The sequence below is a fragment of the Pantoea sp. UBA4549 genome, assembly GCF_002387285.1.
GTDB classification, from domain to species: Bacteria; Pseudomonadota; Gammaproteobacteria; order Enterobacterales; family Enterobacteriaceae; genus Pantoea; species Pantoea borealis.
Window position 1 is genome coordinate 344,531 of the sequence record NZ_DGLH01000009.1, and the last position, 115,343, is coordinate 459,873.

The following is a 115,343-nucleotide window of genomic DNA, read 5'->3' on the forward strand; positions in this document are numbered from 1 at the left end:
GCTGTTTGGTCTGCGGCAGCAGCACTGGCTGCGCTCAGCAGAACCGGTCACATACTGATGTATGCTCCCGCTCTCCGCTTCGCTATCCACTCTCGTCGCTATCAACTCTCGTCACGGACCTGAATACCGTGCTTTTTCATCATTGCGCGCAGCTGATGATAGGTCACACCCAGCAGATCGGCCGCGCGTCGCTGGTTAAACTTTGCATTCTGCAGGCTCATTTCCACCAGCGCGCGCTCCTGCTGATGCTGCCACTGGCGCAAATCAAGCGGCAGGGCAGGCAGTGCGGCCGATCCGGCAGGGCGCGGTGGCTCTGCCGGTACGTCACTCTTTAAAGCAAACGGATTAATGATGATGTTGTCCAGCAGCTCCTCAGTGCTGCGATGCCGGTATACAGAGCGTTCCACAACATTCTTTAACTCGCGCACATTACCGGGCCAACTGTACTCCAGCAGTTCTCGTTGCGCGCGTTCGCTGAAGCCGGGAAACAGCGGCAGACGCAGCTCGCGACACATCTGGATAGCAAAATGCTCCGCCATGAGCAGAATATCGCTGCGTCGCTGGCGCAGCGGCGGCAGCTGCACCACATCAAAGGCGAGGCGATCCAGCAGGTCAGCCCGGAATTTTCCGGCAGCGGCGAGCGCGGGTAAATCTTCATTAGTGGCGCAGACCAGGCGTACATTCACCTGCAGAGCGTGATTACCGCCAACACGCTCCAGCTGACCATATTCAATCACGCGCAGCAGTTTCTCCTGAACCAGCATCGGCGCTGTCGCCAGCTCATCAAGGAATAGCGTGCCGCCGTCGGCGCGCTCAAAACGACCAAGATGACGCTTCTGCGCACCGGTAAAGGCGCCCGCCTCATGACCGAACAGCTCAGAGTCGAGCAGGCTCTCATTAAGCGCTGCGCAGTTAAGCGAGATAAAAGGACCCTGCCAGCGTTCAGACAAATAGTGCAGGCGGCTGGCGATCAGCTCCTTACCGGTACCGCGCTCACCCACCACCAGCACCGGTTTTTCCAGCGGCGCCAGCTGAGAAACCTGCTCCAGCATTTCAAGAAAATTATTCGATTCGCCCAGCAGGTTATCGTTGCCGTTAGCCATGATGAATTTCACCAATAGTTGTGTAATTTACTTATCCTGGCTTCCTGCCGCCAGAAAGTAAACCTGCGCCTATTAATAAAATCAACCAGTTAAAAGTTGGCACGCATCTTGTAAGCAGTAAAAGCGTCCGACCCTATACACGACAATATTAAGGAACATCATTATGGGTATTTTTTCTCGTTTCGCTGACATCGTAAACGCTAATATTAATTCGCTGCTTGAGCGCGCAGAAGATCCGCAGAAACTGGTACGCCTGATGATTCAGGAGATGGAAGACACGCTGGTAGAAGTACGCTCCACTTCAGCACGCGCGCTGGCTGAGAAAAAACAGCTGCTGCGTCGCATTGAGCAGGCTGAAGTTCAGCAGTCTGAGTGGCAGGAGAAAGCGGAGCTGGCTATCAGCAAAGAGAAAGAAGATCTGGCACGCTCTGCGCTGATCGAAAAACAGAAACTCACCGATCTGATTAGTCTGCTACAGCAGGAGTCCACGCAGGTGGATGAGACGCTGGAGCGTATGAAAGGGGAGATCGGCGAGCTGGAAAATAAACTCGGCGAAACCCGCGCCCGCCAGCAGGCGCTGACGCTGCGCCATCAGGCAGCTTCCTCATCACGCGATGTACGCCGTCAGCTTGACAGCGGCAAAATCGATGATGCGATGGCGCGCTTTGAATCCTTTGAACGCCGTATCGATCATATGGAAGCTGAAGCGGAAAGTCAGCGCTTTGGTAAATCAAAAACGCTGGATCAGCAGTTTGCCGAGCTGAAAGCAGACGATGAAATCAGTCAGCAGCTGGCCGCGCTGAAAGCCAGAATGAACCGCAGCGAGTGATCGCGTCCGGGCCCGGTTTCGGGCCCAGCTGAAACGGTGTAGATGATTAAGGAGAGTCAATGAGCGCACTTTTTCTTGCCATACCCCTGACAATTTTCGTGCTGTTTGTCGCGCCCATCTGGTTATGGCTGCATTACAGTAACCGGCGCAGTGCAGGTGAATTGTCGAATAACGATATGCAGCGGCTGCAGCAGCTGACGCAGGAGGCGCAACGTATGCGTGAGCGCGTTCAGGCGCTGGAAGCGATTCTTGATGCGGAGCATCCAAACTGGAGGCAGCCATGACAGGCGATCGCAAACTCTGGCGCATTCCGCAGCAGGGCAAAGTACGCGGCGTCTGCGCCGGCGTAGCGGAATATCTTGATATACCGGTACGTCTGCTGCGCGTCATTGTTGTGCTGTCGCTGTTCTTTGGTCTGTTTATGATCACCGTGACCGCCTATTTTATTCTCGGCTATGTGCTGGATGAGAAACCGGCCACGCTGCCAGATCAGAAACAGCCCACGGCCCGTGAACAGCTGGATGAACTGGCGCTGGCGCTGAGCCAGGATGAGCGTAGCGTACGCGATGTAGAGCGTTATGTGACTTCTGAAACCTTCAGCGTACGCAGCCGCTTTCGTCAGCTCTGATCCCCGGACCCTGGCGGGTCCGCCTCTCAACTCATAAGGGGCTTTATGCACACTCAGCGAATGACTGCTCTGCGCCGTCGCGCAACGCCTGCGTTGAAGTCGGCCGGAAAATTCATCATTATCAGTGCAGTAACCTATGGTCCCGGCGGGCTCGCCGGCTGGGCTGTTAAATCGGTGGCGCGCCGTCCGCTGCGCCTGTTGCTGGCGGCCGCCCTGGAACCGTTGCTGAGCAGGGCGTTTCGCCGTCTGTCAGCACGTTTCATCAGGGAAAACGATGAAAAAACTGCAAAATGAACTTGTTGCGTTGATGAACCGCGGCGTGGATCGTCATCTGCGCCTGGCGATTACGGGTCTGAGCCGTAGCGGCAAAACAGCGTTTATCACCTCGCTGGTAAACCAGCTGCTGAACGTCCATCACGGCGCGCGCCTGCCGCTGTTCTCAGTGGTACGTGAAGAGCGCCTGCTTGGCGTAAAGCGCGTGCCGCAGCGCGAGCTTGGCACGCCGCGCTTTACCTACGATGAAGGTCTTGCGCAGCTCTACGGCGCACCGCCTGCGTGGCCCACCCCGACGCGCGGCGTCAGCGAAATGTGCCTTGCGCTGCGCTACCGGCCTGACAATTCACTGCTGCGCCACTTCAAAGATACCGCCACGCTCTATCTCGAAATAGTTGACTATCCCGGCGAATGGCTGCTCGATCTGCCCATGCTGGCACAGGATTATGTCAGCTGGTCGCGGCAGATGCGTGGACTGCTGCAGGGCGACAGAGAGAAATGGTCAGCCCGCTGGCGTGAGCTCTGCCACAATCTCGATCCGCTGGCACCCGCTAATGAAAACCAGCTGGCAGAGATTGCCGCCGCCTGGACAGACTATCTGCACCGCTGCAAAAATCAGGGGCTGCATTTTATTCAGCCGGGACGCTTTGTGCTGCCGGGTGAGATGGCGGGCGCGCCGGCGCTGCAGTTTTTTCCGTGGCCCGATGCTGATGAGCAGGCGCTAAGTAAACTGGCCCAGGCGCCGGCCGGCAGCAATTTTGCCGTGCTGCAGCAGCGTTTCAACTACTACTGTTCGCACGTGGTGAAGGGTTTCTATAAAAATTACTTCCTGCGGTTTGACCGGCAGATCGTGCTGGTTGATTGCCTTCAGCCGCTGAACAGCGGACCACAGGCGTTTAATGACATGCGCCTGGCGCTGACCCAGCTCATGCAGAGTTTTCATTACGGCCAGCGAACCCTGTTCCGGCGCCTCTTTTCGCCGGTGATAGACAAATTGCTGTTTGCGGCAACGAAAGCCGATCACATCACCGCCGATCAGCACGCCAATATGGTGTCGCTGCTGCAGCAGCTGGTGCAGGATGCGTGGCAGAACGCCGCGTTTGAAGGGATCAGCATGGATTGCCTCGGACTGGCGGCCATACAGGCCACTGAAAGCGGTCTGGTGGATCACCGGGGTGAGAAACTGCCGGCACTGCGCGGTGAACGTCTGGCAGATGGTGAGGCCCTTACCGTTTATCCGGGCGAAGTGCCACCCCGCTTGCCGGGTAACAGCTTCTGGCAACAGCAGGGGTTTCAGTTTGAGCAATTCAGGCCGCAATCGCTGGATGTTGATCGGCCTCTGCCGCATATTCGCATGGATGCCGCGCTGGAATTTTTACTGGGAGATAAATTGCGATGAGTGATGAAACGCCGTTAAAAGCGCGCATCGATTTTGCCCGGCCGCTCAGCAGCGACACACAGCCACCGCTGCGTGCTGCGCAAACGTTTGATGTGAAAACAGCCGATTTTGTCGCGGCGGCCGGGACAGAGCCGCTGCCTGAAGGCGCAGGTGAAAAGATGGTGGAAGCAGCGCTGCGGCCGAAGCGCAGCCTGTGGCGCAAACTGGCTGGTGCGGGCGTGGCGGTTTTCACCGTGAGCGTGCTGGCTCAGGGCGTACAGTTCCTGCACGATGCCTGGCTGGCGCGCGACTGGTTTGCGCTGGGTAGCGGCGCGGCAGGCGGGCTGATAGTCACAGCCGGTGCCGGCGCCCTGATCGCGGAGTGGCGGCGCCTGTGGCGACTGCGTCAGCGGGCAGAAGAGCGCGACGTGGCGCGCGATTTGCTGCAGAGTCATGGCATAGGTAAGGCACGCGCTTTTTGCGAAACGCTGGCGCAGCAGGCGCGGCTCGATCAGGCGCATCCGGCGCTACAGCGCTGGTATGCCGCGCTGCATGAGACGCATAACGATCGCGAAATTGTCACGCTTTACGCACAGCTGGTGCAGCCGGTGCTCGATCGCCAGGCGCGCAGTGAGATCAGCCGCCATGCGGCTGAATCGACCCTGATGATCGCTGTCAGTCCGCTGGCGCTGGTGGATATGGCATTTATCGCCTGGCGCAACCTGCGGCTGGTAAACCGCATCGCTGCAATCTATGGCATTGAACTTGGCTATTTCAGCCGTATTCGCCTGTTTCGTCTGGTTTTGCTGAATATGGCTTTTGCCGGCGCATCTGAACTGGTGCGTGAAGTGGGGATGGACTGGATGTCGCAGGATATCGCGGCGCGCCTTTCAGCCCGCGCCGCACAGGGCATTGGTGCCGGCTTGCTGACCGCGCGGCTGGGCATTAAAGCGATGGAGCTGTGTCGTCCGCTGCCATGGCTTGAAGAGGATAAACCACGCCTTGGCGACTTCCGCCGCGACCTCGTCAGCCAGCTTAAAACCTCGCTGGCAAAAGGTGCTGCCGCATCAGAGCAGAGTGCCAAATAATCACCGGCCTGGCCACTTTCATTCTGCTGTGACGCTAAAAGGCAACGTTTACGTTGCCTTTTTCCTTTTATGGCGGCATAAGTGGCTTTTTTTTGCGCTGTGCAATCGCAAAACTGTGTCTGGCTGTCAACTTTTCATGACACGGGTCTTCTGAGGGGCTGCAAGTTAGCGTATTATCTCTGAAATCAAAACCTGACTAAGGCTGACTGCCATGCGTTTGGAAGTTTTTTGTCATGACCGAATCGGTCTGGCGCGTGAATTGCTCGACCTGCTGGTCGCCCGCAATATTGATTTACGCGGCATCGAAATTGCCCCCCAGGGCCGTATCTACCTCAGCTTTTCTGCACTGGAGTTTGACGCTTTCAGCAGCCTGATGGCAGAAATCCGGCGCACGCCTGGCGTCACCGATGTCCGCACCGTGGCATATTTGCCCTCTGAACGTGAGCATCGTGCACTCAGCGCGCTGCTGGTGGCCATGCCTGAGCCGGTATTCTCTATCGATCTTAAAGGTAAGATTGAGCTGGCTAACCCGGCGGCACAGCATCTGTTTGCGCTGGATGAACAGAAAATCCGCAATCACAGCGTGGCGTCACTGATTGGCGGCGTTAACTTTCAGCGCTGGCTGGAGAGCGAACGGGTGGAGGCACAGACCCAGCATGTCGTCATTCAGGGGCGTGATTTTCTGATGGAGGCGCGGCCTATTTACCTCGCAGACAGTGATGAGCAGGGCGATAATCCGGTGGGCGCAATGATCACGCTGAAGTCAACGGCGCGCATGGGACGTCAGCTGCAGAACCTCAGCGTTACCGATGAGTCTGAGTTTGATCACATCGTGGCGGTGACGCCCAAAATGCGCCAGGTGGTTGAACAGGCGCGCAAGCTGGCAATGCATGATGCGCCGCTGCTCATTGTGGGCGATACCGGCACCGGCAAGGATATGCTGGCGCGCGCCTGCCACCTGCGCAGCGCGCGCGGTAAAAAACCGTTTCTTGCGCTGAATTGCGGCTCGATTCCGGACGACGTGGCGGAGAGCGAGCTGTTCGGCCACGCCGCCGGCGCCTATCCCAATGCGCTGGAAGGGAAAAAGGGCTTTTTTGAGCAGGCCAGCGGCGGCTCGGTGCTGCTGGACGAAATCGGTGAGATGTCGCCGCGTATGCAGACCAAGCTGCTGCGTTTTCTCAATGACGGTACCTTTCGCCGCGTAGGTGAAGATCATGAAGTGCATGTTGATGTGCGGGTGATCTGCGCCACGCAGAAGAACCTGATTGAGATGGTACAGCGCGGGGAGTTCCGCGAAGACCTGTTTTACCGGCTCAATGTGCTGACGCTGAATCTGCCGCCGCTGCGTGAACGCCCGCTTGATATCCTGCCGCTGACAGAAATGTTTGTGGCGCGTTTTGCCGATGAGCAGGGAGTGCCGCGCCCGCGTCTTTCTCCGCAGTTACTTCCGTACCTGACGCGCTATAGCTGGCCGGGCAATGTCCGGCAGCTGAAAAACACGCTGTATCGGGCTATGACTCAGCTGGAAGGTTACGAGCTGCGTCCACAGGATATCGTGCTGCCGGAGCAGGCGCTGGATGTGTCGCTGGGTGAGGAAGCACTGGAGGGATCGCTGGATGATATTACCAGCCGCTTTGAGCGCTCGGTACTGACCCGGCTCTATCTCTCTTATCCCAGCACGCGTAAGCTGGCCAGACGTCTGGGCGTGTCACACACGGCAATCGCCAACAAACTGCGCGAATATGGGTTAGGGCAGAAGCGTGGAGAGAGTGAGTAGCTGGCATAGCGGGTCCTGAACCGAAAAAACCGTCCCTGACAGGACGGTTTTTTTACAGACTGATTACTTCAGCGCGGCCAGCGCTGCATCGTAATCCGGCTCTTCAGTGATCTCATTGACCAGCTGGCTGTAAAGCACGTTATCATTCTCATCCAGCACCACTACTGCACGGGCGGTCAGGCCTTTTAACGGACCATCAGAGATCGCAACGCCATAATTTTCTTTGAACTCTGAACCGCGCATGGCAGAAAGCGTTACCACATTGGATACGTTCTCTGCGCCGCAGAAGCGAGACTGAGCAAACGGCAGGTCAGCTGAGATGCAGAGCACAACGGTGTTGCTGGTATCACCGGAGCGCTCGTTGAACTTGCGAACCGAGGCGGCACAGACGCCGGTATCAATACTCGGGAAGATGTTCAGCACCTTACGCTTTCCGGCATAGTCCGCCAGCGAAACATCCGCCAGATCTTTAGTGACCAGGGTAAAAGGCTGCGCCTGTTCACCTGCCTGTGGAAAATGACCGGCGACCGGGACAGGATTACCCTGAAAGTGAACGTTCTGTGACATACAATCTCCTTTTTGAATGAAAAGTCAGCGCAGCGCGCGACTTCACGAAAACCGCTAAAGTTTATGCCATAATTTTTAGGGGTTTACGATTACCTTTCTTGCAATAATCGCTCAGCTTCACATCAGGCGCACAATTTTAAGGTGTAATAATGAGAACAGTGAAGAGTTATCCTGAAGCCTGGCCACTGCATTCGCCGTTCGTTATCTCACGCGGCAGCCGTACTGAAGCGCAGGTTGTGGTGGTGGAAATTGAAGAAAACGGTATCAAAGGCACCGGAGAGGCGACCCCCTATGCCCGTTATGGTGAGAGCGAGGCCTCCGTGCTGGCGCAGATTGCCGCTCAGCTGCCCGCGCTGCAGCAGGGCATGACCCGAAGCGCGCTGCAGCAGTCGATGCCGGCTGGCGCAGCGCGGAATGCTATTGATTGCGCGCTGTGGGATCTCGAACGTCAGCAGCAGCATCAGACGCTGGCCGCGCTGTGCGATCAACCGCTGGCCGGACAGGTTGCCACGGCGCGCACTATCGGTATCGATACGCCAGAGGCGATGGCCAGCAGCGCGCTGGCGCTGTGGCAGCACGGTGCAAAACTGCTTAAAGTGAAAATGGATAACCATCTGATCAGTGAGCGGCTGGTGGCGATCCGCAGCGCGGTTCCCGACGCGACCCTGATTATCGACGCCAATGAGTCCTGGGAAGCCGAAGGGCTGGCGGCACGCTGTCAGCTGCTGGCGGATCTCAATATTGCAATGCTGGAGCAGCCACTGCCAGCCGGGCAGGATGCTGCGCTGGCAAACTTTGTCCATCCGCTGCCAATTTGCGCAGATGAGAGTTGTCATACGCGCGACAGCCTGGCCGGACTGGCCGGGCGTTATGAAATGATCAATATCAAGCTGGATAAAACCGGCGGGCTGACCGAGGCGCTGGCGCTGGCAGCCGCAGCACGTGAACAGGGTTTTACGCTGATGCTGGGCTGTATGCTTTGCACCTCACGCGCTATCCGGGCCGCGCTGCCGCTGGTTTCGCAGGCTGCCTTTGCCGATCTGGATGGCCCGACCTGGCTGGCAGCGGATGTCGATCCCGCACTCTCATTCAGCTACGGCAGCCTTAATCCGGCGCCTGCCAGCGCAGCAGATTGATCATCGCCTCAAGATAGCGTTCGGTGGCCTCATCCACCGAAACAGGCGGCATTTCAGCCGTGATGCAGAGTAGCCCGAGATCGGCGCACCAGCTGCCAAATGAACCCGGCGTGGCATACCCCACGCTGCTCACCACCGGCAAAGCGGTTTGCTCACCCAGCCAGCGCGCCAGCGCGCTGTGGTGGGGATCGTCAATACACGCCAGCGGTTCATGCCATGACACCACCCAGCGCGGCTGCAGTTGATGGATCAACTGACACAGTGCGCTGGTTTCGGGTTCGGAAGCGGGCTTCTCACCGGTAGAGAGCACCACATCGCGTGCGTCAGCCGCACTGTTCCAGCGGTAGTGTGTCTCGCCCCGCTGCCAGTTAGCGGCGGGAAAGTTACGGTTGAGATCGACGCCGCGCGCATTGGCGCGCAGCCCGAGCTGACAGCCATCCGGATTCACGGCCAGAATCACATGATGGCGGCACAGAGAGGCGGGCAGCGTCCGCAGCGCGGCGGAAAGCGTGGCGATCGCGGCGTTCTCATCGCCGTGAGTACCGGCAATGATCAGTCCGCTCTCCTGGTCAGCGGCCTGCGCCGGAAACCAGAGCAGCGGGGCGCCGAGCACCGAGCGGCCATACTGCTGCCAGACCGCATCAAGCTGACCGCGCTGCGGACGCGGGTGATGAAATGACATATCAGGCTCTCCTGTGAGCGGCTCTGCAAACGAGCGGGGCGCGGGTGTATCGGGCACTACACTAACGGTAAACAGCAAACCGGGAAATAGCTACATACCCATCAGTAATTTGCGTTACAGTTGCCGGAGTTGCTGGCGACATTACGCACTTCAGGTCGCCCTTTTTCTGTTAAGGAGTGATGATGAAGTCTCTGTTTTGCCTTTCAGCGCTGGCGCTGGTCGTCAGCAGCACATTTTTTCCGGCTGTCGCTGCCGATGTACCGGCGGGCGCGCAGCTCGCCAGCCAGCAGACGATTGTTCGTCACATTAAAGATGAACCCGCCTCGCTTGATCCGATGAAAGCCGTAGGGCTGCCGGAGATTCAGGTCATGCGCGATCTGTTTGAGGGCCTCACCAGTCAGGATGCCAAAGGCCAGATTGTGCCCGGCGTGGCAGAGAGCTGGAGCAGTACCGACAATAAAATCTGGCTATTTACCTTGCGTAAAGACGCACGCTGGTCAGATGGCAGTCCGGTTACCGCCCAGGATTTTGTCTACAGCTGGCAGCGCCTGGTTGATCCGAAAAACAGCTCACCCTTTGCCTGGTTTGCTGCGCTGAGTGGTATTGAGAATGCAGAAGCGATTACCAAAGGCAGCATGAGTCCGGATAAGCTGGGCGTAACGGCCACCGATGCCACGCATCTTAAAGTGACGCTGTCACGGCCGGTACCGTGGCTGCCAGCTATGATGGCCAACGCCGCGCTGTTTCCTGTGCCGCAAAACGTTATCAAGGCCGAAGGTGAAACCTGGACCGCCCCGGGCAAGCTGGTGGGAAACGGTGCCTATCAGTTACAGTCGCGGGTCGTAAACGAAAAAATCGTGCTGGTGCGCAATAAACACTACTGGGATGACAAACATTCGGTTCTGACGCAGGTGACGTTTCTGCCCATCAACGAAGAGTCCAGCGCCACCAAGCGCTACCGTGCCGGGGATATCGATATCACCGAATCGTTCCCGAAAAACATGTATTCGCTGCTGAAAAAGAGCCTGCCGGGCGAGGTTTATACGCCTGACCAGCTGGGGACCTATTACTACGCCTTCAATACGCAGAAAGGCCCCACGGCCGATGTGCGCGTGCGTAAAGCGCTATCGTGGAGTATCGATCGCCGCATTATCGCAGAGAAGGTGCTGGGCACCGGCGAAAAGCCGGCATGGCATTTTACGCCCGATGTGACGGCCGGGTTTACGCCGCAGCAGAGCTATCTGCAGCAGCATAGCCAGCAGGAGCTGAATGCGCAGGCAAAAGCGCTGCTCGCGTCAGCGGGTTTCGGTCCGGCTAAGCCGCTGCATCTGACGCTGCTCTACAACACCTCAGAGAGCCACCAGAAAATCGCTGTCGCTGTCGCCTCTATGTGGAAAAAGAATCTGGGGGCAGACGTCACGCTGCAGAACCAGGAGTGGAAAACTTACATCGACAGCCGCAATAGCGGGAATTTTGATGTGATCCGCGCCTCATGGATCGGGGATTACAACGAACCTTCTACTTTCCTCAGTCTGCTGACGGCCAGCCACAGCGGGAATATTGCGCGTTTCAACAATGCGGAGTATGACGCGGTGCTGGCGAAAGCGCGTACCGATACCAGCGTGCAGGCGCGCAACGCGGATTACAATAAAGCGGAGCAGATCATTGCCGACCAGGCACCCATTGCCCCGCTCTATCAATATACAAACGGCCGCCTGATCAAACCCTGGGTGAAAGGATATCCCATTACAAATCCGGAAGATGTGGCTTACAGCCGCGAACTGTGGATTGAAAAACACTGAGTAGTTTGCGTCACGTTTGCATACACCGGCGCGATTGCAACTGAAAGGCGTCGCGCTAGACTGTAGCGTACTGATTCAGGACGTGGAGTGGGGACGTGAACGTCATCGAAGGGAAAGCATTACAGGTATCAGATGCCATTATTGCCTGTCAGTTTGATGGCAAAGGTGGCGTTATCGCTATTGAAGATAACGACATTATTCATTGCGAGCGCCACTGCTGGCTGCATCTTAATTACGCGCAGCGTCAGAGCGCAGAGTGGCTGCAGAACACGCCGCTGATCCCGGACGCTGTGCGCGATGCGCTGGCAGGTGACAGCATGCGGCCACGCGTTACACGGCTTGGCGACGGGTTTATGATTGTGCTGCGCAGCGTTAACCACAACGCCGATTCGCGTCCCGATCAGCTGGTGGCGATGCGCGTATTCATTAATGACAAACTGATCGTCTCTACGCGCCGTCGTAAAGTCAACGCGATAGATGAGGTGCTCAATGAGCTGCAGCATGGCAATGGTCCGGTAGATGGCGGCAGCTGGCTGGTGGATGTCTGCGACGCGCTGACCGATCACGCCAGCGAATTTATTGAAGATATGCATGACAAAATCATTGAGCTGGAAGATGCGTTGATGGATCAGCAGGTACCGGCCCGGGGCGAACTGGCGCTGCTGCGCAAGCAGCTGATCGTCATGCGACGCTATATGGCACCGCAGCGCGACGTCTATGCGCGACTGGCAAGTGAGAAACTTCCGTGGATGAGCGATGACGACCGGCGTCGCATGCAGGATGTGGCGGACCGTCTGGGGCGCGGGCTGGACGATCTTAACGCAGGCGTCGCGCGCACCGGCATTCTGGCAGATGAGGTGGCTTCGCTGCTGGCGGAGTCAATGAACCGCCGGACTTATACCATGTCGCTGATGGCGATGATTTTTCTGCCAGCGACCTTTCTTACCGGGCTGTTTGGCGTCAACCTGGGGGGTATTCCGGGCGGCAACTGGCAGCACGGTTTTCTGCTGTTTTGTCTGATCCTGCTGCTGATGGTGGGTGGCGTGGCGGTATGGCTGAAAAAACGCAACTGGCTGTAGCAAAAGCGGGAAAAAGCTGATCGACATCAATTCACCTCACAGAAAATCGCGGCACACTCTCTTTCGCAGGTGAATGCAACGTCAGGCGATGGGCGTTGTACTCCATATTGTCTTACTTCCTGTTTGTGAATAACTGCATAGCGCAGTTAATTCCTCTGACACCGGCCTTCGGGCCGGTTTTTTTTATACTGGCTTGTTCAGCAAAGCTTTCCTACGCTTACAGTACGTTCCGCTACAGGAGAAAGCGATGCAAGCTATCCACGCCAGTGAACCGATCCCAACCGACCCGGTGCCCATTCCGGAGCCTGTTCCGCAACCGCAGCCCATTCCGGAGCCGGAGCCGCCGCACGATCCTGACGTTCCCCCCATCAGCGATCCGCCGCCGCATCAATAAAAAAAGGCGCGTCCCCCCGGGGATGCGCCTTTTTATTTTTTAGCAGAACTACTTAATCTCTAATACATCCAGTCGCAGTTCCGCAGGGGCTGCTGCATCCTCTTCCGGCTGCCAGCCTGCCGGCTGCACCGGCAGCGTCTCGCGATCAAAGCCGATATCGCCACCATCAACCACCTCATCACCATGGCGGATGCCTTTGAAATCGAACAGGCTGATATCTGCCATATGCGACGGCACAATGTTCTGCATCGCGCTGAACATGGTTTCAATACGACCCGGAAACCGTTTGTCCCAGTCGCGCAGCATATCAGCCACCACCTGACGCTGCAGGTTGGGCTGAGAGCCGCACAGGTTGCAGGGGATGATCGGGTACTGGCGCGCTTCAGCAAAGCGAATAATGTCTTTTTCGCGACAGTAGGCGAGAGGGCGAATCACAATATGTTTGCCATCATCGCTCATCAGCTTGGGCGGCATGCCTTTCATTTTGCCGCCGTAGAACATATTGAGAAACAGCGTCTGCAGAATATCGTCGCGATGATGCCCGAGCGCTATTTTAGTACAGCCCAGTTCGCTGGCGGTACGATAGAGAATACCACGGCGCAGGCGCGAGCAGAGTGAGCAGGTGGTTTTGCCTTCCGGGATCTTCTCTTTAACAATGGAGTAAGTATCTTCGGTGACAATTTTATACTCAACGCCCAGCGTCTCAAGGTAAGCGGGCAGAATATGCGCCGGAAAGCCGGGCTGCTTCTGATCGAGATTGACCGCCACCAGCGAAAAATTCACTGGCGCACTCTGCTGCAGATTGCGCAGGATCTCCAGCATGGTATAGCTGTCTTTACCGCCTGAAAGACATACCATGATGCGGTCGCCTTCCTCAATCATGTTGAAGTCAGCGATCGCTTCGCCGACATTGCGGCGCAGGCGCTTCTGCAGTTTATTTAAGTTGTATTGCTCTTTTTTGGTTACGTCTTGATTTTCTGACATTATTTTCACGCTTGAGAGTGCCGGCGAACAGAACAGGCGACTGAAATCCGCATCGGCGGTCATAAACCTGTAGTTATGGGTGCGTATGGTACGGATTGCGCGCGCGAATACCAGCCTCGCGTGATCGCTTTTCTTCGGTTGCCGCATCCGTGGCTAATTTATCGTCCTGAATCGGCGCCTCTACACCATCTCCAGTGACTGGACGCCTTTAATATCCATGACTTTCTCATACAGGCTGTGGCGCGGTGACCGGCGGGAGAGCGTGACTTCCACGCTGAGTTCACACAGGCCGCTCTCTTCATCACGATTAACCACCGCAATATGCCCGTAGCGGATCCCTTCGCGTTGCAGCACCAGCAAAACCAGCGGGACGCTTTTGGCCTTCAGATGCACAATCAGCGTGTGATGACGGCCAATCAGCCAGTGACTGAGACGACGAAAAACCTCCAGCACCACCAGCGCCAGCAGCGTGCCATAAATGCCAATCTCATACATGCCGCTGCCGATAACCAGACCGATAGCGGCAGTGACCCACAAACCTGCTGCGGTCGTAAGGCCTTTCACAATCTGCTTCTGAATAATGATGGTCCCGGCCCCGAGAAAGCCCATGCCGCTGACCACCTGCGCCGCGATGCGGCTGGGATCAAGACCAACATGGTCGCTGTTAAGCATATCGGCAAAGCCATATTTCGAGACCAGCATAAACAGGGCGCTGCCGATCCCCACCAGAATATGGGTACGCAGACCGGCCTCTTTTGCCCGCATCTGACGCTCAAGCCCGATAAGCCCGCCAAGGATGCCGGCCAGCGCGATGCGTAACAGCATATCGGTTAACATAATGTCCTCTGAGCAATTGAAATAACGCATTATTTTAGAAGATAACCGGAAAAAATCGTCTCTTCAGGATAATTCTGCTTGCAATGAAAGGTCTGAAATTTTGTAAAAAGCTATGTCCGCTCTCGATTCACAGCAGAGGCTGTCATATGCTGTGAACACTTTTCATCCCCTGTTTCCGGAGCCCGACTAATGAAAGCTGCCTCTTTACTACTGGCTGGTGCAGCACTATTGCTGTCTGCCTGCAGCAGTCCCAGTGATAACGAACCGCCGCAACAGGCGACTGCAGCCCACGTTCAGCCGCATGTGGTCATGTCCGCGATGGCAGAAAGCAGCTGCAGCGGTGCCGGAGGCACACTGGCATTTTCCCGGCAGCTGGATGGTTCACGCGTCGGCATGTGTCAGCTGGCAAACGGTCGCCGCTGCGATGAACAGGCGCTGATGGGTGGGGCATGCGCCCGCTGATGCGGGCGCCACGTTTCAGGGCTTAACCCGGTTCGGGCACGCTTCGCCTTTATCGAGCTGCTGCAGATTACCCAGCGTGGTTTCTGAAATGGCGGTCAGGGCCTCTGCGGTCAGAAATGCCTGATGTCCGGTAAACAGCACATTGTGGCAGGCCGAGAGGCGGCGAAAAATGTCGTCCTGAATAACGTCATTTGATTTGTCTTCAAAAAACAGGTCGCGTTCATTTTCATACACGTCCATGCCCAGCGATCCTATTTTCTGCTGTTTCAGTGCTTCAATGGCCGCCTGAGAATCGATCAGGCCACCGCGGCTGGTGTTAATGATCATCACGCCATCCTTCATTTCGCTGAACGCCTGCGCGTTAAGCATGTGATGATTTTCCGCCGTCATCGGGCAGTGCAGCGTAATAACATCCGAGCGGGAAAACAGCGTGTGCAAATCAACGTATTCTGCACCCAGTTCAAGCGCAGCGTCGCTCGGGTAGGGATCATAGGCCAGCAATTTCATGCCAAACCCTTTGAGGATGCGCAGCGTGGCCACACCAATTTTCCCGGTACCGACTACGCCTGCGGTTTTATTATGCATGTTGAAACCGGTCAGGCCATCAAGCGAAAAATTTGCGTCGCGGGTACGCTGATAAGCGCGGTGAATACGGCGGTTCAGGCTCATCATCATGCCAATCGTATGTTCCGCCACCGCTTCCGGGGAGTAGGCGGGGACGCGCACCACCTGCAGCCCCAGCTCTTCAGCAGCCTGAAGATCAACATTGTTGAATCCGGCACAGCGCAGCGCAATGTACTTCACGCCGGACGCCGCCAGCTCTTCCAGCACCGCTCTGCTGCCATCGTCATTCACAAAAATACAGACCGCGTCACATCCGGCAGCATTTTTTGCCGTATCTTCGCTGAGTAAAAAGTCAAAGAACACCAGCTCAAATCCATAACGGGCATTGACCTGCTCAAAGTATTTCTGGTCATAGTGTTTGGTGCTGTAAACCGCAACTTTCATTGTTTCGCTCCTGAAAAATGCCATGTCGGTATCATCAAAGGATAACGGTTTCTGCGCGACTTTGCTTTTCTTCACGCAGCAGGCCAGGCTAACACCTTCATTTGCGGATGATTACGTGCCATCATTTCTGCAGGAATATGCCAACAACAGGATAGTTACCCGCCATGACGCGTGGCCTCCGCCGACTACTTGCCGCCTTGCTGGCGCTGATTCTGCTACTGCTGGGCCTGCTGCTGACGCTGACGCAGTGGCTGCCGCGGCTGGCCGGCATCTGGCTGCCGGATGGAACGCGCATCGAAATTACCGGCAGACCTGGCTGGCATCAGGGCGCAGTGACGTTGCCGCAGCTGCGTTATCTCACGGGCGATTGTCCACTGGCTGAGATTGAGCAGGTGGCGCTGGGACGCTCACAGCAGCGCTGGCAGCTGAGTGCGCAGCGCGTCACGCTCAGCAGCACCTGCTGGCAGGCGCTGCCGCCGCAGCCGGCTTCAGCCGTTCCGCGCTCGCTGGCGGAATGGCAGCAGCGTTTACCGGGTGCTGATGTGCATATCGGCAGACTGGCCGTGCTGCCGTGGCAACACTACGCGGGTGAACTTGATCTTACGCTCTCACCTGAACAGCAGCGGCTGCGCTATCGGGGCGATAACCTCAGCCTGACCGCACAATTACAGGGCCAGACGCTAACGGTAGACTCATTAAAGTTACAACATACATTGCTATCACAACCACTGACGCTGCATGGCAGCCTCATGCTGCCCACGTTTGCTGATGGCTTACCAGAAACCGGCGCTCTGCAGAGTGAGCTGCGCGTGGCGCAGTGGCCTGAACCTCTGACGCTGAATCTGCAATGGCAGCAGCAGCAGGGCACGCTGATTGTTAAGGAGCAGGGCGATGAAATGCCGCTGCTGCAGCTTCCCTGGCAGAGCGATCGCGATACGTTTCGTATCACTGCCGGACGCTGGCGCTGGCCTCTTGCCAGCCAGACGCTGTCAGGCGGTGTGTCGCTGGCGCTGAAGGGCTGGCAACAGGGAATGGATAACCTGCGCGTGGAAGGACGACTGAATCTGCTGACGCAGGGACGCGGCGGTAAAGGCAACGTGGTGCTGAGCGTGGGGCCGGGTCCGCTTCACTTAACGGATAATGCGCTGCCGCTGCGTATTACCGGTGAGAGCAAGTTTGCTGATCTGCAGCTCTATGGCAGCCTGCCTGGCGAACTGCGTGGCGCACTCAGCACGCCCCGCGTGACGTTCCGGCCCGGCGCACTGCTGCGTCTGCGCGGCCAGCTGCTGGATATACTTGAGGTTGATGAGGCGCGCTGGCCGCTGGCGGGCGTCTCGCTCTCGTCACAGGGGATCGATGGCCGGCTGCAGGCGATCCTGACAGCCCATAATTATCGCTACGGTCACTTTACGCTGCACCTGGATGGCCAGGCGGCAGCCTTCTGGCCAGATCGCGGCAGCTGGCGCTGGCGCTACTGGGGCGACGGTAAACTGCAGCCGCTTAATGCCAACTGGGATGTGAAAGGAACCGGCAGCTGGCTGGATAAACGCATTACGCTGGATACGCTGAATACCGGTCTGGATCAGCTGGCCTGGGAAGCGGTACAGGTTGACCAGCCGCGTCTGCAGCTCACTGCGCCGCTGCGCTGGCAGCGGGATAACACGCAGCCCGGATTGACGGGCAGTTTTCGCCTTGATGCGGGTCAAACTCACTTCAGCTACGGCGGCTGGCTGCCACCGGCAGGGCTGACGTTTGATGTGAAAGGCCGCGATCCGGGGCAGTTTTTATGGCGCGGTGAACTGCGCGCTGAAGATATCGGTCCGCTGCGCGTACACGGGCGCTGGGATGGGGAGCGGTTACGCGGAGAAGCCTGGTGGCCGGCCCAATCGCTGCGTGTGTTTCAGCCGCTGCTCAGCAGCGATCTGAAGATGCGTATTAAGCGCGGTGAGCTGCGGGCGCAGATGGCGTTTTCAGCCGGGGCGGGACAGACGTTTCAGGCGGGCGGCTTTTTTGCTGTTCAGCAGGGCAGCCTGCAGCTGCCGGACAGTGACATCAACGGCATCGATTTTGCGCTGCCGTTTCGTTATCGTGCTCAGCAGTGGCAGCTGGGACGACGCGGACCGGTTTCACTGCGTATCCGTGAGGTTAACAACCAGTTTGCGCTGCAAAATATCACGGCCGATCTGCAGGGCTACTATCCGTGGCAGGAGAAAACGCCGCTCACCCTGAGTAACGTGACGCTCGATTTACTCGGCGGGCACGTCAGTATGCCGGTGCTACGTATGCCGCAGCGGGAGGCCGCCATAATCGCGCTGCGCCAGATCGATCTCAGCCGGCTGGTGACAGCACTGAAGCCCAAACAGTTTGCCATGTCGGGTAAGGTCAACGGTGAGCTGCCGCTATGGCTCACTAATCCGCAGTGGCTAATCAGGAATGGCTGGATTGCTAACAGCGGGCCGCTTACGTTTCGGCTGGATAAAGATACGGCAGACGCGATTGTAAAAGACAATGTCGCCGCCGGCGCGGCGCTTAGCTGGCTGCGCTATCTGGAGATTTCGCGCTCCTGGGCCACACTCGATCTGGATAATACCGGTAATCTGGTGATGCAGTCACAGGTCACCGGCGTCAGCCAGTTCAGTAACCGGCGCCAGACAATCAATCTTAACTATCGTCATCAGGAGAATCTGTTCCAGCTATGGCGCAGCCTGCGCTTTGGCGATAACTTACAATCCTGGGTGGAGCAGAATGCCACCCTGCCATCAAAGAAGGATCCCTGATGATGAGGTTAAGAGGTGCGCTGCTGGCAGGCAGCGTTGTGCTGGCAGGATGCGTACCGCGTATTGAAGTGGCCGCCCCTGATGCGCCGATTACGATTAATATGAACGTGAAAATTGAACATGAGATCCACATCAAGGTGGATAAAGATGTCGAGGCGCTGCTGCAGAACCAGAGCGGGCTGTTCTGATGGTCCGCAACCTAAAAATCCGCGCTGTTGCGCTGCTGCTGACGCTGCTCGCCGGACCCGCTCACGCGCTGACGCTGGATGAGGCGCGGCAGCAGGGGCGGGTCGGAGAAACGCTGAGTGGCTACGTTGCTGCACGGCAGCAGGATGAGGTGACGCTGGCGCTGGTCAGTCGTATCAATGAGGGACGCCGGAAAGCGTATCAGCACATTGCCGGGCAAAATCAGCTGACCACCAGTGACGTCGCGCGGATCGCCGGTGAGAAGCTGGTGAGCCGCGCCAGCGCAGGGGAATTTGTGCGCGGCATCAACGGCCAGTGGCTGCAGAAATAACCGGTGACGGGGAGCGTAACGGCTCTCCCGTCACCGCGCAGGGATTCAGAAAGGCGTGCTGCTGTAAGCGCTATGTCGCACTGCGGCGTAAACCTGCCAGCTCTGGCTGTCCTTCAAGCAGCGCGGCACACATTTCGTTTTGATCGAAGCTATGGCGTGTACCAAAAATCTTATCTTTGTCATTTTGTATATCATTAAACAGTTTTGAATAGGCGTCATCAACCATCCTCCGGGTTATTGACTGTACTGAGTTAGCACGCTGGCGCCCACTTAAGCTCTGCGAATTGCGACGTAAGGTTGCAGAGGTTTCGTTTTTACTTCCAATGTCTTCTTCCACCCGACTGACGCGCTGCTGCATAGTTGGCACGCCATATTTGATATTGTGCTCAATGGTGTTATTTTTTGATAGCGTGAAAAATTTGGCCTTAGCGCCTGAATTAACCGCATAGCGATTAGCCTGATCGCATAGCTTACGCAGATCAATTTCTTTGTTCTCTTTTCCTGCCTGAGTAATGATGTCATTTATAGCATTAAATATTAGCTCCTGTTTTGCTGCGTTATATAAAAAGAGAGCAGTGAAAGGGCTGTTATCATATGCATTAGTTAGTTCAATCATTGTTCCGCAGCCTTCTGATTTGGTTCTGGCGGTATTTTCAAATTTGGCTGATTTTTCGCTCTGTTGCTGCCGGTATGCATTTTTAAGTGATGAAATATAATTTTTTAATGATATCCAGCTTTTCGCAGATTGACTCTTTATCCGGCTCAGCAGCGAAGGCTGATTCTCAGGTGCGGAGCTTTTTTTATTATGAATAGCTGCAGGCTCAGGCTTTACCTCTGCCTGAGAACGCGCTGGCGAAGAGGTCAAAACTGATGAAGCTGGATGAGTTACAGGCTTATCCAGTGCATCAGCCTTTGACGAGGCTACAGATTGCCGAGCCGCAGCCTTTGGCATAGCTACAGCTATTGGGCTTAACGGAACAGGTTCATGGCGGGAAGCAGCAGCGGCCGGAGAGTAATTACCTGTACCCTTGAGTTCATTATTTACTGACAGCTGCTGAGAAACTTTTTTCTCATCTTTAACTGCAGATATTTCACGCATAATTCGGGCATCTTTTTTCAATTCCGGCCCGAAATTACTTATTTCTTTGATGAGGGTTTCATATTTCATAGCTTTATCTTTCACGCTATGAGCAGAGGTTACAATATCAAATCCTTTAGATGGGAAATTGCTTACATGTATATAGCATAACAGTAAAGTCATATTAATCTCCTGGTGGAGTGGTGTTTTTATTTTTCAAGGTAAGGTTTGTAACTAACTCTGGCTTACACCGCTGGAGTTAACGCCGGATTAATCCTGCCACGTTCCTCACGGAAAAACTTTTGTATTTCGATTTTATTGAAATTGCGCATGACGAGCGGGTGTGTTGATGAATTCAGACGAGTTGTCAATAACAGGATCAAAACCGTAAAGCTGAGGGAGAGAGCGAGGCTGCAGTGTAAATTAAAAAAGCGGGAAGCCGCCAGGAAGCATAGATATATTGACGTTAAAATAAAAAACCGGGCACTCAGGCCCGGTGAAAAACAAAGCAGAAAATTATTATTTTATTAATCAGGCAGAGACGCGCTGTTTAATCGCCTCTTTAGCATCAGCGGTGGCTTTGGTTGCCACTTCAGGACCGTAGGCAATACCTTCCGCGAAAACAAACTCAACGTCAGTGATGCCAATAAAGCCGAGGAACAGCTTCACGTACGGGGTCAGCAGATCGGTTGGGGTATCTTTGTGGATACCGCCACGGCTGCTCAGGATCACCGCGCGTTTGCCTTTAACCAGGCCTTCCGGACCCGCTTCGGTGTAGCGGAAGGTCACGCCCGCACGGGCAATCAGGTCAAAGTAATTTTTCAGCTGCGTCGGGATATTGAAATTGTACATCGGTGCCGCAATAACGATGGTGTCATGTGCCTGCAGCTCAGCAATCAGCACATCAGAGAGCGCCAGCGCCTCCTGCTGACGGGGAGAAAGCGGCGCATCTGAAGGACGCAGGGCACCCACCAGTTCACCATCCAGTACCGGTACCGGGTCGGCAGCCAGATCGCGTACGGTGACGTTGTCGCCGTTAGCGCGCGCTTCTTCAGCGTAAAAATCAGCCAGCTGGCCTGACTGTGAATAACCGGCAAGAATGCTGGATTTCAGAATTAATACGTGGCTCATAATAGGTTCCTGTGGGTTATGCGGCGGGCTTCCCGCTCAATGCGTCATACTCTACGGCGTTCACCGGCAGCGTAAAAGCGTAATAATTCGAGGCCGATGTTCGAATTAATTGAATAAGCCTGCCGGGGCGGCTCAGCCAGCAGGCTGAGAATATGCTATTATGGCGTCCGGTAATTGATTGAATCTGCCGGGAAAGCCTCCCGGCGCCGCGCGTGTTTGCGCCGTGCTGCACTAACAGGTAATCCATCTTTATGTCATCTTCCATTGAATCACCTTTAGCTCCACTCTGGGCCCGGCTTGATGCGCTGACGCTGCGCGATCGCCAGCGCCTGCAGCGACGTCTGCAGGGGGCGGCAAAGGTGAAAAACAGCGCCGCACAGCAGGCCATTGCCGCTGAGCTGGTGGACGAATTCAGCGCGGCTGAACAGCGCATCGCCCGGCGCGTGGCCGGCACACCGCGCATTACCTTTCCTGAGAATCTGCCGGTCAGCCAGAAGCAGCAGGCGATTTCAGACGCTATCCGCGATCACCAGGTCGTGATTGTTGCCGGTGAAACCGGATCGGGCAAAACCACCCAGCTGCCGAAAATCTGCCTGGCGCTGGGACGCGGCGTGAAAGGCCTTATCGGGCATACGCAGCCGCGTCGTCTGGCGGCGCGCACCGTGGCGAACCGCATCGCGGAAGAGCTGGAGACCTCGCCGGGAAGCACCATCGGCTATAAAGTCCGTTTTACCGATCAGGTCAGCGACAGCACGCAGGTCAAACTGATGACCGACGGTATTCTGCTGGCGGAGATCCAGCAGGATCGGCTGCTGCTGCAGTACGACACCATCATTATTGATGAGGCGCATGAGCGCAGCCTCAACATCGATTTTCTGCTGGGCTATCTGCGCGAGCTGCTGCCGCGTCGCCCCGATCTAAAAGTGATCATCACGTCTGCCACCATCGATCCGCAGCGCTTTTCGCGTCACTTTAACAACGCGCCGGTCATCGAAGTCTCAGGGCGAACTTACCCGGTGGAGGTGCGCTATCGGCCCATCGCGGAAGAGGCAGATGAGAGCGATCGCGATCAGCTGCAGGCTATTTTTGACGCCGTGGATGAGCTGGGGCAGGAGAGCCGCGGCGATATATTGATCTTCATGAGCGGTGAGCGTGAGATCCGCGACACGGCCGATGCGCTGATGAAACGCGATTTACCGCATACTGAGATCCTGCCGCTCTATGCACGTCTCTCCAATGCGGAACAGAATCGCGTGTTTCAGTCCCACAGCGGACGGCGCATTGTCCTGGCGACCAACGTAGCAGAGACCTCGCTCACCGTGCCCGGCATTAAATATGTCATCGATCCCGGTACCGCGCGAATCAGCCGCTACAGCTATCGCACCAAGGTACAGCGCCTGCCGATTGAGCCGGTTTCGCAGGCTTCGGCAAACCAGCGTAAAGGGCGCTGCGGCCGCGTGTCGGAAGGGATCTGTATCCGGCTCTATTCCGAGGATGATTTCCTCAGCCGGCCCGCCTTTACCGATCCGGAGATCCTGCGCACCAATCTCGCGTCGGTGATCCTGCAGATGACCGCCCTGGGACTGGGCGATATTGCGGCGTTCCCGTTTGTGGAAGCGCCTGACAAACGGAACATTCAGGACGGCGTGCGACTGCTGGAAGAGCTGGGCGCTATCACCCTCGATGAAAATGAGCACTACAGGCTGACGCCTTCCGGACGCACGCTGGCGCAGCTGCCGGTAGATCCGCGTCTGGCACGGATGGTGCTGGAGGCGCAGCGATTTGGCTGCGTGCGCGAGGTGATGATTATCGCAGCGGCGCTCTCCATTCAGGATCCGCGTGAGCGTCCGGTTGAGAAACAGCAGGCGTCCGATGAGAAGCATCGCCGCTTTGCAGATAAAGAGTCTGACTTCCTCGCCTTTGTAAACCTCTGGAATTACATCCAGGAGCAGCAGAAAGCGCTGTCGGGCAACCAGTTCCGTCGTCAGTGTAAGAGCGACTATCTCAACTATCTGCGCGTGCGCGAATGGCAGGATATCTACACGCAGCTGCGTCAGGTCGTGCGTGAACAGGGTATGCCCGTTAACAGCGAGCCGGCACCTTATCGTGAAGTGCACTGTGCGCTGCTCACCGGTCTGCTGTCGCATATCGGACAGAAAGATGCAGAGAAGCAGGAGTTTACCGGCGCGCGCAACGCCCGCTTTGCCATTTTCCCTGGCTCCGGCCTGTTTAAAAAGCCGCCGAAATGGACCGTGGTAGCGGAACTGGTGGAAACCAGCCGCCTGTGGGGCCGGGTGGCGGCACGCATCGATCCGGAGTGGATTGAGCCGCTCGCTCAGCATCTTATTAAGCGGAGCTACAGCGAACCGCACTGGGAGAAAGCGCAGGGCGCGGTGATGGCTACGGAAAAGGTGACGCTCTACGGGCTGCCGATTGTTCAGGCGCGTAAAGTGAATTACAGCCGTATCGATCCGCAGCTGAGCCGCGAGCTGTTTATTCGCCATGCGCTGGTTGAGGGCGACTGGCAGACGCGCCACGCCTTTTTCCGCACCAACCTGAAGCTGCGCAGTGAAGTGGAAGACCTGGAGCATAAATCACGGCGCCGTGACATTCTGGTTGATGACGAAACGCTGTTTGCGTTTTACGATCGCCGTCTGGGCAAAGAGGTGGTCTCAGCCCGTCACTTTGACAGCTGGTGGAAGCAGGCCAGTAAAGAGAATCCGGACCTGCTTAACTTTGACAAGCAGATGCTGATCAAAGAGGGGGCAGATAAAGTCAGCCAGCTCGACTACCCCAATGTCTGGCAGCAGGGCAACCTGAAGCTGCGGCTCACCTATCAGTTTGAGCCCGGTACCGATGCGGATGGCGTGACTGTGCATATCCCGCTGCCACTGCTGAATCAGGTGGAGGAAGCGGGGTTTGAGTGGCAGATCCCCGGCGTGCGGCGTGAACTGATCATCGCGCTGATTAAATCGCTGCCTAAACCGCTGCGCCGTAATTTTGTACCGGCGCCCAATTACGCTGAAGCATTTCTCGGTCGCGTCCAGCCGCTGGCGCAGCCGCTGCTGGACGCGCTGGAGCGTGAGTTCCGGCGCATGTCAGGCGTGACGATAGAGCGCGATGCCTGGCAGTGGGATCAGGTGCCCGATCACCTTAAAATGACGTTCCGCATTGTGGATGAGCACAACCGCAAGCTGCAGGAAGGGAAAGATCTGCATCAGCTGAAACAGGCGCTCAAAGGCAAAGTGCAGGAGACGCTGTCGAAGGTTGCTGATGATGGTCTGGAGCAGAGCGGCCTGCACATCTGGAGTTTTGGCGATCTGCCGCAGAGTTATGAGCAGAAGCGCGGCAGTTATCAGGTTAAAGCCTGGCCGGCGCTGGTGGATGAAAAAGAGAGCGTGGCGATCCGCCTGTTTGACAGTGAAGAGGAGCAGCAGAAGATGATGTGGCGCGGCCAGCGTCGCCTGCTGCTGCTGAACATTCCGTCACCGGTTAAATATCTGCATGAAAAACTGCCTAACAAAGCCAAGCTCGGGCTCTATTTTAATCCTTACGGCAAAGTGCTGGAGCTGATAGACGACTGTATCGCCTGCGGGGTAGATAAACTCATGGCGGAGGCGGGGGGTCCCGCCTGGCAGCAGCAGAATTTTGAGCAGCTGCGCGATAAAGTGCGGGCAGAGCTGAACGACACCGTGGTGACGATTGCGCAGCAGGTTGAGCAGATCCTGACCTGCGTGTTCAATATTAACAAGTTTCTGAAAGGCCGCGTGGATATGACGCTGGCGCTGGCGCTCGCAGATATCAAACAGCAGATGAGCGGTCTGGTCTATCGCGGATTTGTTACCGGCAATGGCTACGATCGGCTGGGTGATACGTTGCGCTACCTGCAGGGAATTGAGCGCCGTCTGGAGAAGCTGCCCGCCGATCCGCACAGCGATCGCGCCCGCATGCTGAAAGTACAGGCGGTGGAACAGGCGTGGAACGTCTGGCGCAGCAAGCTGCCGCCGCAGCGCCGGGATGATGCTGATGTAGTGGCGATCCGCTGGATGATTGAAGAGCTGCGCATCAGCTACTTTGCCCAGCAGCTGGGTACCCCGTATCCGGTTTCGGATAAGCGGGTGCTGCAGGCAATGGAGCAGCTAAGCTAGTTAATCAGGCGGTCAGCAGGGGCGCATCGCTGCGCGCCTGCTTACTCGGCCAGCTCTTCAAGCTTATCTTTAAATGAGGTCACGGCAATAGCCCGGTTATCAGCGCGATAGCGATCGGCCGGCGCCGGTGCCGAACTCTGCACGGCGATCAGCTGCCAGCCGTCATCTTTTTTCAGCAGCAGCGGTGAGCCGCTGTCGCCAGGCAGCGTATCACACTGGTGCGACAGCACCGCGCGCTGCGCCCAGCCGGTGACGGCACAGTCGCTGTGGGAATAGAGCGAGTCGAGATGATCGGCCGGATAACCCGCCTGGGTGACTTTGCGGCCGCTCTCTTTGAGCGCAGCGGTAAGATCGCTGCGTGAGCCATCAAACAGCGGGATCGGCACAATCCCTGAAGGGGGGTTGTGCAGGATCACCAGACCATAATCGTAAGGCGCGGCAGCAGACGGAACAATCCAGCCCTCACCATCAGCCTGCAGGCGACGCGCCAGCGATGGCTCAACCCGGGCATCAATATCGTGGATCTCGTAACGCCAGCCTTTTTCACCCGCCATAAAGCGCAGCGCAACCGGTTTGTCGAACCGGCCTGGCGGTGTCAGCAGACAGTGGCCGGCGGTCAGCGCCAGATGGGCAGAGATCAGCGTGGCGGTGCAGAGGTTGCCGCTTTCTGTCTCCAGCTGACCAATGGCATCCCACGGGGCAGCGGCCACGTCGCTGATGGCCTGGCGGTGGTCTTTACCAAAAAACAGCGTCTTGATCTCTTCGGGACTCAGCCCGTCTTCATCATCAGCGTGTGCCGTAAGGGTAAAGCTGAAAATACCAATAAATAACAGAATGGCCAGGCGCATAGTTCTCTCGACAGGGAGAATAAAAGGGAGTTTTTGTTATCACGCTTAGGCGATAACTATAGTCGGTGAGTGGTGAAAAAGGGAGAAATATTGGAGTAATCAGCGCGCTACAGCCATTAAATAAAAAAACTGGCTGCGACAATGCCACAGAGAATCATCACAAAGAGAATAATTTCGAAGCGATAGCGACGCACCATTTTTCGCTACTCCAGTAAATAAACACCCGGCATAACCGGGTGTTTTAAACAACGTGGTGTTGGCGCGAACTTATTTCGCTGATTTTTTCATTTTATGATGCTTTTTAGCCGCCTGCGCTTTCTGCGCAGCAGGTTTAGCTGACTTCATGTGGTGCTTTTTAGCCGCCTGCGCTTTCTGTGCAGCAGGTTTAGCGGATTTTACGTGGTGCTTTTTGGCCGCCTGCGCTTTCTGTGCAGCGGGCTGAGTTGATTTCTTGTGGTGCTTTTTAGCGGCCTGCGCTTTCTGTTCAGCAGGCTTGGTTGCTTTTTTATGATGCTTTTTCGCAGCCTGGGCTTTCTGCGCAGCAGCTTTATGTTTGTGATGCACCATTTTATGTTTAGCTGGCGCAGCGGTAGTGGAGCTGGTGGTGGCAGTTGCCGCCGGAGCAGCGGTTGTCTCAGCAGCAAAAGCAGCAGAAGAGAGACCCATAGCAGCGGCGATTACCAGTGCACATAATTTTTTCATCGCTTAATCCTCGGACTATTTTTCATATGTAGCCCACTGCGGGGCCGGTGAAAACACTATATGAAAAAGCGATTTCGCTTTCCGTGAGGGATTGGTATCGGCGTGTAACGGATTGTACAGTGCGGGAAAACGGCGGCCGGTGTAAGGCCGCCTGCGGGTTAATCGGCGAGGTAACGCTGCTCCAGGTGCTGACGGAAATAGTCCGGATTCAGCGCTTCACCGGTGGCATTGCGCAGCAGCTGTTCCGTCGGGAAGCGACTGCCGTGCTGCCAGATATTCTGTTGCAGCCAGTCAAATACCGGCTGCAGTTCGCCGTTCAGGATCAGCGTCTCCAGCTGCGGAATTGCACGCTTCACTGCCTGATAAAGCTGTGCCGCATACATCGCGCCCAGCGTGTAAGTCGGGAAGTAGCCGAACGCGCCGTCTGTCCAGTGGATATCCTGCATACAGCCATCGCGATAGTTACCACGGGTATCAATACCCAGCGACTGCTGCATTTTTTCATCCCACAGCGCCGGAATATCCTCGACCTCAATCTCACCCTCAATCAGTGCCCGTTCAATCTCGTAACGCAGAATAACGTGCGCCGGATAGCTCAGTTCATCGGCATCGACGCGGATAAAGCCGGGTTTGACGCGTTGCGCCAGGCGAATAAAGTTATGCGTCTCCAGCGCAGGCTGCTCTCCCATCAGGGCGATCACCTGCGGCTGGATATGCTGCAGAAAGGCGCGGCTGCGGCCCAGCTGCATCTCCATAAACAGACTCTGTGACTCATGAATGGCGGTGGAGCGCGCCAGGGCGACCGGCTGACCGCGCCACTGCTGCGGCAGATTCTGCTCGTAGCGCGCGTGCCCGGTTTCATGGATCACGCCCATCATGGCGCTGAGAAACTCGCTTTCGTTGTAGCGCGTGGTGATACGTACGTCGTCAGGCACGCCGCCGCAGAAAGGGTGAGCGCTGACATCCAGCCGGCCATGATTGAAATCGAAGCCGAGCAGCTTCATAACGCTCAGGCCCAGCTGCTTCTGCGACTCAACGGCAAACGGCCCCAGCGGCTGAAGCGGCGGCTGCGCCTGCTTCGCTACCGCCCGCTGCAGTAAATCCGGCAGCCAGCTTTTCAGTGCGCCAAACGTGGCGTCAAGCCGGGTGCTGGTCATGCCCGGTTCATACAGATCCAGCAGCGCGTCATAGCGCGACGTACCAGCCGCTGCAGCGCGCAGCTGCGCCTCTTCCCGGCTCAGCCGGACAACCTCTTTAAGATTAGTACTGAAGCCCTGCCAGTCATTCGCGGGGCGCTGCGATCGCCACGCATGTTCGCAGCGGGAGCCTGCCAGCGATTTTGCTTCGACCAGCGCGGCGGGAAGCAGCGTGGCCTGACGCCATGCACGCTGCATCTCAGCCACGTTCGCCTGCTCAACGTCGTTGAGTGACTCCTGCTCAGCCGCTGAGAAAAGTCCTTCCAGCGCCGGCGCGGTCAGCAGCTCATGCATAAAGACGCTGAGTTCAGCCAGCGCTTCGCCGCGCGCCTGACTGCCGCCGGGCGGCATGGTGGTCTGCATATCAACCCCGGCGATCGCACCGAGATGACCAAAACGGGAAAGGCGCTGAAACGTGCGGGTAAGTTCCTGATAAGCTGATGTCACAGCCAGATCTCCTTAAGCGGGTAAGCGGGGGGGTGTCTCCCGCAAGGGTAAATCAACCGGCCAGCAAAAGCGAACGCTGGCGCCGCCCAGCGGCGAGCTCTCAATCACCACCTGCCCCTGCAGCGCCTGGGCGATGGAGTGAACGATAGCCAGTCCGAGGCCACAGCCGCCGGTGGCGCGGTCGCGGCTGGGATCGAGACGGACAAACGGCTCAAACACCCGCTGGCGCTCGTCGGCCGGAATGCCGGGACCATCATCCTCTACCTGCAGAATGCCGGTCGTGCCGTCAAACCAGAGGCTGACGCGCAGCCGCTCGCTGGCGTAGCGCAACGCATTATTGACCAGATTATCCAGCACCCGCTCCATCAGCCGCATGTCGGCGCTGCCGGTATTTTGCAGCTGCGGAATATCCAGCGCGATCTGCGTGTGCGGTTGCATACTCTGCACATCAGCAATATAGAGCCGCAGCCACTGCGCCAGGTCGAACGACTGCAGATGCAGATCGACCCGCGGGCGGTCAAGCCGGGCATAGGTCAGCAGCTCTTCGATCAGGCTTTCCAGCTGACCCACGTCGCGATTCAGCGCAGCGGACTCCGCGTCCGTCAGATTTTCGCTCATCTCCAGCCGGTAGCGCAGGCGTACCAGCGGCGTGCGCAGCTCGTGGGCAATGCCATCAATCAGCTGTTTTTTACTGGCCACCAGCGTATTAATGTTCTCTGCCATCTGGTTAAACGCGACGCCGAGACTGTGAAGGCTGGAGGTGCTTTCAAAATGCGTGCGCACATCCAGCTCGCCGCGACCAAAGCGCTCTGCGGCTTTCTCCAGCCGCTGCATCTCCTGCCAGTGCGGGCGTAACCAGATAAATACCGGCAGCGCCAGCGACATCCCGATAAACGCCACCAGCGCAATATCCAGCAGCCGCATCTGATGCAGATAAAACAGGTAAGGGATCGGCCCGACGGAGAGCACGTAATGGCTGCGGGGAATATGCTGCAGAAAGGTGTATTGGTCGTCGAGCGCGACAATTTCTCCGGCGCGGAGCCGCTTCATATCGCGCTCATCAAGCTGATACTTACTCATAGGCTCGATATTCAGATCAAAGGAGAGATCGAGATCGAGACTGCGGATCGTTTTGTTCCAGTCGCGCGGCGGGATCTCGCGCAGCTCGCTGCGCATCAGAAACAGCGAGCTGGCCATCAGGTCGTTCATCGACTGCCGGCCAGCCCGCTCGGCGGTAAACTTATACACCAGGCCTACCAGCAGGGTCATCACCAGAAAGCAGACAAACAGCAGCAGGTAAAACTGGATAAAGAGCTTTCTCATCAGCTGCGGGTATCCCATGCCTGAGGCGCAAACAGATAGCCTTTATTGCGAATGGTTTTGATACGAAACGGCTCGGTTGCGCTGTCATGCAGCTTTTTACGCAGCCGTGAGATAGCCACATCAATACTGCGATCCATGCCGTCATAGCTGACGCCGCGCAGCGTCATCAGCAGCGCGTCGCGATCGAGGATCTCCCCGGCGTGGCTGGCCAGCTGCCACAGCAGATCGAAATCTGCGGTTGAAAGCGTAATATTCTCATCAAACAGCAGCACCTGACGGTTCAGCGCATCGATGGTCAGCGACCCAAACCGCAGTACCTTCTGCGACTGCTGCTGTGCCGGCGTGCTTTCCGGCTTGTTGACTACCGCCTGCCGCAGATGCAGACGCAGACGCGCCAGCAGCACGGCAGGGGGCGTGGTTTTGAGAATATAGTCATTCGCGCCCATCTCAAGCGCGAGAATGTGGTTCATATCGCTGTCGAGCGAGGTCAGCAGGACAACGGGCCCGCTCCAGTGCGCCCGCAGATCGCGACAGAGCGTCATGCCATCTTTACCCGGCAGCATGATATCCAGCAGTACCAAATCCGGCTGGACGTCAAGAATCGTTGCCTCAGCGCGATCGCCGCGCGTTTCGACAACCACGTCAATATCATGGCGACCCAGATAGGCAGCGATCAGCTCGCCGACTTCCGGCTCATCTTCAACATAGACAATTTTGTTCATAGGTAAGTGTGCTGAAAAAGAATGGCAGCAGCATAGCTTTTCCTGGTCCTGAGCACTACGCTACCGCACGAAATATCCCTGTCTTACTGGTATATACACCGTGAAATGTGCCATTATTAGCGGCGCGTTAAGGCGCAAGGTTCGGAACCGCATTGAAAAACAGGAGGAGTGCGAGGGTGTCTGATAAAGAGCTGGCTTCAGCCGGATACAGTGATCGCATCTGCTTCAATTACAGTGATTTTCTCTCCGCTTCCTGCAAAAAACGCTGGAGCTTTGTTGACGCCATTTACGGTGTCATGCCTATCTTTGGCATGGTGACCCGTAAGTCAGCGCACAGTTTACAGGCCAGCGACGATCACCTGAAAGAATTAGCGTTGCAAATCATTTCAACGCAGGTCAGCGATGAGATCAACATTGCCCGACTCATCACGCTGGCGGAACAGCAGCATATCAGCCGGTTTGATATCCAGCTGCCTTATCCGCTCTCTGCTGAACAGCTTGATGGTATTCACCATGAATACAGCAAACCGTTAAATCTTACACAGCAGAACGATCTGCTGTGCGTCTCCATTCCGGCACTCGCGCATTAATTACTGCGTGAGCTGCCACAGCGCGGGCAGCGATGCCGCCATCAACAGCACAATAGCAATGCGTTCCAGCTGCAGCAGCGGTTTATCACCGCGTCCGCCCCGGCGCGCGTAGAGAAACAGCAGCAGTCCCGGTGCGTAAAGCACCACTGAGAGCAGCAGATGCAGCGGGCCTGAGGCATACAGCAGCCAGAGGCCATACAGTGTGGCACCCAGCCCGATGCTCATCGCCAGCGGCTTCTGCTGACCCCGCACTACCTTCATCAGGTAGAGTCCTACCAGCAGATAAGGCACCAGAATCATCTCTGAGGCGATAGTCAGCAGGGTGTTGTAATCGGCACCGGTAAACGCGATGGCGATAAGACAAACCTGTACGCTGCCGTTAGTCAGCCACAGCGACGCTGCCGGTGAATTGTGGCGGTTCTGCCGGGCAAGACTGCGCGGGAAGGCCCCCTGCTGAGCGGCGATAAACGGCACTTCGGCCGCCATGATCGTCCAGCTGAGATAGGCGCCGCAGACCGAGACGATCAGACCGGCGGCTATCACCGCATCCCCCCAGTTTCCCAGCAGATGCGTCATCAGACCGGCCATCGACGGGTTGCGCAGCTGCGCCAGTTCAGCGCGCGGGATCACGCCCAGCGAGAGCAGCGTGACCAGCAGATACACCAGTAGCGCAGCCAGCACCGCCAGCAGCGTAGCGCGTCCCACATCCTGTTTATTGCGCGCGCGCGCCGATACCACAACGGCACCCTCAACGCCGATAAATACCCAAAGCGTGATAAGCATGGTCTGTTTAATCTGCTGCCACAGCGGCTGACCCAGTTCAGCACCGCTGAAATCAAACCTGAACCGGTCATAGTTAAAGGCCAGCAGCGCCAGCACCACAAACAGCAGCAGTGGCACCAGCTTGCCGAGCGTCGCCAGCATATTAATGCTCGCGGCGGTCTGTACGCCGCGCAGCACCAGCCAGTGCACCAGCCAGAGCAGCACCGAAGCGCCCAGCATCGCCTGCCAGGTGTTACCGTCGCCAAACACCACGTGCTGCGGCGTGTCGGTGAAAAAGCTCAGGGCGGAGAACACAATCACCAGATAGGAGACGTTGGCGATCACCGCGCAGAGCCAGTAGCCCCACGCCGAACAGAATCCCGTCAGCTCACCAAATCCGGCGCGGGCATAGGTAAAGATACCGCCGTCGAGATCCGGTCTGAGTCGCGTCAGCAGCAGCATCGCCAGCGAGAGAAAAATAATACCCACACCGGTGATGAGCCAGCCAATAAGCAGCGCCGCCGGACCCGCGACCGCCGCCATATTCTGCGGCAGGCTGAATACGCCCGCGCCAAGCATGGAACTGAGCACCAGAGCCGTCAGCGCGCTAAGACCTAATTTTTTATCCAAAATGCCATTCCTGAACAGCAGAGTATGCTGGGTCGTGAACGTTCCGTAGAAGTGTAGTGCACTATTATGTGCCGATTAAAACGGAATCCCCTGAAAACAGGCGGCCGATTTTACGAGGAGCAGCGGGGGATGGCAATGCAAGAGTATGCAGATTTGCGCAGGAACTATGCAAACAGCAGGGCAGCCAGGCTGCCCTGCTGCGACATTATTTAAACAGATCGGCGGTAACGGTAAGATTGCCACCGCTCTGGTTCTGCCACTGGCGCGTAATGTGGTAGTACTTCGCGCCTTTCGCAATAGCGCGCTTGCCTACGGCCTCTGAAATCTCAACAGGCGTGCCGAAGTGATCGGAGAAGGTGATAGTATCAAACGGCTGCATCTGCGCAGCGGTAATCGCATTGACTTCCTGCACGCTGCGGCCGTCAGACTGCTTCACCGTATAGCGCTTGCCGGTTGAGCTCTGCGTTTCAAAGAAGCGACCCACGTTCGTACTCGGCGTATCAGATGAGGCAACGCCCGGCAGCGCGACGCGCGACGCGGCGGCGCCACCCGCAGCCAGCGCGGCTTTTCCGGCTTCGGAATCGGCCGGAATGGAGTTTGACGTATCCTGCACAATGCGCGCTTTGGCATCGGCTTTGTAGACATAAGCCGTTACGTACTGATTACCGCCGTTATTGGCATCGACCTGACGCACAATAAAGAATGAGGCAGCGCCTTTTTTCTGTGCGGCTCTGGAGATAGCATCATTGACCGCCGGCTGGCTGGAGAAGAAACCACTGACTGAAACGGTGTCGAACGGTTCAAGACGGTAGGCTTCCGCTTTTGGCAACTCTTTAACGCCATTGATCACGCGATACTGCGTTTCAGTCGACGCTTTAACAGCGTCAGCTTTGTATAAATCAGCGGTGACGCGCCAGTTGCCGCCGTTACCGTTGGTGTCATTGATGCCCTGAACGTAAAACGAGTCAGCGCCTTTCTCATCTGCCGCTTTCGAGACTGCGCTGGTGGCGTCACCGATTGCGTTGAAACGGCCGTTGATATTAATACGTTCGAATGGTTTCAGGCCGGCCGCTTGTTCCGGCGTCAGCTCTTTGGCAGCAAACGCGTTAGCTGCCAGCAGCGATAACAGAGTAGACGCCAGAATGGTGTTCTTCAGCTTCATAAAAATGATCCTTCGCCTTACGCAAAATGAGTACGAAAACGTGCTGGACTCTTGATGTATAACAGATTAGCCGCTGATTATTGCATGTAATAATCAGCCTGTCTCAGCCAATTTAGCGTGAATGCCGTATGGATGCATGTCTCTTTTACCGGCAATATTTTTGATGAAAATCGCGGACGCGTCTGTGATGCAGTTTAGCGCGTGTCCCGCTCAGGCTACGCGCTGGTCTGTTTAGAATGTTGGTGTAGCAGGGCGGTCGTCATAATGCAGGGGCGCCGCAGCGCCCGTTACTGTTAATCCTCTTCATCTTCCTCATCATCGCGGTCGACCGGCGATCTGAAATCATCCGGCTTGATCGCCAGCAAATCACAGCGCAGATGGTCGATAACCTGCTCAGCCGTATTGCCAAGAAAGGCCGCCGAGAGGCCGGTTCGGCCAATCGTACCGAGCACGACAATACCGGCATCCAGCTGTGAAGCGATATCGGGGATCACCTCTTCCGGCAGGCCCTTAGCGACGTGAGTGAACTCTTCCCCGATGGAGAACTTCTGTCGCAGCGCCTTCATCGCCACCAGATGCTGACCGCGGATAGCGTCGTTATAGACGCTGGGATCAAAGTCGGGCAGCTCAATCGCGATATTAATTGGCGTAACCGGGTAGGCACCAACAAGATGAACTTCGGTATGATTCACCATTTCCGCCAGACGCACTGTTTCGCGGATCAGTTTCTGATTCAGCTCATCGTGATGCGGCTCTTCGCTGGCGAGGTTTACCGCGACTACCGCTTTAGCGCCTTCCGGCCACGGCTGATCTTTTACCATCCATACCGGGCAGGGACATTTACGCAGTAAATGCCAGTCAGTGGGGGTAAAAATAACCGACTCCAGCCGGTCATGCTGATGGGCCATTTTCAGCACCAGATCGTGATTGTGCGCCAGTACTTCCTGAATAATTGCTTCAAAAGGGCGGTTATGCCAGACCACTTTAATTTCAATATCCACACCCGCATCCAGATAGGCCTGAGCCTGCTCACGGATCCATTCGGTGCGCTGGCTGATTACCCCTTTACGCATATTTGTGCGCTCATCGGGCGAAAGCAGGGTGGTCATTTCATAGGAGAAATCATAGATAGGCAGAAAAGCTTTGATTTTTCCGCCAATGCGTTGATTCAGATAAACCGCACGCCGCAGCGCCGGCTGATCATCCTGCTGGGGATCGATCGCGACCAGAACATGTTGGTAACGGGACATAGCGCACTCTCCTTAAACCAAAGCCATTTGGAATAAAGATAGCCTAAGTTCCGGGCGCGCAGAAGTGGAAAAGGTGTAGCCGGATCAATAAAATAACAATTACTGACCCGGCAATGCATCAGGCGGGTTGAGCGGCCTGACCCGCCAGCTCAGAGAGCAGGGCGTGATCCTCAATAGTGATATATTTGCCTTTAACGGCCAGCATGCCGCTTTTTTGAAAACGACCCAGCAGACGACTGATGGTTTCAACCGTCAGTCCCAGATAGTTACCAATATCACCACGCGTCATGGTCAGCCGGAACTCGCGCTGTGAAAAGCCACGCTGTCCAAAGCGCCGCGAGAGATTCCAGATAAAGGCGGCCAGACGCTCTTCAGCATTTTTCCTGGAGAGGAGCATGATCATATCCTGGTCACCTTTGATCTCACCGCTCATCAGGCGCATCATTTGCTGACGCAGGGCCGGCATTTTACCTGACAGATCGTCCAGCGTCTCAAAAGGGATTTCACAGACCATGGCGGTTTCCAGCGCCTGCGCAAAGCCCGGATGACGGGCGCTGACGATGGCATCAAATCCCACCAGATCGCCCGCCAGATGAAAGCCGGTGATCTGCTCGTCACCCTGTTCCGTAATGGTATAACTCTTGATAGTGCCGGAGCGTATGGCATACAGCGACTTCAGCTCGTCGCCCGCCTTGAATAACATCTGGCCTTTCTGAATCGGCTTTTTACGTTCGATGATGTTATCCAGCTGATCAAGCTCATGCTCATTCAGTGTGAAAGGAATACACAACTGGCTGATGCTGCAATCCTGACAGTGGATCGCACATCCGCCAGACTGAATACGTCGAATGCTGCGTTTATCCTGGATCATATCTGTACGCTCGATGATTATTGACTGTCATCAATTTTACCATTTTTCTTCCTGCTGTGAATGCGCGCAGGCTGGATCTGGCACAAAAACCTTACAAAAACTGGGTATTCGCCTGCCTGATTTTACCCGCGCGACGCAATTGCACCTGATGTCTGCTGTTCAGACCTTTTACCCTGCACGGCAACCTTTGCTATTCTTCAGTTTTATCAGTATGCCGCGCGCATATGCTTAATCGGGTATGGGAAAACATGATGAACCTTGATGATGAAGACCTGTTCCGCGATGCCATGGGTGATGTCACGCCCCTGAAAGATTGTGCCAATACGCAATGGCTGCGCGCACCTTCAACGAAAGCGCCACGGGCTGTGCCGCCGGAAAGTGCAGATAACTTTCTCACGCGCGGTTTTCTGGAGATCGTTCCGCTCACATCGCCGCTGGAATACCGGGCAGAAGGTATTCAGCAGGGCGTACTGGATAAAGTGCGCCTGGGCAAATATCCGCTGGAGGCCAGCCTGAACCTGCTGCGTCAGCCGGTGGAGACCTGCCGCCAGTCACTGTTTAGTTTTATGCAGGAAGCACACAGACAGGGATTACGTAATCTGCTGATTATTCATGGTAAAGGACGTAATGATGAGTCGCATGCCAACATTGTGCGCAGCTATCTGGCGCGCTGGCTGCAGCAGTTTGACGACGTGCAGAGCTTCTGTACCGCACAGCCGCAGCACGGCGGTGCGGGCGCACTTTACGTCAGTTTGCGCAAAACGGAGCAGGCGCGACTCGACAACCGCGAGCGGCACGCCAAGCGCAGCCGCTAATGGTGAAATTTGCGGATAGTGGCAATCAGCACCTCGGCACTGAGGCTGAGCGGATAGCCACTGCGGGTGATAATACCCACCGGTTCACCGGGGCCGGGTGAGACGAGCGGCAGTGCCTGCAGGGCGTGATGTTCAAGATCTTCCTTTACCGCACCAGAAGGGACAAACCAGACATAGTCGTAGCGCAGGGCCAGCTGGCGGGCAAGGGAGGTCGAAGAGGTTTCAACGCAGTCCGGAGGTAAACTGCAGCTCTGCTCATCCAGCATGTGCTGAGCGATACGCCGTGGTGCCGTGCCTTCCGGCGAGATAACCACCGGCCACTGCATGGCGCGGGATAGGGTGACGTTGTCACTTAACAGCGGGTGCTCCGGCCTGACCACCAGCTTCAGCGACTCCAGAAACAGCAGCTCATAGCTTAAACCCGCCATCATCTCACTGCTTGCCATGCGGCCAATGCCGACATCAAATTCACCGGCGCGCAGCCCGGCCAGCAGCACGTTGTTGTGCAGCGTAGCCACCTGCACAGTGGTGTTTGGCTGCTGCTCATGAAAGCGGTCCAGGATCTGCGGTAGCATGCCCATTGCCGCCGTGGTGAGCGCGCCCAGCCGGATAATAACCGGCCGTCCCGGTGCCGGTGCATTAAAGCTCTGTGCAGCATGGTTCAGCGCATCCAGCACTTTAACTGCATAAACCAGAAACTGTTCGCCCGCCGTGGTCAGCTGCGCACCTGAACGTCCGCGATCCAGCAGGCGCGTACCTGCCAGTTCCTCAAGCTCATTCAGCGTTTTGGAGAGTGCCGGCTGGCTCAGGCTGAGCGTCTCTGCAGCGCGCCCCAGCGTTCCCTGTTGCGCGACAGCCACAAAAGCGTGCAGGTGGCGCAGACGAATGCGCTGGCTGAAAACCATATTTTTATCCATGTGGTCAACGTAATCCGTAAGGGCTGGCGAGAGCAACCAGCAAAAATGCGTTCTGTTAACTTAATTGCAAAATGAATTTAACAAAAGTCTTTTCATCGGCGCCCTGTCCTGAGCTGTTGTTTTTACGCTCTGCCACCCTCAGAATAGAGATCGCCCTCTGCAAAAGCATTTCTTATCAGAGGGTTAAATTGTTCTGCCTCTGGACGGATCTTGTTAGATGTAAAAAAATTGTGCGAAGCAGGGTTAACGATGGGCTATCATATTCGCCATTTTTTTTACCAAAATTGATGACCTTTTTGCTGAACAGCAGGAGTTATACCGTGACCAGCGCCGAAGCCGTAGATGTCCGCCAGTTAATCAACCGTCATGCGCTGAGCCGCTGGCAGAAACGGCTTATCGCGCTCTGTTTTGTCATTGTTGCGCTGGACGGTATGGATATTGCGCTGATGGGATTCATTGCGCCAGCGCTAAAAGCCAGCTGGGGCGTAACGAATCATCAGCTGGGCATGGTGATCAGCGCCGCGTTGATTGGTCTGGCACTGGGAGCGATGGTGGCCGGGCCGCTGGCCGATCGCTACGGGCGACGCATCATGATCCTGCTAAGCGTGCTCTTTTTTGGACTCTGGACATTGGCCACCGCACTGGCGCAGAACGCAGAGCAGATGATGCTGTTTCGCTTCCTCACCGGGCTGGGACTTGGTGCCGCCATGCCTAACGTCGGGACGCTGGTGGCGGAATATGCACCCGAACGTCGCCGATCGTTTATCATTACTGTGGTATTTTGCGGTTTCACCTTTGGCGCAGCGGCGGGAGGATTCGCGGCGTCCTGGCTGCTGCCGCGTTATAGCTGGCACGCGGTATTACTGATGGGCGGTGTTCTGCCGCTGCTGGTGCTGCCCTGGCTGATGTGCGGCCTGCCGGAATCGGTGCGCTTTCTGATTCATCAGCGCGCGCCGGCGGCACGTATACACGCGATCGTTGACCGCATGCTGCCCGGAGAGGTGGCGCCAGGCAGCCACTATCACGCCAGTGAGGGGATTACTGTGCGGCGTGGCGCGATAGCCACAGTAGTATCAGACTCTTATCTGTTTGGCAGCCTGATGCTCTGGGGCGGCTACTTTATGGGGCTGTTTCTGGTCTACCTCATTGGCAGCTGGCTGCCGTCGCTGATTAACACGCTGGGGATGTCGTTGACTGAGGCCGCAATTGTCACCGCCATGTATCAGGCCGGCGGCACGCTGGGCTCGCTGTTTGCCGGCTGGCTGATGGACCGCATGAACGCCAGTCTCGCGCTGGCGGCGATCTACTTCTGCGGTGGCATTGCGATTGTTGCACTGGGCTTCTCTCCGGCCCAGGTTGGATTAATGAGCGCCATCGCGTTCTGTAGCGGTTTCTGCTTTAACGGCGCCAATACCGGAATGAACGCGCTCTCTGCACACTTCTATCCCACGCATGCCCGCGCAACCGGCTCAAGCTGGATGCATGGCGTTGGCCGTATTGGTGCGATTCTCAGCGCGTTTGCCGGCGCAGAGTTGCTCGCGCTGGGCTGGGCATTCAGCCAGATTTTCCTGCTGCTGGCGATACCGGCCGCGCTGACAACCCTGATGCTGGTGCTCAAATACCGCGTTGCTGACCCGAAACCCGGCGCGGAGTGACAGGGCGATCACACTTCAGGGAAAATTTTACCTGCGCTGCGTGCCTTGATTTAGAGTAACAGCAATGTTCCGGCTCAGGACCCCTGTTATGGAAAATTTTCTCAGCTCTGACGCGATCCGTACGCTATTTTCACAGGCCATGTCGGCCATGTATCAGCAGGAAGTGCCGCAGTATGGCGTGCTGACGCAGCTGGTCAGCGCGGTCAATGAACGCACGCTGGAAGCGAATCCCGCGCTGAAGGATCGGCTGGCGGCAGCGGATGAGCTGGCGCGGCTGAGCGTTGAGCGTCATGGCGCTATCCGGGTCGGAACGGCCGCCGAATTATCCATGCTGCGGCAGATGTTTGCGGTAATGGGCATGGAGCCGGTAGGCTACTACGATCTCTCGCAGGCGGGCGTACCGGTTCACTCCACCGCTTTCCGGCCCGTCAGTGAGGCGGCGCTGCGGCGTAATCCGTTTCGTGTTTTCACCTCGCTGCTGCGCCCTGAGCTGATTGACGATCCGGCGCTGCACGCCCGCGCGATGGCGATACTCGGGGCGCGTGACATCTTCACGCCCGGCTGCCGCAGGCTCATTCAGCGTCATCAGGAGCAGGGTGGCCTGAATGCCGGAGATGCTGCGGCCTTCGTCAGCGAGGCGCTGGAAACGTTCCGCTGGCATGCGCATACCACGGTTGACAGCAAAACCTATCATGCTCTGAGCCAGCAGCACCGGCTGATCGCCGATGTTGTCTGCTTCCGCGGCTGCCATATTAATCATCTGACGCCGCGTACGCTGGATATCGATCGCGTACAGGCGCTGATGCCAGCGCGCGGCATTGAGCCAAAAATCCTGATAGAAGGCCCGCCGCTGCGCCGGGTGCCGATACTGCTGCGGCAAACCAGCTTCAGGGCGCTGGAAGAGGCGGTGCATTTCAGTGACGGTACGCCTGGCACACACACGGCGCGTTTTGGCGAGATTGAGCAGCGCGGCGCGGCGCTGACTCCGGCCGGACGGGCACTGTATGATCGGCTGCTGGCTGCTGCTGGCTCCGGCAGCGATAATGTGCAGCATCAGCAGCGTCTTGGTGAACTGTTTCGGGATTTCCCCGATGATGAAGAAACGCTGCGCGAGCAGCAGCTCGCCTGGTTCCGCTATCGCCTGACAGAGCGCGGTGAACAGCAGCCCCCGCGTGCCGGAGAAAGCGTGTCAGCCCTGCTGCAGGCTGGCCGGCTGCAGGCAGAACCTATCGTATATGAAGATTTTCTGCCGGTAAGCGCGGCGGGCATCTTCCAGTCTAATCTTGGCAATGCGGTAACAACGCGCGAAGCGGGTCACGCCAGTCAGGCAGAGTTTGAGGCGGCGCTGGGTGCGGCCGTGCAGGATGAGATGGCGCTCTATGCGCAGATGCAGCAGCGCAGTCTGACACGCTGCGGAATTAATGAGGGCTGACAGAGAGCCGGTCAGCGAAATCAGCGATGATTTCAGCAGCCGGCGATTTTTTTTATCATTATTGCAGGCGCATATGCGGACACGCTTCTGCTTAGCGACACCCTTCAAAATGGTTACGCTTTTTCCCCGATGTAAGCACGGTACTCCATCAAACCTGTCAGTTCAGAAAGTAACTCATCTGACCTGCCAGATTCAGCTGTCACAATAGACCAGATAACCTGCGGAGAGTAAGCCAAAATATTTGATGATCTCATTCAGTGATCCGGGTCATGTTTCGGCATAATCTGCAAATGCATTAAGAACATAGACATTTATCAGGTCGCTGCAAATAATGAGGGATGATTTATCAGGGAACCCGACATGAAAAATGAACCGCGTCTGAGGATCAAGACAGCAGAAGGCGAACTTCGCGGCCTGATGGATAATGATATCTATGTTTTCAAAGGGATACCTTATGCAGCACCGCCAACAGGCGCGCTACGGTGGCGGCCGCCTCAGCCGGTAACCCCCTGGCAAAACGTGCGCGACGCCACCGCATGGGGCGCCGCCAGCTGGCAGAGCCGCGAATACTGCATGGGTGTTGGCGGCGGCGATCCGGGTACATTCAGTGAAGATTGCTTATATCTTAATATCTGGACCCCTGACCCGGCGCCTGGCGCACCGCTGCCGGTGATGGTCTGGCTGCACGGAGGCGGTTTTACGCTCGGCGCTGGCAGCCTGGATCCCTATCAGGGCAGCGCGCTGGCTGCGCAGGGCGTAGTAGTGGTCACCCTTAACTACCGGCTGGGCCATCTTGGCTTTTTCTCACATCCGGCGCTGGATGCGCAGTATGCCGCGGGCGCAACGGTTAACAACTTTGCGCTGCTTGATCAGATTGCCGCGCTGCAGTGGATCCAGCGCAATATTCCTGCTTTTGGCGGCAACCGCCACAATATCACGCTGTTTGGCGAATCATCCGGTGCACGCAGCGTGCTCTCTCTCTGCTGCTCACCGCTGGCAGAAGGGCTGTTTCACAAAGGCATCGTTCAGAGCAGCTACAGCCTGCCTGACCTGACGCAGCAGCAGGCGAGGCAAAAGGGAACAGAGGTGGCAGCCCATTTCGGACTGCCACCGGAGGCAACGGCAGAACAGCTGCGCGCGCTGCCTGGCGATGCATTCTGGTCGCTGACGCAGCCGCTGGCGCCCGGGCCGGTTGCGATCAGCGGGGATGCCGTGCTGCCAATGCCGATGCTCGACACCTTCATCGCCGGCCGGCAGCATCGTGTGCCGCTGATGATTGGCAGCAACAGCGATGAAGCCAGCGTGCTCGACTACTTTGGCGTAGACGCGCGCGGCGTGCTGCGGCAGATGCGCAAAAAGAACCGCTTCACCTATCGCCTGCTGAAATGGTTATACGACATTCATGATGATGCGCTACTGGGACGCGCGGTGGCGCGCGATATGGCCTTTACGGTTATGCCGCTGCTGGTGGCGCAGTCGCAGGCCGGTAAGGGCATGCCTGTCTGGCGCTACTGGTTCGATTATGTTTCTGAAAATGCGCGCGATCTCTATCCGCACGGTGCCTGGCATGGTAACGAAATTCCCTATGTATTCAACACGCTGGAGACGCTGCTCCCGACCGACAATCGTCCTTACACCGCCGCTGACAAAACCCTGGCTGCAGAGGTGAGCGCGTACTGGCTGGCGTTTGCCAGAGATGCCACTGAATTCAGCTATTGCCTGCGCGGTCGTAATGCAACTGAGTGGCCCGTCTGGCGTGAGGGTGAAGATGTCACGCTCGCGTTTGGCGAGCAGGGCCGTGCGGTCACGGTGTTAAAAACACGCTTTATGCGCCGCCGTCTGCGCCTGTTCCGGCTGATGATGCGCAGCCACGTACGCTTGTGATCCTCCCTTCAAACTGGCCTGTCAGTGCGCTGTTTTCGCCCGGGACGCTGACGCTGGTTTAATTTACAAAACGGTTACATTTTCCCTGCCTGCTGCCGATAACCCCGATATGCCCGATTTTATCGGGCAATAACGCGTATCAATCCAGGGGAACAGGTATGGGTATTTTTAAAAATTTTACGATTCGCGCGGTATTGCTGACGCTGCTCGGGCTGTTTTGCCTGTTGTGGTGCGGCGTCGGCTTATTCAGCGTTTACGCATTGAATTCGCTGGGGAAAGGCAATGAGGTCGATCGCCAGCTGGTGAATCAGATGACGGTGCTGAGCAAAGGCAACGATCAATATTTTCGGGTAGTAACGCGTCTGTCGCGCGTCATGGAGAGCCGTACAGCAGACGTGGCGATCAGCGCAGAGGCTTTTGCTCCCGTTGAGCAGGCGCTGAGCAGCATGAAAGCGCAGCTGGAACAGTTCAAAGCGATGGCACCCGGTCCGATGGATCCGGCAACGGCAGAGGATGTGATTAACAGCTGGCAGAAACTGCTGGATGAGGGGATTGCGCCGCAGGTCGCGCTGGCAAAACAGGGCACGCCGGAGGCGTATAAAGCGCAGGCGACCGGCGTGACGCCGGCGCTGAGTCGCGCATTTGGTGCCACTGCCGAAACTTTCAATCAGTCTGCCGGCAGTAAACTGGATGCAACACGGGTTACGGTAGACCGGCTGACCGGCGTCACCAAAGTCATTATTGTTATTGCGGTGGTGGCAGGTCTGCTGATCCTGCTCTTTACCGACCGGTATCTGGTGAGCACGCTGGTTAAACCGCTGGAGCGCATCCGCGATCACTTTACGCTGATTGCGCAGGGCGATCTCAGTCAGCCAATGGAGGATTTTGGCCGCAACTGCGTGGGCAAACTGATACCGCTGCTGCGCGCCATGCAGGAGAGTCTGCGTGAGGCCGTCAGCGCCATCCGCAGCGGTACAGAAAATATCTATCGCGGCGCGTCGGAAATCTCTGCCGGCAACAATGACCTCTCTTCGCGCACTGAAGAGCAGGCGGCCGCGCTGGAACAGACTGCCGCCAGCATGGAGCAACTTACCGCTACGGTGAAATTCAACGCTGATAATGCCCGTCAGGCCAGCGCGCTGGCAGAAACCGCAACCGGAACGGCCCGGCAGGGAGGGCAGCTGGTGGGCGATGTTGTTACCACGATGCAGGGCATTTCCGGCAGCTCGAAAAAAATTGCTGAAATCACCAGCGTCATAAACAGCATCGCTTTCCAGACCAATATCCTGGCGCTTAATGCGGCCGTCGAAGCGGCGCGTGCCGGTGAGCAGGGCCGCGGTTTTGCCGTGGTGGCCAGCGAGGTGCGTAATCTGGCGCAGCGCAGTGCCGGAGCAGCGAAAGAGATTGCCAGCCTGATTGCCGACTCGGTGGAGCGGGTGGACAAAGGGTCTGCGCTGGTGAGCAGCGCCGGCACCACCATGGATCAGATCCTGACGTCCGTACAGGATGTCAGCGAAATTATGAAGCAGATCGCCGCGGCCTCCGAAGAGCAGAGCAAAGGGATTTCGCAGGTCGGCACCGCGGTTACGGAGATGGACAGCGTGACGCAGCAGAACGCCTCGCTGGTTGAGCAGGTCTCAGCGGCGGCGAGCGCGCTCGAACGGCAGACGGAAGCGCTGCAGCTCTCCGTCGCGCGTTTCCGTCTCTCCGCGGGTGCGCCGGTTCATCATGCGACGCCGGTTTCCGCTGCTCCGCTGCGTCGTCCGACGCTGGCTGGAGCTGCCCCGGCGGGGAAACCCGCGGTCAGTGAGGAGTGGGTCGCGTTTTAGGACGCGCTGAGCCACGACACCAGTTCAGTGAGCAGCGGCGGGGTGCGCGCATCCTGACGCTGCAGTAAACTATACGCTGCCCCGGTTGCCACGCTGCCGGGGAACGGCGTCACCAGCCGCTGCGCCAGCAGATCGCTTTCGATAAGCGTGATATCCGCTACCGTAATACCAAACCCCTGTATTGCCGCACTGATAGCGAGATCCATGGTGGCAAAATGCTGATTACGCTGCATCACCAGGTTAACCCGCTGCTGCTGCAGCCAGTGCTGCCAGTCACGCCGGTCAGGCGTCGGGTGCAGAAACGTCAGCGCGCTCATCTCTTCAGGTTGCTGCGGGATCGTCATTCCGGCAGCCAGCACCGGCGTCAGACGCTCATCGAACAGCCGCAGCGCATCAGGCGGCGGCGGCCCGTAAACAATCGCCGCATCAAACTCCTCCAGCTGAGAAACATGTTCATGGGTCGTGGTCAGCGCAACATGCGTCGCCGGATAGCGCTGTTCGAACGCAATCAGACGGGGGAGCAGCCAGCGCATAATGCAGCTGGGCGCTTTTAGCCGCAGCGTCTGCGACGGCTGGCGCGCCCGTTCCGTGACCGTCAGCAGCTGCTGATAGCTCTGTTGCAGTTCCGGCAGCAGCGCCGCGCCGCGTTCAGTCAGTCGCAGGCCCCGCGCATGGCGCTGAAACAGCGCAAAGCCCAGCCAGTTTTCCAGCGCAGCAATTTTACGGCTTACCGCACTCTGCGTCAGGCACAGCTCGCGCGCCGCGTGCGTCAGATTAAGACAGCGGGCCGTAACCAGAAACGCGTTGATCGCATTCAGTGGGGGTGCAGAACACGCCATAACATCCTCAGCTATGCAATTTTCTCATGGCTATTATGACGACAATTCGCTTGTCGCCTCAAGGCGCTGTGCGTTGAATAACGATCTGATCTATTCATCTTACTCTGTCAGTCAGCGAGGCCGCAGCCATGAGCATCACCACGCCAGTTTCCCTCCACTCAAAACAGCCTGATGTGGGCACCACGATTTTTAGCGTGATTGGTCAGCTCTCGGCCCGCCATCAGGCGATTAATCTGTCGCAGGGGGCGCCCAATTTTCCCTGCGATCCGCTGCTGGTGGAGCAGGTGGCGCAGGCGATGCGCGACGGCCACAATCAATACGCGCCGATGACCGGCCTGCCGGCGCTGAAAAATGCGCTGGCGGAAAAAGTGCAGACGCTTTATGGCCAGCATTATGACCCTGACAGTGAAGTGCTGATCACCGGCAGCGCCAGCCAGGGGCTCTATATGGCGATTTCAGCCCTGGTGCACGCAGGCGATGAGGTGATTTTTTTCGAGCCGGCATTTGACAGCTATGCGCCGGTCGTGCGGTTGCAGGGTGCCACGCCGGTGGGAATAAAGCTGCAGCAGCCCGATTTTGCCATTAACTGGGAGGCGGTGCGCGCCAGTCTCTCCTCCCGTACCCGCATGATTATCATCAACACACCGCATAATCCGACAGGACAGGTGCTGACGCCTGCCGATCTCAGCGCGCTGGCGCAGCTGACGCGCAACACCGGCATCATCGTGCTGTCAGATGAGGTGTATGAGCATGTTCTGTTTGACGGTCGGCAACATTGCGGTATGGCGACGCATCCGGAGCTGGCGCAGCGCAGCGTTATCGTCTCGTCGTTCGGCAAAACCTTTCACGTCACCGGCTGGCGGGTTGGCTACGCGCTGGCACCGGCCGCGATCATGGCAGAAATCGTCAAGATCCATCAGTTCATGATGTATGCGGCAGATACACCCATGCAGGTGGGATTTGCCCGCTACCTCTCGCAGCCGGAACACTATCTGCAGCTTGCTGCGCTCTATCAGGCAAAGCGCGATCGGCTGGCCACGCTGCTGCAGGCGTCACCGTTCAGGCTGCTGCCTGCCAGCGGATCCTTTTTTATGCTGGCGAGCTTTCGCGATTTCAGTGACGAGAGCGACAGCGAAATGGTAAAACGTCTCATCGTTGATTACGGCGTGGCGACCATTCCGCTCTCAGCGTTTTATTCAGATGGCACCGATAACCAATTAATTCGGCTTTCGTTTGCAAAAGATGACGCCACACTTGAGGCGGGCGCGGCTGCGCTCTGCCGGGTTACAGGGTAAAAGAGGACACATAATGAAAAAACTGAACGCGCTGTTTATTGCACTGGGCATGATCGCATCGGCACAGACGCTGGCTCAGACCAGTCTGCGCTATGGCGTGGAGTCACAATACCCGCCGTTTGAGAGCCGCAATGCGCACGGTGAGCTGGAAGGCTTTGATATAGAGCTGGGTAACGCCATCTGTAAAACCGGCCACTTCAGCTGCAGCTGGGTGGAGAGCAGCTTCGACGCGCTGATCCCGGCACTGCAGGCGAAAAAATTTGATGCGATCAACTCCGCCATGAATATCACCGAAGCGCGGGCAAAAAGCATCGATTTCACTAAACCGATATACCGCATCCCCAGCATGCTGATTGTGAAAGCGGGCGAAAAGCTGCAGCCCACCGCGGAGGCGCTAAAAGGCAAATCTGTCGGCGTGCTGCAGGGCTCTATTCAGGAAACCTATGCGAAAAAGCACTGGGAACCTCAGGGGGTTACCGTAACCTCCTATCAGGATCAGAATCAGGTTTATAACGATATGGTCGCCGGCCGTCTGGACGGCACGCTGGTGATGTCCGCTGCCGGGCAGTCCGGCTTTCTCGATAAGCCGCAGGGAAAAGGGTTTGCCTTTGCCGGCGGACCGGTTGAGGATGACGCCATCCTGGGCACCGGCATCGGTTATGGGCTGCGCAAAGGCGACAGCCAGCTGAAAACGGCGCTGGATGAGGCTATCAGCACGGTGCAGGCAGACGGTACCGTGACCCGGCTGGCAGCCAAATACTTCCCCGGCATCGACGTGACCGCCAGTAAACAGCCCTGATGAAGAGGGTGCAGGCGCAACGCCTGCGCCCCGTCAGACCGGTTTAGCAGCCAGCGCGCAGAGCGCTTCTGCGACCTGATACGATTTTACAAACGAAGGGATCGGCAGAAACTCAAAGCGCGAGTGGAAATTATGCGCGCCGGTAAAGAAGTTAGGCGTCAGCAACCCTTTCGCTGACAGGGCAGAGCCATCGGTGCCACCGCGCATCGGGATCACTTTCGGCGTGACGCCAGCCTGCGCCAGCGCGGCAAACAGCAGATCAATCGCGCGGCGATCTTCGCCAATTGCATTGCTGATATTGCTGTAAATATCGCTGATAGTCAGCGAAACTTTGCCGGTGGGATAGCGGGCAGTGATCTGTTCAGCAACCGTCGCCAGCTGCTGTTTCTTCGCGGCAAACCCCTGCTGATCGAAATCACGAATAGAGGCTTTCAGTACCGCCTGACTGGCGTTCGCCTGCATCTCATTAAACCAGATATAGCCTTCACGTCCCTCAGTGTGTTCCGGGGTCGCCTGACGGTCAAAACAGCTAATAAAGTCATGCGCCATCAGCAGCGGATTAACCAGCACTCCTTTGCCTGACATCGGATGCGCCGGCACGCCGGTGAACACCAGTTCAGCGCTGGCCCCGTTGAAGCACTCATAGACCACTTCCCCCAGCTCACAGCAGTCGATGGTCCAGGCAAAATCCACGTTAAAGCGCTGTTCCAGATCCAGCGCTTTTGCACCGCGCAGCCCAATCTCTTCGTCCGGAACAAACGCCACCACCACATCACCGTGCGCACCCTGCAGATTCGCCATCAGCGTCATCACCACGCTCACCGCTGCTTTGTTGTCTGCGCCCAGCACGCTGGTACCGTCGCTGAAAATAATCTCCTGACCGCGGTAAGGCAGGATCTCCGGGTGTTCCGCCACGCGCAGCCAGATTTGCTGCTCAGCATTAAGGCAGAGATCGTCGCCGGTAAACGTCAGCGTCTGCGGGTGAATATCGGGCGAGAGGCCCACATCCACGGTATCGATATGGGTAATAAAACCGATGCGTGGCGCGCCTGGCGTGTTGCCGGGCTTCACGGCGGTTACGGTGGCGTGCGGGTCAATCTCAACCTGCTGCAGCCCCATATCGCGCAACTCCTGTGCCAGCAGTGCAGCCATCTCATGCTGAGAAGGCGTACTGGGCAGGGTAGCGGATTTCGCATCGCTCTGGCTGGAGACCGCCAGATAACGATAAAACCGTTGGGTCAGTTCCCGGGCAAGCTTGTCTGTCATCACAATTCCTTATCAGTAACGGACCGCAGGTGATACGCCTGACGGTGAAAACATGTTATCAATGAAATAAATAGCGATGCAGACCAACATAAGTCAATAAAAAGCGAGAAACAGCATGAAAATGATGATGAGCAAACTGGCGCTGAGCCTGCTGGGTGTGGCTGTAGCGGGCGGTGTGTCAGCGAAGACGCTGGTTTACTGTTCAGAAGGATCGCCGGAAAACTTTAACCCGCAGCTGTATACCTCCGGCACCAGCGTGGATGCCAGCGCCGTGCCGCTGTTTGACCGGCTGGTGGATTTCCGGCCCGGCACCACCGATCTGCAGCCTGCGCTGGCAGAGCGCTGGGAGATCAGCCCCGATGGCCGGGTTTATACTTTCCATCTGCGCAAGGGCGTGAAGTTTCACAGCAACAAGCTCTTCACGCCAGGACGCGACTTCAACGCGGATGACGTAATATTTTCCTTTATGCGGCAGATGGATGCAAAAAATCCCTATCACACGGTCTCTGGCGGCAATTACGCCAACTTTGAGAGCCTGGAGCTGGCAAAACTGATCACCGCCATTGACCGCGTAGATGATTACACCGTGCGTATCACGCTGGCGCATCCGGAAGCGCCTTTTCTCGCCGATCTGGCCTGGTATTTCGCCTCCATTCATTCAGCCGAGTATGCTGACAAGATGCTGAAAGCCGGCACGCCGGAAAAGGTGGATATGCAGCCGATCGGCACCGGCCCGTTTGAGCTGGTGCAGTATCAGAAAGATTCACGCATTCTGTATAAGGCGTTCCCGGCTTACTGGCAGGGCAAAGCGAAACTGGATCGGCTGGTGTTCTCGATCACGCCGGACGCTTCGGTACGTCTGGCGAAGCTGGAGAAGAATGAGTGCCAGGTCATGCCGTTTCCGAATCCGGCCGATCTCGATAAGATGCGCAACAACCCCGACCTGACGCTGGAGCAGAAATCGGGCCTGAACACCGGTTTTCTCTCGTTTAACACAACGAAAGCGCCGCTGGATAATGTAAAGGTGCGCCAGGCGCTGGCAATGGCCATTAATAAACAGGCGATTATTGACGCCATCTTCAAAGGCACCGGCACGGTGGCGAAAAATATTCTGCCGCCGGGCGTCTGGAGCGCCGATCAGCAGCTGAAAGATTACGCATACGATCCGCAACGGGCTAAAGCGCTGCTGCAGGAGGCGGGCATCAAACCCGGCACTGAGATTGCGCTGTGGGCGATGCCGGTGCAGCGCCCCTATAATCCGAACGCGCGGCGCATGGCCGAGATGATTCAGGCTGACTGGGCGCAGGTGGGCATTAAAGCCACCGTCGTCAGCTATGAGTGGGGCGAATATCTCAAACGGGTGAAGGGCGGTGAGCATCAGGCGGCGCTGATGGGATGGACCACCGCCACCGGCGATCCGGACAACTTCTTTGGCCCGCTTTACAGCTGCACTTCAGCAAACGGCGGCTCCAACTCCTCAAAGTGGTGCTATCAGCCGTTTGAAAAGATCATTACCGCCGCGCGGGCAGAGCAGAATCATGACCGGCGCGTGGCGCTCTATCAGGAAGCGCAGCAGATGATGCATGACCAGATGCCGGCGGTAATGATCGCTCACTCAACGATTTTTGAACCGGTGCGCAAGTCGGTCAGCGGCTATCAGGTCGATCCGTTTGGCAAGCACAACTTCTATCCGGTCGATATCAAGCAGTAAGCGCGGGATCGTCTGTGCTCAGCTGCTGCTGAAGAAAAGTCAGAAACAGAGACAGGGCGGCGCTGCGGGGCCGCCCTGACTGCGCCTGCAGCTGAAGCGTACGCTGGCTGAGCTGCTCGATATTGATACTCCGTAGGGCCAGCTGATGCCGTCCGGTCTGGCCGCGCACGGTAAACGCGCTGCAGATGGTCACCGCCTGCGGCGTCTGCAGCAGAAAGTTAAACAGCGCTGAGAAGTTGTCGCAGGTTAACACCGGTTCAATCAGCTGGCCGCTCATATGACTCGCCAGTTCAAACAGCTGGCGTACGGTGGTGTTTTGCTGCGGCAGCGCCAGCGGATAGTGGCTGAGCTGCGCCAGCGTAATAGCCGGTGCTGCAGCCAGCGGGTGCTGCTGCTGCATCAGCAGCAATACCGGCGCAGGCCAGGAGCCGATAACCTCCACCCCCTGTTCAGCACGCAGACTGAACTGCAGCGCGATATCGCATGCCCCCTGACGCAGCTGCTCTGCCACGCCCTGGGCGTCTGCCACCTGTACCTCAAACAGCGTTGCGGGATACTCGGCACGAAAGGCGGCGATCAGCGCCGGCAGCAGGCTGAACGCCAGTTTATCGGTACAGGCGACACGGATCAGCGTGCGACGTATAGCGCGTAATCCGTTGATTTCTGCCAGGGCATATTCCATATCGAGCTGCGTTTTGCGAACGTGATGCGCAAAAATTTCGCCTGCCTCTGTCAGTACCATCCCGCGCGCGTGACGCTGAAACAGTGGTGTGCCTACTTCTGCTTCCAGCCGCTGTATCTGCCGGCTGATGGCAGATACCGCCACATAGAGCTGCGCGCTGGCGGCGCTGAGCGATCCTTCCCGGGCAACCATCAGAAAATAGCGGAGTTCAGTGCTTAACATCAACGTGCCTCATGATAGTGCATGCCTCAGAAACGGGCAGGCAGGCGTTGCTCTGAAAGCAAAGCATACTCGATAAATTGATCATTGTGGCAAAGCAGTCATTTCGTAAAGATGTCAGCACAATAATACAAAACAGAGATGCAAACATGACACGAGATCGGGCGATATCCGCCGCGCTGCGCTATTTCGACAGCGGTGAGTTTCAGCAGCTGCTGGCAAGACGCGTGGCGCTGCGTACGGAGAGTCAGCGGCCGGATCGTGCGCCGCAGCTGGCGCATTATTTGCGCGAGGAGATAGGCCCGCAGCTGAGCGCCCTGGGCTTTGAGCTGCACTTTATCGCGAATCCGCTGGCGGACAAGCCGCCGTTCCTGGTAGCCGTACGTATGGAAGATGCAGCGCTGCCCACGCTGCTGAGCTATGGCCATGGTGATGTGGTCTTTGGTGACGACGAAAACTGGCGTGCCGGTCTGGAGCCGTGGCAGCTGACGGCTGAAGGTGAACGCTGGTATGCGCGCGGCAGCGCCGATAATAAAGGCCAGCACTGCATTAATCTGGCGGCGCTGGAGCAGGTATGGCAGGCCCGCGGCGGGCGGCTCGGCTTTAACTGCAAGCTGCTGTTTGAAATGGGTGAGGAGATCAGCTCACCCGGGCTGGCGGAGCTGTGCCGGGAACAGGCTGCGCTGCTGAAAGCCGATCTGTTTATCGCGTCAGACGGACCGCGCGTCAGCGCACCCCGTCCGACGCTGTTTCTCGGTTCACGCGGCGCGGTGAACTTTCGCCTCACCCTTAACGCCCGCGAAAACGCCTGCCACTCCGGTAACTGGGGCGGGTTGCTGAGTAACCCTGGCACCCGACTGGCCCATGCGATTGCCTCGCTGATCGGCGCCAGAGGCGAACTGCAGGTCGCCGCGCTGAAGCCTGATTCGCTGACGCCAGAAGTGCGTGCGATCCTGAGCAGCATCCGCGTGGGTGGCATGCCGGGCGATCCGGCGCTGGCGCGCGACTGGGGGGAACCGGGGCTGACGCCTGCCGAGCGCCTCTATGGCTGGAACACGATGGAGGTGCTGACCTTTATCACCGGCAACCCGGCGCGGCCGATGAATGCCGTTCCCGCCAGCGCCACTGCGGTGTGCCAGCTGCGCTTCGTGGTGGGTACCGACTGGCAGCGGCTGGGGGAGCACGTGACTGCCCATCTCGCCGCCGCCGGATTTACCGACGTTGAGGTTGAGGTGCTGCACGGATCGCCTGCGACCCGGTTTGATCCGACCGATCCGCTGGTGGAGTGGGTTCTGGACACGATGGCGACGCTGTGTGAACAGCCTCCGGCATTGCTGCCGAACCTGGGCGGATCGCTGCCCAATGATGTGTTTGCAGATATTCTGGGTTTGCCGACGCTCTGGGTGCCGCACTCCTATCCGGCCTGCGGACAGCATGGCGTCAATGAGCATCTGCTGACGCCGGTCGCGCGTGAAGGGTTGCAGATCATGACCGCGCTGCTGTGGGATCTGGGCGAGCGGGGCGACGCACTCATCGCCCGGCATAGTGCCAGAGCAGGAGAAGCGCAATGAGCAGCCTGAACCCGGCCGTAACGCTTGCGGAGAGCAAACCTGCGCTGCATAAAACGCTGTTTGCCACCTGCATCGGCAATGCACTGGAGTGGTTTGATATTGCGGTGTATGGATTTTTTGCGAGCTATATCGCCCATACCTTTTTTCCGGTCAGCGATCCGGCGGTTTCGCTGCTGCTGACCTTTGGCAGTTTTGGCGTCTCCTTTCTGATCCGCCCGCTGGGGGCAATCGTGCTGGGTAACTACGCCGATCGTCACGGACGCAAGCGGGCGCTGCTGCTCTCAATTAATCTGATGATGCTGGGCGGGGCGATCATTACTTTTATGCCGGGCTACGCGCACATCGGGTTGCTGGCCCCGCTGCTGATCCTGGCCGCGCGGCTGATTCAGGGATTCTCAGCTGGCGGCGAATTTGGCAGCTCAACGGCCTTTCTGGTTGAGCACTATCCTGAGCGTAAAGCCTTTATCGCCAGCTGGCAGTTCGCAACCCAGGGAGCCAGTACGCTGATGGCCTCGGCGTTTGGTCTGGGTCTGACGCAGCTGCTGACCGAAAGTGAAATGCAGGCGTGGGGCTGGCGTATTCCGTTTGCCTTTGGGCTGCTGATTGGCCCGCTGGGCCTTTATATCCGACGCCATGTGCATGAACCCGCAAGCTTTGCGGACCGCCCGCCGGAGCCCGCGCCGCTGAAACGCCTGTTCGGGCGTCAGAAGCAGCTGATGCTGCTGGCCATTGGCCTGATGGTGATCTCAACTGCGGTCAACTACATGCTGAACTATGTGCCGACCTGGGCGACGAAAAATCTGCATCTGTCAGGCACCGTGGCCTTCACCGCTACGCTGCTGGGCGGGGTGATCCTGACGCTGATGACACCGCTGATGGGGCTATGGGCCGAGCGCATTGGCCGGGCGCCGCTGATGTGGGGATCGCTGATACTGTTAATGGTCACTATCTGGCCGGCGTTCCGGCTGTTAGCGAACCATACCACGCCGGTCACGCTGATTCTGCTGGTCTGCTGGATGGCGCTGCTGAAGTCGGTCTACTTCTCTGTGGTGCCCTCGGTGATGGCCGATCTCTTTCCTGCGGGCACGCGCGCCAGCGGTATGGCGATCAGCTATAACATTGCCGTTACGGTTTTTGGCGGCTTCGCGCCCCTGATCTGTACTTTGCTGATCAGCTGGACGGGAACCAGCCTGGCACCGGGCTATTATCTGATGGCGATGTCGCTGCTGAGCGGGGCAGCCTTACTCTTCAGCCAGAAGCATATACGTTAACGCCGTTGCCACATTTTTGCCTGGCTTTGCCCGCGGCGCCGCAGTGTCGTTTACGATCCCGGCATGGCTGCGCCGCTGGCGATAAACCAGGCCAGAAACGTTACGCCGGCAACAATAATAGCAATGGGAAACAGTAAACCAATCTTCATAGCCAATCCTTATTAAGCGAGCCTGAGCAGCGCGCGATGCGTTTTCATTATGCTGAACAGTTCAAACTGCGTGGCACCCGCGATCTGCCGCAGGCGATCGCCTTTATAGTAATCGATGTGCTGAATGTGCCCGAGCTGACGCCAGACCACAATCGCAGATGCCAGCAGCGCACAGTTCTCTTCGTTCTGAAGGCAATCAACCGTTGCATAGCGGGTGTCATCCAGCGTATTGATAAAAACGTTCAGCGCAACGGCTGGCACAATCGCCTGGATATCATCCAGCATGACCTGGCTGACGGCGCGCGACAGAACCAGCGTTAATCGTTTACTGTTCATAACAGTCCCTGCGAAGAGCGTCAGCCCGATTATAAAGGGCAAAACGGACAGGATGCGAGGCGTGATGTATAAAAGCGGGATCCGGCAGCGTGCGTCCCTGCTGCTGCCGGTCAGTCAGCTAGCCATTTGAGCGTAACTGCGGATAGCGGCGGAAAATCGCCACGCACCAGAACAGCGAGAAGAGCCCTATCAGCGCTCCGACGTTGCCCACATCCGAAAGCTGCAGATGCTGGCTGACCTGGTTGCCGAGCAGCGCACCGGCTCCGATACCGATATTATAAATTCCGGAGAAGAGCGACATCGCGACATCAGTGGCGTCCGGGGCCAGTGACAGCACGCGAACCTGCATCGCCAGACCGATCATCATCATCGCCATGCCCCAGATAATACAGAGGGTAATAATGGCGGTCGGGCGCACCGCAGCAAAGATCAGCAGCCCCATACACAGCGTGATCAGCGCAATGGCAGCGATTAACAGCGCGGAGGGGAAGCGGTTACCCAGCGTACTGAACAGAATACTGCCGAGAATACCCGCAGAGCCGAACAGCAGCAGCAGCAGGGTGGTAAAATTGGCATCTGCGTTCGCCACGACCTGCATAAAGGGCTCAATATAGCTGTAAGCGGTGTAATGTGCCGTGACCACCAGCGTTACCAGCAGATACATCGTGACCAGCGCCGGACGGCGGAACAGCATTGGCACGCTGCTGAGTGAGCCGGTATGTTCGCTTGGCAGACGCGGTAACACGCGCACCAGCAGGATCATCAGTACCAGCGCCGAGAGGCCAATCATGCCAAATGTTATGCGCCAGCCGAGGTACTGTCCGATCACGCGCCCGATGGGAACCCCCAGCACCATTGCCAGTGCGGTTCCGGTCGCAAGCATACTCAGCGCCTGCGTTTTCTTACCTGCCGGGGCCACCCGGATGGCAAGCGAGGCGGTGATCGACCAGAACACAGCGTGCGACAGCGCAATGCCGATACGGGAAACCACCAGAGAGCGGAAGTCCCATGCAAATGCAGAAAGCACATGGCTGCCGGTAAAGAGAATAAACAGAACCGCCAGCAGCAGACGCCGCTCAACGTTACGCGTCAGCAGCATCAGCGGCAGCGACAGCAGCGCCACTACCCAGGCATAAATGGTGAGCATGATACCCACATCGGCCGTTTTCATCGAAAAGCTTGCTGCAATATCGGAAAGCAGGCCCACCGGGACAAATTCAGTGGTGTTAAAGACAAACGCCGCAATGGCCAGCAGGACAACGCGTAGCCAGGCTGTTTTACGGGAAACGGTAGAAGTTTGCATGAAGTTCAAATTAGTCAGACAGCAGGTTAACGGGAGCAGAGACGCCTCGAAGGTGATCTGCGTCACAAATTAACTCTATTGTGGCTGATGAACCGGCAGATGGAAACCTGCTAAGGCTTTTTTATTCCTCTGTTTATAACCGGCATCAGCCGCAGGCGGGAAAGTGAGCGTGGCGCAGGGCTGCCAGAGCGACGGCATAACGCTCTTTTCATGGCAGCATCACTTCAGACCAGAATTATCAGAGTCACACCATATGTTTCAGGGCCACGCTATTGCAGTGATTCAGGTTTTTTTTTACGCCCACCGGACAGCACTGCTCGCAGCCCATGGCGCCCGGGTAAAATTTACGCGCCTGCTGAATGGCGGCGTTCGGGGCATAAAAGGTGCCAAGAAAGCGCCGGGCAGGGTCGGCTGGCAGGAACGGGCAGCCTTTTGCGTGCACCACATGATTGTCGTTATAACCGGCATGTTTATCGACATAATAAAAAAGCGCCATTAACCACCTCATTGCTGTAAAAAAAAACGTCTTACTATTATTGGAATAGAAAAGATTATAACGATGAATTGCAGTTTTGTTTCAGGTGGACCTGGAGAAAGGCGGTAAAAACGGAGCCGGGACGCTTCGCCCGGCTATAAAAGCGGATCAGAGACGGCGACGCAACAGCAGATAGCCGGTGAGCAGCGCCAGAAGTAATAGCAGCGTAATAAACAGCGTGACGCCCGGCCAGCCGTAACGATGCCAGAACAGGCCGCCGGCCGTACCGGCCAGACTGGATCCCGCATAGTAGCTGAACAGATAAAGCGAAGAGGCCTGGCCTCTGGCGCGCCGGGCGCGCGTGCCCACCCAGCCGCTGGCCACGGCGTGTGCGGCAAAAAAACCGGCGGTAAAGAGCATCATACCAGGAATGATTATCCATAAGGCGGATGCCAGCGTCAGCAGCAGCCCGGCCAGCATAATGGCGATAGCGCTCAGCATGACCGGCCCGCGCCCAAAGCGGCTGGTCATGGCCCCTGCTTTGGGGGAACTCCAGGAGCCGGTGAGATAAACCAGCGACAGTAATCCCACTACCGCCTGGCTGAGAGCCCACGGTGCTCCCAGCAGCCGGTAGCCAATATAGTTAAACAGGGTGACAAACGCGCCCATCAGCAGAAACGCTTCTGCAAACAGCAGCGGCAGCCCGCCGTCGCGCCAGTGCAGGCGGAAGTTGATCATCAGATGACGCGGACGGAGCGAGGCGGGGCGAAAGTGACGTGAAGCGGGCAGGATTTTCCAGAACATCAGTGCCGCCGCCAGCGAGCAGCAACCCACGACACCAATGGCGATACGCCATGAATAAAAATCGGTGATGACCCCGGTGAGCAGGCGCCCGCTCATGCCGCCAATAGAGTTACCGCTGATATAGAGCCCCATAGAAAAAGCCACCACCCGGGGGTGCATCTCTTCACTGAGGTAAGTCATACCGACGGCGGCCACGCCGCTGAGCGACAGGCCGATCAGCGCACGCATCAGCAGAATGGCGTGCCAGCTGTGCATCATGGCCGATAACAGCGTACATAATGCCCCCAGCATCAGCGCCGTCACCATTACCGGCTTACGGCCGATAGCGTCTGAGAGCGGACCGGTAAACAGCAGACCCAGCGCCATTAAACCGGTAGAGAGCGACAGCGAAATACTGCTTTGTGCCGGCGTGATGCCGAATTGCTGAGACAGAACCGGCAGAATAGGCTGAACACAATAGAGCAGCGCAAAGGTGGCCAGGCCGGCAGAAAACAGCGCCAGCGTCACCGGCAGGAACTGCGGTGATTCACGCCCGATGCGGGAGGTGGCGGCGCCGGCAGTGAAATCGGGATTGTCACGCACGAACAGCGAGGTAAGGCGGCTCACAGGGTGTCCTTGTTCAGAGAGAATACCTTACTGTAAGAAGCGGTGAATGAGATGTACAATATATTAATCATCTCAACTGATATGTTAAAAATATGAATATTGAGCTGCGTCACCTGCGTTATTTTATCGCTGTTGCTGAAGAGCTGCATTTTGGCCGCGCGGCACGACGGCTCAATATTTCTCAGCCACCGCTCAGCCAGCAGATCCAGCAGCTGGAGCAGAGCATTCAGGCCCGTCTGCTGGTGCGCACCAATCGCAGCGTACAGCTGACGCCCGCCGGTGCCGCTTTCCTGCAGGATGCGCGCGCTATTCTGCTGCAGGTGAACCAGAGTGCGGACCGGGCTGCACGCATCCATCAGGGCCAGCAGGGCGAGCTGCGCATCGGTTTTACCTCATCCGCGCCTTTTACCGGGCTGGTTTCAGACGCGCTGTTTCGTTTTCGCCAGCGCTGGCCGGAAGTGCATATTCATATGCAGGAGTACAACACCCGCCAGCAGCTGACGCCGCTGCTTGATGGCCAGCTCGATCTCGGTGTGATGCGTAATACGCCGCTGCCGGCAGATCTGCATTACCAGCTGCTGCTGCGCGAGCCATTGTATGCCGTGATGCACCGCGATCATGCGCTGGCGAAACACCGCAGTCTCTCCGTTCGCGCCCTGGCCGGGGAGCCGTTTATTTTCTTTGACGCGCAAAGCGGTACGGCGCTCTATGGTGACATTCTGGCGCTGCTGCATCGCTATCACGTCAGTCCGGTTGTTACGCAGGAGGCCGGTGAGGCGATGACAATTCTGGGCCTGGTCGCAACCGGGCTGGGGATCTCTGTCTTGCCCGCCGCTTTTGCCCGGGCCCGTCTGGCCGATCTGGTCTGGATCCCGCTGGAGGAGCATGATGCGCGCTCGGAAGTCTGGCTGGTCTGGCCGGCGCTGCGGGAACCCTCCGCGCAGATGCGCAATATGCAGGCGCTGATGCTGGAAAACGCTGAAATCTGACGCAATGCCGGCAGACTGGTTATGGCAATCTGTGCGACCAGTCACATTTTCAGCCAAATAGTTAACGCTCTCCGGCAAAGTACCTCACCATAGCGAATGTTTATTTAGAAGCGCGAAAATATCCGGGAGCAGGGTGTGAATCGGGAGAGTCAGCCGGGTCATATTGACCACATCAAACAGACTAATGCAGGCGTAGTCTATCGTCTGATTGACCAGTATGGGCCGATATCACGTATTGAACTCTCGAAGCGGGCGCAGCTGGCTCCCGCCAGCATCACCAAAATTGTACGTGAAATGCTGGATGCGCATCTGGTACAGGAAACGGAGTTTCAGGAGCCAGGCAGTCGCGGCCGCCCGGCGATCGGCCTCGTACTGGATACGCTGGCGTGGCACTACCTGGCGATACGCATCCAGCCCGGCGTGGTGACGCTGACGCTGCGCGATTTAAGCAGCCGTGCGCTGGAAGAGGATCGTCTGCCGCTGCCCGTGGTCTCTGACGTGCCGCTGCTGCAGACGCTGCAGACGCTGGTGGATGCGTTCTTTATCCGTCATCAGCAGCGGCTGGAGCGTCTGACGGCTATCGCTATCACTGCCCCTGGTCTGATTAATGCGGCTTCCGGCGTGGTCCATCGCATGCCGGGCTATGACGTACAGGATATGCCGCTTGGTGAAACGCTGGCGCAGCGCTCCGGCCTGCCGGTGTTTGTGCAGCATGACATTTCAGCGTGGACGCTGGCAGAGGCGCTGTTTGGCGCGTCGCGCGGCGCGCAGGATGTCATTCAGATTGTGATTGATGAGACCGTAGGCGCAGGCGTTATCAGCGGCGGTCAGCTGCTGCACAAAAGCGGTCGGGCGCTGGTAGAGATAGGGCATACGCAGATCGATCCGTGGGGCCAGCAGTGCTACTGCGGCAACCACGGCTGTCTGGAGACGGTAGCCAGCACCGCCAGCCTGCTGCAGCTGGTCCGGCAGCGACTCGCTCTGCAGTCTGACAGCCCGCTGCATCAGCAGCCGCTGACGCTGGAAAACCTCTGCCGTGCTGCGCAGCAGGGAGACCGGCTGGCACATGATGCGATTGCCGGCGTCGGCCATCACGTCGGACGCATGCTGGCGATGATGGTGAATATTTTCAACCCGCAAAAAATTCTTATCGGTTCACCACTCAATCAGGCCGCAGATGTCCTTTTTCCTGCCGTAAGCAGCACTATCCGCCAGCAGGCGCTGCCCGCTTACAGCCGCGATCTTGAGCTGGTGCCTGCGTTAATGGACGATCCCGGTACGCTGGGAGCTGCAGCGCTCATCAAAGATGCTCTTTATAACGGTCATCTGCTGATCAAACTGCTGCAGGGATAACTGCAGCTCACCTTAAGTTTGCGCTAACGCAAACTGCCTGCTGCGTCAATTATCTACACTGCCTTCTTCGCAGGCTACCCATGCTGCTTACTGGAAGGAGTGGAACAGGTGAACACGTTATTTGTCACGGCTACGGATACCGGAGCAGGAAAAACGGTCGTTGCATGCGCGCTGCTGCAATCGCTGGCGCAGGCAAACATCTGCGCCGCAGGTTTTAAACCTGTGGCAAAAGAGGCGCGCGCCACGCCGGAAGGATTGCGTAACCGCGATGCAGAACTGCTGCAGCAGGCGTCAGGGCTGACGCTGAGCTATCCGGCTGTTAATCCGGTTATACTGACGGAAAATGAGGCGGGCGCGGGCACCCTACAGCCCGTCGACTACGCGTTGCTTGACCGGCGTCTGGCAGAGCTGCAGGCGCAGGCCGGATATGTGATCGTTGAGGGCACAGGCGGCTGGCGCAGCCTGATGAACGATCGGCAGCCACTCGCCGGCTGGGTACAGCAACAGCAGCTGCCGGTCGTGCTGGTCGTAGGGATCAAAACGGGGTGCATCAATCATGCGCTGCTGACGGCGGAGGCGATTGTGCATGACGGGCTGACGCTGGCAGGCTGGGTCGCAAACCGTATTAATCCAGGCCTTGCCCATTACGCTGAGATTGTCAGCGTGCTGAGCGACCGGCTCAAGGCGCCGCTACTGGGAGAGCTGCCTTATCTCCCGCGCGCTGAACAGCGCGATCTGACCCGTTATATCAATCCCGGCGCGTTAATCGGGCCGTCGGTGCACTCAGCCAGTGCACACAGCGCCGCCGTATAAAACAACATGCGTATCCAGCTCTGCAGACTCTCCCTGCTGCGTCTGCTTCTGCCGGCAAATTTGCAGCGGGCAGAAGGGCGGAACAGGGCGCGTGCGCCGGTTCAGGCGCACGCCACGTCAGGGATTAAGGCGGCGGCGGGTCCGGCCTGAACTAAGATAGTCCGCGATATAATCCTGTGAGATTTCGCCGCTGTAGCGGCCATTCTCATCGACAATCGGCATCCAGACGGTGTTGTGCTCATACAGTTTTGACAGCACCACGCGCAGGTTCTCTTCAGCTTTGCCGGTGACGCGAAAGTGGTGCAGCCTCTCCCCGCAGTGGCCGGCGGCACCGCGCGCCTCGCGACGCTTCACAAAACCAAGCGGCCTGTCATCCTCATCGACCACGGTGACTGAACGCATATCGTTGTCATCCATGGTGGTAAATGCCTCCATAAGCGGCGTGCTGCGGCGTACGGTAATGGCAGGCTGCTGGTCGGTGACGTCGCCTGCCTGTACCAGCAGCAGGCGTTTAAGGGTGCGATCCTGACCGACAAAGGATCCGACAAAGTCGTTTGCGGGTTTTGCCAGCAGCTCATCCGGGCTGGCGCACTGCACGATTTTTCCCTGACCAAATACCGCAATGCGATCGCCGAGCTTTAACGCTTCATCGATATCGTGGCTGACCAGCATGACCGTTTTTTTCAGCTGGCGCTGCATCTCAAGAAACTCATTCTGGATCGCTTCGCGATTTATCGGGTCGACGGCGCCAAAAGGCTCATCCATCAGCAGCACCGGTGGATCGGCAGCCAGTGCCCGGATAACGCCAATGCGCTGCTGCTGACCGCCGGACATTTCACGCGGGTAGCGATGTAAAAACTTAGTCGGGTCCAGCGCCACCATGCTCATCAGTTCCGTGGCTCTTTCGCGGCAGCGCTTTTTATCCCAGCCCAGCATGCGGGGCACCACCGTAATATTCTCCTCAATCGTCATGTTCGGGAACAAACCAATCTGCTGGATCACATAGCCAATATTACGCCGCAGCGTCACCGTGTCCTGACCGCTGGTATCCTCTCCGTTGATATAAATCCGGCCACCGCTGGCCGGTATCAGGCGGTTGATCATCTTCAGCGTGGTGGTTTTGCCACAGCCGGAAGGGCCCAGCAGCACGCACATTTCGCCTGCCGGTACATGCAGGCTGACGTTATCTACCGCATTAAAGGCCGTGCCATTTTTCTGCGTAAAAGTTTTCGTCAGGTTTTCCAGTTTAATCATTCGCGAATCCCCTTTGGGGTCAGGGCCAGCTGCAGCCGGTGCAGCAGCCAGTCAAGAAAGATAGCCAGCAGGCAGATCATCAGCGCGCCGGCAATCAGCATGCGCACATCGCTACCGCCGATGCCATCCAGCAGCTGCAATCCGAGACCACCCGCACCGATAACGGCGGCGATCGCCATGACGCCAACGTTCATGACCACCGCCGTACGGATACCGCCAAAAATCACCGGCAGCGCCATCGGGATCTCTACCCAGCGCAGCCGCTGCCAGAAGGTCATACCGATACCGCGTCCCGCTTCGCGCAGCCCGGAGGGCAGATTTTCCAGCGCCGTGTGGGTATTACGCACAATAGGCAGCAGCGAATAGAGAAACACAGCCGTAATCGCAGGCAGGGCGCCGATGCCCTGGCCGATCAGTGAAAACAGCGGGATCATTAGCCCGAACAGCGCGATGGTAGGGATAGTCAGCACAATAGTGGCAATGCCCAGCACCGGCGTCGCCAGCCATTTAACGCGTACAATCAAAATGCCCAGCGGCACGCCAGCGAGGATGGCAAAGCCAACCGCCACCAGCACCAGCCAGGTGTGCTGCCACGTCAGGCCCAGCAGCATCTGCCAGTTGTCAGTGATGTAATACAGGGTATCCATGGTGTCTCCTTACAGCATGTTGCGGGACTGGAGAAAATCGCGGGCAACCTGAGCGGGTGACTGATGGTCGATATCCACTCGCTTATTCATTTCTGAGATGGCGTCATCAGTGATTAAGGCTGAAAGCTGATTCAGCGCTTTCTCCAGGCCCGGATGGGCAGCGAGCACCTCTTCACGCACCACGGGCGTGACGTTGTAACTGGGAAAGAAGTGCTTATCATCCTGTAATACCAGCAGGTCAAAGCCCTTCACCCGGCCATCGGTGGTGTAGATCAGACCAGCGTCCACAAACCCGTCACGCACTGCGTTATAGACCAGTCCGGGGTCCATCTGGCGAATTTGCGGACGATCCAGCGGTAGCTGATAAACTTTTTGCAACGGCTTCAGTCCATCGGAGCGGCCCGCAAATTCCAGATCCAGCCCCAGCCGCCAGTTATGCTCCGGATCGTTCCTGCGCACCTGTTCCATTTTGCTGACCAGCTGCGACAGGGTGGTAATACCCTCCTGCTCTGCGCGACGTCGCTGCATGGCGAAAGCATAGGTATTGTTCATGGGTGCCGGTTTAAGCCAGACCAGCCCCTGTTTTGCATCGAGCTTTTTCACTGTCGCCCACGCCTGCTCAGGGGACATGGGCTTACTGATATGGTTAAAAATAATGAGCGAGGTGCCGGTATATTCCCATGTCATATCAATCTGTTTATTGATCATGGCATTACGGCTGATGGTGGTGGCAATATTGGTCTTTGGGATGATCTTAAATCCGTTTTTCTGCAGCCATAAAACGGTCAGGGCAGACAAAATATGTTGTTCAGTAAAGCTTTTGGTGGAGAGCGTAACGGGCGCAGCAGCCATTGCTGACTGAGTCAGCAGCAGCGCAGTGCTCAGCGCCAGCACAGCATTGCGCAGCCAGCGGGAAAGCGGCCTGGTGAGGATCATCAAAACGTGCTCCATGGGTTAAGTTGCAGCGTGTGGCGAAAGAATGCGGCCCAGCGCGGCCAGCAGCATATCCAGGATCAGGGCTATCAGCGCGGTGGCGGCCGCGCCCAGAATCAGCGTCGGGAAATCGTTCAGATAAATTCCGGGGAAAATCAGTTCGCCGTAGCTGCTCGCGCCTATCAAAAAGGCCAGCGGCGCGGTGCCGACGTTAATCGCTGTGGCGATGCGCACCCCGGCCAATATCACCGGCAGCGCGTCCGGCAGCTCAACCTGGCGCAGCCGCTGCAGGCGGGTCATGCCAATGCCTTTTGCCGCTTCAATCAGCGCAGGGGGGACCGCGCACAGGCCGGCATAGGTATTGCGCACAATGGGCAGCAGCGAGGCGAGGAACAGGGCAATCAGCGCCGGCTGTTCACCGATGCCCACAACCACCATGGCCAGCGCCAGCACGGCCAGAGGCGGGAGGGTATTGCCTACGTTGAATATCTGCATAACATATTCAGCCCGGCGTCGTGCAAAAGGACGGCTCAGCACAATCCCGGAAGGGATCCCCACCAGCAGTGCGCAGAGCATGGACCAGAAAACCAGCCAGAGATGCTGCTGACCGAGATAAATCAGATCGGTCTGGCGGGCACGCAGCGTATCCGGACCGAGTCCCCAGACCAGCAGCGCGACGAGTACTAAAAGTGTGAGAAGAGCCAATCCGGTGCGCCGGATCAGCGATGCGTGAGGCATAACCGTTTTCTCCCTGAATAAATACAACAATCAGCTATGATTGCTCTGCTGAGCGGCAGGATAAGGGGCCGCGTTCGATAGCAAAATTTTATGGTTAAAAGGCAGATTGACCGCGCTAAAGCTGCGTAAATTCACATGTAATTAACCGTACGGCTAAAAATCTATAGCAATCTCTGATCGGCAAAGCCAGCATTTAGCGCAAAAAACAGCGGGCAGGGTGCGGGCAAAACGGCATGCAGCCCGCGCGGGATATGGGATGCTATGACAATAAAAAAAATTCATCGAAAAAGGTTACCCTGTCACATAAACGCTGGCTGGCGCATTGTGTGGCTGAACCAAAAGATTAACCGGTATAAGGAGCGTTATGTCAGAGCACGCTGAAGTTTTGCGCAGCCATCGTCCATGGATCCTGTTTGCCTGTATGCTGGCGATGTTTATGGCCGCGATTGAGGTCACTATTGTCGCCACGGCCATGCCCACGATAATTGCCGATCTTGGCGGCTTTGCGCAGTTTGGCTGGGTGTTTTCTATTTATCTGCTGACACAGGCGGTCAGCGTGCCGCTTTATGGGCGTTTAGCCGATATATGGGGACGTAAGCGGCTCTTTTTTGTCGGAGTGTCGCTGTTTTTGTTCGGCTCAGTGCTGTGCGGCTTTGCCCATACCATGACATGGCTCATTCTGTTTCGCGCGTTTCAGGGGCTGGGGGCAGGCGCAATCATGCCGCTGACCACCACTATTGTGGCGGATATCTATTCCCCGCGTGAACGCGCCACTGTGCAGGGCTGGCTCTCCAGCGTCTGGGGCGTGGCGGCGATTATCGGGCCGCTTAGCGGCGCGTGGCTGGTGCAGCATTTCAGCTGGGCGGTGATATTCTGGGTCAATGTACCGGTAGGCCTGATCTCAATGCTGCTGCTGGCGCGCTTCCTTCCCGCACGCCAGGCCTCTGTGTCAGGTGCGCTGAATATCACCGGCAGCTGCTGGCTGATGATCAGCGTCACCGCGCTGCTGGTGGCGCTGCTGCAGGCGGAAGCGCTCGGCTACTGGCTGCTGCTCTTCCTGCTGCTGGCAGGCGTGGCTGGCTGGCGTCTTAAACGGCACGAGCAGCAGACGGCGGCGCCGCTCTTCCCGCTCGCGCTGTGGCGCAGCCGCCTGATTGTGGCGGGCAATGCCGGTAACCTGATTATTGGTGCAACCATGATGGGTATCAGCGCGTTTCTGCCAACCTGGATCCAGGGGATCACCGGCGGCACGCCGCTGCAGGCGGGTAGTGCGCTGGCGATGATGTCAATCGGCTGGCCGATTGCCAGTACGCTGAGCGGTCGCCTGATGCTCGTAACCTCTTACCGCTTTACCGCTCAGCTCGGCGCACTGTTACTGATTGTCGGCAGCGCGTTGCTGCTGTTGCTCCATGCAGACAGCTCCGTACTGCAGGCGGGCTTCACGGCCTTTGTTATCGGCACCGGCATGGGCATGACCAGCACCACATTTCTGGTCTCCGTACAAAACCATGCGCAATATGAGATCCGCGGTATCTGCACTGCTTCCATTATGTTCAGCCGGATGCTGGGTTCGGCGCTGGGAACCGCACTGATGGGGGCGGTTTTAAATATCAACCTGGCGCAGCGGCTGCCGCAGGCGAACGATCCCATGCAAAAAATCATGTCGCCGGAGAGTCGTGAGGCGCTGCCGGTGGCAGAACTGCAGCTCTGGACAACTGAGATTGCAGCCTCGCTGCACTGGGTATTTATCGTGGCCTTGCTGATTGCGCTGCTGACGGTGTGGATCGCCTGGCTGATGCCGCGTCAGCGGCCGGAGACGGAATAACAGGTGAAAAACCGGGGCAGACGCTGCCCCGGTTGCGGTTACTGCGCTGACATATCCTGCGAGCTGCCGGCGCTGTCGGGCGCGCTGCCGTCTGCATCCCGCATATTCTTTTTATAAACAATTTTTTGCGTATCGTTTTCACAGTGGCCGACCACCTGACCACCCGCCTGATCGGCCTGATCGTTTGGCACGATGTCCAGCGTAAAATCTGACTCCGCCACGCCGTTGCTGACAATTTTTTTGCTGATATCGGCACGAACGCTGTCGCAGGAGGCCTGAGCCATCAGCGGCAGCGTCATAGCACCCAGCAGCAGTACCAGAGAACCCTTTTTCATCGCTAACTCCTTGTTGACTGTCTCTCTGAACACTATAGCAGCACAGCTGCGTTACGGCGCGACCGGGCGACCGGTCCGGCGATCAAGGCAGCGCAGGGTATTCTCTTCCCAGTAAGCGTTAACGTTATAGCTCTTGTCGCAGGCGTCGCGGGTATCAAACGCGCGGTCTGCTTTATCAAACTCTTTCTCTGTCCGGGTATTAATTTTGCTGCGCAGATTGCGGGTATCGTTCCACTGCTCTTTACTCTGGCGCGCGGCTTCGTTGCTGGCCGCACTGTTGCCATCTTCCACAATCAGGCGATCGGTGCGCGCGGTGGCAAGGGGAGCGGTCAACAGCACACTGGCCGACAGTAACGCCGTAAACAGAACAGAAGCATAATTTTTCATGGTGTTGTCCTTCAGTCAGACCCGGTCAGCCATAGGAGGCTGTCTCTGTAACAGCCCCTAGTATATCATCGCGCTTTTACTGCTCACCAGCGGTGTGCAGTTTGTTGAGGTAACAGAGAGCAGGGTTATGCTGATCCAGACCATACTATTGTTTTTTATTACGGCGGTTGCAGAGATCACTGGCTGTTTCCTGCCCTGGCTCTGGCTGCGTAAAGGAATGAGCGCATGGCTGCTGCTGCCTGCCACCGCCAGTCTGGCGCTGTTTGTCTGGCTGCTCACGCTGCATCCGGCAGCAAGCGGACGGGTATATGCGGCATACGGAGGCGTCTATGTGTTTACGGCTCTGATCTGGCTGCGGGTGGTAGATGGGGTACGCCTGAGCGCATGGGACTGGACTGGCGCGTTGATAGCGCTGTGCGGCATGCTGATTATGGTGACAGGCTGGGGAAAAGCCTGACAGCGTCACCCGGCAGAGACAAGTGACACTGTCACATAAAATCAGTGCGCTTTATGCACTTTCAGGCCGGCAGTGGTCTGGCTGACCGGCATGATCTCCAGCGTATTGATGTTCACATGCGCTGGCAGCGTGGTAACCCAGTAAACCGCTTCGGTAACATCTTCCGCGGTCAGTGCTGTCGTGCCTTCATACACGGCGCCGGCGCGATCTTCATCGCCTTTGAAGCGCACGTTAGAAAACTCCGTTCCGCCAACCAGGCCTGGCTCAATATCGGTCACACGCAGCGCGGTGCCGTGCAGATCGGTCCGCAGATTCAGGCTGAACTGACGCACAAATGCTTTGGTTGCGCCATAAACGTTGCCGCCCGCATAGGGCCAGCTGCCGGCAATTGAACCGATGTTCACGATATGTCCGACGTTGCGCTCTACCATGGCGGGCAGCAGCGCCCGGGTCATGTATACCAGGCCTTTTGTATTGGTATCGATCATGTTATCCCAGTCATCGATACTGGCTTTGTGAGCCGGCTCAGTGCCCAGCGCCAGGCCCGCGTTGTTGACCAGTACATCAATAGCGCGCCATTCAGCCGGAAGCGCAGCCACAATGTCATCGATCGCGGCACGATCGCGCACATCAAGCTGAACGGTATAGAGGTTTTCACCCAGCTCATCCTTCAGCGCCTGCAGTCGTTCAGCGCGCCGTCCGCTGGCGATCACTTTATGGCCTGTGGCAATGAAGCGGCGGGTGATACTTTCACCAAAACCCGCAGTAGCACCGGTAACAAAAATAATCATCTCACTGTTCCTTAACTGTTTTCAGGTAGTCCGCGTTAACCATATCACCATCACTTCCTGCCTGCTGAAAAAAAGCAGTCTGCCGCCAGTGTGCATTAACCGGGTGCAGGGCTGCACCGTGATGAGGCGTAACGGGACAGAGTAAGTCGTTGCGCCCGGCATCTGAACACGGTGCAAAGCAGCGTAATCGGTTGCGCATTCGTTTGCTTTTAATGTTTATCTAACCTCATGATTTGGATGAATAATTAAGAGGTGGCACAGCCTTTGCACTATCGGTTTATCTTACTGAGAGGATGAGCTATGAACGCTGACAATGAGACGCTGCTGCGCGCCAGTTTTTTTGATTTTACCCGCACGGTGGACCAGCCGGAGGCGGTGAGTGACGCCGCACGCTATCTTACTGATGGCGTGCTGACACTGCGTGCAGGAAAAATTGTCAGCCTGCAAAGCTGGAGCAGCGCGGCGCATCAGGTTGACCACAGGCAGGTAACGGATCTGCGCGGTAAGCTGATTGTGCCGGGGTTTATCGATACCCATATTCATTATCCGCAGACGGAAATGATGGGGGCGTTCGGTGAACAGCTGCTGACCTGGCTGAATACCTATACCTTTCCGGTCGAGCAGCAGTATCACTGTGCAACCCATGCGGCAAAAATGTCCGCTTTTTTCCTGCAGCAGCTGCTGGCTAACGGTACCACTACCGCGCTGGTGTTCGGCACGGTGCATCCGCAGTCGGTTGAGGCGCTCTTCAGCGCGGCAGAGCGGCTCAGCATGCGGCTCATTGCCGGTAAAGTGATGATGGATCGCAATGCGCCCGACTACCTTACCGAAACGCCCGAAACGAGTTATCAGCAGACGCGGGCGCTGATAGCGCGCTGGCACCGGCGCGGCCGTCTTGGCTATGCGCTGACGCCACGCTTTGCGCCGACCTCTTCGCCACAGCTGCTGGAACGGGTGCGCCAGCTGCGAACTGAGTTTCCCGATACCTGGCTGCATACGCACCTGAGTGAAAATCCGCAGGAGGTGGCGTGGGTCAGAGAGCTTTTTCCCGAGCGCAACGGCTATCTCGATGTCTATCACCACTACCAGCTCACGGGTGCACGCAGCGTATTTGCCCACTGCCTGCATCTGCAGGATCATGAGTGGCAGTGCCTGCACGACACCGGTTCAGCCATCGCGTTTTGTCCTACTTCAAATCTGTTTCTTGGCAGCGGCCTGTTTGATCTCAAACGCTGCTGGCAGGAGAACGTGCGCATGGGGATCGGCACCGACGTCGGCGCAGGCACCACGTTCAACCTGCTGCAGACGCTGGGCGAAGCGTATAAAGTGGGGCAGCTGCAGCACTATAAGCTGACCGCCTGTGAAGCGCTGTATCGCGCCACGCTTGGCGGAGCGCAGGCGCTGGATCTCGATGAGAAAATCGGCAACTTTACTCCCGGTAAAGAGGCCGATTTTGTCGTGCTGGATCCGGCAGTATCACCGCTGCAGCAGCTGCGTCATGGCAACAGTAAAGATATCTTCGAGCAGCTGTTTGTCCTGATGACGCTTGGCGACGATCGCAACATTGCGCAGACCTGGGTAAACGGCCGGCCGGTGTGGCAAAAAGAGACGACTGACAGCGTGCAGAGTTGTTGCCCGCAAACCGGCGTGCCAGGATAAAGGCTCTCTGCCGCAGGCTTTTGCGGCGTTGCTGATTATCAGGAGCGATAATGAACCGATCCGCCAATCCCTTCTTTACCGCCAGCACGCTGCCGTATCAGGCACCACCGTTTGATCAGATAAGCGAAGACGATTTTCTGCCCGCGCTGGAAGCGGGCATCGAAGAGAAACGCCGCGAAGTTGCCGCGATTGTCGCAAACCCGGCACCGCCGGACTTTGCCAATACGTTTGAAGCGCTGGAGCGCAGCGGCCTCTTACTGAGCCGGGTGTGGCAGGTCTTTTCAGCCATGACGGCAGCGAATACGTCGCCGCGGCTGCAGGAGGTGGAAGAGATGATTACGCCGGCACTGGCGGCGCTGCACGATGAGATCTACCTGAACAGCGCGCTCTTTGCCCGGCTGGATGCTGTCTGGCAGCAGCGAGGCACCGCCTGCCCGGACGCGGAGGCCGTGCGGCTCACGGAAGTCACGCGACAGGCATTTCAGCTGGCCGGTGCCGGCCTGAGCGATGACGACAAACAGCGGCTGCGCGCCATTAATCAGGAGCTGGCGGGTCTCAGCACCCGCTTTGGTAACCGGCTCCTGGCAGCGACGCAGTCGGCGGCCTATACCGTCAGCAGCGCAGAGGCGCTGGCGGGACTCAGCGACGCAGCGCTTGAACAGGCACGCGCCGCGGCGGCCGCGCGCGGTCTTGATAACCAGTGGCTGATCCCGCTGCAAAACACGACGCAGCAGCCGGCGCTGACCCGGTTAACCATCCGCGCCACGCGGGAAGCGCTGTTTGAGCAGGCGCTGAGCCGCTGTGAACGCAACGATGAGAATGATACGCGGCAGCTGGTTTCACGCATGGCGCAGCTGCGCGCGGAGCAGGCAGCGCTGCTGGGCTATAGCAGCTATGCGGCGTGGAACCTGCAGGATCAGATGGCGAAAACGCCGGATGCTGCGCTGAGCTTTATGCGCAATATTGTGCCGGCCGCCCGCCAGCGCGCCGGGCGCGAGGCCGACGATATCTCACAGCTGATGGCAGAGCAGCAGCAATCATTTGACCTGCGCGCCTGGGACTGGAATTTCTACGCAGAGCAGGTGCGTCAGGCGAAGTATGACCTGGATGAAGATACCATTCGTCCCTGGTTCGCGCTGGATAACATACTGGAGCGCGGCGTATTCTGGGCCGCCACGCAGCTTTACGGTTTACGGTTCAGTCAGCGCCACGATCTGCCGGTTTATCATCCGGATGTGTGCGTCTATGAGATTTTCGATGCCGATGAGACGCCGCTGGCGCTGTTTTACACCGACTTTTTTGCCCGCGATAACAAAAGCGGCGGGGCCTGGATGGGTAACTTTGTGGACCAGTCTGCGCTGCTGGATCAGAAACCGGTGATCTACAACGTCTGCAACTATACCAAACCGCAGCCTGGTCAGCCGGCGCTGCTGAGCTGGGATGAGGTTATCACGCTGTTCCACGAATTTGGTCATGCGCTGCATGGTCTGTTTGCAAACCAGCGCTACGCCAGCCTCTCCGGTACGGCCACGCCCCGCGACTTCGTGGAGTTTCCGTCGCAGATCAATGAACACTGGGCCAGTCACGAGGCGGTATTTGCCAGCTATGCGCGTCACTGGGAAACCGGGGAGCCAATGCCCGCTGAACTGCGCGAAAAAATGGTGCAGGCCGCCACCTTTAATAAAGGTTATGACATGACGGAACTGCTGGCGGCGGCGCTGCTGGATCTGCAGTGGCATTCACTTTCCGCGCACGATAAGCCGCAGGATGTGGAACATTTTGAACGTCAGGCGCTGCAGGCAGAAAATATCGCGCTCGCAGCGGTGCCGCCGCGCTATCGCTCCAGCTATTTTCGTCACATCTGGGGAGGAGGGTATGCGGCGGGTTACTACGCCTATATCTGGACGCAGATGCTGGCTGACGATGGCTATCAGGCGTTTACTGAACGTGGCGGCCTGACGCGGGAAAACGGGCAGCGCTTCCGCGAGCAGGTGTTGTCACGCGGAAACAGCAGCGATCTGCAGCATGTCTGGCTGAGCTGGCGCGGTAAAGCGCCAGAGATTGAGCCGATGCTGCGTCATCGCGGGCTGAGTACAGAGTAGGGCAGAGGCGGTGGCCCGTTACCCCATCGGGCCACCGCTAATCGTGTCGCACATCCCAGCCAGCACCCGTTCGCCGCTTTCAGTTTTTAACGCCTCATACCAGGCTGCCGTCAGCGCGGGCTCCTTGCCGTGCGTTATATCGCAGCGCTTGCGTGCTTTCAGCACCAGGTCGCGGGTACGATCCAGCCGGCGCGCCTCATAGCGCAGCAGCGCATCTTCCACGCCCAGTGAGTGTGTTGCCAGCGTCTGGGCCAGCACGACGGCATCTTCCATTGCCGCGCAGCCGCCCTGGCCAATGTCGGGCGTGGTGCTATGGGCTGCATCACCCAGCAGCGCCATGCGTCCGCGTACAAAGCGGGTAAAGGGATCGGTATCGTGGATTTCGACCCGGTTGGTGGTCAGCGGGTCGAGCTGCGCAATCAGCCGCTGCACCGGTTCAGCCCAGCCAGCGAAATAGCCGCTGAGATCGGCGCGCAGCGTGGTGCGATCCTGAGCAAGACCGGCAGGTAACGGCACATCGAAGAAAAAGTAGAAGCGATTTCCGGCGATAGGCATCAGTGACACGCGTTTGCCGTCGCCGACAAAGGTGGTCCACTGATCGGCGGGAGCAATCGCCTCATCTGCGGTAATAAGCCCGTTCCAGTTTACATAGCCCGCATAGCGGCGCGTCACGCGCTCACCCAGAACCGCCTCGCGCAGCACCGAGTGCGTGCCGTCTGCCGCAACCAGCAGGTCGCCTGCGGCTTCGCTGCCGTCGGCAAAAAACGCGGTAACGCCCTGTGACGTCTGTTCAGCATGCGTAACCCGTCTGCCAAAGCGAACGCGCGCCCGGCCATAATTATCAAGCAGCATCGCCTGCAGCCCGGCGCGGGAAACCGGCGCAGGATATTCACCGGTTTGCTGCACCAGCGGGGCAAGGCTGAAACGCGTCAGCGGCGCACCGCTGCGCGCATCGTGATAAGCCATCCAGGCCATATTACCGCTCAGTGCGCGCAGCGGCTGTTTCAGGCCGAGCGCATTGAGGCATTTTACCCCGTTTGGCCAGACGGAAATGGCTGCGCCAACCGGTTTCATCTCCGCAACGGCCTCATAGACTTCCGTTTCAAAGCCTGCCCGTTCCAGGGCGATGGCGGCACTCATCCCGCCGATACCGGCGCCAATAATAATTATTTTCATCATAGTCTCCTGTGCTCAGACAGATAGCACTGCAACTTCTGTACCAGATGCGCGACGATCGGCAATCTATTGAATAAACTGGTATTTAATAGATTTCGCAGGGTAATGAAACGATTGTTGCAGTGCAGTTGCACTTAAGTGGTGCGATTAATTGATCATGAATCTTTTGTTTCATGCGGTATTCTGACCAGATTTTGCGCATACTTAAGGCTTCAGCGTGGAGGGGTAATGATGAAGTGGATAATTGCGTTAATGATGGCGTGCAGCGTAAACGTGATGGCGCAGAGTCACTGGCAGCCACAGCCTAAATCGCCGTCTGTGATGTTTACGCCGGTTGCGTCAAAATGTGATGTGTCGGCCTGTCAGCAAAACTGCTACGTACAGCAATCGCAGTGTAAAAATGACAGCGGCGGCGGATGTGGCTCGCTGGCACAAATCTGCGTACAGAACTGCGCCAGCCAGTGTCGCTGAGTATCAGGGCGTTTCACGCCAGATATCGCGCATCGCCAGCTCCAGTTTTTTAAACTGGCGATAGCGCGCGTCATGAAAGCTGACCCACTCCGGACGCGGCTGCCGCGCGTCCGGCTGCAGCCGGACCGCATGCTGCACCGCGTCCGCTAAATCCCGCCATACGCCTACGCCAACGCCGGCACACAGCGCGGCGCCCAGCGCGCCGGTTTCCGTGCACGCTGCAACCCGCACCGGAATGTTCAGTACGTCGGCAAACATCTGCGGCCAGACTATGCTGCGCGCGGCACCGCCTGAGAGCGTTGCGCGGGTAAAGGGAAGGCCGGCAGCGTGCAGCCGGTCAATATGCGCCCGGTGAGCAAAGGTCACGCCTTCGAACAGGGCAAACAGCATATCTGCGCGGGTATGCCAGCCGCCCAGACCGTAAAATCCGGCCCGGGCCGGTTCCGGTTTGCGGCCGGAATACAGATAGGGATGATAAAACGGCAGGTTCGGATCCTGGCGGATTTGCGCCACACACTCACTGCTCTGCGCCGCACCTTTTCCGCCGCGCCGGTCGTCAAACTCACGCAGAAACCAGTTGAGGTTGGCCGCAGAAGTCGCGCTGGCTTCGATCGCCATAAAGCGATCCCGTTCTATCATTGAACTCATAGAGACCGGGCGAAGATAGTCAGGTTTGTCCACAACAACCTGATTAATGCTCCACGTACCGGCTACGATTGAGGCGTCACCGCAGCTGACCACCCCTGACCCGGCTGCACTGGCCACCACGTCAAACAGGCCAGCCACGACCGGTATACCTGCCGGCAACCCGGTACGCGCCGCTGCCAGCGCGGTGACATAACCGCTGACAGCGCTCGATTCCCGCAGCGGCGGCAGCCATGCTGCTGCGTCTTCGATATCATAAAGCGCCAGCAGCTCAGCGCTGTAATCGCGAACGCGATAGTCAATCAGCCCGGCGCCCGCTGCGTCTGAATAGTCGCTGCTGAGCGCATCGCTGAGGAAATGCACAATCACATCTTTGGCACTCAGTACCGCACCGATCTGCTGCCATATCAGCGGCTGATGCTGTTTTACCCAGCTCAGCAGCACCGGCGTGGAGGCTGGCCACGGCGTCTGCCGGGAGAGGGCATAGATGGCGTGCTGTTTTTCCGCCTGCTCCAGCGCATCGACGATGTCGCCTGCCCGCCGATCGATGGACTGAATGCCGAGCTGCGGCTGCAGCGCCCGGTCCAGCGTATAGAGGCCATTGCCGTGTCCGGCGGCACCTACCGCAATGATATCCTGTGCGGTCGTGCCCGCCTGCAGCAGACAGTGACGGATTGCCTGTTCAGTACCGTGCCGGATGGCGGCTATCGATCGCTCGGCGTAGCCCTCCTGCGGCTGCAGCGTCTCGCCGGTATGCTCAGCCACGGCCAGTATCGTCCCGCTGAGATCAAACAGCACCGCCTTGATCATCGTGTTACCGGCATCAATACCCAGGATTTTCATATCCGGCTCCGTAAAACCGCAGAGGAGATCGCGCACAGAACGCGCGACGGGTCAGGCGTCAGTCTGCTGATAAAGGGCCAGCGCATCTGCGCCGCTGGCACCCTGATGAATAATGGCCATCAGCGCGGCGACGACCCGGGCAGGATGGGCATGCTGATAAACATTGCGGCCATAGACCATGCCGCTGGCGCCCTGCGCCATCAGCAGCGCACTCTTGTGCAGTACCGCGCCGATCTCACCTTTGCCGCCGCCGCGCACCAGCGTCGGACAGCGCGCTGCCTCTACCACACGGTGAAAATCAGCCGGATTATCAGTCGGGTCTGCTTTGATGATATCAGCGCCCAGTTCACGCGCCAGTCGCACCAGCGGCACGATCTGCTCTGCATCGCCCAGTGAACCGTAAGCGGCTCCCTGACCGGCCGGTGCCATTACCAGCGGCTCAATCATCAGCGGCATGCCGTAGCGGTCACACGCCTGACGCAGCCGGCCGATATTTTCGATGCACATGCGAAAAATAGCGGGCTCATCCGGGATCAGATAAAGATTCACTACCACGGCGGCCGCATCCAGCTGCAGCGCTGCCAGAATCGGCTCATCAGGATTATGCAGGACTGCCCACATCTCGCGATGCCGTACCGCGTTATACGCATTGCCAACATCGGTACGCAGCACCAGAGCCGGTTTTACTCCCTCCGCGCACTGCAGCAGATCCGCCTGTCCATAATTGACCTGAATCGCGTCGGGCTGTGCGGTGATCAGGCGCTGCATTACCGCTTCAATATCCTCAAGCCCCTGCAAAAAATCGGGTTCGTTAGCGATACCGTGATCGACTGCCACGTCCAGACAGCGGCCGTGGCGGAATAACCGCTTCATACGGACTTTACTGCTCGCTGACATGCTGTGCCTCCTGCTGCATCACGGTGGGATAGAGACCATGCAGGCCGTGAAAGCGCGCCAGTGAAGCGCAGCAGCGCTGCAGCTGCTGTATCCGCTGGTGCTCGCTCCAGTTCAGCGTCTGCGCCATCAGCAGTGAGATCTCCTGGATCAGCGGCGGCGTCAGCTCGCCACCGATCGCCAGTGACGTGCGCCGCACCAGCAAATCTTCCAGCTGGCACACCTGTTCGTGCTCTGTCAGATAGCGCAGCTCCGTTGCGCTGTAATCGGCGTGGTGATGCAGCGGACGGTCGTCATCGCGCAGCAGCGACAGCAGCGGCACGGCGCGGCTGCCGTAACGTTTTACCAGCTGCATCACGCGCGGCACCGGCAGCGCGTACTGCTGCGCCAGCTGGGCGATCCAGGCGGGCTGTGCCGCCGGAGCAGGGAAGTCGCGTCCGCCGCCGATAGCTAACTCAGTGGTTGAGGTATGGCGCTTTTCGCCCAGCAGCCGCAGAACCCGATCGGCCGCTTCTTCACCAAAGCGGCGGAACGTGGTCCACTTACCGCCTACCAGGCATAGCGTGCTCCAGGCGCGGGTGGGGTCGGGTGGCAGCATGACCAGTGAATGATTACGCGATATCTGCCCGCTGAGTTTTGCATCGCTGGCGGGCAGGGGACGCACGCCGCAGAAGGTATAAACCACGGCGGATTCAGGCACCACGACCTCAGGGAAGACAAAGCGCAGCGATTCAAGAATATACGCTTTCTCTGCAGCCTCGCAGACGACGTTATCGGGATCGTCAACGCGGATATCCGTTGAGCCAGCCAGCACTTTACCCGCCCACGGAAACAGAATGCAGACGCGTCCCTCCTGATTTTCGAAGTAGACCATTTCACCATCCAGCATGCGCAGCAGCTCCGGATGGTCGAGGATCAGATGCGACCCTTTGGTGCCGCCAATCAGTTTCTGTCGGGCGCTTTTGGGCGCAACGTGCTGGTTAAGCTGGTCAATCCATGCGCCGCCGGCATTCACCAGCACATGCGGCTGCAGGCGAAACTGCTCGCCGCTCAGCGTATCTTTCAGCGTAACGGTCTCTCCGTCGCTGCTGATAAGCTGCATATAATTCAGGGCTAGCGCGTCGCTGCAGGCGCGCTCTGCATCCTCCACCAGCTCAAGCCCCAGCCGTTCCGGGGCACTGATCCACGCATCATAGTAGCTGGCGCTGTATTTCACCCATGGCGCAAAGCCTGGCCAGCGATCGCGGGTCGCTGCCTCACTGCGCACCTGATGTTTAGGCATGGAACCATACTGACGCGTATAGAGGTCATACAGGCTGAGGCCGGTTTTGATCAGCAGCGCACCGCGCCGGGCAGGTTTATCACTGAGACGCAGAAACCGTCGGGTGGCGTTGATCATGCCACCGCTGAAATTCTCCACGGGCACCGTGGTCCGCAGAGGAAAGACATAGTGCGACGCGTTCTTCAGCAGCCGGTCGCGCTCGATCACCGACTCTTTCACCAGACCAAACTCACCGGTTTCAAGATAGCGCAGGCCGCCATGGATCATACGCGACAGCGCACCACTTGCCGCCTGACACCAGTCATCGCGCTCTACGATAATCGCCGGGATCCCCTGCAGGGCCAGTTCGCGAAACGTACTGATGCCGTTAATGCCGCCTCCGGCAATCAGGACCGGTGTAATCTGCCGCTGGCGCAGCCTGTCGAGACGCTCATTACGGGTTAATACAGTAGCCATGGCACGCTCCCTGACGGTGAAGGCTTATCCGTCAAAGGTATAGGAGTGTGCAGCCAAAACGGCAAACCCGCTTACTCAGGATGTGACTCTGTTCACTTACACCACCAATGGAGATGTGGGGTGGGCCGGAGGCAGATATACTATGCGCACCGCTTTTGGTTCTGAGGAATAAGGATTATTCATGCGACGCCGCGTTATGGCTCTACTTTTGCTGCTTATCGCCAGCTCCGCTGCTGCCCGGGCGCCGGATGACATTATCGAACCGCTGATGGCCCGCTTTGCGATCCCCGGCATGGCGATCGCCGTGCTGAATAAAGGGCAGACCACCTTTTACAGTTACGGTGTCACTTCAGTGCCGCAGGGAGCGCCTGTAACCTCCCGCACGCTGTTTGAGATTGGCTCGCTCAGCAAAACCTTCACCGCCACGCTTGCCAGCTATGCCGTACAGCAAAACAAAATGCAGCTGCGCGATAGCGCCAGTCAGTGGCTGCCTGCTCTGCAGGGCAGCGCGCTCGATCGCGTGACGCTACTGAACCTGGCAACGCACACCAGCGGCATGCCGCTGTTTGTGCCGGAGGAGGTGACGGATAACGCACAGCTCATGCAGTGGTACAAATCGTGGCAGCCTGAGGCTGAACCGGGAACACAGCGTGTCTATTCAAACCTGGGTATCGGCCTGCTGGGCATGATCGCGGCGAAGAGCCTGAATATGTCATTTATGCGCGCTATGGAATCGATGCTCCTGCCGGCGATGGGGATGCATCATACTTTTCTTCAGGTACCGCCGCGCGCCATGCCGGATTATGCACAGGGATATGATAAACAGAACCGTCCGGTACGCGTGACGCCCGGGCCGCTGGATGCGGAAGCGTATGGGTTAAAATCAACATCAGAAGATCTGATCCGCTGGCTCGGCATTCAGATGGGAGAGGTTAACGTGGTACCGGCCTGGCGACAGGCGGTGGCTGCCACCCATCAGGGCTACTTCCGCACGGCAGCATTCACGCAGGCAATGATGTGGGAATACTACCCGCTGCCGGTCACGCAGCAGCAGCTGGTGGCGGGGAACAGCAGTAAAATCATCCTCAACGGCATGCGCGCTGTGCCGGTTTCACCCTCTGCACCCGTGCCGCTGCGTGCCTGGTACAATAAAACCGGTTCAACCAACGGCTTTTCAGCCTATGCGGTATTTATTCCTTCCCGGAAGCTGGCGCTAATTATGCTGGCCAACAAGTGGATACCCAATGACGATCGTATTATTGCCGCGGAGCAGATTATCCGTGCGCTGGAGGAGTAAGGAGAGACGATGAGTATTCGGGCATTGCGGGCTGAGGATTATGTTGCCTGGCTACGGTTATGGCAGGGCTACCAGCAGTTTTATCAGACAGAGATTGACGAGGCAACGACCGGTGAAACGTTCCGGCGCATGCTCTCCCGCGCAGAACCGATGTATTGTCTGGTGCTGGAGCAGGGGGGCAGCATGGTGGGGCTGGTGCATTTTCTCACGCATCGTTCCACCTGGACGCGCGGTGACTACTGTTATCTTCAGGATCTGTTTGTGGCAGAAACGGCACGCGGCAGCGGAGCGGGTAAGGCACTGGTACTGGCCGTCTATGAGCAGGCCAGGCAGCGCGGCTGTTCACGTGTTTACTGGAACACGCAGGAGGGTAACACCACGGCACGGGCACTATACGATCGGCTGGCAACAAAAACGGAATTTATTCAGTATCGCTATCTGGTAGCACCTTAGTAGTTACAACAAACATTATTGTTTTTGTATTAACACAGTTAACCTCCTCTGCGAAACAAGCCTGACAGAAAAAATAAGCCGCGGGCAGGGCAGCCCGCAGGAACTAAGCTTTTTGTTACCGCGCACTTTCAAATGAAACCTCCTGCCAACTGTGACCGCGTCCGGCTTTCCGCCACAACCGGCTTGCTATACGCCGGTTGCATGTTATGAATGAAACATTATTAAATTTCATTTGAAACCAGAGCAAGAGGTGATTTCTGTGACTACTTTATTGTCTTCAGAGCAGCAGCCCGACGATTTCAGAAAAAGCATTTGTCAAATGAAGCAGCAGCTGCGCCAGCAGATCGGAGATGTGGAGGCGCTCTAGGCACGGGAGAGGGAGAGGGGTTCGAAGACTCATGAAATGAAGATGTACGATAAGAAGCTAATTCATTGTTAATAGTGATTTTTAGATAGCCATAACCTGGCAAAATAAAAACTTAAACTGTTGGTTCCTGATGATGCAATCAAAAAAAGGATCCACACAGGATCCTTTCAACCGCTGCCAACACCCTACCAGCTGCCGTACGGATAGTGTTTTCCTTTTATAAAATCTTTTATGTCAGGATCATAACCATCCGGAATGCTGTAGTTAAAGTCAATCCGCGAAGGTACGCCTCTACAGGCATCCAGTTTATCTCCGGACAACGTGGTTATTTTTACGGGCTCAACCAGCAGGTTGTCGCCTCCCGCGCTGTTCAGAAGCCAGATACGGACTTTACCCTCTGGCGCCAGCCCAAACAGCAAGGTTTTATACCAGCCGGTATTTCCTCTCCGATCTTTGCCGGTTGGTATCGACATTTTTTCCCGCAGGGCTGATGAGAAGGTGAGGCGCGTCTCGTAGGTCTTTTTATCAATGATCGAATCCCAGCAGAACAGCATTAGCGCGGGTGGATGCCGGACCTTGTTGAACTGGATGCCCCCGTCATCCATTCTGCTGTTCCAGGTGTCGACTACATCGGGATCACTCTGCGTACTGTCCAGTGTACGGAAGGTGGATATCACCTTTTCGTTATCAATAATCAGCGCTTTGGTCACGACCGCCGGTAATGCCCTCGGGGTGATAAAAGCAAAACCAACCTCACCATAAGGCATTTTACCGGTGTCTTCCGGCGTCTGCGCTTCGCCTGTCCGGCAGCCGCTGACCATGACTATGACCAGCATCAGCAGGGGAAAAAGTGTTTTCAGCTTCATATCTTTTTCCCGTCCATGCTGTATACAGTGCGTTGCCACTGCTCATCCGGCCGGTTGATAAAGCCAATCATCTCTGAGGGCGATGCGCCCCCGTGAATAAGGCCGTCCGTATTGACCACGATGGCATTCCAGTTCGCCGAGCAGTGAATATACTTCTCTGCAATCACGTCCAGCTCATCCTGGCTGAAAGTTGATGGCGTCTGGCCATTACGGACAGCTTTCCCCATCGCCAGCGCTTTATCCCGGAGGGACGCAAGCTCATCCGGAATAGTGAGTTCTTTGTCTTTACTCAGAATAGAGTCAAACATCACCCCGGCTTCCTGCGCAGCCTCAAGCATCACCCTCAACGCGACGCGGGGCCAATCGTTTCTGACGGTACGCTCACGCAGGGTCAGTGCCGCAAAGCTGCGTTTCTGCACCTGACCATACCGATCCGGAGGCAGCCTGTCGTCATGCCAGGTTTCTGCCGATATTTCATTTGTCCGTAGCAGCGGAGCCAGACAGGGCGATTTATCCAGCGTCTGCAGCTGGGCCACTGCCTGCCGGTAAGCCTGAGTCTTTTCACCGGGCTGACTGTAGGGTACGGTTTCCGTTGCCGGCCGCGTCAGAAAAAGATGTTCCTTCGTGACGGGCAGATAACCGCCGCCAATATCAGAATGCACGCCGGGCAGCGCCAGTTCCGGCCAGGCCGGTTTCACACTGTTCAGTGCAAAGTTAAAGCGGCACTCGTTCGCGGCGGTGATATGAAAAACCTTCTCTGCCACGCCGGGGCGCAGGAGGAGGTTAACGTCACCGGTATCCGCGCTGTGCGGGTTCAGGCCGTTAACCGGTGTGCCAATGGCAGCAACGGTATCGAAAATACCGATGAAGCGGGTTTTACCGGCAGGAGAACCATTGAAGTCCGTGCCGGTTACACCCTGCCGGATGGCACTGATAATGGCCGGGTCTTCAGACTGGATGCGGTTGGCAAAATGACGGGCCGCTGCTGCACCGCGGCTGAAGCCAAAAATATCGAACTGCAGGACCCTGACGATAAGCTTGTTGTCAGCCTGTTGATTACTGACCGCGTCCAGTGCCGCCTGGATACTGTCAGCCAGCATGGAAACCGCTTTGTTCGTTTTGGCAATAACCCCGGTATCAGAGATACCAAACCCCTGGCCCAGCGTGCTGTCAGGTTTTCCCGCGTCGGTGCCGATACCGTCGATATAAACAGCTCGCTGAATATTGGGATTGTCTTCAGCAAAGCGACGGCTGTAGAGCGTACTCAGCCAGTGAATATTGGTGTAGTACCCGGTATAGCTGGTTGCACCGCTGCCCGACACGCCAAAATTGTCACGGGCGCATTTTGCCAGAATGGACTCAGCTTCCGGGTCATCCAGATTGTAATGACCTGCGGTATACGCTTTCATCATATTCTGCGTATTAACGGCATTGTTGCCAGTACCGTCGAAGAATATGCCTATCGTTAGCGCGATCTCCCGTTTCTTTTTCTTCGCCGTCTGCGCATGTTGTTCCGGTTCAGGAGCGACTGACGGGGTCATCACGGCTCTTGCTGCTGAAAGCTGAGGAATCGTACCCGGGGCAATCAGAAAATGGGTCCCCTGTGGGCACCTGCAAAGGATCGCCGCGCCGTCCACTGCGACAGCGGCGCTGTTTGAGTGCCGGTGATCGCCGTCCACAATGATCCCCACTTCTCCGCACTTCGGACAGGGCGTGGTCTTATCGCCAATATAGAGCTTCAGCAGCCCCATGACCGACATACCTGGGCGGGCCGCGATACAGTGAGCTCCCGTGGAAGTCATGTCTCCATGCAGCCCGACGTTTTTACCGTGAATGATACAGCCTCTTCGGATCATCGGCTCAGCCCTCTGCCGGTGACTATCCGGGCAGTGGTGCCGGGGGAACGCGCCAGTGAGGCGGCTAATTCCGGAGTTAGTTCGTTGATATATTGCTGTTCCATGTCAAATCCCTCTTTTTCCTGTGGGTTAAGTGTCTATAGTAATCAGACGGTAGCTCTTAACCAAAATTTAATGTCGGTGTCAGACGGCTGAATTGCCTTTTTGTCCTCAATAATTTTATAAACGGTGGTGCGAGCAATTTGCTATGGGCAGCGAGGTGAGACCAGAAAGCGCTATCGTGAAGGGCAATAAAATTAACCGGGTGCACCGGGCTCAGGCACTGACGGATTAGTGCTGTGGAACACGCTTTATATGCAGGAAGCACTCAGCTGGATGCGCAATAATGGAGAAGAAACCGGGTAAGAGAATATCACCTGGTTACCCCACTGATGCACGGACATATCAATATGCCGGGCTTTACTGATTAACCACAGGACATTATGAACGCACGCCATCAGTCAATTATTGAGCTGCTCAGTGAGCGCGGCAGCGTCAGCGTCAGCGAACTGGCGCTGACCACCGGCGTCTCTGAAGTTACGATGCGCCAGGATCTTAACCAGCTGGAAAAAGAGGGGCTGCTGCGCCGGGTGCATGGCTCCGCCGTTGCTGCCGGCGGTGACGACGTGGGCGTCCGGATGCAAACCCGCTTTGCCGTAAAAAAAAGCCTGGCTGATTATGCAGCCTCCCTGGTGAATGAAGGCGAAACGGTGTTTATAGAGGGCGGCAGTACCAATGCGCTGCTGGCACAGGCGCTGAGCGAGCGCCATGACGTCACGCTTGTCACGGTAAGTCACTATATTGCCGGCCTGCTGCGAGAAAAGGGCGGCGACGTGATCATTCTTGGTGGCCTGTTTCAGAAAAGCAGCGAATCCGTGGTCGGTCCGCTGACCCGTCTCTGCATTCAGCAGCTCAACTTTCACAAAGTTTTTATCGGCATTGATGGCTGGGATCGCGCTACCGGCTTTACCGGACGCAACATGCTGCGCTGCGATGTCGTCCACGCGCTGCTGGAAAAGCCCACGCATACCATTGCACTGACCGACTCCTCTAAATTTGGTCAGATCCATCCTTATGCGCTGGCACCGCACCAGCCATTCAGGCAGCTGATAACCGACAGCGAACTTGATCCGGCCGCGCAGGCGCTGCTGGCGGCTCAGGGAACGGAGGTCACACGCATTTAGTCCGGCAGTGCAGAGTGCTATTTTGCTGACCGGTCGCCCTTTATGTCAGCAGTGCCTGTGCCGTTATCTCATCGGTAATCAGCCCGGAGAGCTGGCCGCTGCTCAGTACGGCCCGAAGGGCGGCTACTTTACTCAGGCCGCCGGTCAGCGCCACAATTTCACTGCTATTCTGGCTGAGCGGCACGGAAAGCGTACGGGCCGTCAGCGAATTGTGGATCAGCGTGCCGTCAGCGGCAAAGAAGTGGCCCAGCAGCTCGCCCACGGCACCGGCTGCAGAGAGGGCGTTGATCTCCGCTTCTTCGAGCATACCCGCTTCAACCAGCTGGGCCGCCGGCTCAACCGTGCCGATCCCGACCAGCTTGACCTCACTGCGCGCGGCCATATCAAAAATCTCGCTGACGCCGCGCTGCGCCAGCAGCACATCGCGATCCTCTTCAGTATTCGCAAAAAACGGCACCGGCATCATATAAGCCTGCGCGCCGGTTTTAGCGGCGATTCGGTGCATGACATCATGCGGGTTCAGCGCATAGTTACGCGTCAGGCAGCCCAGCAGCGACACAAAACGCGCCTGTGGCGCCTCAAGGCGCGCCAGCTGATGGATCGCCGCTGACAGGGTACGACCATGCCCCAGCCCGAGCGTAATAGAGGGCGCGTTAAGCAGAAGCTGGCGCAGATAATTTGCGCCAGCCATCCCCAGCGCCCGCACCGGCAATCCTGTTTCGCCCAGGTCGGGCGCGACCTGACAAAACCGCAGACCAAAGTGCTGACGCAGCTTATCCTCCAGCGCCACGCAGTCGAGAATATCGCCATCAATAGTGATTTTCACGGCGCCTTCCGCCACCATGCGCGCAATCAGGCGGTGCGTTTTTACCGAGGGCAGCCCCAGTCGTTTGGCGACCTCAGCCTGAGTCAGACCGCCTACGTAGTGCAGCCAGGCCGCACGCAGCGCCAGAGAGTCATCGCGGTCGGCAGAAGCAGGTGCGGATTTCATGTCTTTTTCCATTCAGAGTAGAAGACGACGCGGGTTCCGGCCCGCGCGTTTAGCGTTGCTGTCCGGCAGGGCGGTGCGTCGCCAGGTGCAGGTCCGCTACGCCGGTCTCAATATGGCTGGCCCAGAACGCCACACTTTCTGCAATCTCCGCCACAGCGCGGCTGTCGGTGGGTTCGCGCTCTTTGAAACTCAGCTCCAGGCAGATTTCATTATCCTGTGCGCCGCCACGCGCCAGCGCGTCCAGCAGCGGCTGCGGCTGAATACGGCCGCCGCTATTGTACTGCATTGTAAACGGACGATGCCCGCCTTTATCCATCATGCTCTGCTTGATATGAATGATCGGTGAACAGCGCGGCACCGCTTCCGCCCAGGCGTAAGGATCGTAATCACGCGGGTCGGCAGAGGTCACATCACCGTGATCGATATCCGCCATCATCCACATCGGCAGGGCAAAATCGCGCTGGCTCAGGCGTTGCTGCAGGGCCAGCGCGGCAGGGATGGTTTCGCCAAACTCGCGCGCCACGCTCATCGGTTCCCAGAAAAGATATGTCAGTCCCGCCGCGCGCGCATGTTCAGCGACCTCCTGCCAGCAGTCAGTGGCGATATCGATAAGCGTTTCACGGCGCTCTGCGTCCCGGAAATCCTGCTGCGTAAAAATGGCAAACTGCGACCCTATGGCAACACCGCCAAGTTCAGCAGTGATATCCGCAAAGGTTTTAAACCAGTCAATATAGTAGCGGCGCACCGCGGCATCGGGATGACCAAAGTGGTTCAGTCGTCCGTAGGGGCCGGTCATACCGGAGGTAACGCGTACGCCGGTGGTACGCAGCGCCTGCTGCATGCGACGCGTCATTGCGGTTATCGTGGCGGCAGGCCAGCCCGGATTAATAAACTCATGCGTCAGCTGCAGGTCACGAATGCGGATTTGCTCCGCCACCGTGGTAATTAAATCGTGCGGATCGGCAAAGCGGTTGACCAGCGGATTCGTATTAAGCGAAAGGGTAAGGGCCATATCAGTTCTCCTGTCCGGCACGGGCGCGCAGCGGGATCACGCGCGCGGAAGCCGCTTCAAACCAGGTGATGAACGCGTCGCGCTGCGCCGGGGTAAGGTGCAGCTGATGCTTGGTGCGCCGCCACAGAATATCCTCCGCCTGCTGCGCCCACTCGTGGTCAGCCAGATAGCGTGCTTCGGCCTCATACAGCAGCCCGCCAAAATGACGCCCCAGATCGCTCAGCGCCGTTGCGTCTGCCAGCAGCTGCGCGATGCGCGTCCCATACAGGCGGGCGTAGTGTTTACGCAGCGGCTGCGGCAGCCACGGCCAGCGCGCTTTGCACTGCTCAAGAAAGGTTTCAAAGTCGGCGTCAGCCATATCGCCCCCCGGCAGCGTGGCCGCGCGCGTCCAGTCAGGGCCCATTTGCGGAAAGAAGGGAGCGAGCTTCTGCAGGGCGTGCTCTGCCAGCTTGCGGAACGTGGTGATCTTCCCGCCGAAAACGTGCAGCAGCGGCGCATCCTGCTGGTTATCGAGGTCAAACACATAGTCGCGCGTCACCGCAGAGGGGTTGCCTTTGCCGTCGTCAAACAGCGGGCGCACGCCGGAGAAACGCGTAATGACGTCAGCCGGGCGCAGCTTCACTTTGAAGTAGCGGTTGACCACATCCAGCAGATACTGCTGTTCATTATCATCGGCGGTCACCGCTTCCGCTTTGCCTTCCCACGGGATATCTGTTGTGCCAATCAGCGCTTTATCGCCTTCATACGGATTGATGAAAATCACACGCTTATCGGTGTTTTGCACCAGATACGCCTGCTGACCTTCCCAGAATTTTGGCACAATAAGGTGTGAACCTTTTACCAGCCGCACCCGGCGCTGGCTGTGGCTCTGCGTCACATCGCTGACAATATCCAGCACCCAGGGTCCCGCCGCGTTGACGATTGCCCGGGCAAACAGCGTTCGGCGCTCACCGCTGCTGATATCTTCAAGGGTGATTTGCCATTTGCCGGCCAGGCGCTGTGCGGCAACGCAGCGCGTGCGCGGCAGAATGGTTGCGCCGCGTTCAGCGGCATCAAGCGCATTCAGCACCACCAGCCGGGCGTCATCCACCCAGCAGTCGGAGTACTCAAACCCTTTTTTATAGCTGTCGAGCAGCGGAGCGCCCTCGGGATCGCGCATCAGATCCAGTGTGCGGGTACCGGGCAACTTCTTCCGTCCGCCCAGATGGTCATAAAAGAACAGGCCAAGCCGTACCAGCCAGGCAGGGCGATCGGAGGGGCTGTGCGGCAGCACAAAGCGCATCGGCCAGATAATATGCGGCGCGGCGTTCAGCAGCACTTCACGCTCTATCAGCGCCTCGCGCACCAGCCGGAACTCATAATACTCCAGGTAGCGCAGGCCGCCGTGCACCAGCTTGCCGGAGCGGGAGGAGGTGCCCTGCGCCAGATCGTCTTTTTCACACATCGCCACCGACAGGCCCCGGCCCGCGGCGTCACGCGCGATGCCGGCGCCGTTAATGCCACCGCCAATAACAAACAGATCCAGCATAGTGTCACTCATGATTAACTCCGTTACAGGTATTCAGCGCCTGCCAGCAGGCCGGCAGATCGCTGCGGATCTGCTGATAGTGAGGGAACAGCGCGTCATAGCGCTGCATCAGATCGGGATCCGGCGTTTCCGGTGCGCCAAGCAGCGGGCGGACCCAGGTTTCGGCACAGGCGGCCATAGAAGAGAACGCGCCCACCGCCACCGCAGCCATCATTGCCGCGCCGGCCGCACCCGCTTCTTCACGCTGGTTGATACGCACCGGGGCACCGATAGCCGCCGCGAGGATCTGCCGCAGCGGCGCTGAACGCACCGCGCCGCCGGTCAGACGGATTTCACCGGGTCGATCCTGTCCCATCGCCTGGTAGCAGTCGCGCGCCGCCATACCAATGCCTTCAACCACGCCGCGCACCATGTCGGCAAAGGTGTGCTGATAATGCAGACCGGTAAAACCGGCACGCGCGCTGGCGTTCACGAAAGGACCGCGTTCGCCCGCCAGTGAAATATAGGGGTGAAACAGCAGCGTGCCGGGTGTGGTGCGCGTCAGCCAGGCGTCAATCTGTGCCACCAGCCGGGCGTGGTCGGTTTCGCAGCCAAAACTCTGCAACAGCTCGCTGGCGACATTCAGCAGCCAGTCAAGATTCAGCGTGGAGGCCATATTGGTCTGAACCTGCGTAACATAACCGGGCCACGGCAGGGGGATCACGTAGCCGGTCTGCGCCGGATTGAGCCAGACATCATCAACAGCAACGCTGCGCAGATGGACGCCGGTTGAGCCTACAATCGAACAGGCCGTATTGGCCTCGCCGGTATGTACGCCAGCGCCCAGCGCCGTCATCGCCATATCCACATAGCCCAGCACTACCGGCGTACCGGCACGCAGACCTGTCAGCGTCGCCGCCTCGCGCGTCAGGGGGTGGGTGATCTCTGTGCCCTCAACGATCTCCGGCAGCAGATGCCGCCGGTGCGTCAGCCCCAGCGCGTCAATTACGGTGTCGTCATAGCCGGCATGACGAAAGTTGCCAAAGGTAAAACTCGCTTCAGACGGGTCGGTGGCGCGCACGCCGGTCAGGTTGAGATAGAGCCAGTCTTTGCAGTGCAGCGCGACGTCGGCTTTTGCCAGCAGGTCAGGAAAGTGTCTGTCCATGTGTGCCAGCTGCGCGCCCTGCTGGCAGGTATTCAGTCCGGTGCCGGTGGCGCTGAACCGTGCCTGCGCCAGCGGATGCTGATTCAGCGTTGCCACAGTTGAAGCGGCGCGGGCGTCGAGCCAGATCCAGGCGTCACCTACTGGCCGATCCTCCGCGTCCACCAGCCAGCTGCCGTCACCCTGTGCCGTTACCGCTAACGCCGCCACGCGGGCTGGCAGATTGTCGATACGATCGCTGAGCTGACGCAGGGCGCTGGCCGCATCCTGCCAGGTTTGTGACATCGACTGCTGCGCCGCGCCGCCTGCTGCGCGATAATAGCGGTTACGCACCGACGCGCATGCCAGCTGTTTGCCGGTCAAATCAAAGGCCACAGCCTTGACCACCGAGGTGCCTGAATCCAGGCCCACAATGATATCGCCACTCTCCACCGACACCTCCACATAGTGTGTGCTGCGGGCTGCCTGCTATCCCGCCATCTGCCGTGTTAACGGCGTGTGATTATTATGCTGCTGTTAGTGATACTTCTTTTCTCACTTAGATAACATATCTTTCGTATTAAATTTCAGTTTAAGTAAAATATTTCAATCGACTTAGCGAGCAGGATCACGAAATCAGCCTGTCTCTGCGCAGCCGTCTGGCCGCGTGCAGGCTGATATGCCGCTAACATAAGGGAATTTAAACCTTTGTAGTGGATGCTATCCAAACAGCGATCCAGATCGCTCTCCTGAAAAAATCGCCGCCTGGCTGTTGACATTTTAGTCACAACAGCACAATTCTCATCACATTAGTTATCACATATATAACACAGTCCGCGTTAATTCCGGGCCGTTAACCCGATGAGGTGTCGTTATGTCTGATGTTTCTGTGCTCGCACACCAGCTTGACCGGCAGCGCAGGCGTCGTCTGCTGCTGACCGCCGTGCTGAGCTGCGCCGTCGTGGCAGCGATTGCCCTGGATACCCACGTTGTCAGAACAGATACTGCCGGGAGCGCGCAGCAGGGCTTTTCACCAGACAGCTGGGCTGAGCAGCACTTTCCTGAGGTGAAGCAGAGCGTGGAGCGTCGTGCCGTTGATGCACAAACGCTGGCAGCCGCGCTGCAGGCAAATCAGCAGGCTGCTGCCGCGCAGTATGGTGTGGGTTCGCCGCTGCCGGTGATCCCGGTCAGGCTGCAGGGCGTGGTGCTGCCTGGAGAGAAAGGTATTTTTCCGCTGCAGATCGCCGGCGTGCCGCAGAGCCTGAAAGTGCGGCTCCAGACCGGTCCAGCCCTGAGCGGAACCGATCTGCGCGACGCCAGCGGCACCATTCAGTTCGGGGACTTCACTAACCAGATTGAGTATCAGAACGCCGGTGCGGCGCTGAACCGCGCCATGAAAAACAGCGTCCTGGAGAAACTTGACCGCGACACGCTGCCGGGTAAGACCGTCCAGGTCACCGGCGTGTTTCGCCTGCTTAATGCCGGTAACTGGCTGATCACACCGGTAAGCCTGGAGGTTAAATGAAAGCCTTTCCTGTTAATCCGGCGCTGTTAAAAGGGGAAGTGGTGCTGCAGGCGTGTAACGTCAGCAAGGTATATGGCTCCACGCATGCGCTGAAGGGGGTGAACTTTGAGATACGCCGTGGCGAAGTCACCACGCTGTTTGGTGAAAACGGCGCCGGCAAATCGACCTTAATGAAAATTTTATCCGGCGTGATTACGCCAACATCCGGGGAAATTCTGCTTAACGGCGAAAGTAAACTGTTTCACTCCGCCACCGAGGCGCGCAGCTGCGGGATCTCGATTATTCATCAGGAGCTGAACCTCGCGCCCAACATGAATGTCCGTGACAACATCTTTATGGGCCGCGAAATCATGGGTGCTACCGGCGTCGACTACGACGAAGAGGCGCGGCTGACCCGGCATCTGATGGCCGCGCTGGAAGAGGATATCGATCCGCTGACGCCGGTAGAGAACCTGCGACTCGGTCAGCAGCAGATTGTGGAAATTGCCCGGGCGCTGTCGGTCAACTCACAGATCCTGATCATGGATGAACCCACCTCGGCCCTGAGCGCCGCCGAAGTCAGCGTGCTGTTTCAGGTGATCCGCGATCTCACCAGCCAGGGCGTTGCCATCGTCTATATCTCACACCATCTGGAAGAAGCGCTGGAGATCACCGACCGCGCTGTCGTGCTGCGTGACGGCGTGATGACTGCCTGGGCAGAGCGCAGCGATATCGACCTCGAATGGATTGTGCGCAACATGGTGGGTGAACATTTCGATCTCGGCTCTCCGCCGCAGGGTTACGACTTTGGCCCGCCTGCGCTGACGGTTGAGAACCTGACGGTGAAGAGTAAAACCGGCATCCGTCTGGTGGATAACCTTTCACTGACCGTAAAGGCAGGCGAAATCGTCTGTATCTATGGCCTGATGGGAGCAGGGCGCACGGAACTGCTGGAGTGCGTTGCCGGACGCATCGCGCAGAGCAGCGGCGGAATACGCCTGCAGGAGACGGAGGTCAGCCGCCTGTCTCTGGCGCAGCGTATCGCTATCGGGCTGGCGCTGGTGCCGGAAGATCGGCAGCGTGACGGACTGGTACAGACCATGAGCGTAGGGGAGAACCTGTCGCTCGCAAGCATCGGTGAGTTTGTCCGCGGGCTGATGCTCTCAGGCCGCCGCGAGAAGCAGCTGGTCAGTGACACCATCCGCAACGTCACGGTGAAAACCGCAGGCGGTGATGCAGCGATTGGGTCGCTCTCTGGCGGTAATCAGCAGAAAGTGGTGATTGGCAAAATGCTGGCAACGCGGCCCAACGTGCTGCTGCTGGATGAGCCAAGCCGCGGCATCGATATTGGTGCCAAAGCAGAAGTGTTTCGCCTGCTGGCAGAGAGTGCGAAGCAGGGGCTGGCGGTGGTTTATACTACCTCCGAGGTCGGTGAATGTCTCAGTATTGCTCACCGCATTGTGGTGATGAGCAAAGGACGTATCTCCGCCATTTTCGACGCCAGCGTGAGTAAAGAGCGCATTATGGCGGCGTCAGGTGAAGCACTGGTGGCATAACATGAAAAACGGAGTGAAAAGTATGACCGATCAAACGCAAACGCTGGCCACATCGCCCGCGGCGAACGCCGCCCGCAGTACAAAACACCTGAACCTGGCACGTCTGCTGCTGGAAGGACGCGCCTTTATTGCGCTGCTGGTGATTATCGCGACGTTTTCGTTTCTGTCGCCCAATTATTTCAGCGGGGCGAATTTTCTGACAATGGCCTCACACGTTGCGATCTTCGGACTGCCCGCCATCGGCATGCTGCTGGTGATCCTGAATGGCGGCATCGATCTCTCTGTAGGCTCTACGCTGGGGCTGGCCGGCGTGATGGCAGGCTTTATGATGCAGGGCATCAGCCTTGAGGCGCTCGGCGTGGTGCTCTATCTGCCGGTGTGGGCCGTGGCGCTCCTCACGCTGGTAGTGGGCGCACTGGTAGGTCTGGTGAATGGTGTGCTGATTGCTGTCTGCCGCGTACCCGCCTTTGTCGCCACGCTTGGCACCATGTATGTGGCGCGCGGCATTGCGCTGCTGATGACCAACGGTCTGACGTATAACAAGCTTTCCGGGAGTGAAACCCTGGGCAATACCGGCTTTGACTGGCTCGGGTTTAACCGGCTGTTCAACATTCCGGTTGGCGTGCTGGTGCTCGGCGCGGTGGCGCTGGCGTGTGGCTTTCTGCTGAGCCGTACTGCATTTGGCCGCTGGCTTTATGCGTCAGGCGGCAATGAACGTGCGGCCGATCTCTCCGGCGTGCCGGTCAAACGCGTGAAAATCAGCGTGTACGTGCTGTCAGGCATCTGTGCTGCGATGGCGGGGCTGGTGCTCTCTTCGCAGCTGACCTCTGCCGGGCCGACGGCAGGCACCACCTATGAGCTGACGGCGATTGCAGCCGTGGTGATTGGGGGCGCGGCCCTGACCGGCGGACGCGGTAACGTGCGCGGTACGCTGCTGGGAGCATTTGTAATCGGTTTTCTCTCTGATGGACTGGTGATTATCGGCGTTTCTGCTTACTGGCAGACGGTGTTTACCGGGGCCGTAATTGTACTGGCCGTATTACTTAATACGCTGCAGTACGGGCGACGCAGTCGCTGAATCGCGTGCGCCGCTGCGGTGCGCGTTTATCCGTAAAAAAACCTGTACCCTGATAATAACGGAGTCACTATGTTTACCAAACGTCTTATTATTGCCGCTACCGTCGCCATCAGCACCTTCGCTGCACCAGGCTGGGCCGATAAGGGCCTGATGACCATTATCGTCAATGACCCCTCTAACCCTTACTGGCTGACAGAAGGCCAGGTCGCACAGAAGGCGGCTGAAAAACTCGGCTACAGCGCCAAAGTCAGCGCCCACAAAGGCGATACCAACACGGAAAGCCAGCTGATTGATACCGCCATTACTAATAAGTCAAAAGCGATCATTCTCGATCCGGCTAACGCCGATGGGTCAATTGGCTCAGTGAAAAAGGCGATTGCCGCCAATATTCCGGTGTTTGTGATCAACGCAGAGCTGAATCAGAGCGGGCTGGCTAAAGCGCAGCTGGTCTCGAACAATGCGCAGGGCGCCGCCACCGGTGCCATGGAGTGGGTGAAGCAGGTGGGTGACAGCGGTAACTATGTTGAGCTGGTAGGGCCACCCTCTGATAACAATGCGGCAACCCGCGCCAACGGGTTTGATACCGTACTGTCGCAATATCCCGATCTGAAAAAGGCGGGGCAGGAAGTGGCGAACTGGGATCGCACCCAGGGCTTTAATAAAATGCAGTCGCTGCTGCAGGCTAATCCGGATATCAAAGGCGTGATCAGCGGCAACGATGAGATGGCGCTGGGGGCCATTGCGGCACTGAAGCAGGCCGGAAAACTGGGTCAGATCAAAGTCGGGGGCTTTGACGGCACGCCGGACGCGGTCGATGCGGTGAAGGCCGGCACGCTGGCTTATACCGTTATGCAGCCGGTAGCGCTGTTTGCACAGAAGGCGATTGAGCAGGCAGATACCTTCCTGAAAACCGGTAAAACCGGCGCGCCGGCTGAAAAACAGCTGTTTGACTGTGTGCTGATCACCAAAGAGAACGCCGGTAACTTTATTTCACCGTTTGTGCTTAAACAGTAATCGCAGACGCCCCGGTCAGCAGCAGATGGCCGGGGCACACGACGTTAGTTATTTGCATTAACGGGTTTAACGCGCTGTAATTACAACTAATCCTGCATTTTACTCCTCTCCGGAATCTATATGGCGCATAACCCACACGACACGCTGCCCGGTGTTTTCACGGCTGACACGCTGCCCGGCGACAGCCGCCAGGCACGCCAGCAGGCGCGCCGCCAGCTGATCGCAGAAGCGGTCATGGCCGAGGGCGCTGTACGCATCGAGGATCTGACCGGGCGGTTTGGTATCAGCCTGATGACCGCACACCGTGATATTGATGAGATGGTCGAGCGCGGCCTGCTGCATAAGTCGCGCGGGGTGGTGTCAGCTACGTCAACCAGCCTCGTGGAATCAAGCGACATCTATCGCGCCACGCGTCAGCTGGAAGAGAAACAGGCGATTGCAGAAGTTGCGGCCAGCTACCTGGAGCCGGGGCAGGCGCTCTTTATGGATGATTCCACCACGGTGTTTCAGCTGGTGCGGCAGCTTTACGCGAAAGCGCCGCTGACAGTGATCACTAACTCCCTGACCTTAATGAACGAGCTGCGCAACGGACGGGATATCACCCTGATGGGGCTGGGCGGGCAGTATCACCCCTGGTGTAATGCTTTTATGGGACGCATGACGCGCGAAGAGATTGCGTCACTGCGCGCGGATATCTTTTTTGTCAGCATGTCAGCGATTGTCGATGACGCGGTGTTTCATCAGTCAGCAGAGACGGTAGAGACCAAGCGCGCTATGTTTGAATCGGCGCAGAAGCGTATTTTGCTGATGGATCACACCAAGTTTGGCCGGCGCGCGCTGCATCGCTTTGCCGATCTGCGCGAGTTTGACGTGGTGATCGTGAATCAGGGCACGCCGCTGCCGCTGCTGCGCCGCATGCAGGATAACGGTGTTAACGTGGTGGTCGCCCCGGTCAAGCGCACCGCTGGCAGCCCGGAATAACGCTGGCTCATTTAACATAAGACTAAAGCCATCTCGTCTGCCAGCGCCTCCAGCGCCATTATCAGCTCAGCGGAGCGGGAGGCCGGACAGGAAAGTGCTGCGGGCTCCAGCGCGCCTGCGGGTAAACGGTCGCCGAACAGCATGACAGCCAGGCCACCGTGCTGGCGCGAGGCCCAGCAAATCCCCTGTGCCTGCGGGCAGGCGTGGTAGAGCTGGCCCGCCCAGCGCTGCGTCAGCGGATAAGCGCTGGCACCGCAATGAAGCAACTCTGCTGGTGTGGTGCCCAGCCGTTTTAACAGGCGCGGATTGAGATCGATAAGTGCCAGCGGGGTATGCGGCAGCAGACGGCTATGCATTAGCGGTTCCAGTCGCGTGCAATCAACCGGATAGCCGGCACAGCGCAACGGCAGATCGCGTAACAGTGTCTCCATCAGCGCAACGGCAACACTCTCTCCTGCATAGAGCGTCGGCACGGCAGTGCCATCAACGTTAAACAGCGGACTAAAGCGGGCCTGACCCACGCCGGGATTAAACTGCGCAGCGCCAAATACTGCAGCATGAATACGATCCAGCGGCTGAGCAACGGGCCACGACGTCAGACGCAGCGCGCCCGCAGGGATAGCAAAAGGAATAGCATCAGGCGGGAAGGGCTCCTCAGCCATTTATTGCGCCTTCTGTTTCCGCCTCAGCCGCTTTCAGCACGGCTGCCGGGCGAGACGCCAGCAGGTCGCACGGTCGTTTATCATCCAGCCAGCTATTGGGCGCCTGAAACCAGAACGCCAGCGTCCACGGCGATTTTGTATCGGCAAAGCGTTCAAGGAGTGTTTTCATCACCGGCAGCGGCTCGCCGCCTGCATCCAGCGCCCAGGCAGGGAAATAGTCGCGGCCCGCTTCGGTAATCGCAAAGATTTTACCCGCTTTTTTCCAGCGGTTAGCCTGCGCAGCAGGGTTGCGCGTTGCCGCGTTACCCCTGCGTAAGCCGCTGATTTCGCGGGCGGTCAGCCATTCTCCGCCGGAAAAAAGGGTCTGGCGCAGCTGTTCACGCCGCGCGATATTGCGCGCCGCAAAAGCGGTGTGGTCCGCTGCGGAATCGGGCAACGCCGGGGCTGTACGCGCTTTCAGACCGGCCAGCGTCGCGACGGCGCTCTCTACGGCAATCAGCAGTTCAGGTAACACGCTATTGCGCGGCAGGCGAACCACCAGATATTCACTCGCTTCATCGCACGGGATATCCTCAAGCGCAATCGCTGTAGCGGGCAGGGTGTTCATTACCTCATCCACGGAGAACAGGGTAAAACGCCGATGATCCTGACGGGAAGCGCGACGCATTTTCATAGTCTCTCCGGTTACTGGTTAATGTCAGAACATTTTCTGTTCATAATTATACCACATATCACTAATATCATGCATATCACGTTACCCTGCGGCTGTTCTGTTAGCTTTTCTGTACAGAAAACCAGCTATAACAGCTATCAGCCAGCTTTTTACCCGCGCGGATTGCGTAACGCTCGACATACCGGAACAGCAGTGCGGCCAGCGCAATACTGCCGCTTACCGACAGCGCAAAAACCAGCAGCTTTGTGCCGGCGCTGGCGTCAGCCGGCAGCTGGTTGAGCAGCACGCGGCGCAGCGGATAGTGCACCAGATAAAGGGAATAAGAGATATTACCGAGGAAATTCAGCACCGGCTGCGGCGCTGACTGCCGCCCGTCGCTGAGCAGAATAACGCAGGTCATGATAATGGCAGCCAGCCAGTAGCCACCATGCAGGCCAAATGGCTGCGGGCCTGTCAGCAACGCGACACCTGCAGCGGCAGCGAGTATCAGCCAGACAACGCGGCGTCCGCAGGTGCGCAGCGCCGGCATGTTGCCGCTGACAACCAGTTCGGCCAGCAGCATGCCGGTAATGAACTCAAACACAATGGTATTACTGATAAGTTTGATCCACGCCTGCCACCAGGCATTTACCGCCAGGTCCGGAGACGCCTGTGAGGAGAGGGTAACGGTGCCATTGTAAGCCAGCTGAAAACCGACGGAGGCAACGATAAACATCAGGCTGCAAACCAGACTGCGCTGACGATAGCTGATACACATCGCCAGCGTGAACAGCGTATAGAACAGGACTTCATAGGTCAGCGTCCACGGCGGTCCCAGCGCGCTATAACCAAATACCGGTCCGGTGCTGCTGTAATCCTGCAGGCAAAAGTAGAGCACGCAGCCCATCTGCTGGAATCCGCGTTCGTTATACACCAGCGTCCACGCCGCCAGCCAGACAAGAAAAAACACCGGCCAGATGCGAAAGAAACGCTTAATCAGAAAAGGCAGCGGCCGTTCAGCGGATTGGGCCGTGATAAACGTCATGATAAAGCCGCTGATGATAAAGAAGATATCAACGCCCAGCGCGCCCGGAATATGCGCCGCCATACCATCCGGTAACAGCAAAGCGTTATGCGCAACAACAACCAGCAGCGCGGCCAGCCCACGCAGATACTGAACAGAAAGGATCTTCATTTAACACATCCTGTGGCCGATCGGGTGGTCCGGAGGTACTTTGCCAGAAAGTACCACGATAAAAGATGATGCATGAATACATGCTAATTGAATCCCGCCGGGCGGTCGCCGGATTTATGCGTGAGCCGGGGTCGGGCGCAGGTTCTTTCACCAGGGGCGTGCGAACGTTCACCAGGGGCGCATTAATGCGCCCCCTACAAAATTCGCCGGAGCATCAGTAATGGTGTCCGGATAGCACGTCATCAATTCAATGCGCGCCCATAAAACCCGCAGGGGCATCATTAATGGCGCCCGAATGGCACGTCATCAATTCAATGCACGCCCATAAAACCCGCAGGGGCATCCTTGATGGCGTTCGAATGGCACGTCATCATTCAATGCACGCCCATAAAACCCGTAGGGGCACCATTTATGGCGCCCGGGTACATGCGGCCGATTCTGTATAAATGTCTATTCTGCGATATATTACCGGGTGCTACCTGAGTGCACATAATGTATATTATGTTAAATAAGAGAGCACATTCACGATGGCGCTCAGGCCTCAGACATTTGTCAGCCCGTTTTCTCTGTCACCCGCCTCACCTCTTCCGTTCAGCCTGTTATCCTCCTGCCGTCTCAGCGTGACGACTTTTTCTGCTGCAGTCGTCGCTGCTTATCCTGCCGGATACGCTCCACATACTTTTTCATGTCCGCTGCTTTAACCGGTAACTCTTTCTGCCAGAATGCTGCCGGCACATAATAACTCTCCGGCTCTGCGGCAAATATCGCGATCAGCTGTTCAAAGATGCGGTACAGCGCAATATCATGACTGACCTGTGCACGTACCACATCTTCCTGCATGGCAAACGCATACAGCGCATCAGCATAACGCTTCATCGCTCTGAAGCTCACGGGCTGCGCGGCGGTCACCTCATCAGGCGCGCTAACCGCATCAAACTTCTCCAGCAGAAAATAGACGCACGGCAGCATCATGGCGTTAATACGGGCCACCTCAATCAGCGGATCGCGTCGCAGCGTCTGCAGATTGCTGAACCTGGAGCGCAGACAGGCCAGCGGATTAATCACCCTGACCTGCTCGTGATACTCAGGCTCATCCGGATGTTCCTGACTGACATAAAAAGGTTCGGTATTGAGCAGCAGATTCTCACCGGCGAAGTCCTGCCAGGTAAAACCGGAAGGAAAATCGATGACGTCCACCGTATTGGCATGTGCCGGCTGCGCCGGGTCGGCAAAAAATCGTCCTTTTACCGCTTTTATCGTGCGGGTCGCCTCATCAATCAGGAGAAAGCGCGCCAGTGATGGCGGCTGACCGGCATCGTTCAGGTTTGCGTCAACGCCTAATGCGCGGGCAATGGCCGTAATATCATGTCGCCGGGCGGCATAATCCACGTCCACTGAGGTAATCAGACGCGCATCGGGCAACGCATTACGGTACAGCTGATAATAATAAGAGACCCAGTACTGCACCGCCTGACCGCCAATGGTGATCACCGGATCCCTGAACAGATGCGCCCGGGCAATCAGCTGTTTGTTCAGCAGATAAGCCTGTTCATAAGGCGGAATAACCGGATAGTCAGACATAAAAAAACCCTCATCAGCGAGGGCTTATTTTGCATCACCATAGCGAATCAGGTAAAGCTTACGTGATGTTTTGGCTGCAGTTTACACGATTTGCTCTGCGGCGATTTGACCGCTGGCTGATAGCCCGCATCTCCGCGTAACACCGCCAGGGCCTGAGCGTCATACTGCTTGTGTTGCGCTTTTTTCAGCTGTGCTGGCGACATGGTATAGGACCTTTTTCCGGGTTAAGCCGTAAATTTACGCTATCCCGCCGCAGGCTGCCACTTTTTTACGCGGTTCTAAGCGACTTCTGCTGACGTGTCGATCAACGCCTGAAGGCGCTGGCGATAAGCGGTGTCAAACTGCGCCGGCACGCGCCGGATATAATCAAAAGCGTGTTCAGCCGCTTCACCCTTCAGGCTGGCGAGATGCGCAAGCGCCTCGTCACAGCTGGGGATCAAGCCCTCCTGATGCTGATAGCGCGGCGGCAGCGCGGTCCAGATTACCGCATCAAGGCGACGATCCTGCGCCCAGGCGCTGAGCATCCCTGGCGTACTCTGCGGATGAAGCAGTATGCCCACACCATCTTCGCGCTCATCGGGAATCGCTTCACGGAGGCGCAGTGCCGCTATGGCTTCCGGCAGCGAAACGTCTGCCAGCCCGGCCCAGTAGACGTTTACCGGCGCCGCGTTCATACAAAGCGCCGTGGCCAGCTCTCCTCCATCGCCAATGCGGCAAAACTCCACCGGCAGCGCCGGACCATCCGCATGCCACTCGCCGGCAACCGGCAGTTCGCCGGGTTTCCAGATCAGCGACCCCCAGGCTAAACAGGCTATTTTCACCGCTGTCTCCCTATTGATGATGTTAATTAATGCGCGATCACTTAAAGGTAGCGCAGTTCGCCGTTCCCGCTACGCCCGGTGCAAATCCCCTGCGGCTTTCACACTTTTCCTGTTAGTTTTCTCTATTTCGGGCGCGCTGTGCCACACTTGCAATACCGTCTATTGGTAAGGAAAACTGATGCGTTACTCACTTATTGCCCTGGTCTGCACTGCACTGTGGAGCGCAGGAACCTGCGCGCAGCCTCTGCCGCAGCGCCCGCCAGATACGCTGATCCCTGAACAGTATCTCTCTGCGGTGAATGCCGATAACAGTATAACCTGGCGGCTGTGGGCGCCCTCTGCAAAAGCGGTGGATGTGGTCACCGGCGCCACGCCTGACCGCTATGTCGCGCATCCCATGACCAGGGATGAGCGGGGTATCTGGCGCTTCACCAGTGAACCGCTTACCCCGAGCCTGTATGAATATTTCTTTAACGTAGATGGCTTTCGCAGCATCGATACCGGGAATCCACTGCCTAAACCACAGCGTCAGGTGAATACCAGCCTGATTCTGGTGCCCGGCAGCCTGCTGGATACGCGTCAGGTCCCGCATGGCGAAATTCATACCCTGACCTGGCACTCCGATGTGCTGAAGCGCGAACGGCAGCTGGCAGTCTGGGTACCGCCGGGCGCGGAGAACACGCCGGATCCCCTGCCCGTGCTCTATTTCTATCACGGCTTCGGTGATACCGCGCTCTCGGCGGTGACGCAGGGACGCATCCCGCAGATCATGGATAACCTGCTGGCGGAAGGTAAAATTGTCCCGATGCTGGTGGTGATCCCGGACACGGAGACGGATATCAGTGATGCCATCCCTGAGGCGTTTGCGCCCGCTTCCCGGCGTGAAACCTTCTATCCGCGTAACGCACAGGCGGCCGACCGCGAATTAACGCAGGAGATTATTCCGCGGATCGCTCAGCGCTACCGCGTGCGCCGCGACGCCAACAGTCAGGCGCTGGCGGGGCTCTCTCAGGGCGGTTACCAGGCGCTGGTCAGCGGCATGCGGCATCTGGATCAGTTTGCCTGGCTTGGCGTCTTCAGCGGCGTCACCACAGAAACCGTGCCTGACTTTCGCGTTGCCGCACAGCTGAAAAAGCCCGCCGCCATTAATCGTCAGCTGCGCCTGTTTTCACTGGCGGCAGGCGGCGACGACATCATCACCGGCCGCGATATGACCGGGCTGCAGGCGCTGCTGGAGCAGCAGAAAATCCGGCATGAGTGGCACAGCTACCCTGGCCTCGGGCATGAAATGGATGTCTGGCGTCCGGCCTATATCGCATTTGTGCAGCAGCTGTTTAAACCTTCAGACACCCGGTAGCGCCCGCCACAGCGTCAGCTGGTTCTCAGCCGGCTGACGCTGATAGCTGACGCGATCCACGCTGGCGTAGATCAGCGGCCAGCCCCGGCCGCCCTCATCCAGCAGACCGATCTCATCAAAACCACCCTGCGCGCTCTTCAGCAGCGTCTCCGGCACCGGCTGCCCACTATCATACAGCGTGACGGTGACGCCCTGCTCATCGCAGGCAAAATGAACCCGATAGTGCTGCTGCGCATCATCCTGATAACCGTGGCGGATAATATTGCTTGCCGCTTCGCACAGCGCCAGATCGAGCGGATAGATCCAGCTCTCCGCCAGCTGAAGCGGCTGCAGAAAACGGCGCAGCGCGTTACCAAGACGGGTCAGGCTATTTAGCGTGGCGGGCAGCGTCAGCGTCTCTGTGGCAACTGCGTGGTGCATAGGCCCCTCCTTATTGCAGCGTCCGCAGCGCCTCATCGCGATCGGCGCACAGGGTAAAGACCCGATCCATCCGGGTCAGGGTGAACATACTTTTGATATTGCTGTTCAGGGCGCACAGGATCAGCTGGCCACCATTGAGCGATTTCAGAATAGAAATCAGCGCGCCCAGACAGCTGCTGTCGATAAAATCCACGCGTGAAAAGTCGAGGATGAGCGCGCGCGTGCCCTGCCGGATCTCCTCCAGCACCTGCTGCTTAAAGGGCAGCGCCACAGCGGCGTCCAGTCGTCGTACCATCGGTGTCAGAATACGGGTGTTATCCACTGTGTCAGATTCAAACTTCATGTGCAGACTCCTGTTCGTCCGGGTTGAGGCGTTCAATAACCAGCAGTGAAATGTCATCACCTGCCGGTGCGGTACTGTCTGCGGGCAGTTCGCGCCAGCGGTTAAGCTGCTGGTGCAGCGTCTGCAGCAGACTCTCTGCCGGCTGGCAAGCCTGCCCGGCCAGCAGCGCCTGCAGCCGCGCCATACCAAACATCTCCTGCCGGGGATTTTCACATTCGGTAATGCCATCGCTGTAGAGGCAGAGCCGTTCGCCAGGCGCCAGCGTAAAGCTCACCTCTTCCCAGCTCAGATCGTCGAGCAGTCCTACCGGCGCACCCCCCTCACCGGCAATCCGGATTGCGCCATCGCGCGCCACAATCAGCGGCGGAGGATGGCCGGCCTGACAGAGCCGTCCGGCACCGCTCTGACGATCGATGACGCCATACACCATAGTGAAGTAGCTGGTGACATCGCTGCTTTGCGCCACAAAGCGTTCATTCAGTATCGCCACCACCGCGGCGGGCGGCGTAATCGCCTCGCCGCTGTAAAGAAACCGTTCTACCGTACGGCCGTGGAGGAACTGACGCGCTACCGCTACCGACATCATCGCTGCCGATACGCCGTGCCCGGAGACATCGACGCTATAGAAACCGAGCGCCTGCCCGTCCAGCGGAAAAAAATGAAAGATATCGCCGGAGACCCAGGCAGAAGGTATAAACAGCCAGTCAGCAAACCAGCCGGCGTGATGAATGGCGTGCGGCGGCAATATACTGCGCTGCAACGCGGCGGCAGCCTGCAGATCGGTTTCGATCTGCTGCAGCGCCTGCTGCAGACTCTGGTTGCGGCTCTCCAGCGTCGCCTCCAGCTGCAGAATGCGCTCTCCGGCATGCAGCCGCGCCTGCAGCTCAACCCGGTTTACCGGCTTACGCAGAAAATCATCCGCCCCGGCGGCGAAGCCGGCGCGTAAATCGTCGGTGCTTTCGCGCACTGTCAGCAGGATCACATAGATATAACGCTGCCGGAACTGCTCACGTACCTGACGGCACAGGGTCAGCCCGTCCATAACCGGCATCTCCCAGTCGCTAATCAGCAGATTGACCGGATGCTGCTGCAGCAGCGCCAGCGCCTGCTCACCCTCTTCTGCCTCCAGCACGTGATAGCCCCACTGCCGCAGCAGTCCGGCCAGCAGCTTACGCCAGGTAAGCGCATCATCAACAATCAGTACGGATTGTGCGGAAACAGGCTGCATACATACCTTCCTAAAACGGCAAAAACCAAATCAGTGATACCGTCCCCTCACGAAACTTTGCGTTCGCACTGCTCCTGCCAGGAAAGCGGGTACCGCTATAGTTGCTGTACTGCAATGAGAAAGAGCCGGGCGTATAACCGGCATAGCCAAAGCTGTAACTGTAATCTCCGTTCCACGGCTGCTGCTGGCTGGCGTGCGGATACCAGAATGCGGTGGCGCGGACAAAGAAGTGCTGTTTAAAGGTGTAACCGCAGCCGCCCAGCATGACCTGCTTGTTGGCGCGCAGATCGTTATCCGCCAGCGAATAGTAGCGTGGCACCCAGCTGTAGCCGAGCTGGCAGGTCAGCGCATCTCCGTCATTAATCAGCAGATGACGCTCAAGCGGTTTTGGCAGTGAAAATTTATAGGCGAAGGTAAACGCGCCCTGCTCAAAGTAGGTAAAGCGCTTATTACCGGAGGGAAACAGATGGTTATCGCCATAGTTGCTGTAGACCAGGCTGAAGGTGTTGGCATGCCAGTCGTCATAGCCAAAACTGTAGCGAAAATCAGTCGTGTACTGGTCAAAATCGCTGACTGGCGCGCGCAGGGTAACGTTGGCAAACCAGTAGCTATAAGGTGAATACTGCATGCTCAGGTTCAGCAGCTGATTAATCTTCTTCTTTTGCTGCGCAGATTCAGAGCCGTTCGGGATGGTCAGCCACTGCTCTTTCAGCCCGCTTGAAAAACTCAGCGCGCCGGAGAAAGTATCTTTGTTACCGGAAAAGAGCCGTCCCCAGCGGCTGGTAAACACGCCCGCCTGAATCGGTTCACTGCTCTCTGCCGCGGCCCCCTGATCGGAGCGGATCTCTGCCGCTGAGGCGTTAAGCGTACCTGCCACCAGCATCACCACACCGCACGTTATCCCTGCCCGCTGCCCGTATTCCATCTGATGTCTCCGATCAATTAGGAATAAAACGTCCGCCAATCTCTTTCTTAGCCATCCACCACAGCAGACCCAGTGCGCCCAGATGGATAGCGGTGTTGCGCAGCCACGCCTGCTGCCACAAATCAAAGGTGACGAACTGGCTGACGCCCAGCACCACAAATACGTGCAGGATAAAGGTGTAAAGCGAATGCTGACCGAGCGGGATCAGAAACCAGCCCGCCACCCTGTTAATGGGCCACCAGCAGCGGGTGAGGATCAGATAGACCAGTAAAATCAGGCAAAAGTCGTTGATTACCCGGCACGGGCCCAGCGCATTTTTGGCGGCAAGGTGATGATAGAACCAGTTGAAATCAGCGGGCGGAATGATGTGCAGCAGCAGCGCCGGCGGCATAAACGGATTGGTATGGTTCTGTGCAACGAACATCATCACCAATGCATAAATCACCATAAGCGCGATCGCCGCATAGCCCGCCGGGGTGCGCGCCAGCGAGGTCAGCTCATCTTTGAACCAGCCACAGCACATGCCAAGCACGTAAATCAGCTGCCACGCCAGTAAGGGAAAGGCGAATTCAAATTCGGAGACGGTAAGCCGCAGCGGCCAGCGCTGGTAAGCGAGATAGCCCAGCAGCGACGCGGCGATCAGCCAGCCCGCGCGCCGCGACTGCAGCAGCCAGAGAAACAGCGGGCTGATCAGCAGCAGGCAGATATAGAGGCCGAGGATCTGCGTCTGATGCGGACCAATCTGCAGGTAAAGCACAATATTAAACCAGGTCTCTTTGATCTGCGGCGTAGCGGGAAACAGCGCCCAGACCGTACCGGAGTAGCGATCGACAAAGTGCGTGACCTCAAAAGTGTTGATAAATGGCAGCGCGGAGAACAGCAAAATCAGCAGCACGATGACGATATTCACCAGATAGATCTTCCCTGCCCGCCGCCATAGCGTCCAGCCAATTGTCAGCAGCACCTCTTTTTGCAGCCGCTGCCGGTTGAGCATACCGAGCATAAAGCCGGAAAGGATGACAAACCCTTCAGCCCCTGTCGTCAGGCCAAATCGCTCCCAGGTAAAGATATTGATCACGGAGAGCAGTTCAGTATGGGCCACGACCATCATCACCAGCGCAATCCCGCGCAGCATATCAATGCGCAGATCGCGCCGGCCAGGCACAGCATAACGCCATGTGTGCGGCACGGTGACAGACGGCGCAGCCGCGACGGCAGATTCGCTCATAACGCATTAGTCCTGCTGATAAAGGATGAGTAAAAACATTAATATAATATATATTTCAGATGTAAGGAAAAGTGTAGCTCCGCTGTGTAATAAATCACCTTTTAGCAAATATAGCGCTAAATAAGCTGTTAAAACCGCATTTTGCCAGCTATATCTTTTCTTATATCGTCATGCTCTGTAAACGTCAGCAACAGAAAGCCAGACGCAAATAATAAATTTTAGTGATCTGTTTTAAAATAATTCATTCATTCAGCTTTTCTTAAAGCGTTCACCAGGTCAGATGCCCTTTTTGCAGGATGTGAGACAGGATGCCATGGACCATTACTTTTCCCGTTTTGAACAGCGTCGCCCCCCTGCGGCGCTGCAGACACCGCGCTGGATCGTTATCTGCTGGCAGGTGCTGGCCGTTGCCGGACTGATTCTGGGCGCAAACTACATTCGCTGGCGCTGGATGTCCTCGCTGAACCCCGATGCGCTCTGGTATGCGGTGCCGCTGGCGCTGGCAGAAACCTGCGCCTGGTTTGGCACGCTGCTGTTCACCATCAATATCTGGCAGGAGAAAGATCCGCCCTGTCCGCCTGCGCCGGAGGAGATTAACCAGTGCCTGCTGCCGGCAGATCAGGCCGCGCCGCGTCCTATCCGGGTTGACCTGTTTATTGCAACCTACTCAGAAGATCCGGAGCTGGTCAGGCTGTCGATTCAGGATGCCTGTAAGGTGCACTATCCCGCCGCTATCGATTACAAGGTGCACGTGCTGGACGATGGTCGTCGCCCGGAGATGCGCGCGGTGTGTGAGCAGGAGGGGGTCAATTACATAACCCGCGACAACAACACCGGGTTCAAGGCGGGCAATATCCGCAACGGCATGGAGCACACTGACGGCGATTTTCTGGTGATCTGCGATGCGGATACCCGTGTTTTCCCGACGCTGCTGGTGCACACGCTGGGCTATTTCCGCGATCCCGACGTCGCCTGGGTGCAGACGCCGCAGTGGTTTTATGACCTGCCTGAAGGTGAGCGCCTGCCGGCATGGCTGCGCCGCCGGACCGGCTGGCCTGGCTGGCTGATCGGCAGCGTGAGTGAAAAACTATTCGGCCCGCTTACCGTCGGCAGCGATCCCTTCTTTAACGATCCGCGTATGTTCTACGACGTGATCCTGCGCCGCCGCAATGCGGCCAACGCGGCGTTCTGCTGCGGTGCCGCCTCTGTCCACCGGCGCGAAGCCGTTATGCAGGCCGCCCTGCGCAGCTACGCCTTTAACGTAGAGGAAGAGATTGCGCGCTTTACGCAGGATATCCGCGATGAGGAGACGCGCCAGGCGCTGTCGCAGGCGATGCGTCCGCACGTTATCGCTGACACCGAACTCACGCCCTACAAGTTTCACGTCTCTGAAGATATCTATACCTCCATTGTGCTGCACGGTGACGCCGGTCGCCGCTGGCGTTCGGTGATGCATCCGGGCATTGAATCTAAAATGCTCTCGCCGCAGGATCTGCTGACCTGGATGATCCAGCGCTTTAAGTACGCTGCGGGTTCGCTGGATATTCTGTTTCATGACAAGATTTTCAGCCGCCGCCGCTTTAAACTCAGCGCCGCACAAACGCTGATGTACGGCACGACGTTCTGGTCCTATCTGGCCTGCATCTGGAACACGGTGTTTCTTATCTCGCCGCTGATCTACCTGTTTACCGGTATTCCGCCGGTGGCCGCTTACTCAACGCCCTTCTACCTGCATTTTCTGCCGTTCTTTATCGTCTCCGAGCTCGCCTTTATGTTTGGCACCTGGGGGATCTCCGCCTGGGACGGTCGCGCCTCCTATCTGGCGTTCTTCTCTGTCAACCTGCGGGCATTGGGTACGGTGCTGCGCGGGGAAAAAATCAAGTTTCACGTCACGCCAAAGGAGCGGCAGAGCGGGCGTTTTCTCTACCTGGTGAAGCCGCAGCTGGCCATTGTCGCGCTGACGCTGCTCGGGCTTATCTGGGGCGGCATACAGGTCGCGCGCGGCAACGTGGACGACCCCTCTGGTTACGTCATCAACATTTTCTGGGGGGCCGTCAATATCGCGGCGATGCTGCCCATGATTATGGCTGCGCTCTGGACGCCGCCGGCACAGGAGACGGCAGATCATGAGCCTTAAAGCGGGACTCTACAGCGCACGCAGCTATCTCACCATTCTGATCGGTTTTCTGATTGGCTTTGCCATTGTGCTGTGGGTCGAGCATCAGATGCCCACCCGCACGGAAACCACGGACGGAATTATCCTGAGCGAACGCTTCCCCGCGCTGCCGGAAACGCGTGAGCTGACGTTCGAAGAAGCGGTATGGGCACGCGTGGCGTGGCAATACTTTGTCAACAACACCCAGCCCAACGGGCTGGCGAATGCGGAAGCGGATAATCCCTGGCTGAGCCTGTGGAGCAGCGGCAGCTATCTGCTGGCAACCATTGCCGCCCGCCAGCTGGAGGTGATTGATGCCGCTGAGTTTGACGATCGCATCAGCTCCGCGCTTGAGGCGCTGGGCCGGCTGCCGCTGCAGCCGGATAACCTCCCCGCCGCCTTCTATCAGGCGGACACCCTGACGCCGCTCGATCAGGAGACGGCGCGCCCCGGCTCCGCTATCGATATGGGCCGTCTGCTGATGCCGCTGCAGATCCTGCTGTGGCGCTATCCGCAGCACGCCGTCGCCGTACAGCAGCTGCTGGCGGGCTGGCAGCTGAATGCGCTGCTGCAGAGCAGCGGTCCGCAGGGCGCCAGCCTGCCGGTCAATCGCTGGGTGATCCGCAGCGACGACCCGCGCGGAAGCTACGGCTACCGTCTCTATGCGGGCAGCGTGCTGCGGCTGATCAACAGCACGGCGGGACTGGCGGTCAGCCAGCCGCCGGACGGACTGAAGATGATTGAGATTGAGGGGCACGCGGTGCCTGATGAAGGGATCCGCACGCCGTGGGGCAAGCAGCCGTCGCTTATCAGTTCGCCCTACCTGCTGACCGGGCTGGAGCAGGGCTTTGATGCGCGCAGCGGCGAGATCAGCTGGCGCATTATGCAAATCCTGCAGCAGCGCACCGGCAAACCCGATTCGCGCGGTGACATCAGCGCCGACTATGCCGAACAGGCGCCGGATTTCAACGCGGCGCTGCCGGGCCGTCAGCCGCAGCGCGGGGCACCGCAGCATACCGTTGCCCCGCTGCCCAATCAGGCGCTGCTCTCGGTCCGCACCGCCTTTGCCTGGTATGCCCTGTTCCGTAACAGCTGGAGCGAGGCACTGCGCCAGCAGATGCTGCCGCTGCTGGTGCCGGGCAAAGGCTGGCAGGCGGGCTTTAACCCTGACGGCAGCGTGAACGCTGCCCTGAATGCCGATACCAATGCGATGGTGCTGGAGAGTCTCTCCTATATCGCCCACGGACAGCTGCTCTGCCTGGGCTGCCTGTCTCAGCCCCCCGCAACCGCACGCAACAAGGAGCAAGAACAATGAGAGTGCTATCGCTACGACACGCTGGCCTGGCGGGGCTGACGCTGCTGCTGGCCCTGTGGATGCTGCCGCTGCAGGCGGCTGTCAGCCTGCCCGCTTCTGACTATAAAAGCCGCCACGGTGACCTGACGCCGCGGGAGATGCAGGTGGCGCGCAACGCCTGGTCCTATTTTGTCGCTAACTACCAGCCCACCACCGGTCTGGTGAACGCGGTGAATAAATACCCCTCCACCACCATGTGGGACAGCGGCTCATATCTGGCCGCGCTGACCGCAGCACGCGAGCTGGGGATCATAGACAAGGCGGAGTTTGATCGCCGCTTTCTGCAGTTTATCGCCACGCTGAACAAGCTGGTGCTGTTTCAGAACCAGGTACCCAACAAAGCCTACAACACCATTACCGGTCAGAAGGTGGACTACCTGAACAAACCGGGCGAGATTGGCTTCTCCGCTATCGATATTGGCCGCATGCTGCTCTGGCTGAAGATTATCAAAGAGCGCTATCCGGAGCATGGCAACAGCATTGATAACGTCGTGCTGGGCTGGGACTTTACCCACGTAGTGGATGAGTGCGGCACGCTCTATGGCGCCTACCTCGATAAGCAGAAGCAGCCTCAGTATGTGCAGGAGGGCCGGCTCGGCTATGAGGAGTATGCGGCGGCGGGCTATCAGCTGTGGGGATTCACCACCTGTCAGGCGAGCCGGCCTGAGCCCTATGCGCTGGCGGATATCTACTGTGTTCTGGTGCCCTACGACTCGCGCGATCCGCGGCTGACCAATCAGCATAACTATGTGGTGACCGAATCCTACCTGCTGCACGGCCTGGAGATGGGCTGGGACAACAGCGACGATCGTGAAGCGCGCCCCAATAACCACTCTCATCCGTGGATGAAGAACTTCGCCGATCGGGTTTATCAGGCGCAGGAAAACCGCTACATGATCACCGGCACCCTGACGGCGCGCTCCGAACACCAGCTCGATAAATCTCCCTACTTTGTCTATGACACCGTCTTCAGCGACGGCTTTAACTGGAACACCATTACTGACAAGGGTCAGTATGTGCCCAATGTGGCGGCTGTCTCGCTGAAAGCCGCGCTCGGCATGTGGGTGCTGTGGAACTCCCCTTATACCGATCGTCTGTTTGACGCGATCGAAAACGCCGACGAGAAAGACAAAGGCTACTACGAAGGCCTCTATGAGAATGGCGATGGTCCGATCAAGGAGTTCACCGCCAACAACAACGGTATCATGCTGGAAGCGCTGCTGTTCAAAAAGCAGGGCAAGCTGCTGCGCTTTAACACTGACGATGCGCGCAGCCGCAGCTATGCGCCCTCCCTGTGGGAAAAGCGCCTGGTGGATCTGTTTGAAGAGAACAACACGCGTCGCAACCGGCCTTTCCTGGAGGTGACGCCCGGCATAAAAACCTGGTGCGATCAGAGCGGAACCGCCGTGCGCAGCGCACCGAAGTGCAGCGCCTGCAAATGCGCCCGCTGCGACAGCAGTGCGCCCGTTAAACTTCCGCCGGTAGCGACCTCATGCCTAAAACCCTAGTGCGTATCACCGGGCTGGTCGTGGCTCTGCTGCTGGCGCTCGGAGCCTGGCTGCTGCTGCGTCATGAGGGGGCGGGCTGGCGCTGGCTGGCAAACGGCGGCTGGCACACCACCGCCCGCACCGGCGCGCTGACGTCTGAGGAGCAGCGCTGGGCCACGGTGGCCTGGCGCTATTTTGAGAACAACAGCGAGCCGGGCAGCGGCCTGGTCAGCGGCAGCGACCGGCGACCGGTCGTCAGCCTGTGGCAGATGGGGGATACGCTGATTGCGCTGACCGCGGCGCGTGAGCTGCAGCTTATCGACGATCGCCGTTTTGACCACCAGCTCAGTCAGCTGCTTGGCAGCCTTAATCGCCTCCCCCTCACCCAAAGCGGCGTGCCCAATCTGCTCTATAACAGCCGGACGCTGGCGATGGTAGGCTACAGCAATACGCCACAGGTGATCGGCTGGTCCTCACGCGATATGGCGCGCCTGATGATGGCGCTGCAGGTCGTGGCAACGTTTCACCCGCAGTATGGTGAATACCTGCAGCGCATCATCCTGCGCTGGAACTTCTGTCCGGTGGTGGATAAACAGGGCCAGCTCAGTGCCGGTATGTGGCAGCAGAAGCAGATGCGCATACAGCCGGAGGGACGGCTGGGCGACAGTGAATACAGCGCCGCCGGCTTCGGGCTGTGGGGTTTTGCTAACCAGCAGTCGCTGCAGCCTCCGGCGCAGCATGTCATTATCGACGGGCTGGCGCTGGATATCGACAGCCGCGATCCCCGCACCACCTGGACGCCCGCTGCCATTACCACGCTGCCCTGGGTGCTGAGCGGGCTGGAGTATGGCTGGCAGCTGCCGGGGGCCGACCGCGCCCAAATCCGTCAGCTGCGCCAGCGTGCCAGTCTGGTTTATCAGGTGCAGGAGCGGCGCTGGCAGCGTCAGGGGATCTTAACGGCCCGCAGCGATTTTGCCCTCACCGTCGCGCCGTGGCACGTCAACGACACCATTTTTGCTAACGGCTACGCCTGGAACACGCTGACTGACGATAACAAATGGGTGCCGACGCTGGCGCAGGTCTCTACCCGTGCGGTATTTGGCCTCTGGGCGCTCTGGGACACGCCGTTTACCGATGCGCTGATGCGCACCACCCGGCTGCAGTATGATCCGGCGCGCGGCTGGTATGAGGGGCGCACGGAGGCGACCGGGGACTATAACCGCGCTATCACCCTCTCCACTAACGCGATGGTGCTGGAAGCGCTGCTGTTTAAAACCCGCATGAAACCGCTGATCGACAGCGAAAACCCCGGGAGCCGCCAGTTCTTCCGTCAGCAGCTGGCCGATCCGTTCCGTGTGCCGCAGCGCTGCCTGCCGTTCACCGCCCCGCTGGCCGAAGAATAAGGAGAAACTGATGCCGGAAAGCCTGTTACCCAAAGCGCTGGACTCCCTGCGCGCCGCGGTGCTGATGTATGACGCGCAGGAGCGGCTGGTGGCGTATAACCAGCAGGTGGTCTGTTTCTATCCCGGGATGGAGCAGCGTATCCGCGTCGGCATGACGCTGACCGAGCTGGCGCAGGATTTTATCGCTTCCGCCTACATGACAGAGGATGACCGCAGCCGTCAGGCGATGATCGATAACCTCGTGAGCCGCTGCCGGCTCGACAACCACAGTGAGATGCGGCGCATTGCTAACCGGCAGGTGTTTGTCCAGCATAACCGCACGCCTGAAGGCGGGATAGTCAGTCTGCATATTGACGTCTCAGGCTATACGCTGATTGACGCGTCGCGGCGGCAGCTGCACGCTGACTTTGTGCTGGCAGCAGAATCGACCCAGATTGGCATCTGGGACTGGCAGCAGCAGAACGATCTGCTGCAGGTCAATGATGCGCTGCTCAATATGCTGGGCTATCCGCGTGAAACCTGGCACTACAGCGCCACCTTTCTCGATACCCTGCTGCACCCGGACGATCGCGAACCGCTGCAGCAGCTGTTTGCCTCCGCCAGCAATAAACAGCTGCCGGTGTTTGAACGTGAAATTCGCCTGCTGCACCGCAGCGGCAACTACCGCTGGATGCTGCTTTCCGGTCAGGTGGCCAGCGTTACGGTCAGCGGCGAAACGGAACGCGTCATTGGCACGCTGCAGGATATTACCAAGCGTAAAGAGGCAGAGCAGCTCTCACTGCAGGCCATTGCCGCTGCACACGCGGCCAACGAAGCCAAAAGCGCGTTTCTGGCAAATATGAGCCATGAGATCCGCACGCCGATGAACGGTATTCTGGGTATGACGCAGCTCTGTCTTGATACCCGGCTGACCGCAGAACAGCGTGAGTACATGACGCTGGTCTATCACTCAGCCCACACCCTGCTGCGTATCATTAACGATATTCTCGACTACTCCAAAATAGAGGCGGGAAAAATTGAGCTGGATGAAGAGCAGTTTGAGATCCGCCCGTTTCTGCACGCCGTGGCGCGGCCGCTGATGCCGGCCGCCAGCGAAAAAGCGCTGGAGCTGCTGATTAACGTCACCCCGGATGTCCCCGCTACCTTTCTCGCTGACACTGTACGCCTGCGCCAGATCCTGACCAACCTCATCAGCAACGCGCTGAAATTTACCCATCAGGGCGAGGTTGAACTGGCCGTGACGCGCGATGCCACGCACAACCGGCTGCGCTTTCAGGTGCGCGACACCGGCATCGGTATTCCACCGGAGAAGCAGCAGCTGATATTTGAATCCTTCAGCCAGGCAGACACCTCTACCACCCGCAAATATGGCGGCACCGGGCTCGGGCTGACCATCTCTGCCCGGCTGGTGGAGCGGCTGGGCGGTTCGCTCACCGTACAGAGTGAACCGGGGCGCGGCAGTACCTTTACCTTTTCTCTGCCGTTGCCGGCGCAGCACGACAGCGATCCGGTGCGGCACTCACTGCGCCTGACGCCGGTACCGGTGCTGGTTGTGGATGACAACGCCACCAACCGCCATCTGCTGGGCGATATGCTGCGCAATATGGGTCTGCAGCCCAGCCTGGCGGCCAGCGCCGCCGATGCGCTGGCGCTGCTGCAGGCGCAGCCCGACTTTCCGCTGATCCTGCTGGATGCGCAGATGCCCGATCGGGATGGCCTCGACCTGGCGCGGGAGATCCGTGCCAACCCGCAGCTGGCAGCCAGTCAGATTATTATGCTCAGCTCAATGAGCCGGGCGATGGACGCGGAACAGCTGCAGCAGCTTGGCGTGGATAAGTTTCTGGCAAAACCGATCGATCAGCGTGAGCTCTATGATGCGCTGGCGGCCGCATCCGGCCAGCGCCAGCACGCCAGCGGTCCGGAAAGCGCGCCGGCCAGCCCCGTGACCGACCCCGCCACGCAGGCGCTGCGCATTCTGCTCGCCGAAGATAATCTGGTGAATCAGAAGCTTGCTGCCCACTTTCTGACCCGGCTCGGGCATCACTTTGCCATCGCCGGTAACGGCCTGGAGGCGCTGAGGCTGCTGGCGCAGGATAGCTGGGACCTGGTGCTGATGGATCTGCAGATGCCGGAGCTGGACGGTGAAAAAGCGACGCGTCTGATCCGCGAACGCGAAGCCGCCGCGTCGCCGCCCCGCCATCAGCGCATCATCGCCATGACGGCGCACGCGATGAAAGGCGACGAGGAGTACTGTCTGCAGAACGGCTTTGATGGCTACGTGGCCAAGCCGGTGAGCCAGGAGATGCTGCACCAGGAGATCGGCCGCGTTATGGCGCTGCCCGATCCGGCCGCAGACGACATGCCAGCCCCACCCGGCGACGTCGCCGCGCTGGCACAGCAGCTCGGGCTGGACGAGTCGCTGCTGCGTGAACTGCTGCTGCTGTTTGCCGAATCCCTGACGGAGATCGAGACGCAGCTGATGACCGCGCTGAATGAGAGCGACTGGACGAGCGTGTCACGCCACTGTCACAAGCTGCGGGGCGAAGCCGCTATTTTCGGGTTTACGGCGTTAACCCATACGCTGCAAACCGCTGAAACGCACATCCGTCAGGGTGATGTCCTTGACGCAGCGCAGCTGCGCGAAGATCTGACACAACAGAGTACCCGGGTGCGCCAGCAGCTGCGCACGCTGCTGGAGGAGAACTGATGCGAACGTTACTGCCCCTGCTGCTGATCGTCAGCCTGCCCGCTGCGGCGGTCAGTGAGGTACCGGTCAGCTGGTCGCTGGCCGGACAATGGCGCGTGCATGACGCTAATACGCCCGGCTTTGACGGCTGGCGCGGCACGGACAGCGGATGGCCGACGCTGCGCGTCCCCGCCAACTGGTATACTGCCGGACGCGATCATCAGGGCGCGCTCTGGTACCGCCATGAGTTCTCGCTGCCGCCGCTGCAGGCGGATCAGCGGGCGACGCTGGAGTTTGACGGCGTTGATTACCTGGCTGACGTCTGGCTCAACGGTCACCAGCTGGCGCAGCATGAAGGATATTTCCAGCGCTTTGCCGTGGATCTCACCGACAGCCTGCGCCGCTACAACCGGCTGGCCGTGCGGGTCGACAGCCCGCGCGAAGCGACGCCAGGCACCTGGCCGCTGCATAAGAACCTGATGAAAGGGATCCTGAACCAGCACGATACGCGCCCCGGCGGCGCCTGGAGCGATCGCGGTCAGGAGGCGAACTCCGGCGGCATCTGGGCGCCGGTGCGGCTGCGTATCAGCCGCGGCGCAACGATCGATCAGCTGATCCTGCGTCCTGACTGGTCTCAGGGGCTGGCGCAGCCGCAGCTCTCTGCCGAACTGCGCTATCGCGCCCCGGTCGCGGCTGATGCCACGCTGACCCTGCGCGCCGCGCCGGATAACTTCTCCGGCACCGCGTTTCAGCTGCAGCAGCGCGTCCGGCTGGCGGCCACCGGCGACGCGCCGGCGCGCCTGCGGGTGACGCTGTCGATGCCGGCGGCGCGTCTGTGGTGGCCGGTGGATTACGGCAAGCCGCATCTTTATCAGGTCAGCGCCACGCTCCGTGACGATCGCGGCGTCATG

104 protein-coding genes and 1 pseudogene (1 of these 105 cut by a window edge) are annotated in these 115,343 nt (G+C 58.0%); 51 read left to right on the forward strand and 54 right to left on the reverse strand.

What is annotated here, in order from left to right; genetic code table 11:
• Positions 1-101: 101 nt before the first annotated feature.
• Positions 102-1,103 (reverse strand): phage shock protein operon transcriptional activator, encoded by a 1,002-nt coding sequence (gene pspF, locus B3041_RS08360; protein WP_065649293.1) that lies wholly within the window; start codon positions 1,101-1,103, stop codon positions 102-104.
• A gap of 163 nt (positions 1,104-1,266) precedes the next feature.
• On the opposite strand from pspF, the gene pspA reads away from it, so the two are divergent.
• From pspA to tyrR, 7 genes are all read left to right on the forward strand, one after another.
• Entirely contained in the window at positions 1,267-1,932 is a 666-nt protein-coding gene (pspA, locus tag B3041_RS08365; RefSeq protein ID WP_065649294.1) for a phage shock protein PspA, read from the forward strand.
• A 59-nt stretch (positions 1,933-1,991) separates the two neighbouring features.
• Positions 1,992-2,216 carry an envelope stress response membrane protein PspB gene (gene pspB / locus B3041_RS08370; RefSeq protein ID WP_039384488.1) on the forward strand — a complete coding sequence of 75 codons (225 nt, stop codon included), beginning with the start codon at positions 1,992-1,994 and terminating at the stop codon, positions 2,214-2,216.
• The gene (pspC, locus tag B3041_RS08375) at positions 2,213-2,560 is read left to right on the forward strand and encodes an envelope stress response membrane protein PspC (RefSeq protein WP_065649295.1); all 348 of its coding nucleotides are present in this window, start codon (positions 2,213-2,215) and stop codon (positions 2,558-2,560) included. Before pspB ends, pspC begins: the two co-directional genes overlap by 4 nt.
• Before the next feature lie 45 nt (positions 2,561-2,605).
• Positions 2,606-2,854, forward strand: coding sequence for a phage shock protein PspD (pspD, locus tag B3041_RS08380; protein ID WP_039384485.1), 249 nt, complete (start codon positions 2,606-2,608; stop codon positions 2,852-2,854).
• On the forward strand, positions 2,835-4,232 hold the full coding sequence (locus tag B3041_RS08385; RefSeq protein ID WP_292971360.1) for a YcjX family protein: 1,398 nt from the start codon (positions 2,835-2,837) through the stop codon (positions 4,230-4,232). The genes pspD and B3041_RS08385 overlap by 20 nt, the downstream gene beginning before the upstream one ends.
• Positions 4,229-5,299 carry a YcjF family protein gene (locus tag B3041_RS08390; protein WP_065649297.1) on the forward strand — a complete coding sequence of 357 codons (1,071 nt, stop codon included), beginning with the start codon at positions 4,229-4,231 and terminating at the stop codon, positions 5,297-5,299. The genes B3041_RS08385 and B3041_RS08390 overlap by 4 nt, the downstream gene beginning before the upstream one ends.
• A 211-nt stretch (positions 5,300-5,510) precedes the next feature.
• The gene (gene tyrR / locus B3041_RS08395) at positions 5,511-7,076 is read left to right on the forward strand and encodes a transcriptional regulator TyrR (RefSeq protein WP_065649298.1); all 1,566 of its coding nucleotides are present in this window, start codon (positions 5,511-5,513) and stop codon (positions 7,074-7,076) included.
• A 63-nt stretch (positions 7,077-7,139) separates the two neighbouring features.
• On the opposite strand, the gene tpx is transcribed toward tyrR, so the two are convergent.
• Entirely contained in the window at positions 7,140-7,643 is a 504-nt protein-coding gene (gene tpx / locus B3041_RS08400; protein ID WP_065649299.1) for a thiol peroxidase, read from the reverse strand.
• 149 nt (positions 7,644-7,792) lie between these two features.
• Here tpx and ycjG point away from each other — a divergent pair, with 149 nt between their 5' ends.
• The gene (gene ycjG, locus B3041_RS08405) at positions 7,793-8,779 is read left to right on the forward strand and encodes an L-Ala-D/L-Glu epimerase (RefSeq protein WP_065649300.1); all 987 of its coding nucleotides are present in this window, start codon (positions 7,793-7,795) and stop codon (positions 8,777-8,779) included.
• Here ycjG and mpaA read toward each other — a convergent pair.
• A complete protein-coding gene (gene mpaA, locus B3041_RS08410; protein ID WP_065649301.1) occupies positions 8,748-9,461 on the reverse strand; it encodes a murein tripeptide amidase MpaA in 714 nt (237 codons plus the stop codon). The genes ycjG and mpaA overlap by 32 nt on opposite strands.
• A 182-nt stretch (positions 9,462-9,643) precedes the next feature.
• On the opposite strand from mpaA, the gene B3041_RS08415 reads away from it, so the two are divergent.
• The 3 genes from B3041_RS08415 to B3041_RS08425 all read left to right on the forward strand — a co-directional run bounded on the left by B3041_RS08415 (position 9,644) and on the right by B3041_RS08425 (position 12,736).
• Positions 9,644-11,263: a peptide ABC transporter substrate-binding protein gene (locus B3041_RS08415; protein ID WP_292972417.1), complete on the forward strand. Its 1,620-nt coding sequence runs from the start codon at positions 9,644-9,646 to the stop codon at positions 11,261-11,263.
• A 95-nt stretch (positions 11,264-11,358) separates the two neighbouring features.
• Entirely contained in the window at positions 11,359-12,342 is a 984-nt protein-coding gene (gene zntB / locus B3041_RS08420) for a zinc transporter ZntB (RefSeq protein WP_065649303.1), read from the forward strand.
• A 247-nt stretch (positions 12,343-12,589) separates the two neighbouring features.
• Positions 12,590-12,736, forward strand: a complete 147-nt coding sequence (locus tag B3041_RS08425; RefSeq protein WP_166713867.1) for a hypothetical protein — start codon at positions 12,590-12,592, stop codon at positions 12,734-12,736.
• Between the two features lie 48 nt (positions 12,737-12,784).
• On the opposite strand, the gene ttcA is transcribed toward B3041_RS08425, so the two are convergent.
• Both ttcA and B3041_RS08435 read right to left on the reverse strand, forming a co-directional pair.
• Entirely contained in the window at positions 12,785-13,720 is a 936-nt protein-coding gene (gene ttcA, locus B3041_RS08430; RefSeq protein ID WP_065650467.1) for a tRNA 2-thiocytidine(32) synthetase TtcA, read from the reverse strand.
• A gap of 180 nt (positions 13,721-13,900) precedes the next feature.
• A complete protein-coding gene (locus B3041_RS08435) occupies positions 13,901-14,557 on the reverse strand; it encodes an MgtC/SapB family protein (RefSeq protein WP_065649304.1) in 657 nt (218 codons plus the stop codon).
• A 189-nt stretch (positions 14,558-14,746) separates the two neighbouring features.
• Here B3041_RS08435 and B3041_RS08440 point away from each other — a divergent pair, with 189 nt between their 5' ends.
• Positions 14,747-15,019, forward strand: a complete 273-nt coding sequence (locus B3041_RS08440; RefSeq protein ID WP_065649305.1) for a DUF333 domain-containing protein — start codon at positions 14,747-14,749, stop codon at positions 15,017-15,019.
• 15 nt (positions 15,020-15,034) lie between these two features.
• Here B3041_RS08440 and B3041_RS08445 read toward each other — a convergent pair whose 3' ends face one another.
• Positions 15,035-16,027: a 2-hydroxyacid dehydrogenase gene (locus B3041_RS08445; RefSeq protein ID WP_065649306.1), complete on the reverse strand. Its 993-nt coding sequence runs from the start codon at positions 16,025-16,027 to the stop codon at positions 15,035-15,037.
• A 164-nt stretch (positions 16,028-16,191) separates the two neighbouring features.
• Here B3041_RS08445 and B3041_RS08450 point away from each other — a divergent pair, with 164 nt between their 5' ends.
• From B3041_RS08450 to B3041_RS08460, 3 genes are read left to right on the forward strand one after another with little or no spacing between them, the layout of a single operon-like run.
• Positions 16,192-18,804: a YdbH family protein gene (locus tag B3041_RS08450; protein ID WP_292971376.1), complete on the forward strand. Its 2,613-nt coding sequence runs from the start codon at positions 16,192-16,194 to the stop codon at positions 18,802-18,804.
• A 2-nt stretch (positions 18,805-18,806) separates the two neighbouring features.
• Entirely contained in the window at positions 18,807-18,992 is a 186-nt protein-coding gene (locus B3041_RS08455) for a YnbE family lipoprotein (RefSeq protein WP_039385947.1), read from the forward strand.
• Complete coding sequence (locus B3041_RS08460; protein ID WP_065649308.1) at positions 18,992-19,321, forward strand: YdbL family protein; 330 nt, start codon at positions 18,992-18,994, stop codon at positions 19,319-19,321. Before B3041_RS08455 ends, B3041_RS08460 begins: the two co-directional genes overlap by 1 nt.
• A 70-nt stretch (positions 19,322-19,391) precedes the next feature.
• On the opposite strand, the gene B3041_RS08465 is transcribed toward B3041_RS08460, so the two are convergent.
• The 3 genes from B3041_RS08465 to B3041_RS08475 form a co-directional block, all read right to left on the reverse strand.
• Positions 19,392-20,582 carry a hypothetical protein gene (locus tag B3041_RS08465; protein ID WP_292971384.1) on the reverse strand — a complete coding sequence of 397 codons (1,191 nt, stop codon included), beginning with the start codon at positions 20,580-20,582 and terminating at the stop codon, positions 19,392-19,394.
• Positions 20,583-20,930: 348 nt separating this feature from the next.
• Positions 20,931-21,530 carry an FMN-dependent NADH-azoreductase gene (azoR, locus tag B3041_RS08470; protein ID WP_292971387.1) on the reverse strand — a complete coding sequence of 200 codons (600 nt, stop codon included), beginning with the start codon at positions 21,528-21,530 and terminating at the stop codon, positions 20,931-20,933.
• Positions 21,531-21,546: 16 nt separating this feature from the next.
• A complete protein-coding gene (locus B3041_RS08475; RefSeq protein ID WP_292971390.1) occupies positions 21,547-21,795 on the reverse strand; it encodes a hypothetical protein in 249 nt (82 codons plus the stop codon).
• On the opposite strand from B3041_RS08475, the gene hrpA reads away from it, so the two are divergent.
• The gene (gene hrpA, locus B3041_RS08480) at positions 21,782-25,678 is read left to right on the forward strand and encodes an ATP-dependent RNA helicase HrpA (RefSeq protein ID WP_292971393.1); all 3,897 of its coding nucleotides are present in this window, start codon (positions 21,782-21,784) and stop codon (positions 25,676-25,678) included. The two genes, B3041_RS08475 and hrpA, sit on opposite strands and share 14 nt — an antisense overlap.
• Positions 25,679-25,719: 41 nt before the next feature.
• On the opposite strand, the gene B3041_RS08485 is transcribed toward hrpA, so the two are convergent.
• The 5 genes from B3041_RS08485 to rstA all read right to left on the reverse strand — a co-directional run bounded on the left by B3041_RS08485 (position 25,720) and on the right by rstA (position 30,916).
• Positions 25,720-26,526: a trypsin-like serine peptidase gene (locus B3041_RS08485; protein WP_292971396.1), complete on the reverse strand. Its 807-nt coding sequence runs from the start codon at positions 26,524-26,526 to the stop codon at positions 25,720-25,722.
• Between the two features lie 267 nt (positions 26,527-26,793).
• A complete protein-coding gene (asr, locus tag B3041_RS08490) occupies positions 26,794-27,228 on the reverse strand; it encodes an acid resistance repetitive basic protein Asr (RefSeq protein ID WP_065649313.1) in 435 nt (144 codons plus the stop codon).
• A 158-nt stretch (positions 27,229-27,386) separates the two neighbouring features.
• Positions 27,387-28,871, reverse strand: a complete 1,485-nt coding sequence (locus B3041_RS08495; RefSeq protein WP_065649314.1) for a carboxypeptidase M32 — start codon at positions 28,869-28,871, stop codon at positions 27,387-27,389.
• A 12-nt stretch (positions 28,872-28,883) separates the two neighbouring features.
• The gene (gene rstB / locus B3041_RS08500) at positions 28,884-30,194 is read right to left on the reverse strand and encodes a two-component system sensor histidine kinase RstB (RefSeq protein ID WP_065650468.1); all 1,311 of its coding nucleotides are present in this window, start codon (positions 30,192-30,194) and stop codon (positions 28,884-28,886) included.
• Entirely contained in the window at positions 30,194-30,916 is a 723-nt protein-coding gene (rstA, locus tag B3041_RS08505) for a two-component system response regulator RstA (protein WP_065649315.1), read from the reverse strand. Before rstA ends, rstB begins: the two co-directional genes overlap by 1 nt.
• Before the next feature lie 176 nt (positions 30,917-31,092).
• Between rstA and B3041_RS08510 the strand changes: the two genes are divergently transcribed.
• Positions 31,093-31,506, forward strand: a complete 414-nt coding sequence (locus tag B3041_RS08510; RefSeq protein WP_065649316.1) for a hypothetical protein — start codon at positions 31,093-31,095, stop codon at positions 31,504-31,506.
• Here B3041_RS08510 and B3041_RS08515 read toward each other — a convergent pair whose 3' ends face one another.
• From B3041_RS08515 to B3041_RS08530, 4 genes are all read right to left on the reverse strand, one after another.
• Positions 31,507-32,898, reverse strand: a complete 1,392-nt coding sequence (locus B3041_RS08515) for a basic amino acid/polyamine antiporter (protein ID WP_065649317.1) — start codon at positions 32,896-32,898, stop codon at positions 31,507-31,509.
• 205 nt (positions 32,899-33,103) lie between these two features.
• On the reverse strand, positions 33,104-34,060 hold the full coding sequence (gene ydgH, locus B3041_RS08520) for a DUF1471 family protein YdgH (protein WP_065649318.1): 957 nt from the start codon (positions 34,058-34,060) through the stop codon (positions 33,104-33,106).
• A gap of 293 nt (positions 34,061-34,353) precedes the next feature.
• Positions 34,354-35,310: a universal stress protein UspE gene (gene uspE, locus B3041_RS08525; protein WP_065649319.1), complete on the reverse strand. Its 957-nt coding sequence runs from the start codon at positions 35,308-35,310 to the stop codon at positions 34,354-34,356.
• Positions 35,311-35,428: 118 nt separating this feature from the next.
• The gene (locus B3041_RS08530; protein WP_065649320.1) at positions 35,429-36,181 is read right to left on the reverse strand and encodes an FNR family transcription factor; all 753 of its coding nucleotides are present in this window, start codon (positions 36,179-36,181) and stop codon (positions 35,429-35,431) included.
• 251 nt (positions 36,182-36,432) lie between these two features.
• On the opposite strand from B3041_RS08530, the gene smrA reads away from it, so the two are divergent.
• Positions 36,433-36,996 carry a DNA endonuclease SmrA gene (gene smrA, locus B3041_RS08535; RefSeq protein ID WP_292972420.1) on the forward strand — a complete coding sequence of 188 codons (564 nt, stop codon included), beginning with the start codon at positions 36,433-36,435 and terminating at the stop codon, positions 36,994-36,996.
• Here the strand turns inward: smrA and B3041_RS08540 are convergent.
• Positions 36,993-37,913 (reverse strand): LysR substrate-binding domain-containing protein, encoded by a 921-nt coding sequence (locus tag B3041_RS08540; protein WP_065649322.1) that lies wholly within the window; start codon positions 37,911-37,913, stop codon positions 36,993-36,995. The two genes, smrA and B3041_RS08540, sit on opposite strands and share 4 nt — an antisense overlap.
• A gap of 320 nt (positions 37,914-38,233) precedes the next feature.
• Here B3041_RS08540 and B3041_RS08545 point away from each other — a divergent pair, with 320 nt between their 5' ends.
• The 4 genes from B3041_RS08545 to B3041_RS08560 all read left to right on the forward strand — a co-directional run bounded on the left by B3041_RS08545 (position 38,234) and on the right by B3041_RS08560 (position 44,713).
• Entirely contained in the window at positions 38,234-39,568 is a 1,335-nt protein-coding gene (locus tag B3041_RS08545) for an MFS transporter (protein WP_065649323.1), read from the forward strand.
• Positions 39,569-39,656: 88 nt separating this feature from the next.
• Positions 39,657-41,000, forward strand: a complete 1,344-nt coding sequence (hglS, locus tag B3041_RS08550; RefSeq protein WP_065649324.1) for a 2-oxoadipate dioxygenase/decarboxylase HglS — start codon at positions 39,657-39,659, stop codon at positions 40,998-41,000.
• 360 nt (positions 41,001-41,360) lie between these two features.
• A complete protein-coding gene (locus B3041_RS08555; RefSeq protein WP_292971411.1) occupies positions 41,361-42,884 on the forward strand; it encodes a carboxylesterase/lipase family protein in 1,524 nt (507 codons plus the stop codon).
• A gap of 158 nt (positions 42,885-43,042) precedes the next feature.
• A complete protein-coding gene (locus B3041_RS08560) occupies positions 43,043-44,713 on the forward strand; it encodes a methyl-accepting chemotaxis protein (protein ID WP_292971413.1) in 1,671 nt (556 codons plus the stop codon).
• Here the strand turns inward: B3041_RS08560 and B3041_RS08565 are convergent.
• Positions 44,710-45,552, reverse strand: coding sequence for a LysR substrate-binding domain-containing protein (locus B3041_RS08565; protein WP_065649327.1), 843 nt, complete (start codon positions 45,550-45,552; stop codon positions 44,710-44,712). The genes B3041_RS08560 and B3041_RS08565 overlap by 4 nt on opposite strands.
• A gap of 128 nt (positions 45,553-45,680) precedes the next feature.
• Between B3041_RS08565 and B3041_RS08570 the strand changes: the two genes are divergently transcribed.
• Both B3041_RS08570 and B3041_RS08575 read left to right on the forward strand, forming a co-directional pair.
• Positions 45,681-46,847 (forward strand): methionine aminotransferase, encoded by a 1,167-nt coding sequence (locus tag B3041_RS08570; RefSeq protein ID WP_065649328.1) that lies wholly within the window; start codon positions 45,681-45,683, stop codon positions 46,845-46,847.
• Between the two features lie 13 nt (positions 46,848-46,860).
• Positions 46,861-47,646, forward strand: coding sequence for a transporter substrate-binding domain-containing protein (locus B3041_RS08575; RefSeq protein WP_065649329.1), 786 nt, complete (start codon positions 46,861-46,863; stop codon positions 47,644-47,646).
• A 33-nt stretch (positions 47,647-47,679) separates the two neighbouring features.
• On the opposite strand, the gene pepT is transcribed toward B3041_RS08575, so the two are convergent.
• Entirely contained in the window at positions 47,680-48,912 is a 1,233-nt protein-coding gene (pepT, locus tag B3041_RS08580; RefSeq protein ID WP_292971418.1) for a peptidase T, read from the reverse strand.
• Positions 48,913-49,036: 124 nt separating this feature from the next.
• Here pepT and B3041_RS08585 point away from each other — a divergent pair, with 124 nt between their 5' ends.
• Positions 49,037-50,623: an ABC transporter substrate-binding protein gene (locus B3041_RS08585; RefSeq protein WP_292972423.1), complete on the forward strand. Its 1,587-nt coding sequence runs from the start codon at positions 49,037-49,039 to the stop codon at positions 50,621-50,623.
• Here B3041_RS08585 and B3041_RS08590 read toward each other — a convergent pair.
• Positions 50,613-51,527 (reverse strand): LysR family transcriptional regulator, encoded by a 915-nt coding sequence (locus B3041_RS08590; RefSeq protein WP_292971420.1) that lies wholly within the window; start codon positions 51,525-51,527, stop codon positions 50,613-50,615. The genes B3041_RS08585 and B3041_RS08590 overlap by 11 nt on opposite strands.
• 146 nt (positions 51,528-51,673) lie before the next feature.
• On the opposite strand from B3041_RS08590, the gene B3041_RS08595 reads away from it, so the two are divergent.
• Positions 51,674-53,095, forward strand: a complete 1,422-nt coding sequence (locus B3041_RS08595; RefSeq protein ID WP_292971422.1) for a M20 family metallopeptidase — start codon at positions 51,674-51,676, stop codon at positions 53,093-53,095.
• Positions 53,092-54,366, forward strand: a complete 1,275-nt coding sequence (locus B3041_RS08600; RefSeq protein WP_065649333.1) for an MFS transporter — start codon at positions 53,092-53,094, stop codon at positions 54,364-54,366. Before B3041_RS08595 ends, B3041_RS08600 begins: the two co-directional genes overlap by 4 nt.
• Positions 54,367-54,416: 50 nt before the next feature.
• On the opposite strand, the gene B3041_RS08605 is transcribed toward B3041_RS08600, so the two are convergent.
• From B3041_RS08605 to B3041_RS08625, 5 genes are all read right to left on the reverse strand, one after another.
• Positions 54,417-54,515, reverse strand: a complete 99-nt coding sequence (locus tag B3041_RS08605; protein WP_139074195.1) for a YoaK family small membrane protein — start codon at positions 54,513-54,515, stop codon at positions 54,417-54,419.
• Positions 54,516-54,527: 12 nt separating this feature from the next.
• On the reverse strand, positions 54,528-54,851 hold the full coding sequence (locus tag B3041_RS08610) for a hypothetical protein (protein ID WP_292971425.1): 324 nt from the start codon (positions 54,849-54,851) through the stop codon (positions 54,528-54,530).
• 118 nt (positions 54,852-54,969) lie between these two features.
• Positions 54,970-56,154 (reverse strand): sugar transporter, encoded by a 1,185-nt coding sequence (locus B3041_RS08615; protein WP_292971427.1) that lies wholly within the window; start codon positions 56,152-56,154, stop codon positions 54,970-54,972.
• Between the two features lie 244 nt (positions 56,155-56,398).
• The gene (locus B3041_RS08620) at positions 56,399-56,650 is read right to left on the reverse strand and encodes a hypothetical protein (RefSeq protein WP_065649335.1); all 252 of its coding nucleotides are present in this window, start codon (positions 56,648-56,650) and stop codon (positions 56,399-56,401) included.
• Positions 56,651-56,797: 147 nt separating this feature from the next.
• Entirely contained in the window at positions 56,798-58,039 is a 1,242-nt protein-coding gene (locus B3041_RS08625; RefSeq protein ID WP_414692371.1) for an MFS transporter, read from the reverse strand.
• Positions 58,040-58,131: 92 nt separating this feature from the next.
• Here B3041_RS08625 and B3041_RS08630 point away from each other — a divergent pair, with 92 nt between their 5' ends.
• The 3 genes from B3041_RS08630 (at position 58,132) to bioD (ending at position 61,194) form a co-directional block, all read left to right on the forward strand.
• A complete protein-coding gene (locus B3041_RS08630; protein ID WP_065649337.1) occupies positions 58,132-59,028 on the forward strand; it encodes a LysR family transcriptional regulator in 897 nt (298 codons plus the stop codon).
• Positions 59,029-59,163: 135 nt separating this feature from the next.
• Positions 59,164-60,381 carry a sugar metabolism global transcriptional regulator Mlc gene (mlc, locus tag B3041_RS08635; RefSeq protein WP_065649338.1) on the forward strand — a complete coding sequence of 406 codons (1,218 nt, stop codon included), beginning with the start codon at positions 59,164-59,166 and terminating at the stop codon, positions 60,379-60,381.
• A gap of 108 nt (positions 60,382-60,489) precedes the next feature.
• Complete coding sequence (gene bioD, locus B3041_RS08640) at positions 60,490-61,194, forward strand: dethiobiotin synthase (protein ID WP_292971430.1); 705 nt, start codon at positions 60,490-60,492, stop codon at positions 61,192-61,194.
• A 117-nt stretch (positions 61,195-61,311) separates the two neighbouring features.
• Here the strand turns inward: bioD and osmV are convergent, their stop codons facing one another.
• Genes osmV through B3041_RS08660 form a run of 4 tightly spaced genes read right to left on the reverse strand, consistent with a single transcriptional unit; the run spans position 61,312 to position 64,766 of the window.
• On the reverse strand, positions 61,312-62,448 hold the full coding sequence (osmV, locus tag B3041_RS08645; protein WP_065649340.1) for an osmoprotectant ABC transporter ATP-binding protein OsmV: 1,137 nt from the start codon (positions 62,446-62,448) through the stop codon (positions 61,312-61,314).
• Complete coding sequence (gene osmW / locus B3041_RS08650) at positions 62,445-63,095, reverse strand: osmoprotectant ABC transporter permease OsmW (RefSeq protein WP_065649341.1); 651 nt, start codon at positions 63,093-63,095, stop codon at positions 62,445-62,447. The genes osmV and osmW overlap by 4 nt, the downstream gene beginning before the upstream one ends.
• Before the next feature lie 9 nt (positions 63,096-63,104).
• Positions 63,105-64,031, reverse strand: a complete 927-nt coding sequence (locus tag B3041_RS08655; RefSeq protein ID WP_414692379.1) for a glycine betaine ABC transporter substrate-binding protein — start codon at positions 64,029-64,031, stop codon at positions 63,105-63,107.
• An 18-nt stretch (positions 64,032-64,049) separates the two neighbouring features.
• Positions 64,050-64,766 (reverse strand): ABC transporter permease, encoded by a 717-nt coding sequence (locus B3041_RS08660; RefSeq protein WP_065649343.1) that lies wholly within the window; start codon positions 64,764-64,766, stop codon positions 64,050-64,052.
• A 364-nt stretch (positions 64,767-65,130) separates the two neighbouring features.
• On the opposite strand from B3041_RS08660, the gene B3041_RS08665 reads away from it, so the two are divergent.
• The gene (locus B3041_RS08665) at positions 65,131-66,591 is read left to right on the forward strand and encodes an MDR family MFS transporter (RefSeq protein ID WP_292971433.1); all 1,461 of its coding nucleotides are present in this window, start codon (positions 65,131-65,133) and stop codon (positions 66,589-66,591) included.
• Between the two features lie 38 nt (positions 66,592-66,629).
• Here B3041_RS08665 and B3041_RS08670 read toward each other — a convergent pair whose 3' ends face one another.
• Both B3041_RS08670 and B3041_RS08675 read right to left on the reverse strand, forming a co-directional pair.
• Positions 66,630-66,926: a DUF1161 domain-containing protein gene (locus tag B3041_RS08670; RefSeq protein ID WP_065649345.1), complete on the reverse strand. Its 297-nt coding sequence runs from the start codon at positions 66,924-66,926 to the stop codon at positions 66,630-66,632.
• Positions 66,927-66,977: 51 nt separating this feature from the next.
• A complete protein-coding gene (locus B3041_RS08675; RefSeq protein ID WP_292971437.1) occupies positions 66,978-67,313 on the reverse strand; it encodes a DUF1283 family protein in 336 nt (111 codons plus the stop codon).
• Between the two features lie 127 nt (positions 67,314-67,440).
• Between B3041_RS08675 and B3041_RS08680 the strand changes: the two genes are divergently transcribed.
• Positions 67,441-67,770 carry a YnfA family protein gene (locus tag B3041_RS08680; protein ID WP_292971439.1) on the forward strand — a complete coding sequence of 110 codons (330 nt, stop codon included), beginning with the start codon at positions 67,441-67,443 and terminating at the stop codon, positions 67,768-67,770.
• Between the two features lie 41 nt (positions 67,771-67,811).
• Here B3041_RS08680 and ydfG read toward each other — a convergent pair whose 3' ends face one another.
• Complete coding sequence (gene ydfG / locus B3041_RS08685; protein ID WP_292971441.1) at positions 67,812-68,561, reverse strand: bifunctional NADP-dependent 3-hydroxy acid dehydrogenase/3-hydroxypropionate dehydrogenase YdfG; 750 nt, start codon at positions 68,559-68,561, stop codon at positions 67,812-67,814.
• 300 nt (positions 68,562-68,861) lie between these two features.
• Here ydfG and guaD point away from each other — a divergent pair, with 300 nt between their 5' ends.
• Positions 68,862-70,220 (forward strand): guanine deaminase, encoded by a 1,359-nt coding sequence (guaD, locus tag B3041_RS08690; RefSeq protein WP_292971443.1) that lies wholly within the window; start codon positions 68,862-68,864, stop codon positions 70,218-70,220.
• A gap of 50 nt (positions 70,221-70,270) precedes the next feature.
• A complete protein-coding gene (gene dcp, locus B3041_RS08695) occupies positions 70,271-72,322 on the forward strand; it encodes a peptidyl-dipeptidase Dcp (RefSeq protein ID WP_292971445.1) in 2,052 nt (683 codons plus the stop codon).
• Between the two features lie 18 nt (positions 72,323-72,340).
• On the opposite strand, the gene hpxO is transcribed toward dcp, so the two are convergent.
• The gene (hpxO, locus tag B3041_RS08700) at positions 72,341-73,498 is read right to left on the reverse strand and encodes an FAD-dependent urate hydroxylase HpxO (protein ID WP_292972432.1); all 1,158 of its coding nucleotides are present in this window, start codon (positions 73,496-73,498) and stop codon (positions 72,341-72,343) included.
• Between the two features lie 228 nt (positions 73,499-73,726).
• Between hpxO and B3041_RS08705 the strand changes: the two genes are divergently transcribed.
• Positions 73,727-73,969, forward strand: a complete 243-nt coding sequence (locus tag B3041_RS08705; RefSeq protein WP_240484891.1) for a hypothetical protein — start codon at positions 73,727-73,729, stop codon at positions 73,967-73,969.
• 3 nt (positions 73,970-73,972) lie between these two features.
• Here the strand turns inward: B3041_RS08705 and B3041_RS08710 are convergent, their stop codons facing one another.
• From B3041_RS08710 to B3041_RS08720, 3 genes are read right to left on the reverse strand one after another with little or no spacing between them, the layout of a single operon-like run.
• Entirely contained in the window at positions 73,973-75,457 is a 1,485-nt protein-coding gene (locus B3041_RS08710) for an FGGY-family carbohydrate kinase (protein ID WP_292971447.1), read from the reverse strand.
• A gap of 51 nt (positions 75,458-75,508) precedes the next feature.
• Entirely contained in the window at positions 75,509-76,354 is an 846-nt protein-coding gene (locus tag B3041_RS08715) for a class I fructose-bisphosphate aldolase (protein ID WP_292971449.1), read from the reverse strand.
• Entirely contained in the window at positions 76,338-78,089 is a 1,752-nt protein-coding gene (locus B3041_RS08720) for a glycerol-3-phosphate dehydrogenase/oxidase (RefSeq protein ID WP_292971451.1), read from the reverse strand. The genes B3041_RS08715 and B3041_RS08720 overlap by 17 nt, the downstream gene beginning before the upstream one ends.
• Before the next feature lie 181 nt (positions 78,090-78,270).
• Here B3041_RS08720 and ampC point away from each other — a divergent pair, with 181 nt between their 5' ends.
• Both ampC and B3041_RS08730 read left to right on the forward strand, forming a co-directional pair.
• Positions 78,271-79,386: a class C beta-lactamase gene (gene ampC, locus B3041_RS08725; protein WP_292971453.1), complete on the forward strand. Its 1,116-nt coding sequence runs from the start codon at positions 78,271-78,273 to the stop codon at positions 79,384-79,386.
• A gap of 9 nt (positions 79,387-79,395) precedes the next feature.
• Positions 79,396-79,839: a GNAT family N-acetyltransferase gene (locus tag B3041_RS08730; RefSeq protein ID WP_292971455.1), complete on the forward strand. Its 444-nt coding sequence runs from the start codon at positions 79,396-79,398 to the stop codon at positions 79,837-79,839.
• A gap of 552 nt (positions 79,840-80,391) precedes the next feature.
• On the opposite strand, the gene B3041_RS08735 is transcribed toward B3041_RS08730, so the two are convergent.
• Positions 80,392-81,072: a DUF2931 family protein gene (locus tag B3041_RS08735; RefSeq protein WP_292971457.1), complete on the reverse strand. Its 681-nt coding sequence runs from the start codon at positions 81,070-81,072 to the stop codon at positions 80,392-80,394.
• Complete coding sequence (locus B3041_RS08740) at positions 81,069-82,874, reverse strand: phospholipase effector Tle1 domain-containing protein (RefSeq protein ID WP_292971459.1); 1,806 nt, start codon at positions 82,872-82,874, stop codon at positions 81,069-81,071. Before B3041_RS08740 ends, B3041_RS08735 begins: the two co-directional genes overlap by 4 nt.
• Positions 82,875-83,156: 282 nt before the next feature.
• Between B3041_RS08740 and B3041_RS08745 the strand changes: the two are divergent.
• A pseudogene (locus B3041_RS08745) lies at positions 83,157-83,386 on the forward strand (Tn3 family transposase); the annotation flags it as partial.
• 24 nt (positions 83,387-83,410) lie between these two features.
• On the forward strand, positions 83,411-84,151 hold the full coding sequence (locus tag B3041_RS08750; RefSeq protein WP_292971461.1) for a DNA-binding transcriptional regulator YciT: 741 nt from the start codon (positions 83,411-83,413) through the stop codon (positions 84,149-84,151).
• 40 nt (positions 84,152-84,191) lie between these two features.
• Here B3041_RS08750 and B3041_RS08755 read toward each other — a convergent pair whose 3' ends face one another.
• The 4 genes from B3041_RS08755 to B3041_RS08770 are packed head-to-tail and all read right to left on the reverse strand — an operon-like array spanning position 84,192 to position 89,255.
• Complete coding sequence (locus B3041_RS08755) at positions 84,192-85,142, reverse strand: sugar-binding transcriptional regulator (protein WP_065650473.1); 951 nt, start codon at positions 85,140-85,142, stop codon at positions 84,192-84,194.
• A gap of 49 nt (positions 85,143-85,191) precedes the next feature.
• Positions 85,192-86,154, reverse strand: coding sequence for a sugar phosphate isomerase/epimerase family protein (locus B3041_RS08760; protein WP_292971463.1), 963 nt, complete (start codon positions 86,152-86,154; stop codon positions 85,192-85,194).
• Between the two features lies 1 nt (position 86,155).
• Positions 86,156-87,694 (reverse strand): glycerol-3-phosphate dehydrogenase, encoded by a 1,539-nt coding sequence (locus B3041_RS08765; RefSeq protein WP_292971465.1) that lies wholly within the window; start codon positions 87,692-87,694, stop codon positions 86,156-86,158.
• Positions 87,687-89,255: an FGGY-family carbohydrate kinase gene (locus B3041_RS08770; RefSeq protein WP_292971467.1), complete on the reverse strand. Its 1,569-nt coding sequence runs from the start codon at positions 89,253-89,255 to the stop codon at positions 87,687-87,689. The genes B3041_RS08765 and B3041_RS08770 overlap by 8 nt, the downstream gene beginning before the upstream one ends.
• A 421-nt stretch (positions 89,256-89,676) precedes the next feature.
• On the opposite strand from B3041_RS08770, the gene B3041_RS08775 reads away from it, so the two are divergent.
• From B3041_RS08775 to B3041_RS08795, 5 genes are all read left to right on the forward strand, one after another.
• Complete coding sequence (locus B3041_RS08775) at positions 89,677-90,327, forward strand: DUF2291 domain-containing protein (protein WP_292971469.1); 651 nt, start codon at positions 89,677-89,679, stop codon at positions 90,325-90,327.
• Entirely contained in the window at positions 90,324-91,862 is a 1,539-nt protein-coding gene (locus B3041_RS08780; RefSeq protein WP_292971472.1) for a sugar ABC transporter ATP-binding protein, read from the forward strand. Before B3041_RS08775 ends, B3041_RS08780 begins: the two co-directional genes overlap by 4 nt.
• A 22-nt stretch (positions 91,863-91,884) precedes the next feature.
• Positions 91,885-92,940 carry an ABC transporter permease gene (locus B3041_RS08785; RefSeq protein ID WP_065650474.1) on the forward strand — a complete coding sequence of 352 codons (1,056 nt, stop codon included), beginning with the start codon at positions 91,885-91,887 and terminating at the stop codon, positions 92,938-92,940.
• 69 nt (positions 92,941-93,009) lie between these two features.
• On the forward strand, positions 93,010-93,954 hold the full coding sequence (locus B3041_RS08790; RefSeq protein WP_065649363.1) for a D-ribose ABC transporter substrate-binding protein: 945 nt from the start codon (positions 93,010-93,012) through the stop codon (positions 93,952-93,954).
• 120 nt (positions 93,955-94,074) lie between these two features.
• Positions 94,075-94,935, forward strand: coding sequence for a DeoR/GlpR family DNA-binding transcription regulator (locus tag B3041_RS08795; RefSeq protein ID WP_065649364.1), 861 nt, complete (start codon positions 94,075-94,077; stop codon positions 94,933-94,935).
• Positions 94,936-94,946: 11 nt separating this feature from the next.
• On the opposite strand, the gene B3041_RS08800 is transcribed toward B3041_RS08795, so the two are convergent.
• The 5 genes from B3041_RS08800 to B3041_RS08820 form a co-directional block, all read right to left on the reverse strand.
• Complete coding sequence (locus B3041_RS08800; protein WP_065649365.1) at positions 94,947-95,597, reverse strand: RES family NAD+ phosphorylase; 651 nt, start codon at positions 95,595-95,597, stop codon at positions 94,947-94,949.
• Complete coding sequence (locus B3041_RS08805; protein ID WP_292971479.1) at positions 95,590-96,270, reverse strand: DUF2384 domain-containing protein; 681 nt, start codon at positions 96,268-96,270, stop codon at positions 95,590-95,592. Before B3041_RS08805 ends, B3041_RS08800 begins: the two co-directional genes overlap by 8 nt.
• A gap of 100 nt (positions 96,271-96,370) precedes the next feature.
• Positions 96,371-97,444 carry an acyltransferase family protein gene (locus tag B3041_RS08810; RefSeq protein WP_292971482.1) on the reverse strand — a complete coding sequence of 358 codons (1,074 nt, stop codon included), beginning with the start codon at positions 97,442-97,444 and terminating at the stop codon, positions 96,371-96,373.
• A 615-nt stretch (positions 97,445-98,059) separates the two neighbouring features.
• Positions 98,060-99,025, reverse strand: a complete 966-nt coding sequence (locus B3041_RS08815) for a hypothetical protein (protein WP_292971485.1) — start codon at positions 99,023-99,025, stop codon at positions 98,060-98,062.
• Between the two features lie 278 nt (positions 99,026-99,303).
• Positions 99,304-99,846 (reverse strand): hypothetical protein, encoded by a 543-nt coding sequence (locus B3041_RS08820; protein WP_065649369.1) that lies wholly within the window; start codon positions 99,844-99,846, stop codon positions 99,304-99,306.
• A gap of 178 nt (positions 99,847-100,024) precedes the next feature.
• Between B3041_RS08820 and B3041_RS08825 the strand changes: the two genes are divergently transcribed.
• Positions 100,025-101,203 carry an alpha/beta hydrolase gene (locus B3041_RS08825; protein ID WP_349678557.1) on the forward strand — a complete coding sequence of 393 codons (1,179 nt, stop codon included), beginning with the start codon at positions 100,025-100,027 and terminating at the stop codon, positions 101,201-101,203.
• Here the strand turns inward: B3041_RS08825 and B3041_RS08830 are convergent.
• Genes B3041_RS08830 through opgC form a run of 5 tightly spaced genes read right to left on the reverse strand, consistent with a single transcriptional unit; the run spans position 101,189 to position 105,347 of the window.
• Positions 101,189-101,623, reverse strand: coding sequence for an ATP-binding protein (locus B3041_RS08830; RefSeq protein WP_065649371.1), 435 nt, complete (start codon positions 101,621-101,623; stop codon positions 101,189-101,191). The two genes, B3041_RS08825 and B3041_RS08830, sit on opposite strands and share 15 nt — an antisense overlap.
• 10 nt (positions 101,624-101,633) lie before the next feature.
• On the reverse strand, positions 101,634-101,966 hold the full coding sequence (locus B3041_RS08835) for an STAS domain-containing protein (protein ID WP_292971490.1): 333 nt from the start codon (positions 101,964-101,966) through the stop codon (positions 101,634-101,636).
• A complete protein-coding gene (locus tag B3041_RS08840; RefSeq protein ID WP_065649373.1) occupies positions 101,956-103,194 on the reverse strand; it encodes a PP2C family protein-serine/threonine phosphatase in 1,239 nt (412 codons plus the stop codon). The genes B3041_RS08835 and B3041_RS08840 overlap by 11 nt, the downstream gene beginning before the upstream one ends.
• Before the next feature lie 10 nt (positions 103,195-103,204).
• A complete protein-coding gene (locus B3041_RS08845; RefSeq protein WP_292972435.1) occupies positions 103,205-104,077 on the reverse strand; it encodes a hypothetical protein in 873 nt (290 codons plus the stop codon).
• Positions 104,078-104,132: 55 nt separating this feature from the next.
• Positions 104,133-105,347, reverse strand: a complete 1,215-nt coding sequence (gene opgC, locus B3041_RS08850) for an OpgC domain-containing protein (RefSeq protein ID WP_065649375.1) — start codon at positions 105,345-105,347, stop codon at positions 104,133-104,135.
• 313 nt (positions 105,348-105,660) lie between these two features.
• Between opgC and B3041_RS08855 the strand changes: the two genes are divergently transcribed.
• The 6 genes in view from B3041_RS08855 to B3041_RS08880 are tightly spaced (at most 59 nt apart) and all read left to right on the forward strand, a layout consistent with a single transcriptional unit that may run on beyond the window.
• Positions 105,661-107,484 (forward strand): glycosyltransferase, encoded by a 1,824-nt coding sequence (locus tag B3041_RS08855; RefSeq protein ID WP_292971498.1) that lies wholly within the window; start codon positions 105,661-105,663, stop codon positions 107,482-107,484.
• Positions 107,474-108,817 carry a DUF3131 domain-containing protein gene (locus B3041_RS08860; RefSeq protein ID WP_065649377.1) on the forward strand — a complete coding sequence of 448 codons (1,344 nt, stop codon included), beginning with the start codon at positions 107,474-107,476 and terminating at the stop codon, positions 108,815-108,817. Before B3041_RS08855 ends, B3041_RS08860 begins: the two co-directional genes overlap by 11 nt.
• Before the next feature lie 59 nt (positions 108,818-108,876).
• Entirely contained in the window at positions 108,877-110,364 is a 1,488-nt protein-coding gene (locus B3041_RS08865) for a DUF3131 domain-containing protein (RefSeq protein WP_292972438.1), read from the forward strand.
• Positions 110,349-111,746 (forward strand): DUF3131 domain-containing protein, encoded by a 1,398-nt coding sequence (locus B3041_RS08870; RefSeq protein ID WP_065649379.1) that lies wholly within the window; start codon positions 110,349-110,351, stop codon positions 111,744-111,746. The genes B3041_RS08865 and B3041_RS08870 overlap by 16 nt, the downstream gene beginning before the upstream one ends.
• A gap of 10 nt (positions 111,747-111,756) precedes the next feature.
• Positions 111,757-114,453, forward strand: a complete 2,697-nt coding sequence (locus tag B3041_RS08875) for a response regulator (RefSeq protein ID WP_065649380.1) — start codon at positions 111,757-111,759, stop codon at positions 114,451-114,453.
• Positions 114,453-115,343: the beginning of a glycoside hydrolase family 2 protein gene (locus tag B3041_RS08880; RefSeq protein WP_292971503.1), read on the forward strand. Its footprint extends 1,314 nt past the window's final position; only the first 891 of its 2,205 coding nucleotides appear in the window; it begins with the start codon at positions 114,453-114,455; its stop codon lies off the right edge, out of view. Before B3041_RS08875 ends, B3041_RS08880 begins: the two co-directional genes overlap by 1 nt.

Coding starts and splice junctions, on each gene's coding strand:
- pspF (WP_065649293.1), bottom strand. CDS start 1,103: ATGGCTAACGGCAACGATAACCTGCTGGGCGAATCGAATAATTTTCTT.
- pspA (WP_065649294.1), top strand. CDS start 1,267: ATGGGTATTTTTTCTCGTTTCGCTGACATCGTAAACGCTAATATTAAT.
- pspB (WP_039384488.1), top strand. CDS start 1,992: ATGAGCGCACTTTTTCTTGCCATACCCCTGACAATTTTCGTGCTGTTT.
- pspC (WP_065649295.1), top strand. CDS start 2,213: ATGACAGGCGATCGCAAACTCTGGCGCATTCCGCAGCAGGGCAAAGTA.
- pspD (WP_039384485.1), top strand. CDS start 2,606: ATGCACACTCAGCGAATGACTGCTCTGCGCCGTCGCGCAACGCCTGCG.
- B3041_RS08385 (WP_292971360.1), top strand. CDS start 2,835: ATGAAAAAACTGCAAAATGAACTTGTTGCGTTGATGAACCGCGGCGTG.
- B3041_RS08390 (WP_065649297.1), top strand. CDS start 4,229: ATGAGTGATGAAACGCCGTTAAAAGCGCGCATCGATTTTGCCCGGCCG.
- tyrR (WP_065649298.1), top strand. CDS start 5,511: ATGCGTTTGGAAGTTTTTTGTCATGACCGAATCGGTCTGGCGCGTGAA.
- tpx (WP_065649299.1), bottom strand. CDS start 7,643: ATGTCACAGAACGTTCACTTTCAGGGTAATCCTGTCCCGGTCGCCGGT.
- ycjG (WP_065649300.1), top strand. CDS start 7,793: ATGAGAACAGTGAAGAGTTATCCTGAAGCCTGGCCACTGCATTCGCCG.
- mpaA (WP_065649301.1), bottom strand. CDS start 9,461: ATGTCATTTCATCACCCGCGTCCGCAGCGCGGTCAGCTTGATGCGGTC.
- B3041_RS08415 (WP_292972417.1), top strand. CDS start 9,644: ATGAAGTCTCTGTTTTGCCTTTCAGCGCTGGCGCTGGTCGTCAGCAGC.
- B3041_RS08425 (WP_166713867.1), top strand. CDS start 12,590: ATGCAAGCTATCCACGCCAGTGAACCGATCCCAACCGACCCGGTGCCC.
- ttcA (WP_065650467.1), bottom strand. CDS start 13,720: ATGTCAGAAAATCAAGACGTAACCAAAAAAGAGCAATACAACTTAAAT.
- B3041_RS08435 (WP_065649304.1), bottom strand. CDS start 14,557: ATGTTAACCGATATGCTGTTACGCATCGCGCTGGCCGGCATCCTTGGC.
- B3041_RS08440 (WP_065649305.1), top strand. CDS start 14,747: ATGAAAGCTGCCTCTTTACTACTGGCTGGTGCAGCACTATTGCTGTCT.
- B3041_RS08445 (WP_065649306.1), bottom strand. CDS start 16,027: ATGAAAGTTGCGGTTTACAGCACCAAACACTATGACCAGAAATACTTT.
- B3041_RS08450 (WP_292971376.1), top strand. CDS start 16,192: ATGACGCGTGGCCTCCGCCGACTACTTGCCGCCTTGCTGGCGCTGATT.
- B3041_RS08455 (WP_039385947.1), top strand. CDS start 18,807: ATGAGGTTAAGAGGTGCGCTGCTGGCAGGCAGCGTTGTGCTGGCAGGA.
- B3041_RS08460 (WP_065649308.1), top strand. CDS start 18,992: ATGGTCCGCAACCTAAAAATCCGCGCTGTTGCGCTGCTGCTGACGCTG.
- B3041_RS08465 (WP_292971384.1), bottom strand. CDS start 20,582: ATGACTTTACTGTTATGCTATATACATGTAAGCAATTTCCCATCTAAA.
- azoR (WP_292971387.1), bottom strand. CDS start 21,530: ATGAGCCACGTATTAATTCTGAAATCCAGCATTCTTGCCGGTTATTCA.
- hrpA (WP_292971393.1), top strand. CDS start 21,782: ATGTCATCTTCCATTGAATCACCTTTAGCTCCACTCTGGGCCCGGCTT.
- B3041_RS08475 (WP_292971390.1), bottom strand. CDS start 21,795: ATGGAAGATGACATAAAGATGGATTACCTGTTAGTGCAGCACGGCGCA.
- B3041_RS08485 (WP_292971396.1), bottom strand. CDS start 26,526: ATGCGCCTGGCCATTCTGTTATTTATTGGTATTTTCAGCTTTACCCTT.
- asr (WP_065649313.1), bottom strand. CDS start 27,228: ATGAAAAAATTATGTGCACTGGTAATCGCCGCTGCTATGGGTCTCTCT.
- rstB (WP_065650468.1), bottom strand. CDS start 30,194: ATGAGAAAGCTCTTTATCCAGTTTTACCTGCTGCTGTTTGTCTGCTTT.
- rstA (WP_065649315.1), bottom strand. CDS start 30,916: ATGAACAAAATTGTCTATGTTGAAGATGAGCCGGAAGTCGGCGAGCTG.
- ydgH (WP_065649318.1), bottom strand. CDS start 34,060: ATGAAGCTGAAGAACACCATTCTGGCGTCTACTCTGTTATCGCTGCTG.
- uspE (WP_065649319.1), bottom strand. CDS start 35,310: ATGTCCCGTTACCAACATGTTCTGGTCGCGATCGATCCCCAGCAGGAT.
- B3041_RS08530 (WP_065649320.1), bottom strand. CDS start 36,181: ATGATCCAGGATAAACGCAGCATTCGACGTATTCAGTCTGGCGGATGT.
- smrA (WP_292972420.1), top strand. CDS start 36,433: ATGAACCTTGATGATGAAGACCTGTTCCGCGATGCCATGGGTGATGTC.
- B3041_RS08540 (WP_065649322.1), bottom strand. CDS start 37,913: ATGGATAAAAATATGGTTTTCAGCCAGCGCATTCGTCTGCGCCACCTG.
- hglS (WP_065649324.1), top strand. CDS start 39,657: ATGGAAAATTTTCTCAGCTCTGACGCGATCCGTACGCTATTTTCACAG.
- B3041_RS08555 (WP_292971411.1), top strand. CDS start 41,361: ATGAAAAATGAACCGCGTCTGAGGATCAAGACAGCAGAAGGCGAACTT.
- B3041_RS08560 (WP_292971413.1), top strand. CDS start 43,043: ATGGGTATTTTTAAAAATTTTACGATTCGCGCGGTATTGCTGACGCTG.
- B3041_RS08565 (WP_065649327.1), bottom strand. CDS start 45,552: ATGGCGTGTTCTGCACCCCCACTGAATGCGATCAACGCGTTTCTGGTT.
- B3041_RS08570 (WP_065649328.1), top strand. CDS start 45,681: ATGAGCATCACCACGCCAGTTTCCCTCCACTCAAAACAGCCTGATGTG.
- B3041_RS08575 (WP_065649329.1), top strand. CDS start 46,861: ATGAAAAAACTGAACGCGCTGTTTATTGCACTGGGCATGATCGCATCG.
- pepT (WP_292971418.1), bottom strand. CDS start 48,912: ATGACAGACAAGCTTGCCCGGGAACTGACCCAACGGTTTTATCGTTAT.
- B3041_RS08585 (WP_292972423.1), top strand. CDS start 49,037: ATGATGAGCAAACTGGCGCTGAGCCTGCTGGGTGTGGCTGTAGCGGGC.
- B3041_RS08590 (WP_292971420.1), bottom strand. CDS start 51,527: ATGTTAAGCACTGAACTCCGCTATTTTCTGATGGTTGCCCGGGAAGGA.
- B3041_RS08595 (WP_292971422.1), top strand. CDS start 51,674: ATGACACGAGATCGGGCGATATCCGCCGCGCTGCGCTATTTCGACAGC.
- B3041_RS08600 (WP_065649333.1), top strand. CDS start 53,092: ATGAGCAGCCTGAACCCGGCCGTAACGCTTGCGGAGAGCAAACCTGCG.
- B3041_RS08605 (WP_139074195.1), bottom strand. CDS start 54,515: ATGAAGATTGGTTTACTGTTTCCCATTGCTATTATTGTTGCCGGCGTA.
- B3041_RS08610 (WP_292971425.1), bottom strand. CDS start 54,851: ATGAACAGTAAACGATTAACGCTGGTTCTGTCGCGCGCCGTCAGCCAG.
- B3041_RS08615 (WP_292971427.1), bottom strand. CDS start 56,154: ATGCAAACTTCTACCGTTTCCCGTAAAACAGCCTGGCTACGCGTTGTC.
- B3041_RS08620 (WP_065649335.1), bottom strand. CDS start 56,650: ATGGCGCTTTTTTATTATGTCGATAAACATGCCGGTTATAACGACAAT.
- B3041_RS08630 (WP_065649337.1), top strand. CDS start 58,132: ATGAATATTGAGCTGCGTCACCTGCGTTATTTTATCGCTGTTGCTGAA.
- osmV (WP_065649340.1), bottom strand. CDS start 62,448: ATGATTAAACTGGAAAACCTGACGAAAACTTTTACGCAGAAAAATGGC.
- osmW (WP_065649341.1), bottom strand. CDS start 63,095: ATGGATACCCTGTATTACATCACTGACAACTGGCAGATGCTGCTGGGC.
- B3041_RS08655 (WP_414692379.1), bottom strand. CDS start 64,031: ATGATCCTCACCAGGCCGCTTTCCCGCTGGCTGCGCAATGCTGTGCTG.
- B3041_RS08660 (WP_065649343.1), bottom strand. CDS start 64,766: ATGCCTCACGCATCGCTGATCCGGCGCACCGGATTGGCTCTTCTCACA.
- B3041_RS08665 (WP_292971433.1), top strand. CDS start 65,131: ATGTCAGAGCACGCTGAAGTTTTGCGCAGCCATCGTCCATGGATCCTG.
- B3041_RS08670 (WP_065649345.1), bottom strand. CDS start 66,926: ATGAAAAAGGGTTCTCTGGTACTGCTGCTGGGTGCTATGACGCTGCCG.
- B3041_RS08675 (WP_292971437.1), bottom strand. CDS start 67,313: ATGAAAAATTATGCTTCTGTTCTGTTTACGGCGTTACTGTCGGCCAGT.
- B3041_RS08680 (WP_292971439.1), top strand. CDS start 67,441: ATGCTGATCCAGACCATACTATTGTTTTTTATTACGGCGGTTGCAGAG.
- ydfG (WP_292971441.1), bottom strand. CDS start 68,561: ATGATTATTTTTGTTACCGGTGCTACTGCGGGTTTTGGTGAAAGTATC.
- guaD (WP_292971443.1), top strand. CDS start 68,862: ATGAACGCTGACAATGAGACGCTGCTGCGCGCCAGTTTTTTTGATTTT.
- dcp (WP_292971445.1), top strand. CDS start 70,271: ATGAACCGATCCGCCAATCCCTTCTTTACCGCCAGCACGCTGCCGTAT.
- hpxO (WP_292972432.1), bottom strand. CDS start 73,498: ATGAAAATAATTATTATTGGCGCCGGTATCGGCGGGATGAGTGCCGCC.
- B3041_RS08705 (WP_240484891.1), top strand. CDS start 73,727: ATGATGAAGTGGATAATTGCGTTAATGATGGCGTGCAGCGTAAACGTG.
- B3041_RS08710 (WP_292971447.1), bottom strand. CDS start 75,457: ATGAAAATCCTGGGTATTGATGCCGGTAACACGATGATCAAGGCGGTG.
- B3041_RS08715 (WP_292971449.1), bottom strand. CDS start 76,354: ATGTCAGCGAGCAGTAAAGTCCGTATGAAGCGGTTATTCCGCCACGGC.
- B3041_RS08720 (WP_292971451.1), bottom strand. CDS start 78,089: ATGGCTACTGTATTAACCCGTAATGAGCGTCTCGACAGGCTGCGCCAG.
- ampC (WP_292971453.1), top strand. CDS start 78,271: ATGCGACGCCGCGTTATGGCTCTACTTTTGCTGCTTATCGCCAGCTCC.
- B3041_RS08730 (WP_292971455.1), top strand. CDS start 79,396: ATGAGTATTCGGGCATTGCGGGCTGAGGATTATGTTGCCTGGCTACGG.
- B3041_RS08735 (WP_292971457.1), bottom strand. CDS start 81,072: ATGAAGCTGAAAACACTTTTTCCCCTGCTGATGCTGGTCATAGTCATG.
- B3041_RS08740 (WP_292971459.1), bottom strand. CDS start 82,874: ATGACTTCCACGGGAGCTCACTGTATCGCGGCCCGCCCAGGTATGTCG.
- B3041_RS08750 (WP_292971461.1), top strand. CDS start 83,411: ATGAACGCACGCCATCAGTCAATTATTGAGCTGCTCAGTGAGCGCGGC.
- B3041_RS08755 (WP_065650473.1), bottom strand. CDS start 85,142: ATGAAATCCGCACCTGCTTCTGCCGACCGCGATGACTCTCTGGCGCTG.
- B3041_RS08760 (WP_292971463.1), bottom strand. CDS start 86,154: ATGGCCCTTACCCTTTCGCTTAATACGAATCCGCTGGTCAACCGCTTT.
- B3041_RS08765 (WP_292971465.1), bottom strand. CDS start 87,694: ATGAGTGACACTATGCTGGATCTGTTTGTTATTGGCGGTGGCATTAAC.
- B3041_RS08775 (WP_292971469.1), top strand. CDS start 89,677: ATGTCTGATGTTTCTGTGCTCGCACACCAGCTTGACCGGCAGCGCAGG.
- B3041_RS08780 (WP_292971472.1), top strand. CDS start 90,324: ATGAAAGCCTTTCCTGTTAATCCGGCGCTGTTAAAAGGGGAAGTGGTG.
- B3041_RS08785 (WP_065650474.1), top strand. CDS start 91,885: ATGACCGATCAAACGCAAACGCTGGCCACATCGCCCGCGGCGAACGCC.
- B3041_RS08790 (WP_065649363.1), top strand. CDS start 93,010: ATGTTTACCAAACGTCTTATTATTGCCGCTACCGTCGCCATCAGCACC.
- B3041_RS08795 (WP_065649364.1), top strand. CDS start 94,075: ATGGCGCATAACCCACACGACACGCTGCCCGGTGTTTTCACGGCTGAC.
- B3041_RS08800 (WP_065649365.1), bottom strand. CDS start 95,597: ATGGCTGAGGAGCCCTTCCCGCCTGATGCTATTCCTTTTGCTATCCCT.
- B3041_RS08805 (WP_292971479.1), bottom strand. CDS start 96,270: ATGAAAATGCGTCGCGCTTCCCGTCAGGATCATCGGCGTTTTACCCTG.
- B3041_RS08810 (WP_292971482.1), bottom strand. CDS start 97,444: ATGAAGATCCTTTCTGTTCAGTATCTGCGTGGGCTGGCCGCGCTGCTG.
- B3041_RS08815 (WP_292971485.1), bottom strand. CDS start 99,025: ATGTCTGACTATCCGGTTATTCCGCCTTATGAACAGGCTTATCTGCTG.
- B3041_RS08825 (WP_349678557.1), top strand. CDS start 100,025: ATGCGTTACTCACTTATTGCCCTGGTCTGCACTGCACTGTGGAGCGCA.
- B3041_RS08830 (WP_065649371.1), bottom strand. CDS start 101,623: ATGCACCACGCAGTTGCCACAGAGACGCTGACGCTGCCCGCCACGCTA.
- B3041_RS08835 (WP_292971490.1), bottom strand. CDS start 101,966: ATGAAGTTTGAATCTGACACAGTGGATAACACCCGTATTCTGACACCG.
- B3041_RS08840 (WP_065649373.1), bottom strand. CDS start 103,194: ATGCAGCCTGTTTCCGCACAATCCGTACTGATTGTTGATGATGCGCTT.
- B3041_RS08845 (WP_292972435.1), bottom strand. CDS start 104,077: ATGCTGGTGGCAGGTACGCTTAACGCCTCAGCGGCAGAGATCCGCTCC.
- opgC (WP_065649375.1), bottom strand. CDS start 105,347: ATGAGCGAATCTGCCGTCGCGGCTGCGCCGTCTGTCACCGTGCCGCAC.
- B3041_RS08855 (WP_292971498.1), top strand. CDS start 105,661: ATGGACCATTACTTTTCCCGTTTTGAACAGCGTCGCCCCCCTGCGGCG.
- B3041_RS08860 (WP_065649377.1), top strand. CDS start 107,474: ATGAGCCTTAAAGCGGGACTCTACAGCGCACGCAGCTATCTCACCATT.
- B3041_RS08865 (WP_292972438.1), top strand. CDS start 108,877: ATGCTGCCGCTGCAGGCGGCTGTCAGCCTGCCCGCTTCTGACTATAAA.
- B3041_RS08870 (WP_065649379.1), top strand. CDS start 110,349: ATGCCTAAAACCCTAGTGCGTATCACCGGGCTGGTCGTGGCTCTGCTG.
- B3041_RS08875 (WP_065649380.1), top strand. CDS start 111,757: ATGCCGGAAAGCCTGTTACCCAAAGCGCTGGACTCCCTGCGCGCCGCG.